Raw genomic sequence first — 115343 nt, 5'->3', positions numbered from 1 at the left:
GCCGACGGTAATCGACATTGCCCACGCCGACGCGCCATGGCCTCTCGCCAGCGTGCGGCGGACAGGGCAGAAACTTCTCGTGGACGATCTTGCCGAACGTTTCACGAACCCGCTCCCTGGCGGCCCGTGGCCCGAGCCGTGTACTCATGCGCTCATCCTTCCGATTCAGGCGACGGCGCACCCGGGAGCGGTTGCCGCCATTCTCGTCGCGGGGATAAGCCCACGCCGCGCCGTCGACGACGACTACCAGGCTTTCCTGGAGCGAGCCGCCTCACATATTGCAGCCGCCTTGGCCAGTGCCCGCGCCTACGAGGAAGAACGGCGACGTGCCGAGGCGTTGGCCGAGATCGATCGCGCCAAGACGACGTTTTTTTCCAATGTCAGTCATGAGTTCCGTACGCCTCTGACCTTGATGCTGGGGCCGATAGAAGAGTTGCTCGCCGACCCGGAGCAACTCGGCGAAGGAGGGCTCCGGCAGGTTGAGCTTGCCCACCGCAACGGCCTGCGGCTCCTGAAACTCGTTAATTCCCTGCTGGATTTTTCGCGGATCGAGGCGGGGCGCTTGCAGGCCAGCTTTCAAGCCACGGATCTTGCGCAGCTCACCACGGACCTCGCCAGCAATTTCCGCTCGGCCATGGAGCGTGCTGGGCTGACGCTGACGGTCGATTGCGAGACGCTGACTGAGCCGGTCTACGTGGACCGTGACATGTGGGAAAAGATTGTCCTGAACCTGCTTTCGAACGCGTTCAAGTTCACGTTCGAAGGCGGGGTATCGGTCGAACTCAGGCAGCGCGAATCGGCTGAACTGGTCGTTCGGGATACTGGGACAGGTATTCCCGCGGCGGAACTGCCGCGGCTCTTTGAGCGGTTTCACCGTATCGAGGGGGCGCGCGGTCGCTCGTTCGAGGGCAGCGGCATAGGCCTCGCTCTCGTCGAGGAACTTGTCAGGCTGCATGGCGGCACCGTTCGGGTAGAAAGCGAAATCGGCAAAGGGACAGTCTTCACCGTTGCCATTCCTTTTGGCACGCGACATCTGGCAACGCCGCAGATCGAGCATGAAGGACCGCTGAGTTCCAGCGCCTTGCGTGTCGAGGCCTACGTCGGCGAGGCTGAGCGCTGGTTGCCCGACGGGAATGCGCCTCACGAGACTTCCGGCAGAGACAGGATCAGCGAGTCCGCTACGACGCCGGCGCCGCCGGTGACCGATGGGGCTCACATTCTTCTGGCCGACGACAACGCCGACATGCGTGCCTACGTGCAACGTCTGCTAGGCGGTTCTCATCATGTCGAAGTCGTCGCGGATGGGCAGGCTGCATTGGAGACGATTCGCCACCGCCGTCCCGATCTTCTGCTCACCGACATCATGATGCCCAGGCTGGATGGCTTTGGCTTGATACGTTCCATCCGTGGCGATGCGGCGTTGAAGGACCTGCCCATCATCGCGTTGTCGGCGCGAGCGGGAGAAGAGGCGAGCCTGGATGGCCTCGCTGCCGGCGCCGACGACTACCTCGTCAAACCATTTTCGGCGCGCGAACTCGTTGCCCGGGTCAACGCAGCGCTCGCCATGGCGACACTTCGCAAACAGATGAGCCACGCTCTGCGCGACGAGGCCAACCTGCTCGAGGTCCTCAATAAAATCGGCGCGACGATCGCGGCCGAGCTGGATCTGGACCAGGCTGTGCAAGTCGTCACCGATGCCGCGAAAGAGCTCACGGGCGCCGCATTTGGCGCGTTTTTCTACAATGTGCTCGACGAGCGTGGCGAGCGCTATACGCTCTATTCCATCTCGGGCGTGCCGCGCGAAGCGTTTTCAAAATTTCCGATGCCGCGCAACACGAAGGTGTTTGCGCCGACGTTCAACGGCGAGGCTATCGTGCGCTCCGCCGACATCACGCGCGATCCGCGCTATGGCAAGAGCGCTCCGTATTTCGGCATGCCTGAAGGGCATCTGCCCGTGTGCAGCTACCTGGCCGCTCCGGTCGTTTCGCGCTCTGGCGAAGTGCTGGGCGGTCTTTTCTTCGGTCATCCCGAACCTGATGTATTTACCGAGCGCGCCGAGCGCCTGCTGATTGGTGTCGCGGCCCAGGCGGCGATCGCCATCGACAATGCGCGGTTGTATCAGGCCGCCCAGACAGAGATCGCACAACGCACCGTGACCGAGCAGGCTTTGCGTGAAAGCGAGGAACGGCAGCTACGCTTGAACGAGACGCTGGAAGCAAAAGTCGTCGAAAGGACGTTAGAACTCCAGGCTGCGAATGAACAGCTACTTAGCGCGGCCGAGGAACGCGAGCGCGTCGAAGAGGCGCTGCGCCACGCACAGAAGATGGAGGCGATCGGCAAACTGACCGGCGGGGTGGCTCATGATTTCAACAACCTGCTGCAAGTGATTGCGGGGAATCTCCAGCTGTTGGCGAGAGACATCGCCGGCCATGAAGCCGGGGAAAGGCGCTTACGTAACGCGCTAGCCGGGGTCACACGCGGCTCGAAACTCGCCTCGCAATTGCTTGCTTTCGGGCGGCGCCAGCCGATGCGACCCAAGGTGGTCAATCTTGGCCGGTTCATCCGCGAGATGGACGATATGCTGCGCCGCGCTCTGGGTGAGGAGATAGAGATCGAAACCGTCATCTCCGGCGGTCTCTGGAACACCATGGTCGATCCGAGCCAGGTGGAGAACGCGTTACTCAATCTCGCCATCAACGCGCGCGACGCAATGAGAGGCCGTGGCAAATTGACGATCGAGGCGGGAAATGCGTCGCTCGATGCCGTTTACGCCGCTGCCCACCCCGACGTCCGGCCAGGCCAGTACGTGATGCTTGCCGTCACCGATACGGGCTCCGGAATGTCGGGAGAAGTCATCGAGCACGCGTTTGAACCCTTCTTCACCACGAAGCCGGAAGGGCAGGGAACCGGCCTTGGCCTGAGCATGGTGTGGGGCGTCGTCAAGCAGTCAGAAGGCCACATCAAAATCTACAGTGAGCTGGGCGAAGGGACCACCATCCGTATCTACTTGCCAAGGTCTCGCCAGGAGGAGGATCGCACGCCGGAGACTGAGACCGCACCCGCGGTTGGGGGAACGGAGACTATCCTGGTAGTAGAGGATGACGAAGATGTGCGCAACACGGTTGTCGATATGCTGACGGACCTTGGATATCGGGTGCTGAAAGCGAGAGATGCGCAAAGCGGATGGGCCATCATAGAGAGCGGCGTGCCGATCGATCTGCTCTTCACCGATGTGGTCATGCCTGGCCCGCTGCGCAGCCCCGAACTTGCTCGAAAGGCGAGGGAGCGGTTGCCGGACATCGCAGTGCTTTTTACGTCGGGCTATACGGAAAATGCGATCGTGCATGGCGGCCGCCTCGATGAAGGCATCGAGTTGCTGAGTAAGCCATACACCCGCGAGGCTTTGGCGCGACGGCTGCGTCACGTGTTGGCAAATCAACGGCAACTGAACAGCCAGCGCCCGGCCCCGGCGGTCCGTTCCCGGCCCGTCCGCGAACGGCCTGTCAACGACGTTGCTTACCTCGCGCTGCGCGTGCTGCTGGTCGAGGACGAGGAATTGATCCTGATGTCCACCGGAGACATGCTCGAAAGTCTCGGGCACCGCGTGTTCACCGCGGCCAGTGCGGAACAGGCGCTCCCGATTCTGGACGCTCAACCTCTAGACGTGCTGATTGTTGACCTGGGCTTGCCCGGTATGTCAGGCAGCGAGCTTGCAGTTCAGGCGCGCAAGAAATACCCGGACCTGCACGTCGTGATTGCATCCGGCAATCCAGACCCGAGCGCGTTGAGCAACGAATGGCTTGCCGGGGCGGTCATTCTGGCCAAGCCCTATGACGAGCTAGGCTTGACGCGAGCCCTCCGGGGAAAACGGTAGGTGGACCGCGGCGGGTCAGGAGCGAGCGCCATCTTCGTATGCGCAGGCGTCGGGAGCTGAGCAGCGACATGCGTTACCTCCCGGCGGTGCCACCAGGTTCAGCCGCCGGCTACCGAGTTGTCGTTTGCAGCAACTCGCGCGCAGCGTTTAGCGCACCGTCGGCGATCTTGCCCGAATCGATCTTGTAGGTGCCGTCACGCAACGCGGCTTTGATCGACTCGACCTTCGCCGTGTCGATATCCGGATTACTGAACGTGCGCAGCGCGGACATCGACGTGAGATTCACCTGAGCATTCTGTGCGGCGGGAGCGCCGACGGGGTTCACGGATTCGACCGCGCCATTCGTATCGCTGTTGTTCGTTGCGCGCTGCGTACTGTTGCGCGGGGCCGCGAGGGGGTAGTTGCTGGGTTCAATCTTCATGGTGTGTGTGCCTCACTTGTTGAGTTCTTTAACGGTCTATCGTTTGAAATCTTCACCCTGCCGCGGCCAGCCTGACTGTGCGTCGGCTATCTCATGGGACGCAAAGCGTTGCCAGGTGGGCAATTCAGCGGATTGAAACAAAGTGCAACAATTTGTGAGCAATGCCGCACAGTGACTTGGGTGGATCGCCCGGAAGGTTTGATGCGTGCGGGTGAAGGCGTCTGGCAAAAGTGCGCGACCGAAGTCGGCAGTCCGTTTGCCGAACGGCACTTCACGAGCGCATAACGCGCTTGTGGCGTGTCACCCGCGGATGGGCGGCGGCGCTTGCACAATCGGAGCCGCCGCGTTGAAAAGATCGGCGCGGTTGCCTGTGCGGGGCGGATAGATCCGCTCAGTGTTGATGACGCGTTTGACGTTTTTTGCTTGCTGGCCCTGTGCCGCGAGCCTGCGCTCCCAGCCTTCGGTGTAGACCGCGCCCCAAGGGCCGAGGTCGAGAATGGTCGTGTACCAGTCGATGTCGAGCGGCAGCATCGGCAGACCGAGCAGATCGCAGACGACGTTGTGTCCCGCGAAACGCCCCATCGGCCTGCTGTGCTGGCAGGACATGACGGATTCGTGCCTGCCGCCTTCAAAGAGCGCACGTGCCACGTCGCCGGCTGCGAAGACGTCGGGGACACCTTCAACGCGCAGGGTTTTGTCGACCGGCACCCGCCCAAGCGCATCGCGCTCGACAGGAATGCAGCGTGTCAACGGACTCGCATGCATGCCGCCACACCAGATAATCGTCGATGCGTCGATGCGCTTGCCGCCCGCGAGCGTCATCCCCGTGTCGTCGATCTGCTCGATTGCAACGCCGGTCATCATCTCGACGCCGAGTTGCGTCAATGCCTGTTCGATGACAGGCTGCGCGCCGCCCATCGCCATTGCGATCCGCGGCGCACGCTCGATTAGCATGACGCGAACCTCGCGCTCACGCATGCGCTCACCGCTAGCTGCCAGGAGGTCGCGCACACGGTGCGGCAACTCGGAGGCGACCTCCACGCCCGTGAGGCCTGAGCCGATAACGACGAAGGTCAGGCTTCCAGCACCGTGTGAATGCACCATTCTGAGGAGTCGTCGTTCGAGGCGTTCGGCGCCTTCGTATGTATCGACGTTGAACGCATGGTCCGCGAGCCCCCGAATCGGCGCGTCGACAAGGCGGCTTCCCGATGCCAGCACGAGCTTGTCGAAAGGCAGCGGCGCGGTGCGTCCGCGGACGCTCACCGTGACCTGTTTGCCGGCGACATCGATGTCCGTGGCTGCGCCCTGGATCCATTGCACGCCGACGGGGCTTAGCACATCGCTCAACGGTACCAGCGTCGCCGCGAGATCCGCTTCGTAGTTGCGCACCCGGATGCTGTGGTGCGCGTGAGGATTGACCATGACGACTTCGACCTGATTGCTCGCACCTTGCTCATCGAGCTTGCGGGCCGCGCCGATGGCGCTCCACAAGCCCGCAAAGCCACCGCCGATCACGACGATTCGTTTCATGGCCGCTCCTGACCAGAGATGTTTGCGCGGCCGATTTGCCCGATGAGCGGCGCGGCAACGCGGATGAGTTGCGCAAAACGCGACGGGACACGAAGCAGGATGTGATGGCAGGGGGCAGCCCGATGCGTGCCAACTTATCGCAGTTGATATGGTAGGACAACGAAACGCAAAGGCGAAGAATATGGCCGAACGGCGGCCACTGTTCGCGACTCGATGCAAATGCGATCGGCGCTTCTCGCGGCTTTCGAATCATGGACTCGCGATTGTTTGTTTAATTTGAGTCTGCAGGTCTATCAACGGTGTCGCAGTCACTTTGACAGCCACACTTTCCGATTCGGGCAATAGCCCGGCGAATGCAGCAATGCCGGTCGCGCATACCGCAACGAATGCGATAGCGCCAATGACGACGATTGCGTTGTTGCACGTTGGTTTCGATTGCACTGAGTTTGCAAAGAGCCGCATCATGGCTGTCTCCTGGTGGCGCAGCTAACGTTTGCAACTACTGTGCCGGTAGCGATGCCTTACCGCTGACACGCGTGCAAAGCCCGCTGGCAGGGCAACGAATGCATACAGCGGCTCCGCAACAGCGAGGCGTTGTTGGACTCGGCCGAACACAGGGAACGTCTTGTTGCGGGCCAAAAACCAACACCACCTTGGCGGTACTTAGTCAAAGATAAGAGGCCCGCTCTGGCGATCATCGTTGGCTGAACGCGGCAAACAATCTCGCCGCAGTTCTAAGCAATAGACAGGTCGAATAATCACTAACTATTCGTCATCCCACGCGCTATAACGTACTTGCAGGGCGACTATTCGTGTCGAGGGGTCCACAAAATCCATCGACATTGCCAATGCGCACGCCAACTTGCGTCCCCGTCTCGGCCGGGCGCACTGCGCTTCGTATCTTCCCAACTTTCCTGGATTACGGTCCTGGGCGACTCGACTCGACTCGACTCGACTCGACTCGACCCGCAGGCCGCAGGCGCGCTTCTGAATCCGAAAACCGGGTGTCGGTTTTCGAGTTCGCCGCGAATAACGAACGGCATGAATGGATAACCCAACGCAGATCAAGGAGGCAATGTGAAATTACGACGGATGGTTGGATCGGTTGTCGGGCTGCTTTTCATCGCCGGGTTGGCGCATTCGCAAGGCACGCCCCAGGCTCCTCAGCCCGCTCCGCAAGAGAGCGGTCAGACACAGGTTTCCAACCCCAGTGCGGGGATGGAATCGTACGGTGGCACCTCCGATACGATGGTACAGAGCGGTGCGAAACATGCCCGGCCCTGCAGGGTGAACCCGCAATGCAACATCTTTTTCGGCGGGAGCTGACAATAAACTGACGGCGCGCGAGCAAACGGTAAAGCACCGGGCGCTCGCGCTGAGACATAGTCGACGTGGCTGGCCGCGATGCCCGCGACTCCGCCATGCAGCGGGGTATTGTTCGGTCTGCAGCAATTGTGATTTCACGCTATGGGCATAGAAAAAGGATAGGCGCCGTCTACACTGACTCTTGTCAACGGCGCGCGTCTCACCCGATTCGCGCTTCCTCAGAATCGCATCGGAGAGTCATCATGAAAAGCAAACTTCTTGCAGCTGTGCTCATCGCCGCCACTACTTCGTTTGCCGCCCCTGTGTTTGCCAGCGGCTACGGTCCTGCACCTTCTTATCGCCCGTCGGTGGGAGCACCTGCTTCGCAGCGAGGCCCGAGTGCCCAAACCGTTGCGGCAGAACGCAACGGTGCAGTCGGCTCTGTCAGTGATTCGTATGGTGGCGTAGCTGCGTCCTCTTCGGAATCTGGCGGCCGTCAATCCGTCGAGTCTGTCAGTCGTGTGTACTTTGGCCACTAATCAAAAAGCAGTCAGCCAGGCGAAGCTGTCACGAGGTGTCGAAATGTTGAAAATTATCGAGGGTGCATTGTTTGTGGGCGCGCTGATGCTGTACCTGGTACCCGCAATGATTGCAGACGCCAGAGAACGCGAAGACGCGTTCGCGGTGACAATGGTGAACATTCTGCTTGGATGGACGGTTATCGGGTGGTTCGCAGCGCTGGTATGGGCGAGGCATCCGGTCAGTAACCGTCGTATGAAGCAGTTTGCAAGACGGGCGCAACGCGCGGTCGCGCGAGTCACCATTGATGCAATCGTCGCGCGGGCGAGTGGTCGTGCCAGTTCAATCCCCATGTTCAATCCTCGCTTGGTGCCGATCGTCGCGCGCATTGCCGCAAGCAGTAATCGCCACGAAAGGCGCTAACCGAGATCAGCCATTGGATGCGCGCTATCGAAGCCAACAGGGCAGGTGATGCCGACCACACCAACGGTCGAGTCGCAGCCCTACTATTCCTTTGCTGTTCTTCCTGGTCTGGCCCGTGCCATAGGCGCGCACGGCATTCGACCAGCACCTTCCCTCAATACTTAATGCCCCGTTTCTGCTGGCGACCCGGCTGCCTGGTGTCGCGCTTGTCCTGCCTGCATTGAGAATGGCCGAAAGTCCGATTGTAGCCATCGCTCCGCAGTTTCTAGCGTAAGACCTTTGTCCGATAGCCTCACGCCGCCATCGCTCGCAACAATTTCGGAAAGGCTGGCTTAACGCATGGACCGGAGTCCGGTGCGCTAAACCTGCCGCCGTTTTGATCTGGCCAAAGGAAGCGGATGGACTCGGGCGACAGTTCCGGCGGGATCGCGGATCTGCCACTAAGGAGCAAGCAGATCGTCATGCCGTACGAGGCGCCTGTCTGGTGAAACAAGACAGCAAGGCCTCATCATCGACGGGAGAAGTTCATGAATAGCCAGATCGCATGTGTATTGATCTGCGCGCTGACATCCGGGCTCATGGGCTGTACGCACCCTCATCAGCAGGTGGAAACCGGCGCGGATCAGTCGACGGCGATTGCGCGGCTTGGGCCACCCAAGGAAACCTACGCGCTGCCGGATGGCGGCCAGCGCCTGATGTGGCCGACGCAACCGATGGGCACGACGACGACCGTCGCGGATATCGACGCCTCCGGCAAAGTGGTGAGCATGCGCCAGGTGCTGCAGGAGAGCGAGTTCTATCGCGCGGAGGTCGGCAAGTGGACTCGCGACGATGTGCTCATCAACTTCGGGCGCCCGTTCGAAACCGCGCGCTTTCAGAGGATGCAGCGCGATGTGTGGTCGTACCGCTATCTGGAGAACAATATCAATCACATGATCTTTCACTTCTATTTCGACGACGCAGGCATTTTGCGGCAAACGCAGAAGTCACCGGATCCCATGTACGACCCCACCCGGCGCGGACGGTTTTAGGCGTCAATCGACTCGCGGCTCGCGAAGTCAAGCTGCGGGAGATCGGTCCAAAGTCCTATTGCCGTAGCGTCGCGCGGCGGCGATAGTCGTCCTGCACGAGCTATGTCAGCGTTGCCGGCGTTCCCGCGCGCGCAACGACCGTCGCAATGCACGGGAGGAACCGTGGAGCGTACGCACGAGAAGTATCAACGGCTTATCGCCTTTTGCCAAAGCCAGCCGCCGCTGCTCACTGCCGTGGCGCATCCATGCGATCGCGCATCGCTCGAAGGTGCCGTGGAGGCAGCGGGGATGGGGCTGATTGCGCCGCTTCTCGTGGGACCGCGCGAGCGCATCGGTGCCGTCGCCGAAGAATGCGGGCTGCAGATAGCCGAGTATCCACTGATCGACGTGCCGCACAGTCACGCGGCGGCGGCGAAAACGGTCGAACTCGTGCGCGAAGGCAAGGCCGAGGCGATCATGAAGGGTAGCCTTCACACAGACGAACTGATGGCCGCCGTCGTCCGCCGCGACGGCGGCTTGCGCACCGAACGGCGCGTGAGCCACTGCTTCGTGATGGACGTGCCGGGTCACGCAGACGCGTTGATCATCACCGATGCCGCGATCAACATAGCACCGACGCTCGCGGAGAAAGCCGACATTCTGCAAAACGCAATTGATCTCGGCCATGCGCTTCGCGTCGAGGAAGTGCGGGTTGCGATTCTTTCGGCGATGGAGATCGTGAACCCGAAGGTCCCGTCGACGATCGAAGCGGCGGCGCTCTGCAAGATGGTCGATCGTCATCAGATCACAGGTGCGCTCGTCGACGGGCCGCTCGCACTCGACAATGCGATCGACCCCGAAGCGGCGCGCATGAAAAAGATCGATTCGCCGGTGGCGGGGCGCGCCAATGTTCTGATGGTGCCCGATCTCGAAGCCGGCAACATGCTGGCAAAAAGCCTGTCGTTTCTGGCCGGCGCGGACGCGGCGGGCATCGTGCTCGGCGCGCGCGTGCCGATCATCCTGACGAGCCGCGCCGATTCGATCATCACGCGGCTCGCGTCGTGCGCGGTCGCGTCGCTGGTGGCGAGCAAGGGCCGTGAAGCTCGGTTGCTGGTGTAGATCATGGCTGACGTCATCCTGGTACTCAACGCTGGATCGTCAAGCATCAAGTTCAGCGCCTTCGATGCGCAAACCCCCGAGCTAGCTTGCGTGCTGCGAGGGCAGATCGACGGGCTGTTCAGTTCGCCGCACTTCGCCGCCTTCGATGCGTCCGGCGCGCAGGCCGGCGCTCACGCATGGGGAGACGGCGCAGGCCTGGAACACGCCGGGGCGATCGCGTATATCGCCGAGTTTCTGCGCGGGCATCGGGAAGGCCATCGCCTCGTGGCGGTCGGGCATCGCGTCGTGCACGGCGGCGCGCGTTTCATCGCACCGGTGCTCATCGATGCCGGCGTGCTCGCGGAACTGCACACGCTGACGCCGCTTGCGCCGCTGCACCAGCCACATAACCTGAAGCCGATCGCAATCATCGCGGAACGCAATCCGGCGCTGCCGCAAATCGCGTGTTTCGACACGGCCTTTCACGCAACGCAGCCCGAACAGGCGAAGGCCTTCGCGCTGCCCGCTGCAGTTACCGAACACGGGGTGTGCCGCTATGGCTTTCACGGACTGTCGTACGAGTACATCGCCAGCAAGCTCCAGGAGATCGCACCGGGAGCCGCGGCCGGCCGCACGGTGGTCGCGCATCTTGGCAATGGCGCGAGCCTGTGTGCGCTGTCGGCATGCCGCAGTGTCGCGAGCACGATGGGTTTCACTGCGCTCGACGGCCTGATGATGGGCACGCGCTCAGGCAGCCTCGACCCGGGCGTGATCCTGTATCTGCTGGACGAACTGAAGATGACCACGCGCGAAGTGGAAAACCTGCTGTATTGCCAGTCGGGTTTGCTCGGCGTTTCCGGCATTTCCGGCGACATGCGCGTGCTACTGGCGAGCGACGATCCTCGTGCCCGCTTCGCCGTTGAACTGTATGTGTATCGGATCTGCCGGGAGCTCGGCTCGCTGATGGCCGCGCTCCAGGGCATCGATGCACTGGTATTCACGGCAGGCATCGGGGAGCATGCGGCGCAGGTTCGGCAGCGTGTCGGCGAGCAGGCGCAGTGGTGCGGCATCGACATCGACCCCGGCGCGAACGAAGCGAACGGTTCATGCATCAGCGCGCCCGCGAGCCGGGTCGGCGTGTGGGTCGTCCCGACCAACGAGGAACTGATGATCGCCCGTCACACTCGCGCCCTGATCGGCGCGTAAGCACAAGGAGAATCACGATGAGACGGCATGTCTCATAGCAGCCGTTAAAAAAAGGCGCGAAGACGCTTGTCACCGGGAGCGCCAACGAGCGTTCGATCTCCTGCTGATGCGCGATAGCGTTTCGTGAATCTGGCGGCGACCTCTTGCCATCGAATACGCGGACGAGAAGGCGAAGCCGGATGTCGAGCCGCTGGCGGCGAGCCTCGAAGCGTCGATCTTCATGCCGCTCAACGTGTCCATGCAGAAAGAACCGGATGCGTTTTGAAACGTATCGCGAGCCCTGCGCTTGTCGCTATTGCGGAGAGAGAGATGCTGCGGCTGACTGTATGGTTCACGCTCCTCATCTCGTTGAGCGCGAGTGCGGCGGTTCATCAGGACTTCCACGATGGGTCGCCGGACGCCGCTGCAGCCGGGTCGGCTGCGCCCCAGCCCGGCGCCATAGATATCGATGACATCCTTCGCCAGTACGGGATCAGCCAAGGCTCGCCCAAAGCCCGCATCATTTTCGCGTGGTTCGACAAGGTAATCCACGACCCGGTTATCGCCGCCCATGTTCCAGGCGGCGCACCGGCGCTCGTTCATGTGCTGCTCGATCCGCAACAGCGGGAAGCCATGATGTCGAGTGGCCTCGCTCGCCTCACGCCTGCGGACCGATCGCGTTACCTGGTGCTGCTCACCCGTGTGCTCGACGAGCTGGTGCCGGTCAATTGTTTTGGGCTCGTCGACATCGTAACGGTCATGAACCGCATCACGATCGCGCAGATGTCCGACGCCGAAGCGGAGCTTTACCTCGATCTTATGTACAAGGTAATGGTGAGCAGCGGTTCCGCGGCGCCGGTACGCGTGCCGACGCGGGAAGAATACGCGGCAGCGTCCGAGGCAATGTCTCGTGCGGTGGTCATCGAACTGGGCGGCGACCCGTTCAACGTCGATCGGTATATGGCATATACAGCGAAGCCTTCCACGGCGACCCCGGCCGATGTCTGCTGGATGACGAGAGTGACGCTGCATGCTCTCGCGAGAATGCCGGCTGCCGAGCGGGATGTCGTTCTACTGCCAGTGTTTATCGGACCGCCTGCGGCGTCGCTGGCGGATCCCGTCGACGAACAACCCGCACAAACGCCGTTTCCCGCTTCGGCTAGCCCGCCCGGCACGACGATGCCGTGACGGAGCGTCTGAACGACTGCGTCGCTGCGCGGTGGCAATATTCCCGCCACGGCGGCGTATTTTGTCTATTCTGAATTCGACGTGTGCCTGCCGCGTTTGGGTGCTCGAAGAAGCCAGAGAAAACTTCATGCGCCGCAGTGATGCGCGTGTCCCGGATACAAGGAAGCAATGGCCCAACATACAGGAGTGTGCAATGTGCTTTCTGTACGCTGTGTGCTGGTTCGTACTGGACGCGGACAGACCGTCAGTCGATCGGGCGATACATGTACTGCGGCTCCATTGGCCACGCCGGGCGTCGTTGGCATGTGCGACCATAGCTTTCAGCCTGGTGCCTTGTCTTTCGATTGCGCAGGACCTTCCGGGCCGGTCGTCGGGGCCTGCCGTGGTTGGGGGTAACGTCAGACAGCACGCGGACGCCGTGCTCGCCGTCATGAGTTACACGACCGTCCCGGACGTCACTACCAGTAACCTGTCGGTCAATAGCGGCACGACCGGCAACCCCGGCTTCGGCCAGACACAGCTTGGCGGCGGGTTCACGATGAGCCGGTCGTTCCCGTTGTACCTGGAGGGCACGCTCGCCTATAGTCGTTACGATCCGGTTTTTGTCGCGTCCGACGGCTCGGGACAGCGTCCGGTGCCGACGAAATGGAACACCTTCAGTGGCACAGTCGGCATTGGATGGGATTTCCGGATCACGAATGAACTGGTGTTTCGTCCGATTCTGAACGGAACGCTAGGTCGCGTCTCCAGCGATTTGAAGGTGGGACAGACCATCTTCAATCGCGCCACCGATGCCAACCTCCAGTTTCTCGAGAACGGTTCGCTGGACGCGTATGGCTATGGCGGCTCGCTGATGCTCGACTATGAGCGCTACCGTGACAACTACGAAATTGACGCTGAGTTGAGGGCTACGGACATTTATCTGCGCAGCTTCGGTGGTTCTTCCCAGGCAGTGCAGGGGTCCGCCATGGCGCAGCAAATCAGCCTGTGGACTCGCTGGCGCGCGCCTACGGGATGGCACGCATTGGACCGGCCAGTCCGCTATGTGCTCGAAGCGGCTTACTCACATTATTTCGGCGACAGCGCGGGCGTGCTGGGTTTCAACGATCTCACCTCGTTGGGCGTCGGCCTCGAACTCGACAGCACCAGGTATCCGGTCATCATTACCAGGACGCGTGCCTTGGTGCGATATGTGTTCGGACACAATGTGCATGGCGTGTCATTCGGGTTTGCGGTGAGTTTCTAGTTCGCCTGGCGTATCTAACCCGCGGCGACCCACGATGCCGTTCGTCATACCGATCGGAAAAGGAGATGCTGATGCGCGCCCACCTCTGTCTGCCTGTTTTCGCTTTTTCCTTGCTGCTCGTCGGCTGCAACACGCCGCCGATTTCTCCGGGTAAGCCGGTAGATATCCCGACTGCCCTGGGACAAGTCCTCGACGGATTGTGCAACTTCAGGAAGCAGGAAGCGGCGCGCAAGCGGGAGGGGGACGTCGATATCGACTCCATCACCGTGCAACTCGACCTGACAATCGATGGGTCACGCAATCCCCCGGTAGCGGTCGCGCCGGATATCCAGTTCATTCCGACCGTCAGTTACGGACAGGTGATAACGGCGAACAGAGGAAGCACGCTCACCATTTCGCTAAAACATAAGGGCACAGGCAGTTGGACCACTGGCGATTGCAATGTTCCCAGGTGAGAGCAGCCGGCCAGTGCTAACCGCGGTTCAAGTGAGTGCACGCGAACGCGTGGGCGCTGCCACGCTCTGAACGGCCAGCCGCATCGTATGACAGCGTCGCGGCGCGATGCGCTAGGCCCAAAGTCTCATGTCCTCTCATGCGCGCATGCGCTACGCTGGCAATCGACACACCGTCCCGGGCGTCCGTTCATGTCGACGTTAATGGGACCGACACCGTTCACTTGTGGTCGAGTCTACAAGGACAGGAGACGCCAGCATGAGCGACGAGCGCGCATCGAACACTTCGTCTCACGCAACCCTGACCGACGACGAACTCCGACGCATCGACGCGTGGTGGCGCGCGTGCAATTACCTTTCTGTCGGCATGATTTACCTCAGGGACAATCCGCTTTTGCGGGAGCCCTTGAAGGTCGAACACGTGAAGCACCGTCTGCTCGGACACTGGGGCGCAAGCCCCGCGCTGTCGTTCGTCTGGGCGCATATGAACCGCGTGATCAGGCGCGACGATCTTGATGTGATTTTCATGGCCGGGCCTGGACATGGCGCGCCGGGCGTACTCGGTCCTGCCTATCTGGAAGGTACTTATTCGGAGGTGTACCCGGACAAAAGCGAAGACGCCGAGGGAATGCAGAAGTTCTTCAAGCAGTTTTCCTTTCCGGGTCATATCGGCTCCCACGTGACGCCCGAAACGCCCGGCTCGATTCACGAGGGCGGCGAACTCGGCTACAGCCTTTCGCATGCTTATGGTGCTGCGCTCGACAACCCTGATCTGATCGTCGCCTGCGTGGTCGGGGATGGCGAGGCCGAGACGGGACCGCTTGCCACCGCGTGGCATTCGAACAAGTTCATCAACCCGGTCCGCGACGGCACCGTCCTGCCGATCCTGAACCTGAACGGCTACAAAATTGCCAATCCGACAATCCTATCGCGCATCAGCCATGAGGAACTGAAAGCACTGTTCGAGGGCTACGGCTATACGCCGTATTTCGTCGAAGGATCGGAGCCGTCGGAGATGCATCAGAAGATGGCGGCCACGCTCGATACGATCATCGCCGAAATCCGCGCGATTCACGAAAGAACGCGTGCTAACGGCAATCCCGAGCGGCCTCGCTGGCCGATGATCGTGTTGCGCACGCCCAAGGGCTGGACGGGACCGAAGGAAATCAAAGGCCACAAGGTCGAGGGCTCGTGGCGCTCGCATCAGGTGCCGTTTTCCGATGTGACCGGCAACCCCTCAAATCTCGAACTGCTGGAAAGCTGGCTGCGCAGCTACAAGGCCGACGAGTTGTTCGACGACAACGGCCAGTTGCGTGCCGAGCTGCGCGAGCTTGCGCCGCAAGGGCCACGCCGCATGAGCGCCAATCCGCATGCGAACGGCGGCGTCCTGCGCCGCGAGTTGAAGCTGCCGGACTTCCGCGACTACGCGGTCGAGGTCACGCATGCCGGCAAGGTGCTGCGCGAGAACACCCAGCCGCTCGGCCAGTTCCTGCGCGACACGATGCGTTGCAACATGAACACGTTTCGCGTCTTCGGCCCTGACGAGACCGCGTCCAATCGCTTGCAGGCGATCTACGAGGTCAGCAAGAAGGTGTGGATGGCCGACATGCTGCCCGAGGACGACGACGGCGGCGAACTCGCGCGCGACGGCCGCGTGATGGAAATGCTCTCGGAGCACACGTTGATGGGCTGGCTCGAAGGCTACCTGCTGTCCGGCCGTCACGGCTTCTTTCATACTTATGAAGCGTTCGCGCACGTGGTGGACTCGATGTTCAACCAGCACGCGAAGTGGCTAGACGTATGCAAAAACCATGTGCCGTGGCGCGCTTCGGTAGCGTCCGAGAACATCCTGCTTTCGTCGACGGTATGGCGCCAGGATCATAACGGGTTCTCTCACCAGGACCCCGGTTTTATCGATCTCGTGACGAACAAGAGCCCATCGGTCACGCGCGTCTATCTACCACCGGACGCCAACACGTTGCTCGTCGTGGCGAACGAGTGCCTGCGTTCCACCGATTGCATCAATGTGATCGTCGCCGATAAACAGAAGCATCTGCAGTTCACCACCATCGACGAAGCGGTCATGCATTGCGCAAAAGGCATCGGCGTATGGCGCCGTGCGAGCAATGACGAAGACATGGAGCCCGATGCGGTGATGGCTTCATGCGGCGATGTCGCCACGCAGGAAGCGCTCGCCGCCGCAGCTATCTTGCGCGAGCGTCTGCCCGAACTGAAGCTGCGCTTCGTGAACGTGGTGGATCTGTTCAAGATGCAGCCGGTGAGCGAGCATCCGCACGGCTCGACCGAGCGCGACTTCGATAGTCTGTTTACCGTAGACAAACCTGTGATCTTCAACTTCCACGGTTATCCGTGGCTGATTCACAAGCTCGCATATCGTTTTCGCAACCACGAGAATCTTCACGTTCGCGGCTACACCGAGAAGGGCAACATCAATACGCCTCTCGAACTCGCGATCCTGAACAAGGTGGACCGCTTCAATCTGGTCCTCGACGTGCTCGATCGCGTGCCGCGCTTGCAAGGCAGAACCGCGCATCTTCGCGAGGACATGAGGAACGCGATCATCCTCAATCTGAATTATGCGCACGAACACGGCACCGATAGCGCAGAGATTTCCGAGTGGGTGTGGCCGTATTGAGCGGTTCACTGTGAGCCCGGCGCTCTACCGTTGGGCTCGAATCGGACTTCTGAAATCTGGCGAACGGGCTGCCATGGGCGCCGGCAGACCATTCAACCCCGGCATGACAGGCGAGGCAAACGACCATGAACGATGTTTCCGTAGCAGGGGCGACTTCCAACCCGCAAGCCGCCCCGCGCGACGTGAGCGGCGACGCGTTCCAGAACGACGTGGTGAGGAATCTGATTTGCCGCGCAGCGCGCTATCCGGACATTGCGGGCCCACATGACTGGTACATGGCGCTCGCCTTCAGCGTGCGCGATCGGATGCTGGCCCGCTGGGCCGCGTCGACCAAGGTCTATGCAGCGGAGGACGTCAAGGTTGCCTGCTATCTTTCCGCCGAGTTCCTGATCGGTCCGCAACTCGGCAATAACCTCCTCAGTCTCGACATGCAGGACGAAGCGCGTGAAGCGATGCATGCGCTCGGCCAGGACCTCGACGCGCTGCTCGCGATCGAGGAGGAACCCGGGCTCGGCAACGGCGGCCTCGGACGCCTGGCAGCCTGCTACATGGACTCGCTATCGACGCTTGAAATACCTGCAATCGGTTACGGAATCCATTACGAGTTTGGCATTTTCGACCAGCAGATTCGCGACGGCTGGCAGGTCGAGGTGACCGACAAGTGGCTGCAGAACGGCAACCCCTGGGAAATCGTCCAGCCTGACGTGAGCCACTACGTCTGCTTTGGCGGATACACGCAGCACCAGACCGACGACCAGGGACGCCTGCGGGTGAACTGGATTGCAGCGCATCAGGTAAAGGGCGTTGCCTGTGATCTGCCGATGCAGGGCTACCGCGTCGATACCTGCAATGTGCTGCGGTTGTGGAAAAGCGAAGCGGTGGAGTCGTTCGACTTCCGGGACTTCAACGCGGGCCAGTACTACGAGGCCGTGCAGGAGAAGGTGGTCTCGGAAACCTTATCGAAGGTCCTTTATCCGAACGACGAACCGGAAGCGGGCAAACGCTTGCGGCTCGCGCAGCAGTACTTTTTCGTTTCGTGCTCGCTTCAGGACATGTTGCGGCTCATGACATTGAAGGGCACGTCGATCGAGCAGTTCGCCGACCTGTTTGCCGCGCAGCTCAACGATACGCATCCGTCCATCGCGGTAGCCGAGTTGATGCGTCTGCTGCTGGACGTGCACGGGCTTGCGTGGGACCCCGCCTGGGACATCACGCAGCGCACCTTCGCCTACACCAACCACACGCTGTTGCCCGAGGCGCTGGAAACTTGGGGCTTGCCGCTGTTCAAGAGCCTGCTGCCGCGCCTGCTCGAAATCATCTACGAAATCAATCGCCGTTTTCTCGACGACGTGCGGCGCGTTTTTCCGGGTGACAACGCGCGCGTCGCACGCATGTCCCTGATCGACGAGCGCGGCGACAAGAAAGTACGCATGGCGCATCTGGCTACGGTTGGCGCTCATGCCGTGAACGGTGTGGCCGCGCTGCATTCGGACCTGCTTCGCCAGACCGTGCTGCGTGACTTCGCCGAACTATTCCCGCAGCGCTTTCTCAATGTGACGAACGGCGTGACGCCGCGCCGCTTTCTGATGTTGAGCAACCCCGGGCTCGCGCGTCTTCTCGATCGGACGATCGGCGATAAGTGGCGCACCGATCTTGCGCAACTCGACGCACTGGCGGCGCATGCCGACGACGCCGGTTTTCATGAAGCATGGCGCGCGATCCGGCGGGACAACAAGGCGGCACTCGCGGCGCGGATCGCGAGCGAAACTGGCGTCGAGGTCGATCCGAATGCGTTGTTCGACATTCAGGTCAAACGCATTCACGAATACAAGCGCCAGCATCTGAACGCGCTGTACATCATCAGTCTGTATCACCAGCTACGTCGCAACCCCGGGCTCGACATTGCGCCGCGTTGCTTTATCTTCGGCGGCAAGGCCGCGCCGGGTTACGCGATGGCCAAGCTGATGATTCGCCTGATCACCGGCATTGCAGAAGTCGTCAACAACGATCCGGTGGTGGACGGCCGGCTGAAGGTGGTCTTCTATCCGGACTTCAACGTGAAGAACGGACACTGGGTCTATCCCGCAGCGGATCTGTCCGAGCAGATTTCCACCGCGGGCAAGGAAGCATCCGGCACCGGCAACATGAAGTTCATGATGAATGGCGCGGTGACGATCGGTACGCTCGACGGCGCAAACGTGGAGATTCGCGAAGAAGCGGGCGCGGACAATTTCTTCCTGTTCGGCCTGACCGCGCAGCAGGTCGAGCAGTTGAAGCAGGGCGGCTATCGGCCGTCCGACTATGTGGAAGCCAACGACGATCTGCGCGAAGCCATCGCGCAAATAGCTCAGGGCCGTTTTTCGCGCGGCGACCCCGAAATGTTCAGGGCACTCGTCGACAATCTGCTTCACTCGGATCCATTTCTCGTGCTTGCCGATTTCGCCGATTACGTCGCGTGTCAGCACCGCGTGAGCGAAGCATGGCGCGACGCCCGGAGCTGGACGCGCATGTCGATCATGAATACAGCGCGCTCGGGCAAGTTCTCGTCTGATCGCTCGATCAGGGAGTACTGCGAGCGGATCTGGAACGCGCGTGCGGTGAGGATCGACCTTGGACAGCCCTAACGTCGGGAGTACGCGCAATTATCAGGCGCGGCCCGGTTCGCGATTTCCGCTCGGTGCGTCGGTCGTGCCGGACGGCGTCAACTTCTGCATTTTTTGCCGGCATGCGACACACCTGGAACTGCTGCTTTACGCTTCGACGGACAGCGTTACGCCGTTTCAGATCATCGAACTCGCGCCCGAGAGAAACCGCACGTTCTATTTCTGGCATGTGTTGATCGCCAACCTTGCGGTGCCGTGCTACTACACATGGCGCGCCTACGGCCCGCATGGCGTGCCGCAACTCGACGACGAAGCGGCCGGTCGTCACGAGTTGCTCGATCCCGACGCGCGCGCGGTCAGCGACCGCCACTGGCACCGCGAGCCCGCAACCGGTGCGAGGGACCCCGGGCATGCATCGTTTCGGGCCATCGTCACGGAGCCGCTGCCCGAGCGCAAAGACGTGGCCGTGCGCACGCTCGACGACGCGATCATCTACGAACTGCATGTGGGCGGGTACACCCGCGATCCATCGAGCGGCGTTCGACACCCCGGCACGTTTGCGGGACTGATCGAGAAGATTCCGTACCTGAAGGAACTGGGCATCACGCACGTCGAGCTCCTGCCGGTGATGGCGTTCGATGAACAGGATGTGCCCGCATTGGCAGCAGCGAAGGGGCTCGTCAATTACTGGGGCTACAGCACGCATAGCTTTTATAGTCCGCATCCGCGCTATTGCGTCGATCCTGAGCGAGCGCCGCAGGAGTTCCGTGCGTTGCTCGACGCGATGCACGCGGCGGGCATCCGCGTGTTGCTCGACGTGGTGTTCAATCACACCGCGGAAGCGGGCCTGAGCGGTCCCGTGATCAATTTCAAGGTGCTTGCTAACGAAGTCTTCTATCACGTCGATCCGGCCGATGGCGGGCGCTATCTCGACTACACAGGCTGCGGCAATACGGTCAACTGCAATCATCCGCTGGTGTCGGCGTTCATCCTGCATTGTCTCGAGTACTGGGTGCAGGAATTCGGTGTGGACGGCTTTCGCTTCGATCTCGCGAGCGTCTTCACGCGCGGCGAGGGCGGCGCTTTGCTACGCACGCCACCGCTGCCATGGGCCATGGAAGCGTCGCCGGTGCTCGCGCGCGTGCCGCTGATCGCCGAGGCGTGGGACGCGGCGGGTCTTTATCACGTTGGCGCGTTTCCGGGCATGGCGTGGGCCGAATGGAACGGCCGCTACCGCGATGTGATCCGGCGCTTCGTGCGCGGCGATCCGGGAATGATCGGCCAGATGTGCACCTGCCTCGCGGGGAGCGCGGACCTCTATCAATCGGACGGCAGACTGCCAGTGAACAGCATCAATTTTGTGACCTGTCACGATGGTTTTACCTTGCGTGATCTCGTCAGCTACGACGCGAAGCGCAACGAGGCGAACGGCGACGACAACCGCGACGGCAGCAACGACAACCTGTCGTGGAACTGCGGCGCCGAGGGCGACACGGATGATCCGTCGATCGCCGGGCTGCGTATGCGGCAGGCGCGCAATTTCATCGCGATTCTGCTGTTGAGCCAGGGCGTACCGATGTTGCTCGCCGGCGATGAGATCCTGCGAAGCCAGCGCGGCAACAACAACGCGTACTGCCAGGATAACGCGCTGTCATGGATGAACTGGCACTTCGACGCCGACGCGCTCGACATGCTGCGGTTCGTGCGCGAGATGATCGCGCTGCGCAAGCGTCACCCGAGCCTGCGCCGTCGCCGGTTCCTCACGGGCGCTACAGAGCACGGGCGGGCCCATCGCGATGTCGCCTGGCATGGCGAGCGACTGGAGTGTCCCACTTGGGGCGACCCGAGTGCTCGCCTCGTCGCGTATACGCTCGCGGGGCTTGCGCCGGGCGAGCCCATGTTGCACGTGATCCTCAACATGAATGCCGATGCGCGCGACGTAGAGCTTCCCACGCTCGACGACGCGAGCTGGCGGCGCATCGTCGATACGGCGGCGCAAGCGCCGTCGGACATTGTTGGGACGATAGAGAGCGCTCACATCGAATGCGGCAACTGCCGCGTAGAGCCGCGCAGTGTCGTAGTGCTCGAATCGCGATGAACGGTCGCAGTCTCGCTGGAAGATTGGCAGGCGAGCGACTTTAATTTTTATGTACTGCAGTAACGCTTTGTCGATCATCAGGAGGCGGCATGGATGCAGTCAGAACCTTCGTCGAAAGTCAGCCGCTTTTCGCGCTCTTTTTGACCATTGCGGTTGGTTACCTGATCGGCGAAATCAATGTGAAGGGCGTGGCTCTCGGATCCGGAGCCGTGCTGTTCGTTGGACTGGCGCTCGGCGCGTTCGCGCCGAAATCCACACCGCCGGCACTGCTCGGCACGCTCGGTCTGTTGATGTTTCTTTATGGCATCGGCATTCAGTATGGCGCGCAGTTCTTTCGCGGGCTCACGAGCCGCGAGGGCATGAAGGCCAATGCAGCCGCATGTCTCGGTGTGATCGCTTCGGGTCTCGTCGCGTGCGGCTTGATCCATTTCGGCATTTCGCTCGCCGATGCTCTCGGCATGTTCGCGGGCAGCGGCACGAGCACGGCGAGCTTGCAGGTTGCGATCGCGGCTATGAAGAACAACGATGCCGCCGTGGGCTATAGCGTTGCATATCCGTTCGGCGTGGCCGGTCCGATTCTCTTCATCTATGCGCTGAAGCTGGCCCTGAAAGTCGACATACGCAAGCCGCCCGCGAAGGTGCTGGAGACTGCGGAAATTGCGCTACACAACGCGGCTTTCTTCGGTGTGAAAGTGTCGGATCTGTTGGCACGCCTGCCTGCCGGTGTGGCAATCGCGGCCGTGCGGCGCGCGCATCACAACCAGCTCGTCACCGACGATTTCATTCTGCGCGGCGACGACGTCCTCCTCGTCACCGCGACGGACCCCCGCCTGCTCGACGAAGCAACGGCGCTCTGCGGCGAGTTGCAGCCCGGCCGAATCGCGAGTCATCGGGAAGATCTCGACTATATGCGCGTGTTCGCATCGAATCCGGCGGTCGTCGGAATGCCGCTGCGCAGTCTGCGCTACCCCGAAGGCGTGAACTGCTCGGTCGCACACGTGCGGCGCGGGGACATCGACTTGCTATCCACTCCGGATCTCATTCTCGAAGCGGGCGACAGGGTCGGCCTGCTGGTCAATCGCGCGCACCAGGCGAGCGTTCGGGCGTTCTTCGGCGATTCGATCAAAAGCACGGCCGACCTCAGTTTCATTTGTCTAGGCATAGGCGCGGCCGCGGGGCTGCTAGTCGGCGCGATACCGCTGCGCTTTCCTGGTCTCGGCGCGTTCAGCCTGGGTCTCGCGGCGTTGCTGCTGGTCGCGCTATGCCTGGGGAAGGCCCGCCGCACCGGCCCGTTCGTCTGGGTGATGCCGCTTTCAGCGAATCTCGTGCTGCGCAATCTCGGGCTCACGATCTTCCTCGCGCAAGTGGGCATCGCTTGCGGGCCCAAATTCGTCTCGACCGTGAGCACCGCCGGGCCGCTGTTGCTGCTCTATGGCGTGATTACGCTGCTGGTGCTCGTCGGCGTGACGGCTATATGTTGCCTGTGGATCTTCAGGCTGTCGTTCGACACGTCGGTCGGCGTGATATGCGGCGCGACCGGCAACCCGGCGATTCTCGCGTTCGCCAACCGCGTTGCGCCGACCGATCAGCCGGACATCATGTACGCGATGATCTTCCCGTCGATGACGATCGTAAAGGTGCTGTTCGTGCAGATCGCAATTGCGATTGCGGCCGGCTGAGCGTAGCTGCACAGACCGGCACGTGCGTGACCAGACGTGACCGAAGTCGGCCCTCGATACACAAGGAGTCCATCATGGAAGTGGCGATCTTCAGCTCGACGCGCTATGAACGCCGATATCTCGACGAGGCGAACAGAAGCGGTGAGCACAAGCTGCATTACTTCGACGTCTTGCTGGAGCAGGACACGGCCGGTCTTGCCGCCGGTTACGGCGCGGTCTGCATCTTCGTCAACGACAAGGCGGACGCGGCGGTACTGACCGCACTGCACGAAGGTGGAACGCGTCTGCTCGCGTTGCGCTGCACGGGCTACAACAACGTGGATCTCGAGGCGGCGAAAAGGCTCGGCATCAAGGTGGTGCGCGTCGTGACCTATTCGCCGAACTCCGTGGCGGAGCACGCCGTGGCGCTACTGCTCGCCGTCAACCGCAAGGTCCACCGTGCGTACAATCGCACCCGCGACTCGAATTTCTCACTCGAGGGGCTGACCGGCTTCGATCTTTTCGGCAAGACGGTTGCGGTGGTCGGAACGGGCAAGATTGGCTGCGTGTTCGCGAAGATCATGCTCGGCTTCGGCTGCAGGGTGATTGGCTTCGATCCGCACCCGTCAGCGGAATTCGAGGCGCTGGGTCTCAGCTATGCGAAGCCGGGCGAGATCGGGGAACAAGCCGACATCATTTCGCTGCATTGTCCCCTCACGCCGACGACACACCACATCATCAATTCCGAAACGCTTAAGCGTGCGAAGCCGGGCGCGATACTGGTCAACACTAGCCGGGGCGGACTGATCGACACCGAGGCCGCTATCGACGCGTTGAAGACCGGTCAGCTCGGCGGGCTTGGAATCGACGTGTACGAACAGGAGAGTAGTCTCTTCTTTCGCGATCGCTCCAGCGAGATCATCACCGACGACGTCTTTCAGCGCCTCGTCTCGTTTCCAAACGTCATCGTCACTGGGCATCAGGCCTATCTGACGCACGAGGCGCTGACGACCATCTGCGAAACCACGCTCGAAAGCGTCTCGGCGTTCGAGAAGAACTTGCCTTTGCAGAACGAGGTGGTCGGATAGAGGCGAAGCGCGGTCGCGTTGTGCTGACCGCGCGGGCAAGGGCGTGCGTCAGCCCGGCAGGCGCCTGGCAGCGCCCGCCGTGACTTTACTGCTTGATGCCTTCGGCTTGAATGTGCAGCGTGGTCTGCATCTTGAAGCCGTAGGTCTTGCCGAAGTCGACGCCGAAGTCATCGCGGTTGAAGGTTGCGGTGGACTCGGTGCCGCACACTTCGCGCTTGAGCATCGGGTTCACGAAGCACTTGAACGACTCGATCTTCAGGTTGACCGGCTTGGTCACGCCATGCATGGTCAGCGTGCCGATCACTTCCACCGGCTTGTCGCCGTCGAAGCGGATTTGCGTGCCCTTGTAGGTCGCTCTCGGGTACGTCGCGACGTCGAAGAACTTGTCGCCGACCAGTTCGGAATCGAGCTTGTCATTGCCGATATCCACCGAGCTCATGTCGATCGTCACGTCGACCGTGCCGGTCTTTGCCGCGCGGTCGAGCACAACGGTGCCGCTGCTCTTCTTGAACTTGCCGCGCCAGATCGACACGCCGCCGAAGTGATCGGTTTCGAAGCTGGGGTACGTGTGGGTCGGATCGAGCTGGTAGGTGTCGGCGGCCATTGCGCTGAACGACAATGCGGTGGCGAGCGCGCCGGCGGCGAGCAGGAATTGTTTCTTCAAGATGTTCTCCAGGTTTTCAAAAAGTGCTATTAAGCTTGAGGTTTTGCTTCGGTTTTTCTAATCACTTCTTCGAAGCGACCAGGTGAAATTTGATGACGACTTCATCGGCTACGACCGACGTGTCCTTCCATTCGCCGGTGCCAACGTCGTACTGCGAGCGTTTGATCGGCAGTGAGCCGTCGAACGTCTGCGTCGGGCCCTGGCTTGCAATTGTGACGGGCACCACCACGGTCTGCGATTTGCCCTTGATGGTCAGCTTGCCGGTGATCTTGTACTGATTGCCGCCCGCGGGCGCGATCGCGCTGGACACAAACGTCGCGGCCGGATACGTGGCGCTGTCGAACCATTCCTTGCCTTGCGCCTGCTTGTTGTAGTCGTCCGCGCCGAGGTCGTAGCTGCCGGTGTCGATCGACAGGTTCGCGCTTCCTGCGGTCGGCTTCGCCGGATCGAAGGACAGTTGCGCCGAAAACTTCCTGAACTTGCCGTCGACGGGCACGTTCATCTGCTTCGTCGTGGCGATTACGGTGCTTTTGCTCGTGTCGACGTCGGCGTGCGCGAGGCCCACACCAAAAAGTGAAAGGGCGGCCACGCCGGCGAGGATGGAGTGATGGAGTGTGTTTTTCATGGTGATACGCATCCTATCGAACCCGTGCGCATTCATTGCACACAGCGGGGAATTTGATTGCCAACAGGCTGTAGCGAATGGGCGCCGATGACTGTTACTTGAGGAACGGAATCATCCGCGCGAGCAGTCCGTCGCGGTCGACAAACTGATGCTTCAGCGCCGCGAGCACATGCATGGCGACCAGCGCGAGCAGCGTGTAATTGAGCAGCACATGTACTGTTCGCAGCGTAGCCTTGAGCGCCTGATCCGGGCCGATGAAAGTCGGCAGCGGCACGATGCCGAGATACACCACCTGAATTCCCGCCGCCGAGCTGTACAGATAGCCCGACACCGGAATCGCCAGCATCAGCACATACAGCAGGCCGTGCACGACATGGGCCGCCGCCTTTTGCCACGCGGGCGTTGCGCTGTCCAGAGCCGGCGCGCGATGCGTCGCTCGCCACAACACGCGGGCCACGGCGAGCATCAACACGGTGACGCCGATCCATTTGTGCCACGAGAAATACTTGAGTTTCGTCGGCGTGAAGCCGGGAATGTCCGTCATGATCCAGCCCAGATAAAAGCCGCCGACGATCAGCACGGCGATCAGCCAGTGCAGGGCGATTGCGGCGCCGTGGTAACGGCTTGAATTGGTGCGGCGGGACATGTCGTTCATACTCGTCGGTTAGGCGTCGTGGCGGTGACTGCGAATAGTAGGCAGGTCAATGAAGACTGAATAGGCGGGCACGCGAGAACACATTGTTGTACTGGTGACGTTAATGCCGTTCTGGCTCGCGACTTGCAACGGCGGGCGAAGGCAAGCTGAGCCGGGGCCGAGTTGGGGTATCCTGCGCACCGGGCTTTGCCCACGTACAACCATCCATTCAGGGCTTTCGTTGTGACTTCGATTTTCCTTTCATGGGGTATCGCCGCCTTCGCGACGGCCGGCGTGATCACCCGTCCCTTCAAATGGCCAGAAGCGGTGTGGGCCGTGGCCGGCGCGCTGCTGCTGGTTTCGCTCGGGCTGTTGCCGTTGCATCTCGCGGTCGAAGCCGTCGGCAAGGGCACCGACGTCTATCTGTTTCTCTCCGGCATGATGCTGCTCTCGGAGGTCGGGCGCCGCGAGGGGCTGTTCGACTGGGTCGCGGTGCTCGCCGTCAACCATGCGCAAGGTTCACCGCGCAAGCTTTTCCTGTTGGTCTATCTGGTCGGCGTGGTCATTACCGCCTTTCTTTCGAACGACGCGACCGCGGTCGTCCTCACGCCGGCTGTGTTCGCCGCCGCGAAGAAGGCGAAGACCGATCCACTGCCGTTGTTGTTCGTGTGCGCGTTCATTGCAAACGCAGCCAGCTTCGTGCTGCCGATATCCAATCCGGCCAATATCGTGCTGTACGGCAATCACACCCCCGCGCTTGTGCCGTGGCTGATGCGCTTCGCGCTGCCGTCGCTGCTGTCGATCGTCGCCACGTATATGCTGCTGCGCTGGACGCAGCGCAAGGCGCTTGCCGGAAGCTGCGAGGCGAACCTCGAGCCGCTTCGGCTTTCGTCGAGCGGACGCGTGGCGCTCGCCGGCATCGCCGTCACGGCCGTCGTGCTGCTGGCGGTATCGGCGTTCGACATTCAGTTGGGGCTGCCCACCGCGATACTCGGCGCGGCGACCGCGCTCGTCGTGCTGATCCAGGAGCGCAAATCGCCGCTGCCGATGATCCGCGAGATATCGTGGAGCGTGCTGCCGCTCGTGGCCGCGCTGTTCGTTCTCGTCGAGATGCTCGACTACACCGGCGTGATCAGCATGCTGGCAGCGCTAACGCGCACGGCCGCCGCGCACAACGAGATGACAACAGCGGGGTGGGCCGGCAGTGCCATCGCGATCGGCAGCAATCTGATGAACAATCTGCCGGCCGGCCTGATCGCCAGTTCCACGGTGATGCAGGCGCATAGCCCGGAGCGCGTGATCGACGCGCTGCTGATCGGCGTCGACCTCGGACCCAACATGTCAATCACCGGGTCGCTTGCGACCATTCTTTGGCTCAATGCGATCCGCCGCGAAGGCGAGGACGTGAGCTTCATGAAGTTCCTGAAGGTCGGCGTCGTGGTCATGCTGCCCGCGCTGGTGCTCGCACTCGGCGCGCGCATTCTGACCGGCTGACGCGCCGGCTCGTCAAGAGGGCCGCCGCGCGTCCTGCGCCAGGCGGCCCCGGGGTACTTTGCCCGCTTAGCGATGGCCGTTGATTTCCGGCGCAATGGCCGCGTGATTGAGCAGCGCAACCAGCGACATCCCGCCCACGGTGTTGCCGACGAGCGTCGGCACGATGAAGCGCAAGAAGTAGTCGTGCAGGCTGGCGTCGCCGCTCAGGAACGCATAAGCAACCTCCGTCGATCCGGCGATGATGTGCGAAAGATGGCTGACGGCGACCACATAGGTAATCAGCAGCACGGTCAACAGGCGCCCCGAGCGCGCGCTCGGCAACAGCCACACCATCAGTGCGATCAGCCAGCCCGCGAAGACCGCCTTGACCATGGTCGGCAGCATGTGTTCCGAGCCGACCGCCGCGCGCGACACGTCGCCGAATGCATTCACCACCGCGGGCGAGAAGACATCGGGAATGCGTAGCATCGCCGCGAAGATCCATGTGCTGATGAGGTTGAAGACGAGCACCACGGCCCATAGACGCATCGCTTTAAGCAGCGTGAGCGGATCGCGCCGCGTCAACACGGGCAGCACCACGGTCAGCGTGCTCTCGGTAAAAAGCTGCTGCCGCCCCATGATGACGAGCACGAAACCCATCGAATAACCGAAGCTCGACACCAGATGGCGCCATGGCGTGTCCGGCAAGCCGGCTTCGAGCACGGCTTGCGTGAGAAACGAAAAGCCCATGGACAGACCGGCGGCGAGCGACGACCAGATCAACGCGCCGATGGTCCGCTCAAGCGCGGCTTCGCCCTCTTCGCGGACGATCTCATGCAGCACGAGCGCGTGCGGGGCGGTGTGATGTGCCGCCTGGTCCTGCTCGCCCTCGTTCAGATGCGGCGAGTCCGCGCCGGCGTCCTCGGCGCGCGGCGCACCGTTGCGGGCCGTTGCAACGGGTGCTTTCTGTTGCGGTTCCTTAGTCGCTTCAGTCATGAACGGCCGTCCTTCGAGCGCCCAGCAGGCGCTTCGAAAACGGCTTCTTCGGAATCACGCAGTACGCCGAGCACGGCTTCGAGACGCGCCAGCCGGGCGCGTTGCACCGGCACCAGCGACGCACCCGACAGCAGGCGCAGGCGGTTTTCCCAATACGAAAGAGGAATGCGGTCATTGACCGAAATTCGCCCTAACACGAGTTCGAGATGGGCGATCTCGCTGTCCAGGTTCGGATAGTTCATCGACGTGATCCGGGAAAAGAGGTGAACGGCAAACCAGCTCCGGCACTACTTGGATGGGTGAGCAAGTAGTGTTCCCCCAATTCCTCAGGACAAGGGGAATTCACCAGGCCTTCTTGCAGGCCGCATGTCGTATGCTCAAGCACGCGCCATTGCCGCTATCGGCCTGTTCCATCACGGAGCGGCGCGAGATCAGAATTACGCAAATCGTCGCCAGACGGTAGCACTCGTTCATTTCATTCGATGTCACGCCGCGCCCGTCGCGGCGCGCGGCAATGGACAGCTGTAGCCGACATTACGCGGCAACAAACGGCAGCAAACGGCAGCAAACGGCGGCAACAGGGCGACACTCCGCCATGCGCCCGGCGCTTCGCGAGGCAGCTGGCGCTTCATGACATTAATCGACATAACTCTGCAATTGCTTTGCGGCTTTGGTTCCACAAGAATTCGGCCTGTCATTGAACGGATCGCGGCACAAGCAGGCGACGCTCGTTGGCTTATCGAAGGAGTCAGTCATGAAAAAATTGCTCGCCGCCGTCCTGCTGTGCTGCGCGTCCACCGTCACGTTCGCTCAGGCCGCGCCGCAAGGCGGCAATCCGCAGCGCATGGAGCGCATGGTTGCGCAGCTGCAAACGCGTTTTGCGAATGCCAATACCACGCATGACGGCAAGCTCACGAAAGAGCAGGCCGTGGCCGGCATGCCGATGGTGGCAAGCCACTTCGACGAGATCGACACGCAGAAGCTCGGCTACGTGACGTTGCCGGAGATCGAGGCATATATGCGCGAACGCGGTGCAGCGCATTAAGGGGCGCACTGAGCGGCGCACCAAGCGGCGCATTAAGCCGTGCACTGAGCGGCGCGCTTTGCCGCGAAACCGCACGACGCCGGTGCCGCGCGCTTGCCCCAGCCGTCATGAACCCCTCACTCAGCCATTGACGCCCGATTCACGCGATGAAACCTGCCACGTCAAGCCGTTTGCGTCTAGTAAGCGTATCGATCGTCGTGTCGATGGGCGCGGCGCTGAGCGGTTGCATCAGCGTTGGCCCGGACTTCAAGGAGCCCGACGTCACGCTGGAGAACCAGTGGCTGGAAAGCTTGCCCCCTGCCGCGCAGAGCGCGCCCGCCGCTCAGGCCGCGTGGTGGAAGGCGTTCAACGATCCGGTGCTGAGCGCCCTGGAACAGCGCGCTTATGAGCGCAACCTGTCGCTGCAGGTAGCGGGTCTGCATATCTTCAAGGCGCGGGCGCAGCTTGCGATCAGTGAGGAAAATCTCCTGCCGCAATCGGGCAGCGTGTCGGTTGGCGCGAGCCATATCAACACGAGCGGGGTCGGGCCGATACCGCCGGCTCATTTATGGGCCGAGCATCTGCACGTGCACGCAGGGTGGGAGATCGATTTCTGGGGCAAATACCGCCGGCAGATCGAATCGGATCGTGCGCAATTACGCGTGTCCGAGGCAGCGTATGACAACGCGTTGGTGTCCATGTTCGCCGATGTCGCCAACGCATACATCGATCTGCGCGCGTTGGAGCAGCGCATCGTCGTGGCCCGGCAGAACCTCAAGTCCGTTCAGGATAGCCTCACGCTCACGCAGGCGCGCTACAAACGCGGCGCGTCGAGTCAGCTCGACGTCGAGCAGGCCGCCACGCTGGTAGCCGAAACCGAGGCGCAGATTCCGCCGCTCATCAAGGCGCGCGTGCAGGATCGCGACACGCTCGCGGTGCTGCTCGCCGATCCGCCCGACGCCGTCGACGCGCAACTAAAAGGCAGCAGTGCGATCCCCGTGCCGCCCACGCAGATCGACGTAGGCATTCCCGCCGATTTATTGCGGCGCCGTCCCGACGTGCGTCAGGCTGCGCTCAACGCGGCGGCGCAGTCGGCGCTGATCGGCGCGGCGAAGGCGAAGCTGTATCCGTCGTTATCGCTGACGGGACTGTTCGGCTTGTCATCCGGCGAACAGCACGGCATTGGACTGTCGCAATGGGGCGGCAAGACGATTGGCCTCTTTTCGGCGGGCATTTCGCTACCCATTCTCGACCGGACGCAGTTGCAGAACGCCGTGCGAATTCAGGACGCGGCGTTCCAGGAAGCGGTGCTCGACTATCAAAACACAGTGCTGCAAGCGCAGAAAGAAGTGGAAGACGCGATTGCCGCGCTTCGCACATCGCTCGATGCGCTCGCGGCGTCGTCGCGCGCTTCTGACGCATCGCAGCGCGCATTGCGGCTTGCCAACATCCAATATCGCTCCGGCTCCGTGACTTACGACTCGGTGCTGGACGCTTCGCGCTCGGCGTTGCGCGACGGCGATTCGCTCGCGCAGAACCAGGGGATTGCAGCGCTTGCGGCGGTGTCGCTGTATCGCGCACTCGGCGGAGGATGGGAAGTCGCGCAAGGTCAGCAGGTAGTGAGCGAACGGATCGCCGAAGAGATGGCGCGGCGCACGGATTGGGGACGTCTGTTGAACCCGCCTGCCAATTCCGCGCTGGCGCGCGCGAGCGCGAACTCGCCGGCGGACAGTAAATGACGACGCGGGAATAACAAAATGGCCAAGCGAAGAGGAGTGGGCGAGGGCACAGCGAATGCCTATGCGCTGGCAGAGCCGCGACGTCCAGCGTTTCACGCCGCATCGTACCGCCCGTTGAGCGCCTTGCCTTGCGTCGTCATGCTGACGGCATTAAGCGCCGTATTGAGCGGATGCCACGACGGCAATGCGCCAGCTGCACAGACCGCGCCGTTGCCGCAAGTCATCGTCATGCGCCCCGAGTCGCGCGAGGTGCGCGAGCAACTCGATCTGACCGGCAGCGTCGCACCGTCGGCAACGGTCACGCTGGTCGCGCGCGTTCAGGGCGTACTGAAGGAAATCGGCTTCATAGACGGCGCTAATGTGAAGCAAGGGCAACTGCTGTTTCGCATCGAGCCGGACACCTATCGCGCACAACTCGTCTACGACCAGGCCTCGCTCGATAACGCCAATCAGGAACTGACGCGCCAGAAGGAGCTCACGTCGGACAACGCGACTTCGGAGTCGTCGCTGCAAAAGGCGCAGACCACCCGCGACCAGGCGCTGGCGAAGCGCGACATGTCGCGCATCAACCTCGGCTACACGGAAATACGCGCACCGTTCGCGGGCCGCATCGGCGCGCGCGCGTTCGACGTCGGCAATGTGGTGGGCGGATCGGATTCGACCAGGCTCGCCACGCTGGATCGCATCCAGCCGGTATATGTGAACTTCACGCTGAACGAGCGCGACGCGAATCGCATCGGCCTCTTCACGCGAGCGCCGCGCAGCGTGCGCGTCAATCTGATCGGCGCCAAGCCGGAGCAAGGCGAGGACGCCGCGCTCGAATTCGTCGATACGCGAGTCGATCCGGCGAGCGGCGCGATCAAGCTGCGCGCCGACATCGAGAATCGCGACGCGCATCTGATCCCGGGCATGTCGGTCGAAGTGCATATTCCGGCGGGTGCGCCGCAAAAGGTGCTGCTCGTGCCGGATACCGCGTTGCTGCGTGAGCAGGCCGGCGCTTCCGTGCTGGTCGTGAACGCCGGCGGCGTGATCGAGAAGCGCGGCGTCACGACGGGCGGCCTGTACGGTTCGCTGCGCGCGATCAAGAGCGGCCTCGGTGCGTCGGACCGGGTCGTGACCGGCGGGGGCCTCGCCGTCGCGCCGGGCATCAAGGTGCAGACAGTCGATGCCGTAGCGCAGGGCCGTTCATGATTCGCTTCTTCGTCGAGCGCCCCGTATTCGCCAACGTGATTGCGTTGATCGCGATGCTGCTCGGCGCGGTCGCGCTCATCAATCTGCCCATCGCGCAATATCCGCCGATCACGCCGCCTACCGTGCAGGTAGTCGCGCACTTTCCGGGCGCGAGCGCGACGACGGTGATCGACCGCGTCGCGTTGCCGATAGAAGCACAGGTCAACGGAGTGGAAAACGCGCTGTACATGCAGTCGACCAGTACGAACGACGGCACCTACACGCTCACCGTTACGTTCGCCGTGGGCACCGACGTCGACAAGGCGCAGGTGCTCGTGCAGAACCGTGTGTCGGCCGCCACCGCGCAACTGCCCCAAGCAGTCCAACAACAGGGCGTGACCGTGAGGAAGCGCTCCACCGCGATTCTGCAGTTGTACACGCTGCAATCGCCGGACCCGAAATACGATTCGCTCTTTCTCAGCAACTACGCGGTCATTTATCTGCGCGACACGCTTGCGCGTTTGCCGGGCGTCGGCGACGTCACTGTGTTCGGCACCGGGCAGTACAGCATGCGCGTCTGGCTCGATCCGCAAAAGCTTAGCGAGCGCAATCTGAGCGCAGCCGACGTCATGCAGGCCATACAGAGCCAGAGCAAGGACGTGAGCGCGGGCCAGCTCGGCTCGGAACCGAACGCGGGCGGCCGGGCGTTTCAGCTCACCGTGACCATGCGCGGCGTGCTTTCCAATCCGCATGAATTCGACGACATCATCGTGAAGGCGGATTCGAACGACGGCGGCCACTTCGTGCGGATCCGCGATGTCGGGCGCACCGAGCTAGGCTCGTCGAGCTACGGCCAGTTCTTCAATCTCGACGGCAAGCCCGCGGCCGGTATCGCCATCTATCAGTTACCCGAAGCAAATGCGCTCGAGGTCGGCAATGCGGTAAAGGAGACCATGGCGCGCCTCGCGAAAGACATGCCGAAGGGCGTCACCTATCAGTTGCCCTTCGATACGACGACCTTCGTGCGGCAATCCGTGATCGATGTGTACAAGACGCTCTTCGAGGCGGCGTTGCTCGTGCTCGCGGTGATCCTGCTGTTTCTGCAGAACTGGCGTGCGATGCTCGTGCCCGCCACGACGATTCCCGTCACGATTGTCGGCACGTTTGGCGCCATCTACATGATGGGCTTCTCGATCAATCTGCTGACGCTGTTCGCGATCGTGCTTGCGATCGGCATTGTCGTGGACGATGCAATCGTCGTCGTCGAAGGTATCACGCAGCATATCGAGCAGGGCAAGACGCCGAAGCAGGCCGCCATCGACGCCATGCATGAATTGCTCGGCCCGATCATCGGCATTACGCTGGTGCTTGTGTCGGTGTTTCTGCCTTCCGCGTTTCTTGGCGGCGTCACGGGGCAGATGTACCGGCAGTTCGCGCTCGTGGTGGTTGCGACCACGGTCATCAGCGCGATCAATGCGGTGACACTCAAGCCGGTGCAGAGCGTGCGCTGGCTGCGGCACCAGCGGCCTGGCAAACCGAACGTGGTGTACCGCGTGTTCGACAGGGCCTATGCGCGCGTGGAGAGCGGCTACGTCAAGGTGGTTTCGTGGTTCGTTGCGCGCTGCAAGCTCGCGCTCGTTATCGCGCTCGCGCTCGGCGCGGCATCGGCGTTCCTGCTGACGCGCGTGCCGACCAGTTTCATTCCGCTCGAAGATCAGGGGTACATGCTGATCGCCGCGCAACTCGCCGACGCGGCATCGCTCGGGCGAACGCGCGAGGCCAGCACACAGATCGAGAAGCGGATCGGGGCGATTCCCGGCGTGAGTCATGTGGTGTCGATTGGCGGTATATCGCCGCTCGATAACAACGCGTCGGTGCCGAATTCCGCGCTGATTTACGTAACGCTCGACGACTGGAGCAAGCGCGGCAAGGGCGAAGACCTGCGCTCGCTGTATCTGCGTATGAACAGGGAGCTGGCGAAGCTGCCCGACGTGCGCTCCGTCGTGATCGTGCCGCCGCCGATCCAGGGGCTCGGCAATAGCGGCGGCGTGCAGATGCAGGTGATGCTCACCGACGGCTCGCAGAACTATCGACGGCTGCAAAGCGCGACGGATGCGCTGATCGCGAGCGTGTCGAAACGTCCGGAACTGCAGCGCGTGTTCAGTCCGTTTCGCGCCTCGGTGCCGAGCGTCGAACTGACGCTCGACCGCACGAAGGCGGAATCGCTGCAAGTGCCGGTCGGCAATGTATTCGATCTGCTGCAAGATTACGTGGGCTCCGCCTACGTCAATCAGTTCACCGCATTCAATCACACGTTCCCCGTATTCGTGCAGGCGGACGGCGCGTTTCGCCGCGAGACCGACGACATTCGCCGCTTGCAGATTCGCAGCAACAGCGGACATATGGTCGAATTGGGCACTTTCATCGACGCCCATACGAGCGTCGGTCCGGCGGTCGCGACGCTTTATAACCTTGCGCCGGCGGCGGCCATCAACGGCAATCCGGCGAGCGGCTACAGCACCGGGGACGCGATCCGGGCTTTCGAGCAGGAAGCCGCTCGCATCCTGCCGGCCGGCGTTGGTTATGAATGGACGGCGATGTCGTATCAGGAGAAGCTGGTAGGCAACTCTGCTTACTGGGTCTTCGCAGTGGGTGTGCTGCTCGTGTTCTGCGTGCTCGCCGCGCAATATGAAAGCTGGCTGCTGCCGGTTGCGGTCGTGCTCGCGGTGCCGCTCGCGCTGCTCGGCACGGCCGGCACGCTTGCACTGCTCGGCGCCGCGAATAATCTGTATACGCAGATCGGCCTCGTTCTGTTGATCGCGTTGTCGGCGAAGAACGCGATTCTGATCGTAGAGTTCGCCCGGCATTTGCGCACGCAAGGCGTAGGCATTGCGGAGGCCGCGGTCGAAGCCGCGCGCCTGCGTTTTCGGCCCATCATGATGACGTCGTTCGCGTTCATTCTCGGCGTCGTGCCGCTCGTGATAGCCACCGGCGCGAGTGCGAGCGCGCGCCGCTCGCTCGGTATCGCGGTGTTCTCCGGTATGCTGGCTTCCACGTGCATTGCCGTGCTGTTCATTCCGTCGTTCTACGTGCTGTTGCAGCGCATTGCCGAACGCCAGGCCGCGCGCAAGACCCGAAACGATGCCTGAAACGAGGAGCTTTCGCATGGATCGCCCCGCTAAAATCATCGTGCTCGACGACGAAGTCGAACTGCGCAACATGCTGCAGCGTTTCTTGCGCGGGCAGGGCTTCGACGTCAGAGTCGCGGAAGACGGCAAGCGGCTCGACCGCTATCTCGAGCGCGAGCCGTTCGATCTGCTGGTACTCGACCTGATGATCGGCGAGGAAGACGGGCTCGCGATTTGTGCACGTTTGCGCGAGCAGGGCCAGACGTTGCCGATTCTGATGCTGACCGCGAAGGGCGATCCGCTCGACAGGGTGCTGGGTCTCGAAACCGGCGCCGACGACTATCTCGCGAAGCCGTTTCTTCCGCGCGAACTGGTGGCGCGAATCAATGCGCTGCTGCGCCGTCAGAAGATGGCTTCGGGCGAAGTGACCGTCACGTCGCAGTGCGTGCGCTTCGGCGAATTCGCGCTCGATGTCGGCAAGCAGCAACTCATGCGCGGCGGCGAGCTGCTGGAAATTCACTCGGCGCAGATGCTGCTGCTGGTTGCGCTCGCGTCGTCGCCGAACCGGCCGGTAAGCCGCGACAATCTGCTCGCACGCGCGCGAGGGCGCGATCACGATGCGCTCGATCGCAGCATCGACGTGCAGGTGCTGCGCTTGCGGCAGATCGTCGAGGACGATCCGTCCAAGCCGCGCTTCATCAAGACAGTGTGGGGCGTCGGCTACATGCTGATCGCGGACGTCGATTCATGAAGCGCTCACTGTTGCAAAGAGCGCTGCCGCGCACGCTCCTCGCGCGCAATATTGCATTGCTGATCGCGCTCGTCGTATTGAGCCAGGTGTGCTCGCTCGGCGTGCTGCTGCATTATGTGCAGCGGCCTCGCGTGGAGCGCGCGGCCGCGGTGTTCGCGACCTATGTGACGACGCTCGACAACCTGCTGCAATCCACGCCGCGCGCCGCGCGCGAGGCGTTGGCCGCGCGTCTGGACGCGCATACACGGCTTCCCGGCAATGCCCTGGCGGAGCCGCCGGCGAGTCTCTTGCGCGGATACCGCAACTATCAACGCAAGGTGTTTCTGGAGAGTCTGCGTGAGCATCTTCCGGCGGACATGGAGGCGCGCTGGCAGACCGAAGGCGGCCAACGCCTCTGGATTCGTATGCATGCTCCCGCCGATGGATCGGGCGGCGCTGCGCCGGGAGCCGCTGCTTCGGGTGCCGCTGCTTCTGGAGCCGCGGCGCCGGGCCCTGCTGCGTCCGGGGCTGACACGTCCGCTGCGCCGGGCCCTGCTGCGTCCGGGGCTGACACGTCCGCTGCGCCGGGCCCTGCTGCGTCCGGGGCTGACACGTCCGCTGCGCCGGGCCCTGCTGCATCCGGGGCTGACACGTCCGCTGCGCCGGGCCCTGCTGCATCCGGGGCTGACACGTCCGCTGCGCCGGGCCCTGCTGCGACCGGTGCCGACACATCCGCTACGCCGTATTGGATCGCACTGCCGATTCCCGAAGACGCCCAGGGCAATGGGCTCGACGCAGCCATCCTGCTGTCGCTTGGCCTCGCCGCGCTGGCGGCGTTGACCGGCTATGCGATCCAGCTTCACCTGAACCGGCCGCTTCAGGAGTTGACGCGCGCGGCGCAGCGCCTGAGCGACGGCGACACGCCGCCGCCGTTGCCGACCAGCGGTCCTTTGGAAATTGCCGCGGTGAGCAGCGCTTTCAATCAGATGACGCACGCGTTGCAACAAGCGGAAGCGACGCGCGCGCTGATGCTTGCCGGCATCTCGCACGACATCCGAACGCCGCTCACCAAGCTACGCCTTTCGATGGCCATGGCGATGCCGGAGAGCAGCGACAGCAGTTTCGTAGTGGCGGCGGAGTCCTACCTCGACCAGATCGAAACCATCTTGCAACAGTTCATGGATTACGCAGGCAGCGGCGAGCGGGAGCCGGCCGAGCCCGGCAATCTGAACGCGTTGATCGAGCGGCTTGCCGGAGACTTTGCGGGACTCGGGCATGAGTTCGAACTGTCGCTCGCGCGCTTGCCGCTGGTTCCTTATCGTCCGGTGAGCATGATGCGGCTCCTGATGAATCTGATGCAGAACGCGATCGTGTACGGCGGCAGCGGACTGGCGGTGCGTAGTTGGGCGACCGGCGACGCGGTGTATGTCGCTGTCGGCGACCGCGGCAAGGGGTTATCGGCGGAAGAACTCGAACAGCTGAAGGCGCCCTTCCAACGCGGCAGGAACGCGCGAGCGCATAGCGGCGGCACCGGGCTTGGGCTCGCGATTGTCGAGCGGATCGCGCGGCTGCACGGTGGCAGGGTGGAGTTTCACGCGCGTGAGGGCGGCGGCCTGGAGGTGTGGGTGGTGGTGCCGCGCGGCGCGGGGTAGCGGGCAGCGACGAACCGCTGCCCACTCATTCATTACTTGCGTTCTAGCCACGCATCCAGTCCGACCCGAAACGCGACGCCCGCAATTACCGGCACCGTCAGCATCAGAATGATGCCGAAGTTCGGGATTGCGTCGCCGTAGGCGATCGGCTGATACAGCACTACGCCCGAGACCATCGCGAAGACAAGCACGCCGACGGCTACCATCAGAAGATTGCGCGCCGTGATGGACAGCTCTTTGCGCGTGGGCTTGGCAGGGCTTGGGCTCGCAGCGGGGGCTGGGTCGTGTTGGGCAGGCATGATAGCTCTCGTGACAAAAAGCGGCGGAAGGTGAAGCGCCCATTCAACAGAAAAGCCGGCGCGCCCGGCATCATACCAGGGCGCGTATGCGCTGCGCACTTCGCGCCGCGTGCGGCTTCATCGATATAAACCAATATATGCCGCATTCCGGCGTGCGGTGCGAAAAGCGCATGCCGGGCATTGAGGCGCTCGGCGTCACGAGGCCGCTTCGATTGGATCGAGCCACTGCGCAAGTTCGCGCCGCAATTGAGCGATGTCGAGCGGTTTGCCGAGCATCCGCGCGCCGGGGATGCTGTCGCCGATCGGTGCATGCGCGCCGTAACCGGACACCAGCAGCACTTGCACGTCCGGCTGTGCGCGCAGAACCGCGCGCGCGAGGTTGTCGCCCGACATGCCCGGTAGCGTAATGTCGGTGCACAGGATGTCGTAGCGTTGCGCCGGCACGAGCGGCAGCGCTTCTTCCGCGCTCGCCACCGACGTGCAGTCGAGGCCCAGCGCGCCGAGCAGGCTGCTCAGCGCCTCGCGCGAATCGGCGTCGTCCTCGACGAGCAGCACGTGAGCCGGTGAGCGCGCCGGCGCAACTTCGGGGGCGACCTCTTGTAGAGCCTCGCGCCCGCGCGCGGCGACGCCCGGCGTGTCGACGCTCGACGGATCGTAAACCACGGGCGGCACGCACGCAGCGATTTCCCTGTCAGTCATCTTGCCGACATGCGTTACACCGGCAACCGGCCCTGCCGAGGCGCGCAGCACGCTTCGCACCTTGCGCGCGAGATCGTCGCGGCGGTACGGTTTCGACAGCAGCGTAATGCCGGCATCGAGCTTGCCGTGATGGACGATCTCGTCGCGCGTATAACCGGACGTGAACAAAGTCGGCACCGCGGGCGAGCGCGCCGCGGCACGGCGCGCCAGTTCGACACTTTTTATCTTGCCCGGCATCACCACGTCGGTGAACAAAAGGTCGATCGGCACGTCGCTGTGGATGAATTCGAGCGCCGCATCGCCACTCGATGCAGTTAGCACCTTGTAGCCGAGTTGCGCGAGCATTTCGACGGCGGTCAGGCGCACATCGGCATCGTCTTCGACAACGAGGATCGTTTCCCCGCCGCCCAGCGGTGTAGTGGTCTGATCGACGGTTTCGGGTGTTTCGGGCTCACAGCAGCGCGGGAAGAACAGCGACACGGTCGTGCCCTGTCCCACCTCGCTCTCAATCAGCGTATGCCCGCCGCTTTGCCGGACAAAGCCGAACACCATACTGAGGCCAAGGCCCGTTCCGTGACCGTTGGGCTTGGTCGTGAAGAACGGTTCGAACGCGTGTTCAAGCACCTCTGGCTGCATGCCCGCGCCGGTATCGGTGATGGAGAACACGACATATTCGCCCGGCGACAGCTCCGCCTTGTCGCTGCAAAACGCGGCATCCAGCACACGGTTCGCGGCACGGACAGTGAGCGTGCCGTCGGACTGCATCGCGTCGCGTCCATTGATCGCGAGATTAAGCAGCGCGTTTTCGAGCTGGTTCCGGTCGGCCTGCACGTTCCACAGATCGTCGCTCAATACCGTTTTGATCGTGATGGTCTCGCCGAGCGCGCGATGCAGCATCTCGCTCATGCCCGCGAGCAGCCGGCGCGGATTGAGCACCGTCGGCGAAAGCGGCTGGCGGCGCGCGAACGCCAGTAGATGCGCGGCCAGTTTCGCGCCGCGCTTCACCGCATCGGTCGCCGCCGACAAACGGCGCAGCGTTGCGGGACTATCGCCGGCGTCGGCGGCCATCATCTGCAGATTGCCGTTGATCACTTGCAGCACGTTGTTGAAGTCGTGCGCGACGCCGCCCGTGAGGCTGCCGATCGCTTCCATCTTTTGCGCCTGGCGCAACTGTTCCTCTGCGAATGCGCGTGCGGCGACCGCATCGGCAACGCGCTGTTCGAGCGTCTCGGTCAACTGACGCAGCGACTGTTCGGCGATCTTGCGTTCGTGGATGTCGATCAGCACGGCGGGAAAACGAGTGGGCACGCCGTTATCGTCGAACTCGCACTGGCCGTTCGCTTGCACCCACACGTAGTCGCCATTTGGGCGGCGTATCCGGTACTCGGCGCGAAACGGTTTGCCGCCGGACAGCGCCTTGGTGGTCAGATGTTCGAGCAGCGACTGATCGTCCGGATGGATCATTCTGGCCGCGGCGCGGTGATCGACACCCCGAGCGGTTTCGTCCACCGACAACGAGAAAGTACGGGCGAAGCGCTCGTCGCCAGTGATCTTTTGAGTGCGCATGTCGACGACGCAGGTGCCGAGGACGGCGCCGGTATTGAGCGCGAGTTGCAGGCGTTCGTTGGTCTCGTGCAGCTCCGCTTCGGCGCGTTGCCGCCAGCGCTCGGTCAACACACGCCCCGTGGTCTCGACGACGATGGCGAGCACGCCCGCGGGCGCGCCGCTGTCGTCGGCAACGGGGCTGTAGTACAGATCCATCCACACGTCTTCGGGTTTGCCTTCGCGCAGCAGTACGAGTTCCTTGTCGCGATACGACAGCGTACCGCCGGCAAGACACGTAGTCATGACGTGACGATTGAAGTCGGCAACTTCGGGCCAGCCTATCTCGACGGGACAGCCCAACAGATATGGATGCCGTCCGCCCGCGAAAACGGCGTAAGCGTCGTTGTAGATCATGTGGCCGGATCTGCCCCACAGCAGCACGAGCGGCACAGGCGAGGCAAGCAGCAGCTGCACGGTGGCGGTCAGGCTGCGAGGCCAGTTCGGGATCGCGCCGACCTCGGTTGCGGACCAGTCAAATTCACTGATACGCCGCGCCATTTCGCCGCTCCAGCCAGGACAGCCGTGATCTTGTGCCGGAAATGGCATGCTGCGCTCCATAGGGGTCACATGATGAGTGGGCCTCCAGTCTGCCGGTTCACATAGCGCGCGTAAAGGTTTCGCACGGCGCCGGCACGCTTTCGTCTTCAGCCGCTTATATGCTCTCGCAAGTTTTACCTGCCCACTGTGAGCAAGCGCATTCGGAAGCGGAAAGAAGCGCCGATGCACGTGCATCGAAGATAGGTTCAGGACGTTTTATCGGACGGCGCTTTCTATCTCGCGTGACTTATCGTTGAAGCCGCAAGTGTCTTTACAGAGTGCTTCACGCCATAGGCGCGATTCCTGCTAACGGTCGTTGCTTGCGCGCGTGACGACGCGCGCGACAAGCGCTGGCGAGGACAAGTGCCGCGCCGGCTTCGAATGTCGATAAGAGCGGACCGTACGATGCCGAAGAAGCCCGTCGCAACAAACAAGTTGTCCAGCAAGTCTCTCAACAAGCGGGCGAAGAAGCTTCCCGAAGCAGAAGCACGCCAGCCGCTTCTGACCGCGCGCCGTAACGCGAGAATGGCGCGCTCTGCGCATGCGTATGTGCGCGGCAGCACGAACAGATTCTATGAGTGGCTCGACGGAATCGAAGGGCACGCGCTACCCGAAGGTCCCGCTGTGTGGATCTGCGGCGATTGCCATACCGGCAATCTCGGGCCTGTCGCCGATGCGCATGGCCGGGTCGAGATACAGATTCGCGATCTCGATCAGACGGTGATCGGCAATCCCGCGCACGATCTGATCCGGCTCGGGCTGTCGCTCGCGACGGCCGCGCGCGGCTCCGACCTGCCCGGTGTGACGACCGTGCAGATGATGGAGGCGCTGGCCGACGGCTATGAACGTGCCTTCGACGAAAGCGCGGGCGAGGCCGACATTCACGCGGAGAGACCGGAGGCGGTGCGCGTCGTGATGAAGGAAGCGGTGCGGCGCTCGTGGCGCCATCTTGCCGAAGAGCGTATCGAGGATAGCGAGCCGACTATTCCGCTCGGTTCGCGTTTCTGGCCGCTTGCCAAAAACGAGCGGCGCGAGATCGACGAGCTCTTCAGGAAGACATCGGTTGCCACACTCGCCACTGTATTGCGGGGCGCACGCGACGAGGCGGACGTCGAAGTGCTCGACGCCGCTTACTGGGTCAAGGGCTGCAGTTCGCTCGGACGACTGCGCTACGCGGTGCTGCTCGACATCGACGGCGCCGCAGTGGACGGCGACGATCTGTGTCTGATCGACATCAAGGAGGCGGCGCCCGCTGCGGCGCCTCGCTATGCGGGCGCAAGAATGCCGCGCGATAACGCTGAGCGCGTGGTGGAGGGCGCGCGGCATCTGTCGCCTTCGCTCGGCGACCGGATGAAATCGGCGCGCCTTGCGGATCGCGCGGTGGTGATACGGGAGTTGCTGCCACAGGATATGAAGCTGACGATCGAGCAACTGACTCGCGTTGAAGCGACGAAGGCGGCGCGTTTTCTTGCGTTGGTAGTGGGCAAGGCGCACGCGCGGCAAATGGATTTCGCCGAACGCAAGGCATGGCTCGCCGAGTTGCGCAAGAACCGCTCGAAGACACTCGACGCACCCGGCTGGCTCTGGAAAAGCATCGTGGAACTGGTGAGCAGTCACGCCGCCGGATACCTGGAGCATTGCCGCAGATACGCAACCGGCCCCGACGCGGGCTAAAGGGACCGTGGCGGCGGTGGCGGCGGTCCAGCGGATGGGGCCGCCGCGGGACCCGACACACGACGCGGGTCCAACGTACGCTAGTTGGAAAGCGACAAATACGGCGAACTGAGCGGCGTGGGCGGGAACGGCTGCAGGCCCGTCTGCTTCGTAAAGCTATAGCGTACGTAGACCGCGGCAAGCCACTCGCGATATTGATAAGCATTGCCGAGCGAAGCCGTTGCGCCGAACGCCAGTTGCGGCGCGAGTTGGTATTCACCCACCGCGCTCAGCGAATATGACACGCCGGTTTTGCTTTGCCCCGGGTACTGGGCGCCGCTATCGACGCTGCTGCCGATCAGCGCCGCCTCGCCCGCAGCCGCCGCTTGCAGCGTGCCCGAACTGCCGAGCGGGAAATAGTTCGACCCGTCCTGCCGGTAATGCTGCACGCCGATTGATCCCTTCAGGTCATACGTGAAGGCGCCGTTGCGGCCGGTCCATTCGATCGGCAGATTCAGGATCACGTACTGTTGCGGACTGAAGTAGCCGCCCTGGCCATACGTGAAGTACGACAGGTTCTTGTCGTAGCCCATCAGCGTCGTGTTCACACCGATGGTGAACGTCTGATTGGCGTCCTTGAAGAGGCGCGTGTAGACGCCGCCGCCGCCCTTCCAGGCGGTATTCGTCACGACGTTGTGTCCATCGTAGTACTGGAACGCGGCGTTCACGTACAGACCGCTCGTGCCGTCGTCCCAGGCAAGGCTCGCAAGGCCGCCGGTCGATGTAACGCCGCCCCACTCGAGGCCGGACGCGGCGTCGCGCGTGCCCGCGTAGGACAACAGACTGTCGGTCACCGCGCGCCGGGCGACGGCGAGCGAATACGAGACCTTGTCGGTGATGCCGCCGTTGTACTGCGCGCCGCCTACTATGTTCGTCTCGCGAAAGCCGATCGGTGTCACGCCGATATCGCCGCTGAGCTTGCGGCTTTCGTAGCCGACCGAGAGGCCCACGCCGTTCGCCGTCTGGCTGCCGTAGTTGTTGGTGCCCGCAACGGCCGCTGCTGCCGACGTGCTGTTGGATAGCCCCGCGCCGAAACGCGCGAGCGTCGAGACGTTGCCTGCCGCGGTGCCCGCATCGAGCGTGACGGGAGTCGCCGTCACCACGACATGGCCGTTGCCTGCCTTGATGCGGCCTTGTATCGGCGCTTCGATGTCGGTGAGCGTGGACAGGCCGTCCTCGCCGCTGCGGTTGCGAAACACGATGCCGCCCGAGATCGTGCTCGCCTGCTCGCGATTGACCTGCGCCAGTTCCTCAGCCACGCCGAGCGTCTGCGTATTCGCGACGTTCGGCTGCGCGTAGTTCGCGCCATTGCCGTTCATGCCAGGCTGTTGCGGGTAATACGCTTGCGCGTAGCCGCTGGGCGGCTGCGGGATGTACGGCTGTTGCTGCCCGTAGTAGCCCTGATTGCCGTAAGCCTGTTGCTGCGGCGCATAAGGCTGATACGGCTGATACGCCTGCTGGCCATAACCCTGCTGCTGCGGATACGACTGATAAGGCTGTTGCGCGTAGCCTTGCGGTTGCTGCTGTTGCGGATAGGCTTGTTGTCCGTAATACGGTTGCGGTTGCTGAGCGTAACCGGCTGCATTGCGGTTGTTCTTCGACGCGCTTTGCTTATTGCTCGCGGTGCGTTTGCCGTTTTTGCCGTTTTTGCCGTTTTTGCCGTCGGCTACGGCTGTTGTCGTCGAACCATACGGCTGTGGCTGCATCGCCCCGGCGTTGACCTGCGCCTCGCGTGCGGCGGGCGACATCGGCCAGGGCGTCGGGGCATAGCCATCGGGCGTGCCGTATTGCTGCTGCGGATATGGCGCCTGCTGCGCGTAAGCCGGGTTGTATTGCTGCTGCATCGGCTGCATCGGAGCCTGCGCCGGCATCTGCGGCTGGGCGACCTGGCCGTTCTGGCCGGGGTAGGGCTGCAACGGCGCGCCGGACTGGCTCGAGCCGTAGCTGTCCTCGCCGTAGCCGCCTGCGTCGGCCCCCTGGCGAGGCGCGTTGTACGGCAGCGAGGCGGGCGCGCTGTTCGGCGTGTAGGGCTGCGCGGGTGCCGAGTAAGGGGCGACGTAGGGCGCGGGCTGCGTGGGCGGCGGATAGTTCGGCACGGTCTGTGTCGGCAAGGAGGACTGCGAGTACGGAAGGGAAGCTCGCGCGGCATTCGAAGAAGCATTGAAGCCGGGCGCTGCGTTATCGGCGTCGGTCGGCGCGAGCGTCGCGGTTTTTCCCTCGAAAGGATTGGTGCCGGGCAGCGGCGTCGCGCCGATACGGCGCGTCGCCGCTTCCCAGCCGCGCGGCACGTTGCTCGCCGCGGCATTGCGCGGCGCATTCGCCATCAACGGTGTATTGGCGGCGACCAGCGAGCGTTGCAGATAGGTCGACGCGAGCGACAGCTTGCCTTCCGAGCGATACATGCGGCCGACGGTGGCAAGCACCCCCGGATCGTTGGGCGCCGCGTTCAAGGCCTGCGCCGCCAGCGATTCGGCGTAGCTGAACTGCTTCGCGCCGGACGCAGCGGAAATCGCCGCCTGCAACAGGTTCAGGTCGTCCGGCTTGCGCCGCAATGCGACGCGATAGCTTGCGAGCGCGTTGCGGTCGTCGCCGGCCGATGCATACAGGCGGCCCAGAGCGGCCTGCAGATCGGGATTGTCGGGCATCGCCGCGAGCCACGGCGCGATCACGTCGTAGGCGCTGGCAAGGTCGCCACGCTGACGCACGGCGTCGCATTGTTTGATGACGATGCCGAGGTTCAGATTGCCGAAGTCGGTGCGCTGCTGCGGCGTCAATTGCATCGACGACAGACGGCGCATCACCATGCCGAGCTCTGCTTGCTGCTGGGTGGCCGACAGAATGCCCGCGTATTGCAGCAGCAGATCGGTGTTGCCGGGTGCCGCGTTCATCGCGCCGCGCACGAGACCGAGCGCGCGGTTCGGATCGCCGGCCTGTTGGTACGCTGCCGCGATCACGCCGATCAGTTCGGGACTGTTTCCCGCCACTGGCTCGGCGGCATGCAGGGTTGCGAGCGCCTGTTGGGTCTGACCGCTGCGCGCCATGCGCGTGGCGAGTTCGGCCTGCTGATGCACCCACAGCCGATGCTGCAACGCCGCCATCGCGTCGGTGCGCTGCGCGGCGGGAATGCGTTCGAGTTGCGCGAGACCGGCTGACCAGTCCTGCGTTTCCGCCGACAGCAGCGCGCTCGCATACAGCGCATCGGTCATGTCCGGATGGGCGGCGAGCAAGCCGTCCATCATGCTGCGTGCGTTCGCGACCGCGCCCTGGCGCACGTAAATGCGCGCGAGATCCAGACGCAGCCAAGGGTCGTCGGGCGTGTTGAGCAGCGCGTCTTCGAAGAGACTGCGCGCGCTGCCCAGATCGCCGTGCGCTTCGGCCGCGCGCGCCTGAGCCGCCTGCGCTTCTCCGCGCAGACGGTTGATGCCGCCGGCCTTCGACTGCTGCTCCGTATTCAGGCGATTGGCGAACTGCAACGCTTCGTCGCCGCGGCCCTGGGCGGCCAGTGCGCCGACGAGTCCGCGAATTGCGTCGGGGTTGTCTGCCTGGCGGCGCAGCGCCATCCGGTATGCCTGTTCGGCGCCGGCCGCGTCGTGGTTCGCAAGCAGCATTTCACCGAGCAGCACTTGCGCGGTGACATCAGAAGGATTCATCGCGATTGCGCGCTCGAACAGCGACTTCGCCTTCGCGAATTCGCCGTTGCTGCGCGCGCCGATCGCGTCGCTCGTGTAGGTCCAGTAGGTCGCGCTATCCAGCGCGGTTTTCCAGCGAGCCGGGTTGCCGTTGCGCGACGCGCGCTCCAGATAGTTGCGCGCTTCCGCGAAGTGCTCCTGCTTGAGCGCGGCGATGCCCATGCCGCCAAGCGCGTCGGTGTCGTTCGGGCTGGTGGTCAGCACCGACGAAAATTTCGCGCGCGCCGTGGCCGCGTCGTTGCGATCGAGCGCGGCGAAGCCCTCGGCGACGGTGCGCCCGCGTGCGTCGACGGAGGCGTTTTCCTGCGCGCGCTCACGGGCCGCCTTGTCCTGCTGCACCATCGAATCGAAGCGCGCCTTGACCGCGGCGTCGTCGTTCGCGCTTTGCAAATACGCCTGGTACAGCGCGGCGTCCGAGGGCCGCGCGTCGAGCCAAAGCAGTGCCTGCCGCCAGCTCTTTTTCGCCGCCGCACCCACCGTGCTGTCGCCGGCGAGCTTTTGCAGCCGCGCGATACCGTCGCGGCGCGTGACGTCGCGATAGGTCAGATGCTGAGCGTAGGCGAGCGCGTAACGCGGATCGTCCGGATTGTCACGCGCGAGCTGTTCGAGCCCGCGACGCGCCTGATCCCACCCTTGCGGCGTAGCCGACAGCGCCTGGTAGTACTCGAGCTGCAGCGCCGGCGTGGCGGGCTTGCCGCTCAAGGCGCGCTGATACTCCTGCACCGCGCTCGCGCTCTGGCCGCTTTGCGCGAGCCGCCGCGCGTCGTTCACGGTCTGGTCGCGCAGACTCGATTCGCCGAGCCGCCGGCCGAGTTCATCGAGGCTCGGGTAGTTCGGCGCGACCGCCTTCAGACGCGACAGATACTGCTGCGCGCCGGCGCCGTCCTTGCGGTCGGCGAGCACCATGCCCATCCCGAACAACGCGTCGGGCTGTTTCGGGTCGATGCGCAACACCTTCAGCCAGGCCTGTTCCGCGAGGTCGCCGCGCTGATGCGATTGCCAGTACTTGCCCTGATCGATCAGCACGCCCATCGGATCTTTTGATCCTTGCGCCGGCACCTGTGCCAACGCGTCGGGTGCGGCCGCCGCGAGGCAGCAGGCGAGCGGGAAGCTCAGCGTAAAGCGCAATGACAACGCGAGGGCGCTCAATCGCATGCGGTCCTCCAGCTCGGCACGAGACGTCCGCTTTCGTCGAAGCGATAGCGTCCGTCGATAAAACCCGTGCCGAACAAGCCCAGCACCCTGTCGTAGTAAACAGGCTCGTGACCAGGCACGCTGGTGTCGAGCGCGGCCAGATGCGTGCGCGCGAGGCCGAGGCCGTGCGCGTCGCCGAGCGCCTTGAAGTACGGCGCGAGCGCGGCCCAATAACTGAGCGGGCCTTCGCCGCTCGCCGAGCCGTTGGTCGACGACACCTTCTCCGGCAGGAAGCCGCTTTGCTGGACCTTGGCGCGCATGCCGCCGAGCGCGGCGAGCCACGGCTTCGCAAGCGGATCGGCAGGCGACGCCATGCCCGCCCACAGATAGACGCGGATCGCGTCGTAGCTGCCCGTGTCGCCGTTTTTCGGATCGACCACGAACTGGCCGTTTTGCCACGCCGCCCAGTCGGGCGCGAAGCCTTGCGGCGCTGTGGTCTTGACGAGCTTGTAGGCGCTGTCGGCGAGCTTCGCCCACGGACCGTTCGGCACCTCGCGGGCGAGCGCGCGCAGCACGGGCAGCGGCAGGTAGCTCGGATTGAGGCGCGTCACGCCGCCGCTTTTGAAGCCTTCGGGCCCCGGCAGCAGCATCGGACCGACGCCGGCCAGGCTCGTCATCTCGTCACGCGCGATGCGTGCCGCGAGCGCCTGGCCGAGCTGCGTGTAGCTCGCGTCATGCCACAGGCGCCCGGCCTGCAGCAGATCGTAGGCGATCCACAAGTCGGAGTCCGACGCGGAATTCGGATCGAGCACGCCGTACGAGCCGTCCGCTTTCCTGCCCCATTGCCACGACGGCAAGCGCAGGTTTTGCGGATCGAACTGATTGCCCGCGAGGTTGGTGCGCGTCCAGTTCAGAAGCCGGTCGAACGTGGCGCGGTCGTTGGCAACGAGTGCGAAGAAGAGGCCGTACGACTGGCCTTCGGAGGTGGTCTGCTGTGTCGGCGTCGAGTAGTCGATCACGCGGCCGTCGGCCTGCACGAAGCGCTCGACGAAAGTGCGATAGCCGGCCCAGTCGCCACACGCGCCGGGCGCGGCTGCATTCTGCGCGACCTTCAGCACGTTCGCGCACGCCGCCGATGCCACCACTCCCAGCGTCACCGAGAGCGCCAGTACCACACGTTGTTTCTTGTTGATTCGAACCCGCATGTCAGTCCTGTTAGTCCTTCAAACGGCGCGCCGCGACCGAGCGCAGCATCCGGTAGAACAGCGCCGCGATGATCAGCGCCGCGAGCACGCCGCCCAGCATCAGCAACAGCGGATGCGACGAGAGTGCCCAGCGCAGATACTCCTGCGGCGACAAATGGCCGACGTAGTACGCGTCGCCGTTCGACGTGATCGTGACCGTGCGGCCGTGGATCACGGCCATCGCGCCTTGAATCTCCGGCAGCACGTCGGCGTCGAGCAGGGCGGCCGACAGATCGGCGTCCGACTGCCCGGCCGCGCTCACGAGAGCCACCGCGCTGCGGGTCTTTTTGAGCGGCGATTCGAAACCGGTGAGAAGCGCGTCGCCGTTCGAACTCACGAGCGTGAGGTCGGCGCGCGCGGGCAGGCGCTCTACGCCGCGCTCGCCGTGCCACCAGTCCTCGAGTTTGAAAACGATGTCGGACAGCTGGAAGGTGCGCGAGTCGCCGTCGCTCGAAAACGGCATCGACTTGGCCCAGCGTTGCAGCAGCGGCTGCTTGCCCGGCGCGCCGAAAATCAGCAGGTCCTTGTCGGCGTATTTGTCGACGTCGTCGGCGGTGCCCACTGTCACGCCCGCCACCGGATAGCCGGTCGATGCACCCATGCGTCCCATGGTCAGCAGATAGAGGCTGTAGTCGCTCGAGTCGGCGTCGTTCGGCAGGATCACCGCGGTTTCCGACAGATCCGCCATGCGCGTGAACGGAAAGCCGCTGTTCGCGAACGCCGCGAGATCGGGCAGCGCCATGTAGTGCGGGAACGACGACAGGTCGATCGTCGAATTCGGATCGACCGCGCCGATCACGTTCTCCAGCAGACGCCCATGACATTCGCCGGTATTCGGAATGTCGTAGTAGAAGTGCAGGCGCAGTTGCGCGCGCGGTGTCAGCAGCAGCGGCGGAATATGCACGGTGCGGCGAGCCTCGGCCGTCTTGTCGGGCAGCACGCGCGCGAAGTAATGGCTCAGGTCGAATACCGAACTGGACTCGGCCGGAATCGGCAGCGCCTGCACGAAGCCGTTGTTTACGCTCACGTTCAGCGACGAGCGGTCGCGCTGCGGGCGCACCGTGTAGCGGTAGCGCAGGTCGATCGGCGCGCCCTTGGTGTGCCACATGAACAGGTCGGGCGGTACGCGCAGATTCACGTGGACCGCGTCGGCGTCATAGCCCGACGCGGTCAGGTCGCGCGCATCGGCAAGCTCGCCGAAACGCACCGGGCGATGGGTCGGCAGCCAGTTCGGCGCGTCGTATGGCGCGCGCTTCGCGAGTTCGGTGAGCCGCGTAATCGTCACGCTCTGCCCGGTCAGCGTGTTCTGTCCGATACCGAGCGCGCGCGCGGCGATCTTCAACTCGGCGTCGGTGCGTCCGAGCACCAGCAGCAGCTTGCCGCGCGCCGGCGCTTCGCGGTCGACCACGGCGACGGTCGGGCCGGAGATCGCTGGAATCGTGACGCCGGCGGGGCGTTGGTCGTCGGTGGCGAACACGACGGCGTTGCCCGACAGCGGCACGTTGTCCTGCTGCGCCGGGAACAGCGCGCCGCGATAGCCGGCGAGCGCGCCGAACCACGAGGCCACGATGCCGCCTGCCTCGAGCGTGCCGGCTGTCGGCTTCGGCGGAAACACGAACGGCAGTTCGAGGCGCCGCACGTCGCGCCGGTCGAAGAACGGCTGCGGCAAGGCCGCGAGATCAGGCTTGCTGGCGAGCGACGCATACGTCAGATCGAGCGAGCTCGCATTGCTGACGGTGGCCCACAGCGACGAGTTCGCCGGGTCCTCGCAACTCGCCGTGTAATGCCCGATCAACTGCACGTTCAGGTGATTGAATTCGGTGACGAAGCGCGGATCGAGCGACACGTCGCGCGCGACCAGCATGCCGGCCTGATCGCGCGGCACGGGCAGCGTTGCCGCAACCTCGCCGTTCACCAGCACCTTCAGTTGCGAGATGTTCGGCAGCAGGGCGGGCGAGTAGCTGTAGATCAGATGCAGGATCGCGCCCGTCACCACCTCGTCGCCGCGCACCGAAAACGCGACGCCGTTCTGACCGTCGGTGCCGCGCAATTGCAGCGGATCGAGCGCGCCCAGGTCGGCGAACGTGAGCGTCTGGCGACGGCCGCCCGGCACCAGCGTGCCCGGTTCGGCGGTGGTCGGCGTCTTGACGCCCAGCGCTTTTACCGCCGACGCGGCGAGCGCCGGCGTGGGCGTGGCCAACGGCGCTTGCGCGATCATCGTCGGATCGTAGGGCACGGCGGGACTCGGCGCGGGGCCGTTGCCTGTGCCGGTGGCCGCATGTGCGGCCATGTTCGTAGCCGCCGTTGCGGCCGGCGTTGTCTGCGCTCGCGGCGCGGCTTGCATACGTGGCGCGGCGGTGTCGGCTGCGTCGGTCTTTCCGACGGTGCCCGACGCCGCAGCGGCTGCTTCGGCCACCGAGGCGAACGGCGCCGCCAGCGCAGTCTGCAACGCGAGCCAGCACGCGACGCCGCGCGTCAGCCGTGAAAAGCGAGGGCGTTGCGCCTTGCGTGGCTGCAAGTCTGTGTCACTGTGCGTCTCGCTGCGCTCGTGATTCGAGCGTTCGATGCTTCCCTTCGCCATCCTGTTGCGCATAGATCAGTCTTTGGTTTTTAGCTTCTTGACGTCCACCGGACGGCTTTTCATTGAGCTTCGCAGGTCGCTGTAGAGATGCTCGAAGAGGCCTGCGATGCCGCGCACGCCCACCGTCAGCACGTGCGAGAGGCCGCGCAGCGGCGTGTCCTGCTGGCGCCCTTCGGCCCAGCCGGTCCAGGCGTCGGCGCGTGCGAACGTGGTCTTGACGAATTCGTATTCCTGCTCGCGCGTCATCGCGGAAAAGCGCAGGCCAACCCGGCCCGGCGCCGTGAACCCGACAGTCGCGGGGAACGCGTATTCCTCGTCGCCGCGAAAGAGCGACACGGTGACTCGCTCGTGCATCGGCACCTGAATGGCGGCGGGCAGCGCGACGCCCACGCCGCCTTCCGAGTAGTCGATGGTTTTGCAGGCGAGCGTGCGGCCCGTCGAGAACTTGAGCATCACCGGCATTTCCATCGCCACGCGGTGCACCGCGCGAATCTGCCGGCGCTCGCTCGCGGCAGCGACGCTCGCGCCGAGAATCAGCATGTTGTACGTGGTCCAGCCAAGGTTCAGCACGGTGGTCTGCACGACGCTGCGCGTATGCCAGTTCAAATAGATATGCACGACGCCCACGCAGAAACCGATCAGGTTCAGCAACAGCAGGAACAGATACGGCCGCGAGATCGCCCAGTCGAAATAGTTCTTCTCGATCTGGCCGCCCTTGGCCGTCACGTTGAACTTGCCGAGCTTCGGGTTGATGAGCGCGAGCAAGGTGGGCGCGGTGATATACGACGCCAGCACCGATTCATACACCTCGGCCCAGAACGAATGTCGGAACGAGCGCTGCATGCGTGAATTGGTGATGCTCGCGTGCATCATGTGCGGCAGCGCGTAGATGGCGATGGTGCTCGCGGCGGCTTCGATCACATGCGCGCCGAAGAACAGATACGACAGCGGCGCTGTAAGAAACACGAGACGCGGGATGCCGTAGAAGAAGTGCATCATCGCGTTCAGATAGCAAAGCCGCTGGCCGAACTTCAAGCCCTTGCCGGTGAGCGGATTATCGATCCGGAAGATTTGCGTCATGCCGCGCGCCCAGCGAATCCGCTGGCCGATGTGGCCCGACAGACTTTCGGTCGCGAGCCCCGCGGCTTGCGGAATCGCCAGATACGCTGTGGTGTAGCCGAGACGGTGCAGCTTCAGCGCGGTGTGAGCGTCTTCAGTGACGGTTTCGACCGCGATGCCGCCGATCTCCTCGACCATTGTCCGGCGCAGCAGTGCGCACGAACCGCAGAAGAAGGTTGCGTTCCACAGATCGTTGCCGTCCTGCACGAGCCCATAGAACAGTTCGCCTTCGTTCGGAACTTTGCGGAACGTGCCGAGATTGCGCTCGAACGGGTCGGCGGAGAAAAAGTGGTGGGGCGTCTGCAGCATGGACAGCAGCTTGTCGCGCAGGAACCAGCCAAGGCCGATCTGCAGGAACGAGCGCGTCGGAATGTGATCGCAATCGAAAATGGCGAGGTATTCGCCCTTGGTGATCTTCAGCGCTTCGTTGATGTTGCCGGCCTTCGCGTGACGGTTGTGCGTGCGGATCGTCCAGTTGACGCCGACTTCTTCGCAGAACGCCTTGAACTCGGGACGGCGGCCGTCGTCGAGCACATGGATCGACAGCTTCTCGGCGGGATAGTCGAGCGCGAGCGCCGCGTAGATGGTCGGCTTGACCACCGAAAGCGGCTCGTTATAAGTGGGAATGAAGACGTCGACGGTCGGCCAATCGCTGCGCGAGACGGGCAGCGGCATCGGCTTGCGTTTGAGCGGCCACGCGGTCTGAAAGTAGCCGAGCAGCAGCACGAGCGTCGAATAGACTTCCGCCGACACGAGCAGCAGACCCCACGCGGCGTCGAGCGGATGCTCCCAGTAAGTCGTCGACGTTAGCCGCCAGTACATATAGCGGCCCGAGGTGACCACTGAGAGCATGATCATCACCATCGTCGCGTAACGGCCTTGCAGGCGGCGAAACAGCAGCGCGGTGACGAAGCAGCAGGTGGCGAACGTCAGTTGCTCGTAGAAAGCGAGCGGCACCGTGAAAACGAAGTACAGCATCACGAGCGCGAACAGCGTGACGAGACCGGTGACGATGCGGCTATTCCAGAAGCGCGCGTCGACAAAGCGTTCGAACCGCGACGGTTCGCTCGCTTCAATGCCCTCGGGATGAGTCGTACTCATGCAACATTCCTTGGCGACACAGCGATCGCGTCGACCGCCGACATCAGCCACGTGCCGCACGCGCGAAAGTCGGCGGCAGCCTGGCTAAGCGGATCGTAGTGAATGAGCGTGGTGTCGCAGGCGAGTGCTTCGCTCACGCCTTCGTCGAGATGGATCACGCCCGGAAAGAGCTTCTCGCCGAGCATCTGACGCAGAACCTTGAGTACGTCTTTGGTCAACTGGCGTGACTGGTCGATCTGATTCACCACGTAGCCCACGCCGCCGAACTCGGCGCGCGGTGCCGCGTACGTGTCGATCAGCCGCTCCATTTGCGGGATCGCTGCGTAAGAAGCGGCGTCGGCCAGCACCACGTTCAGCGCGAAGGTGGCCGCGCACAAGGCGGCGCGCACATACGCGGACGAACCCGGCGGCGTGTCCACGACCACGACGTCGGATGCTTCGAGCCTCAAGGTCCGCAGCGCATGCGCGAGCCACAGCGGGTCCTGGTCGACATGCGCCTCGAAGCGGCGGCGGTCGTCCTCCAGTACCGCGCCGTAGGGCAGCACGGTGACGCCGTCGACGCCGTCGAACATGACCGACTGCCATGCGTCGCCGGTCAACGTGGCGCGCGAGATGCCGTCGATGCTGTCGAGCGGCACGCCGAAGTGCAGGCGCAGCGCGTTCTGCGGATCGAGGTCGAGCGCGATCACGCGCCGGCCGCTCGCGGCCAGTACTGAAGCGAGGTTCGCGGCGAGGGTCGTCTTGCCGACCCCGCCCTTGGCGGACACTACCGCAATGACTTTCATGAGCGACGCGGGCCGTTGACGAGCCACGAGTTGGGCTCGGCGGGTTCGGCGGCGCCCGCGGACGCCGTGGCGGCGCGCGGGGTGCCGCGCAGGCGGTCGAACAGCGATTGCAGCGGGACAGCCTGCGTGACAGGCGCGGCCGCACGCAGTGGCGCGGCTTCCGCTTGCGAGGCAAACAGTTTGCCGAGGATCGACGCCGGTTGTTGGGCCGCCACGGGCACTGGCGTAGACATGCCGGGCTGCATGCGAGCCGAGGCGGACGCGGGCGTGACGTGTTGCGTGCGGGCGGCGCCTGGATCGGCACGGGCGGGCGCCGGCGCTTGTGCCCATGCCGGAGCGGCGGCGGACGTTCGCGCCGCTGCTGCGGGCGGATTGCTTGCAGCAATGGCGGGCGCGCTGTGAACAACAGGCGCAATCGGCGGCATGGCGGAAACGGGCACAAGCGGCGCGACAGATGCGATTCTGGCCGGAGGGACGACAGCGGCCACCGGGTCGGCATGTCCCGTTGCCGGTGAAACCGGGGTCGAAGCCGACGACGCAGCATCAGCCGCCTTCGAAGCCGGTGCCTTCGCAAGCTCGCTATTCGTTTCAGGCGCACCGAAGCGCGATGCGCCGCGCGGCGCGTCCGGCGCTGCCGCAGCCACGGCAACTGGCGGAATGTCGCGCCGATGCGAGCGCGTGAAAAGCGGTGCCTTTGCGCGCGTGACCGAGGCCGCGTCTTTCGGCGCGGCCGGGTCCTGACGCTCGATGGCGAGCGCGGCGGCCTTGTCGGCCACCGGTTGAGGCCGGGCTTGCCCGCGTTGCCCGATGGGGGGAATCAGCGGCTGTCTGAGATCGAGCGTCACCAGCAACGGCCAGCGCGTGCGCGCCGAATGCGCCTCGTTCTCGCGGCCGATCTCCTGGTACGCGCTGGCGTCGCCGCCGAAGTGATCGAATAATTTTTCGATGTCGCTTGATGAACTCATGTTGCCGCCATTCTTTTAGTGCTTTACGTTGCCCGGTCGTCGCTTCCGGTCGCGGCGCAAAACCAGTGCCCAACCCGACTGCATGTTGCTGATCGCGCACCGGTCCTGCGTGCAGATCGGCCGTGGCCTGTTATGGCATTCACGCGGCATGACGGCCGAGACGGAACTCGAGCGCCGTGTCGTGCGAATACTCGCTGGTTTGCGCGACCGACAAGCCCTGCGCGCCAAGCGCGCTCAGCCAGGTTTGATACGCGCCTTCCAGGAACGCCGGGGTCCAGGCGAGCGCGTCGTTGCCGAACGCCGGAAGCGGCGCGCAATAGTGAACGATGCGCAACGAGTCGGATTCGTCGGCGAGTTCGACATAGCCCCAATCGATTTCCTGCCAACGCTCGTTCAGCGTCCGTGCGAGGTCGGTAGTCGAGTCGCAAGCGGGCAGCGGATGGGCCGCGGCAAAACGGCTGCCCACGCGGTGCATCAGTTGACGCAATTCATCGCGCCCGATCTGCGCCTCGAACTCCGAGGCCAAGGCGCAAAGCATGCACCGCCATTGCGGTGACATCTGGCGTTCGAGCAGGTAATCGAGGATTGGAACCATGTTTTCTGGAAAATGGACGTCGATGCCGACTGGCTAAAAAGGCTGAGAAAGACCGCGACGACCGGGTGCAGGGACAGTGCTCGCGCAATTCGCGCGGGGCCGCATAGGTTAGTTTTACCGCATTAACCAGGCGCTTCCGCACACTTTGAAGCAGTCTACTTAAGAGATTAACTTTTAGCCACTTTCGGTCAGCTGTCCGATAGTTGCGAGCCGCTTGCTGCATACGGAAGGACCACGAAGCATTACGAAATTCTGTCGGCGATGCGTGGCGCGCAAACTACTGTTCCAATCGCAACTTCCTGGCCGTGTTAACGGCCGCTTCGTTCCCTGGATTGAGGCTCTTGCTCTTTCCTTTTTCTGCCGCCGTGCGCTTTCCACATACCAATTATTTCGTGTCGGAATTAATTTCCGAGGCTGCGGTATGATCGCCAGGGCCCGACGCATCGGGGGAGCGAAGCGTCGTGCGGCTCAATCGCCGCGTTGCACTCAGTCTGCGCGAGCCGGCCGTGTACTTATTTCCGGATATTTTTCGAAAGGCTCAACATTCCTCAGATGTTTGCCGATATACATGGATAGAGTGACCGGACCTGCCCCGTAGCCAATCCTTATGCTCCTTACTTCGCCGCCGCACTCATCCGATGCCAGTCTGCGCGAGCGCTTTCACCGGCGCTCGCTCGAACATCAGCGTCCGCTGTCGACCGTGACAATGGCGTTTACCGTCGTTGCGTTCCTCTCTCTGGTGGCGGCGCGCGGGTTCATCGGCGGACCGGCGGCGCCGCTTGCGTACCGCCTTGGTTGGGCACTCTTGCTGGCTTTGCTGGTGCTGGCCATCCCGCGCGCGAAGTCGACGTGGACCTTCGGTGCAATCGGCGTGGCGTTCTCACTCGCGCTCATTGGCGGACTGGCGCTGAACGTTGCGGGCTTGCAACAGCCACTGCTGTGGACGCTGCCGGCAATGGTCGTGATACCGGTTTGCGCCGCGCCGCTCTGGCTCACGCCGACGCATTTTTTCGTCGGCAGCGCGCTCTTCTATGCGACGGCAATCGCGCTGCTGCCCGGCGCGCCACGCACGGCCGACGTCGACATCGTCATGTGGATGTGGATCGCGGCGATCGGCATGCCGACTTCGGTCGTGTTTCATTTCGGCTTCTACCGGTTCCGGCGCAATCACTTCATGCTCGAAGACCAGTTGGCTCAACTGGCGGCCACCGATCCACTGACCGGTCTGCAAAACCGCCGGGCGTTCGTCGCCCAGGCGGAGCGGCGCCTCGCCGACGTGGCGCAGGGCGGGGAGGTTAGCGCGATCTTTCTGGACATCGACAACTTCAAGTCGCTGAACGACCGGTTCGGTCATGGGGTGGGCGATCTTGCGTTGCGCCAGGTCGCGCGGGTGCTGCTCGACGGAACCGCGGGCACCGACAGCGTGAGCCGGATCGGCGGCGAGGAATTCGCCATATTGCTGTGCGAGGACCTTGCCGGCGCGCTGCGCCTAGCCGAGCGGCTGCGCGGCGCGATTGCCGCGATCGAGCGCCCGGACGGCAATCTGACTGCAAGCTTCGGCGTGGCCGAGCACCGCAGCGGCGAAAGCATCATGGTGCTGCTCGACCGCGCCGATGAAGCGTTGCTGCGCGCCAAGCATTCGGGCAGGAATCGCGTGTGCTCTGAGCGTCCGCTGCCGGACGCACCGCTGCAATCGCTGATCGAGGACGCCTGCGGCGCGGCGGGCTCGACCGGCTCGCGGCATAGATGGGAAGACTATTACCTTACTTCGCATTTTCAGCCGCTTTTCAGCTTGTCGCATCAGAAGCAGGTCGGCTTCGAGGCGCTGCTGCGCGGCGAGCTGGACGACGGCACGCTGCTGCCGCCCGCGGTGCTGTTCGCGCCCAAGCCGTCCAACGACGAAGGCGTGCTCGACCGCGCGAGCCACGCGGTGCACCTTGCCAACGCGCGCGCGTCGCTGCCCGCCGACGGCTGGCTGTTCCTCAACATTCTGCCGGCCACGTTCGTCGCCGACGGCTATGCGGATGAACTGGCCGCCATCGTGCGAAGGGTGGGGCTTGCGCCGCAACAGGTGATTCTCGAAATTCTCGAGTCGCACGGCGGCAGTGTCGGCGAGATGTCGCGTGCGGCGGCGTTGTACCGCGAACACGGTTTCCTGATTGCCGTCGACGATTTCGGAGCCGGCCAGTCGAACCTCGACCGGCTGCTGCGCATCCGTCCGGATATCGTCAAGCTCGACGGCGAACTGATACGCGCGACGGGGCACGGCACCGAACAGCCGATTTTGCCCAAGCTCGTGTCGCTATTGCATCAAGCCGGCATGCTGGTGGTGGTGGAAGGCGTGGAAACGACCGAGGAGCTGATTCTCGCCGTCGAATCGAACGTGGACTTCGCGCAGGGCTATCTTCTCGGGCGGCCGGCAGCGCAGATCGCGCCGCCTGGCTCCGTGCATCTGCGAATCGACGATGCCTTCGACGTGATCGCGCAAGGCCGCGCGCATCAGCATGCGTTGTTCGAATCCGTAGTCGAGCCGTACCGCGTGGCGTTGCGCGAGGCTGCGGACGCGTTGCGTGCCGGCGTGGCCATGGATCGCGCGTTCTCTTCTCTGGCGACGTTCGAGCGTTGCGTGAGCTGCTTTATTCTCGACGCTTCCGGACGCCAGCTCGGTCCCGAAGTGCCGGGCCCGGCGTGGAGCATGGAAGGTGCTTCGCTGCATCCGGTGGCGAATCCGCGCGACGCGCGCTGGGATCATCGGCCGTACTATCGCAATGCCGTGCTGTTGCCAGGCGTTGCGATCGCCAGTAATCCGTATCTTTCGCTGGCGAGCGGTAGGCCGTGCATCGCGGTGACGCTCGCTGCACAGTTCGCGGATGAGCGTTCGGTGATCGGCGTCGAACTGGATTGGTCGGCGCAAGGGTTGCCGTGGCCGGCGAGGGATTGACGGAACTCAACCGGCGCCGTGCGCCGATTGTTCACCGCAATACATCGAGCCGCCCCGCGGAGCCCTTATTCGGCGATTGAAAAGCGCGCCGGACGGCTTTGCGTCGACTTCCTGGGACGCTCGATGCGCGCAGTGGCGCCGCGGATGAACAGCACCGCGCAGAACGCGACCATTGCCCAGATGCAGAGAATTACCGTCAAAGCGCTCATTTCTTGTCTCGAAGATTGGAAACTGCGGTTATTGCTGTTGGCCTTGCTTTATTGCGGGCCGTCAGTGCATCGTGGGTTGGTCGGCGCCGCCGGAAACGAGTTCGTCGATCAGACGCGTGGTCAGACCCAATTGCTGTTCTAGCGACGCGCGCGCTGCGTGTGCCGCTGCCTCATCGCCGCGCGCCGCAGCATTGTACGTCTGCGTTGCGAGGCGCAACACATTCTGCGAAGCAATGTGCAGGCCGTGCATGGTTTGCGCGTCGGCGTCGGGCGCAGGGTTGGTCCATTCGGCCGTTCCCGGCTCGGGCTGGTTTTCGTCGAACGGGCGATTCTGGCGATGACGGGAAGACATCTGAGGCTCCTGACGCAATTGGCACGACGTCAGTGTGCGCCGGGGGTCCGAGCTTCAATTGGTCGAATAGAAGGCGGTTTTGAAGCCAATCCCCGGCGATGGGCAAAAGCACGCTTTTCGTATGGAGAAAGCGGTTTCAGATGTGCGCTGCGTCAACGCATTGCCGCGCGGTTCGGCGTCCGCCATTTCAAGCCGCTTGCAACGCGGCGCGGATCGCCGGCAGGCACAGCCGATAAACAGATTAGATGGAATTGCGTGCCGCTTTAGGTGCTTTGCCTGTGCCATCGAAAACTACAATGGGAGCCGCCCATTAGCGATGGAGACCCGCGATGTCCAGTCGCACCCAGACCCGCATTCCCTGCATGATGATTCGCGGCGGCACGTCCAAAGGCGCGTTTTTCATGGCGTCCGACTTGCCCGCCGAGCCCGCCGAACGCGACCGTGTGCTGCTCGCCGTGATGGGTTCGCCCGACCCGCGGCAGATCGACGGTATCGGCGGTGCGGACCCGCTGACCAGCAAGGTCGCGATCGTTTCTCCATCGTCGCGCGAGGACGCCGACGTCGATTATCTGTTTGCGCAAGTCGTCGTCAACGAGGCGCGCGTCGATTTTGGCCAGAACTGCGGCAACATTCTGGCGGGAGTCGGCCCGTACGCGATTGAACGCGGACTCGTCAACGCGGAAGACGGCAGCACGCGCGTGGCCATTCACATGGTCAACACCGGGCAGATCGCGGTCGCGACCGTCAGCACGCCGGGCTTTCGCGTGACGTATGAAGGCGACGCGCGCATCGACGGCGTGCCGGGCGGCGCCGCGCCGATTCCGCTCGAGTTCCGGGACACGGCCGGCTCGACATGCGGCGCGCTGCTGCCGACCGGGCAACTCAAGGACACGGTAGAAGGCGTCGAACTCACGTGCATCGACAACGGCATGCCGCTCGTCCTGATGCGAGCGCGCGACCTGCAACGCACCGGTTACGAAACGCGCGAGGAACTCGACGCAGACGACGAACTCAAGGCGCGCATCGAAAAGATCCGCCTTGCCGTGGGTCCGATGATGAACCTTGGCGACGTCAGCGCGCGCACGGTGCCGAAGATGTGCCTCGTCGCGGAACCGCGCAACGGCGGCACGGTTTCCACACGCAGTTTTATTCCGCACCGCTGCCATGCATCGATTGGTGTGCTTGGCGCGGTCAGCGTGGCGACGGCGGCGGTGTTGCCCGGCACGGTGTGCGACGGCATTGCGGAGGTGGAACCTGAGGGCACGCGCAAACGGGTTTCCGTCGAGCATCCGACCGGCGAGTTCACCGTCGAACTCACGCTCGGCGGCGAGCCCGATCGGCCCGAGGTGCTGAGCGCGGCGTTGCTGCGGACCGCGCGCTGGCTGTTTGACGGTGTGGTCGGCATTCCGCCCTCCGTATGGGAGCCGCGGGGCTAGCAACGACTTTGAACGTGGTCCTCGCCGCAGGCCGTGACGGGGCCGTCACCGCAAGCCGCCGCTAACTTGCCGCGACACTGACTGTGCGTGTGACGTCGACCACCGACAGACGAATCGCGTCGATCAGCGCCCGAGCCGCCGGTGAGGGCGTACCCGCGGCGCGCATGGTCAGCCCGATATCGCGCCGGGTGTTGTGCAGCGGCACTTTGAGCACAGCGAGTTGCCCCGCTTGTACCTCGTAGTGCAACTGCTGCGCGGACAGCGCCGCCACCATGTCGGTGCCTAGCAGCAGGCCGCGAATCACCGCGAGGTCGGCGGTTTCGACCGTGGGCATGGGCGGTTTGATTTTCATCCGCTTGAACTGGGCTTCGAATAGTGCTCGCGCGGGCGCATGACTGCGCGGCAAGATCCACTGCACGTCACGCAAATCCGCGATGCTCGGCTCATGAGCGCGCGTGAGCGGATGATCGCGCCGCACGAGAAGCACCATGTCTTCCGACATCAAGCGCTCGTTCCTCAGGCCGCTCGTCGAGTCGTTCTCGCGCAGCGCGCCGAGAATGAAGTCGATGTCGCCCGCTCTCAATCCCGCCACCAGCGCTTCATACGCGCTTTCATCGGTGACCACGCGCACGCCCGGATTGTCCGCGCTCATCTTCGCGATGGCTTTGGGGAGGATCAGCGTGCGCCCCAGCGGCAGCGCGCCGACCGTTACTGCGCCCCGAATATTGCCGCGCAGTGCGGCGATATCGTCGGGTACGTGGCGCAATTCGTTCAACGCGCGCCGCACATGCAGCAGAAACGTTTCGCCTTCGGCAGTGAGCAGAATGCCGCGCGGGCTCCGGTGAAAAAGGCTCAGGCCCGAGCCGCTTTCGAGCACGCGGATCGCGGTGCTCACAGCGGGCTGACTGATACCGAATGTTTTGGCCGCGCTCGGCATATGACGGTGCCGTGCCAGCGCGACGAAAATCTGCAGCCGCCGTGTGTTCAGCAGATAGGCGGGCAATGCGCCTTCGGCAGCAGGGCGGCGGCGTGCCTGCCGCGCAGAGCACCATTGCGCGAGTTCTTCGAGCTCTGCGAAGATCCGTTCGCAGCGAAGCAGCACCGCCCGGCCAACGGGTGTGGGCAGCATGCCCGAAGGACCGCGATCGAATAGAGGTTCTCCAACTGCCGACTCGAGTTCCTGAACCGAGCGCGTGACCGCCGATTGGGCGCGGAACAGCGCGGCGGCCGCACGCGTTGCACTGCCCCTATCCGCGACGAGGCGGAATGCGCGCAATTGCGCGAGGTTGAGCATTTCTTTGCTGCTTGCGGGGGGCGTGGCCTTCGCAGGCGCTTGCCCGGGCGCCTGGTTTCTAACGGCAGCGAGCGATGCGTCGCGCGTCATGCGGCGCCCGCGATCAGATGCAATGCCGGCAGGGACAGGTTCAGGCTTTCCTTCGATATGTGCGTGTGCTCTTTCATCAATGCTTCCACGCGCGCGCCTTCGCCTTTCTTCAACGCGTCCGCAATCGCGTGGTGCTGGCGGTGCGCATACATCAGCATCATGAACTGACGCTCGCGCGCGGCTTCGTCGAATGCGATGGTGGAGGGCGAGACGAACGGAATCTTGTCGTTCAAACTCAACGCGGCGCTAACCGCCGTGTTCTGCGCTGCCTCGATGATGAGCGAGTGAAAGCGCCCATTCATCGCCGCATAACGCACGTCGTCGCCGGGTTGAAGGTGGCCGTTGCCAAAGATGTCGTCGCCTTCGCGCAGGCAGTCGTCGAGCGCGGCGGCGAGCGCCGTGCCCACGCCGCTCTCGGCCACCGAGCGCGCGGCGAGACCTTCTAGCACGCCGCGCACGTCGATTGCGTTCAGCACGTCGCGTACGCTGAAGCGGCGCACCACATAGCCGCGCGCGCCCGAGCGATCGAGCAGTCCTTCCGAAGACAGCACGCTTAGCGCATAACGCAGCGGCGTACGTGATACACCGAGCCATTGCGCGAGTTGCGCTTCGACGAGGCGTTGGCCGGGCGACAGTTCGCCTGCCAGAATTCTCTCGCGTAAGGTCTGAACAATAGCCTGCTGTGTCGTTTCGTTCATCGTCATCTGCTCATTGGACGTCGTCCAGTATAGCCACGCAAAAGCCGAGGCACCACGCCTGGAAAACGGACTTGCGAGTTGGTTTCGTAGGCATCTGTTCTGTTTATTGGCAGCTGCGCGAAAAACTCGCGTGAAGATGCGGCGCATTCCGACTCGGGATACCAAGCTATGCCGGCAGAGTACGGTTTTCCGGGCTGGCGCGAGATACGGAAAGTCAGGAATGCCCTTGGTAAAAACGACGATTTTCCCGCTAACCGCGGTTTACCCGTACTTCCTAACAAGCCCCACAATTCCTATTTTGGTATCCCAAGCCGGTTGCGAGGACGGTTTCCAGACTTCCCGCAACCTATCCGATTGGCGCGCAGCAATCGCGCAGCACGAAGCGACGGAAGACAAACGAAATGGCAAGAATCATCGGTGGAATCGGCACCTCGCATGTGCCGACTATCGGCATGGCGTACGACAAGGGTAAGCAGAACGATCCCGCATGGGCGCCGCTTTTCAAGGGCTACGAGCCGGTCGCGAACTGGCTCGCCGAACGCAAGCCGGACGCTATGGTGATGTTCTACAACGACCACGCGAACAGCTTCTTCTTCGACTGTTACCCGACGTTTGCTTTGGGCGTGTCGGCCAATCATGAATTCGCGGACGAGGGCGCGGGCAAGCGTCCGCTTCCGGATATCGCAGGCCACCCCGAGCTTGCGATCCACATTGCCGAGCAACTGGTGAACGACGAGTTCGACCTCACCATCTTTCAGGACCGTCCGCTCGATCACGGCTGCAATTCGCCTCTTTCGCTGATGCTGCCTCACGCCGGCGGCTGGCCGCTTGCGCTCGTGCCTGTCGAAGTCAACGTGCTGCAGTATCCGCTGCCGACCGCGAACCGCTGCTATCGCCTCGGCCAGGCATTGCGCCGCGCGATCGAGTCGTATGAAGAAGATCTCGACGTCGTGGTGGTCGGCACGGGCGGCCTTTCGCACCAGGTTCATGGCGAGCGCAGCGGCTTCAACAATACGGAGTGGGACATGGAGTTCCTCGACCTGATCGTTCACGAACCGCAACGTCTTGCCGCGATGAAGCATGTCGATTACGTGCGCCTCGGTGGCGCGGAAAGCGTCGAAACGATCATGTGGCTCGCCATGCGCGGCGCGCTCGGTCCGAAGGTGCGCGAGTTGCATCGCAATTACTACCTTGCAACGAGCACCGCAATGGCCGTGACGATTTACGAAGACGAGGTGGCGCAATGAATCCGCAACTGATTGGCGTCGAAGAACTGACGGGCACGTATCCGTTCGATATTCGCCAGAGCATCAAGGCGATGCGCCTGAACCGCTTCTTCTGGCAGATGCGCGAAGCGCCGGCTCGCGCACTGTGGCTTGAAAATCGTCAGGCGGCTTACGACGCAGCGGGTCTCACGCCGCAAGAGCGCGCGCTTGTCGACAACGCCGACTGGATCGGCCTGATCCGCTACGGCGTGTGCTTCTTCGTGCTGGAGAAATTCGCGCGCGTGGTGAAGATCACCAACCTGGGCATGTACGCAAGCATGCGAGGCGAAACCCTCGAAGCGTTTCTGAAGACGCGCAAGGTGCCCGAAGCGGTCTAGCGCGCAGCACCTGAGCCGCGCGCTGGCGGCTTCTCCACTTCGATGCCAGAACATAACCCGGCTTCCACAGAAAGCCGGGACGGGAAACTATTTTCTTCGGAGACATGCATGAAATCTGCAGACTCAGTCGACATCAAGGCGTTTATCGACGCACGAAGGGTGTCGCCCTACCAATGGCTCGTCCTCGTTCTGTGTTTTCTGATCGTCATGATGGACGGCTTGGACACGGCCGTGATGGGCTTCGTTGCGCCCGTCGTCATGCATGACTGGCATGTGAGCCGCACCGCGTTCGGTCCGGTGATGAGCGCTGCAATGGTCGGCCTCGCGGTCGGCGCTTTGGCTGCGGGTCCTGTTGCCGATCGCATCGGACGCAAGAAGGTGCTGATCGCTTCGGTGTTCTGCTTCGGCTTTTTCAGCCTGATTTGCGCATTTGCCGAGACGCCCGTGCAACTTGTCGCGCTGCGTTTTCTCACGGGCCTTGGCCTCGGCGCCGCCATGCCGAACTCGACGACGCTGCTTTCCGAATATGTGCCGTCGCGCAACCGGTCGCTGCTGCTCACGATCATGTTCACGGGCTTCAATTTCGGCTCCGGCGCGGGCGGCTTCGTCGCGGCTTCGCTGATTCCGCACTACGGCTGGCGCGCGGTGTTCATGTTCGGCGGGATTCTGCCGATTGTGAGCGTGCCGCTACTGCTGTGGCTGCTGCCTGAATCCGCGCGTCTGATGCTGGTGCGCAAGATGCCCACCGAACGTATCGCGGCGACACTTGGGCGCGTATGCGGCCACGAGTTCAGCAAGGACGTGCGCTTCACGGCGCCTGAGCCGGTGGTCGCGGCCAAGGCGCCGGTGCGGATGCTGTTCGCCGACGGCTACGCGTTCAGCACGCTGATGCTGTGGCTTACCTACTTCATGGGACTCCTGATCATTTATCTGCTGACCGGCTGGCTGCCGACGCTGATCAAGGACGCCGGCTTTCCAGTCGAACGTGCGGCCGCGATCACCGGCATGTTCCAGTTGGGCGGCACTGTCGGCGCCGTGGCGGTGGGCTTCGCGATGGACCGTCTGGACCGCAACGGCGTGATCGGCGCGGCTTATCTGCTGGGCGGCGTGTTCATCTTCGCGCTTGGCATGGGGACGCTCAAATCGGGCCTGCTGCCGGTTCTCGTCACGTGTGCGGGTTTTTTCATGAGCGGCGCGCAGACCGGCTTGAACGCGCTTGCGCCGAGCTGCTATCCGACTCGCGCACGGGCGACCGGCGTGAGCTGGATGCTGGGGTTCGGGCGCCTGGGCGGGATTCTCGGCTCGCTCATGGGCGGTGCGCTGCTTTCGCTCGGATTCAGCTTTCAGGTGGTGTTCTCGGTGCTGGCGGTGCCCGCGATCATCGCGGCCGTTGCGATCGTGATGAACCGGCTCGCGCTGCGCTTTATCAGCAGTCCGGTTGTCGACGCATAAAGCCTGAGCTTGCAGCGTTGAGAATGCTTGCGGCCGGCCGGCGGTTCCGGTAGTGCCGCATCTCCCGCGTCTGCCGCGGCGTGGGCATGGTTCACCGCTTGTGATTGCTGACCTGGCTCGGTTGCTGTGCGAGAAGCCGGGCTGCATCGTCAAACTGGCCTCCCTTATTTCGCGGAACGGTAATTGCTCCCTCGTTGCACGAAATCGCCCGGTGGTAAAAATCCGCCACGCGAATTCTTTCGCGAAAACAGCAAGCAGCCAACAAAGGGAGACGATCATGACGACCAGGCCAACCAATCCGCCCGATGCGGCCCGCCGCAAGGTTCTTGCCGCGCTGGCAGGCTCAATCGCACTGTCGGCGTGTGGAGGAGGCGGTGGAGGCGGTAGCAACGGCGGCTCGGGCTCCGGAGGACCGCCAGCCGTCGGCACGATTCCTCCGGGCCGTGCGAATCTGCCGCGTACCGCGCTACCCGATCCGGCTACCTCGGGCATCGATCACGTAGTGCTCGTCACGATGGAAAATCGCTCGTTCGACCATCTGCTAGGCTGGGTGCCCAATGCCGAAACTGCACAGAGCGGTCGAAACTTCAAAGATGCATTCGGTGAAACTCACACGCCGTTCTCGCTCCCCTCGAATCCCGCCTATGGCTTCCAGGCCTGCTCGTTCGCCGACCCGAATCACTCATACGACGCCGGACGCGTTCATCTTGCCAATGGCGCAATGAATGGCTTCCTGCTCACGGCCGGCACGAGCCTCATGCGCGGCGACCTGTTGCCGATTGGCTATTTCCAGGCAGCGGACCTCGAGTTCTATCGCGGCGCGGTACCGCAGTACACCGTCTGCGACTACTATATGAGCGGCATTCTGGCCGACACTTATCCGAACCGTGTGTATCTGCACAGCGGCGAAACAGACCGCTTGTCGGACACGCTCGACACGTCGACGCTGCCGACCATCTGGGACCGCCTGGACGCGAAAAACGTTTCGTCCACCTACTACTTCCATGACGTGCCGTTCACGGCGCTCTACGGTACGCGCTACGTGGGCCGCTCGAAGCTCTTCGCCAACTTTCTCTCCGACGCGGCGGCGGGCACCTTGCCATCGTTCTGCATGGTCGACCCCAGCTTTGGCGGCGAGGCGCAGGGCACGTCGAACGACGACCATCCTCATGCCGACGTGCGCAACGGCCAGGTGCTGCTCGGCCAGATCTACGATGCGCTACGCACCAGCCCCAACTGGAGCAGGACGCTGATGATCATCGTGTATGACGAGTGGGGCGGTTTCATGGAGCATGTCGCGCCGCCCGTGAAGCCGGTGTCCACCGCCGAGGCCGCACTCGGCAACGACGGCCGGCTCGGTTTTCGCGTGCCCTGCATGCTGCTCGGACCGCGTGTGCGCGCCAACTACGTGTCGCGCTATCCGTTCGACCCAAGCTCCATTCACCAGTTGCTCGCGTGGCGCTTCGGTCTCGATCCGCTTGGCGTGCGTGCGAGCGATTCGACAACCTTCAACATGGCATATGCACTCGACTTTACCGACGCGCCGCGCACCGACGCGCCGGCTATCGCGGTGACGCAAGGCACCTTCGGCTCGGCCTGCTCGAATCTATCGACGGCTACTTCGGGCGCGAGCGGCATCGCGCAACTCGACAAGAGCCAGGCCGTGCCGAATACCGCAATCAGTGCGCCGGGTGGCCGTTTTGCCGAGTTGCGGACCAAAGCGGACGCGCTCGGCTTTCCGGCGCCGAAGTAAGCCTCAATGATATGGCTTGCCCCGCTTTACGCTGCTGGCGCCGCGTCAGAACAACTGTTTCTGCCCGGACGTCAGCCGCGTAAAGTCGTCGCGCAGCAGCGGCAAGATTGCGTCTGCGACAGGCTGCAATTGACGCGTCAGATAGTGCTCGTAGTCGATGGCCGAGCGTAGCGTTTCGAGCGGCTCGGGTCCGGCAATCGTAATCACGTAGCTGATCCAGCCGCCGTTCTGATATTGCAGCGGACGTCCTTGCCGCCGGTTGAACTCGTCGGCGACACGCGCTGCGCGCACGTGAGGCGGCACGTTGCGCTCGTAGTCGCCGAGCGGCCGGCGCAGGCGCTTGCGATAGACGAGCTGATCGTCGAGCTTGCCTGCGAGCGTATCGCGCACATAGTCGCGCACGTAGTCCTGATAAGGCTGCTGTGTGAAGATGCGCCGATAGAGCTCCTGCTGAAACTGCTGCGCGAGCGGCGTCCAGTCAGTGCGCACCGTTTCGAGCCCTTTGTAGACGATCTCTTCGCTACCGTCCGGCAAAACGGTGAGCCCTGCGTAGCGCTTCTTGCTGCCTTCTTCCGCGCCCCGAATGGTCGGCATGAAGAACCGCCGGTAATGCCGCTCGAACTGCAATTCGAGTGCGCTCTCGAGCCCGAAACGCCGTTGCAGATCTTGCCGCCACCATGCGTTGATATGGTCGACAAGCGCTCGTCCAATGAGGCTCGCTTCTTCTTCGCCGTGCGCGTGCTTGAGCCAGACGAAGGTCGAATCCGTATCGCCGTAGATGACTTCATAACCTTCGGCCTGAATCAGCTCGCGCGTGCGGTGCATGATTTCGTGACCGCGCATCGTGATCGACGACGCAAGCCGCGGGTCGAAAAAGCGGCAACCGGTCGAGCCGAGCACGCCGTAAAACGCATTCATGATGATCTTCAGTGCTTGCGAGAGTGGCTTGTTCTGCTCGCGCTTCGCTGTCTCGCGGCCTTGCCATACCTGGCTCACAATCGACGGCAGGCAATGGCGCGTGCGGGAGAAGCGGGCGCCGAGAAAGCCCGGCACCGATTGATCTTCGCCGGGATTGAGCATGCCTTCTACCAGCCCGACGGGGTCGATCAGAAACGTACGAATGATCGACGGGTACAGGCTCTTGTAATCGAGCACCAGCACCGAATCGTAAAGGCCGGGGCGCGAGTCCATGACGAATCCGCCGGGACTCGCGGCGCCGGCCACGTCGCCGAGATTGGGGGCGACGTAGCCTTGCCGATGCATTCGCGGCATATACAGATGCGTGAACGCCGCCACCGAACCGCCGCTGCGATCGGCAGGCAGGCCGGTAACGGTGGCGCGTTCCAGCAGAAACGGCAGCAGTTCGGTCCTGGCGAAGATGCGCGTGACGAGCTCGCAATCCTTCAGGTTGTACCGGGCGAGCGCGGGCTTGTCTTCGTCGAAGCGGCGCTGGATCTCATCCATGCGCTGATACGGATTGTCGATAGCTTTGCCTTCGCCCAGCACGGCGCGCGAAACGTGTTCGAGGCTAAACGACGGGAAGCTCCATGTCGCGGAGCGTAGTGCCTCGATGCCGTCGATGATCAGTCGCCCAGCGGCGCCCGCGAAATAATGGTTCTGCTTGAGGCCGTGTTCGCGCCATTCCATCGCCGCGCCACCACGTCCGAGCCGAAGCGGCACGCGGTATTGTTCGGCATGCTGCTGCAGCACACGCAAATCGAACTGCACGAGATTCCACCCGATAATCGCATCGGGATCGTGCCGCTCCATCCACGTGTTCAGCTTTTCGAGCAACTGTGCGCGCGTTTCGCAGTATTCAAGGTCGAAGTCGAGCTCACTGGCGTCGCCGTTCGGCGGCCCGAGCATGTACACCTGGCGCTGCCCGCAACCTTCGAGTGCGATCGAGTAGAGTTCGGCGTGGACGCTCGTTTCAATGTCGAGCGACACGAGTCTCAATGAAGGACGATAGTCCGCTGCCGGTTTCAACTCGCCATTCACGAGCGCGCCGTCGCGCTCGATGTCGCCGCTGAACACGACCGGCGCGGTGATGAAACGCTCCATCATGTAGCGCTCGGGCGGAAAGATGTCGGCTTCATAGACATCTACGCCGCCTTGTTTCAGGCGCTTTTCGAAGCCGGTCAACTGACGATATTGCGGACAGTACAGTCCCATCACGGGCCGATGGTGAAAGTCGCGCAATTCCAGTGACCTCAGATCGAGCGGCGCTTCGCGGCGCAGAATGGTTTCGGCGCGTTCGCGCTGTTCAGCGGGAATGAATGCAACCGATGTTTGATGGCGCAGACGGATATGACGAGGCCCGCCGTCTGTTGCCAGCCAGAAATCGACTTCGGTGCCGGCGGGTGTGTCCCGCCAATGCCGCGTCAAGATGAAACCCTGCTCAAGCTCAGTCAAACTCACCACCTCGGTAACGGCGCGTTATCACCCGATGCGATTTTACCGCCCTGTCCGCGCAGCGTGCTTCGCGCTTATGTCACCCAGCATGCAGCTCCGCGTCGTAGCCGGTATGATGCTTTTGCAGCGTTTCTTTCGGCGCGGTTATGCGCCGGTCAAATCGTCTAAAAAAACGGAGTAAATAGAATGACTTTGGGCAAACTTCTGGTGGCCGTCGCGGTAGCTGCAACGAGCTTTGGCGCGCAGGCGCAAGTCGCCGGCACGCAACCTCTGAGTGTCACCGTCGAGCAGTCCAATGCGCTGCTGAACGGCTGGAGTGTGAAGAAGAGCATTCTCGGCAAAGCTGTGTACAACGACCAGAACGAGAAGATCGGCTCGATTCGCGATCTCGTGGTTGCACCGGACGGCTCGCTTTCCGCTGCAATCGTCGCTGCGGGCGGCTTCCTGGGCGTTGCGTCGCATGACGTGGCGGTGCCCATTGCGGCACTCGACATTCGCTCGGGGAATTTCTATCTGGCCGGCGCGACGAAGGCAGCCTTGAAGGCAACGCCGGAATTCCAGTACAGCAAGGTTCAGGCACCGGCCAAGCCGAAGAAACTGTCGACGCAGTGATGCCGCTGGCGGCGGATTCGTGGGCTCCAATGGAGGTCCGGCTCGAAGCCCGATTTGTGGCCTGATTTGTAGGCCCACCGCGAATCTGTTTGCAGACCGGACATATCCGGCCTGCACCCGGATCATGCTTCCAATGCGAGCGTAGCGAACGTGCCCAGCCAATGCTCGCCCATGTAGTCTCCCGCCACATGAGGCAGAGCGCTTTGCAAATGCCGCTCGGCCGAATCGAACAGCACTGTGCGCCGTATGTCTCCCGCCGGCAGCGCGCGAGCCACCGAGCGTTGGCACCATGCGCGGCTTAGATTGAGGCCGTCGAGGTGAGCAATCTTGCCGTCGGTGCGATCAGTCACGGTAACCGGTTCGAACAGCGTCGCGGGTTTCTTCGCACCGAGCTCGGGCAGAAAGCGGCCGAACCAGTCTACGAATTGAGCGGGCGGCAAAACACGCCGCATCAACTCCGCTTCCATTAGCGAAGGCGACAGAAACTCGTCGCCCGCGGGCTCCCATGCCTGGCACCCCACGTCGTGCAAAAACCAGCGCTCCGCGGTACTGACGATCAGCGCTTCGAGCTGGCTGTGCGACGTTTGCCGCGCGAAATCCAGCGTGAGTGCAAGCGCGAACGCCATGTTGAAATGCGTGCCGACGCGTAGCGGATAGGTGGCTTTGGGCAGGAACGTCTGGAAGCGTTCGACGAAAACTTCGGTAAGCGGCGCGAAAGTTCTCGACCACCGTGCAGCGTCAGACAGCTTCAACGATTGCAATTGCGCGCTGAGCGCGAGCAACCATGCCCAGCCATACGGCCGCTCGAAGCCCAGGTTGTGCGGCAAGTCCAGATAAGCGCGCTCGCCGGCCACGTTCGCCGCGGTAAAGTGCTCGTCGACCACCGCGACGATACGTGCTGCTTCCGGCAAGTCCGGAAAGCGCTCCATCAGATGAAGAACCAACCAGTAACCGTGCACGCACGAATGCCAGTCATAGCTCCCATAAAAAATCGGATGCAATGCACGGGGGCTTTGCACGTCCTCGGGACCGGCGAGCGAATGCGTAAGTTTGTTCGGATATTCGCGCGTGAGGTGGGCGAGCGCAAGGTTGGCGAATTTCGAAGCTAATTCGCGAGTGAGCAGGGCAGTCATCGGCAGTTCCTCGAAAGCGGAATACGAACAGGCTACTAGTATCGTATTGGCGGCCGACAATAGCAAAGCGGCAAGCGATGCGCGCCGCCCGATGCCCTCCGGGCAATGTCGTCGCAGCGGCCGGAATGGCGCGATGTTGGCCGATGTTGGCGTTTGCAGCCGCGAACGGAAGGCAATTTCTGCTAAAGCTGCACTTAAAAATTTCTAACGCGTACCGGAAGGGGCGAGAGCCGAAACGGACAGGCAAGGGATATTCCTTTCGAGTCCTTTGCGCCGCTCTTTTACTCGGTATGCGCGTGCTATGGTCGCTTTCCAAAATAAGCAATGTGCTGACCATACGAAGATGGAGCAGTTCTTTATGCGGCGTATTAGTGCCGTCAATTTCCTGCTGGCGCGCCGGCGCATGTGCCTCGACAAGATTGCGGCCGCAACCAGCGGCGACGTGCAACTCCAACGCGAAGTCGAGTTTCTCGAACGCTTGGTACTCAACGTTCGCGCGGGCCGGCTCGGCACATTCGAATTGGCCCATGCAAAAGCCGTTGCCGTGGTGATTACAGATTAGCGATTTAAAAGTACTGCAAGCGCTACGGCTCAGACCTCCGGCTCTATTGCCTTCTTACTTGCTGCGCACAGCACTGTAGAGAGGCAATGCCCGCTCTTCGAGCATTGCAATCGCCTGGACCGCCAGTTGCGACAGCGTATGCTTGCTGCTCGTCGCAATAGCAAGGCGGCTGAATAAAGTCGGCTCGGTAATGCGGATCACGCGAAAGCGCCGTTTGAGCGCGTCGCTCACGGTTGCGTTGAGCGGCAGCACTGCGTAGCCGATGCCTTCGCTGACCAGATCGAGAATCGACGACACCGCATCCACTTCCAGTTCGATGTTGAGCCTTACTCCTTGCTCGGCCGCGACCGATTCGAGCATGCGCCGGATCGCATGCATGCGCCCGGGAATCACCAGCGGATAACGTGGAATATCGCGCAATGCGATTGCCTCCACCGGCTCGCGTGCGAATTCCGCTTGTGCTTTACTGTCGTCAGCACCGATCAGAAAGAGCTCTTCTGTGAATACGGTGCGTTTGTCGATCAGCGGTGTATCGAACGTGTCGTAAAGAACTGCGGCGTCGACACGACCCATCATCAGCCATTCGATCAGGTAGGTCGACAGACCTTCTGCAACGGAAATGGTCGCGCCGGGAAACGACGTGCGAAAGCTGCGCACCAGTTCGTTGGTCGCGACCTTCGCGAAGCTCGGCGTGCTGCCAATGCAAAAATGGCCGCCGACGGTGCCACGCAACTCGTCCAGATCCTGTGACGCGCGCTGAACCTGCGAGAGGATCCCTTTCGAATGAGCCAGCATTCGCTGACCGGCGGGCGTGAGCGCGACGCCGCGGCCATTTCGCTCGAGCAGCGTGTGACGCAATTCCACTTCCAGTTGCCGCACGAGCCTGCTCAACGCGGGCTGGTTGGTGTCGAGCGTAATCGCGGCGCGCGTGAAGCTGCCGAGTTCGGCCACATGCACAAACGCTTCCAACTGCTTGAGGTCCATGGCGGGAGGTATGTGTAATTCACATATCAGCTAGTTCGGTATAGAGATTGTATCGAGCGGCGCTCCCCGCCACAATCGGCTTACCCCAGCTTACCCGCCAAGTTACATAGAGAGCCGCGCCGCGCGGCCACCCTGATAGAGACGACGCTTCCATGAAATCCTGTTTGCCGCCCGATCCCCATCCTGTCCGGCCCGCACAGCAATTGCCCGCCGGCGCCTGCGACGCGCATTGCCATGTTTTCGGTCCCGCCGGGGTATTCCCGTATGCGCCCGATCGCAGCTACACGCCGCCCGACGCGCCTTTCGAGCAACTGGTCGCGTTGCATGATTTTCTCGGCCTGAGCCGCGGCGTGATCGTACAGGCGAGCTGTCACGGCACCGACAATACCGCGATGCTCGATGCGATAGCGCGTGGCAACGGACGTTATCGCGGTGTCGCGATAGTCGACGGCGATGTGACCGACGCCCAACTCGCCGAGCTCGACGCACGCGGCGTGCGGGGCGTGCGCTTTAACTTCGTCGCGCATCTCGGCGGCGCGCCGGATCTCGACGTGTTTGACCGGGTACTGCAACGGATCGAGCGGCTGGGCTGGCATGTCGTGCTGCATCTGGATGCGCAGGATATCCTGCAGTACGCCGAGCGGATCGCGCGCATCAAGGTGCCATTCGTGATCGACCACATGGGCCGCGTGCGCGCTGAAGCAGGCCTCGATCAGGAGCCGTTCCGGCAACTGCTCGAGCTGATGCGCAATCCGCTCGCATGGGTCAAGGTCTGCGGTTCGGAGCGTGTATCCGCAGGCCGCCGACCGTTCGACGATGCGATTCCGTTTGCCCAAACGCTGATCGAAGCCGCGCCCGACCGTGTGCTGTGGGGCACGGACTGGCCTCATCCGAACATCAGCAAGGACATGCCGAACGACGGCGAACTGGTCGATCTGCTATTACGCTTCTGCCCGGACGAGGCATTGCGTGAAAAACTGCTGGTCACGAACCCCGCGCGGCTTTACGGCTTCAACGTGTAGTTGCGGCTGCAATCATGTCCTGAACTGCCGCGTGAGACGGCAGGCATGCGGAGAGCGACACTTATCGACTTTCCGCTAATCAATTTCGATGGAGACAAAGATGACCGTAACCGATTCCCGCGTTTACCGATTGGGAGCGGCTTCATGAGCGAGAGTGCCGTCATGACCTCGTCCGTGCCGGGCGCGAAGAAGCCGTTTTACAGAACGCTCTATTTCCACGTGTTCGTCGCAATCATTATCGGCGTGCTGCTCGGGCATTTCGCTCCCTCGCTCGCCGTGAAAATGAAGCCGCTCGGCGACGCGTTCATCAAGCTCATCAAGATGGTCATTGGCCCGATCATCTTCTGTACTGTGGTGACCGGCATTGCCGGAATGGGCGACATGAAGAAGGTGGGGCGAGTAGGTGGCAAGGCGCTGCTGTACTTCGAGATCGTGTCGACGCTCTCGCTCGTAATAGGGCTTGTAGCAGGGCACATTTTTCACCCCGGCAGCGGCTTCAATCTGAATCCGGCCACCATCGACACGAAAGCGCTGACCGGTTACACGACTGCCGCACATCAGCAAAATACGGTCGAGTTTCTGATGCATATCATTCCCGACACCGTCACAGGCGCCTTTGCGTCGGGCAATGTGCTGCAGATCCTGCTCATTTCAGTGCTGTTCGGCGCGGCGCTTGCCGCGACCGGAGAGCGCGGACGGCCGCTGATCGCGATGATCGACTACTTTGCCCATACTTTTTTTGGCATCGTTCACATCATTATGAAAGTGGCGGCGATCGGCGCGTTCGGCTCCATTGCGTTCACGATCGGCACCTACGGAATCGGCGCGGTTGTGCCGTTGCTGAAGCTGATTGGCGCGTTCTACGCGACGCTAGCCGTATTTGTGATCGTGGTGCTCGGCGCAATTTCGCGGCTGCTCGGTTTCAGCATTCTGCGATTCATGAGCTACATACGTGAAGAGATTCTGATCGTGCTCGGCACGAGTTCTTCAGAGGCCGCGCTTCCGCAGATGCTTGAGAAGCTCGAGCGCCTCGGCTGCTCGAAGTCGGTTGTTGGACTCGTTATTCCGGCGGGCTATTCGTTCAACCTCGACGGCACGAACATCTATCTGACGATGGCCGTGCTGTTCATTGCCCAGGCGTTCAACATCGAACTCAGCCTGACGCAACAGTTGACGCTCGTGGGCGTGGCCATGCTGACGTCGAAAGGAGCAAGCGGCGTGGCGGGTGCTGCGTTCGTGATGCTCACTTCCACGCTGCTGGTTTTTCCGCTGATCCCGGTGTCCGGCATGGTGCTGATTCTCGGCATTCACCGTTTCATGGGTACAGGTCTCGCGATTGCGAACACGATCGGCAACGGCGTTGCCACGCTCGTAGTTTCCGCGTGGGAACACGAACTCGACCGTTCGAAGCTGAATGCGGGCATGTCGCGCCGACGAGCGGATTGACCGCATGAACTGACCATATAGCCGCTGTAAAACACTAGAGATCGTTCTGACTGCGTGCGCATACGCGCACGCGGCAGGGGCAGCTTGCGCTCAAAAAATACAAACTGGTCTGGAGACACAATCCATGTGCATAAAAACAAATGGCATGCGCCACGGGGCACGCTTTAACGCAACAAGCATTGCAACGGCCCTGCTCGCGTTAGTAAGCGGCACGGCGAACGCTGATTCTTCGCAAGCCGCGGCCGGCGCTGCGTCGTTATCGACTTCGTCGGTTCAGATGTACGGCTTGATCGGCATGTATATCGACAGCGCGAAACTCAGCACAACGCGCGCAAGCACGGTGCAAATGGGCGGGGGCGGAATGACCACATCGTTCTGGGGCATCCGCGGCCGTGAAGATATTGGCGGCGGTAACGCGGTGATCTTCAGCCTCGAAAGTTTTTTCCGGCCGAACACCGGACAGATGGGACGCAACACGACCGACGGACTCTTTTCGCGCAACGCCTACGTTGGACTCACCGGCGCATACGGCACGTTCAAGTTTGGCGAGCAAACCAACCCGACGTATATCAACCAGCAACTTGTCAATCCGTTTGGCTCTTCGGTGGTCTTCTCGCCATTGATCGTGCAGTCGTACACGGCGAGCTACAACAATACGGTGATTGGCGATACCGTCTGGCAAAACGCAATCGAGTACGTATCGCCGAGTTACGGCGGGCTGACGGGCACCGCGATTTATAGCGTGAGCAGCACGACGGGGCATCAGGGGCGCGACAACGTCGGCCTGCATTTGACGTATGCGAACGGACCGCTGACGGCAGTGTTCTCTGCGCAGCGCGTGCGGACCGCGGCGGTCGCGCCGTCGACGGGACAGTACCTTTACCTCGCCGGCGCCGCGTACGACGCGAAGTTCATGAAGGTCTACGGCGCCGCGCAAATGACGAGTAACAACAACGTTGAAACCGGCTCTCACACTTATGAACTGGGCCTTTCCGTTCCGCTCACGCCGTCCAATGTGATTCTCGCCGAGTGGGCGCGCACCAAACACAGCGCGCCGCTAGACCGCAGCAATGTGCGCAATACGGCGAGTCTCGCCTACGAATACATTCTTTCCAAACGTACCTACGTGTACACGGTGTATTCATACGACAAGCTCACGGCCAATCCTTCCGGCAGCACGTATGGCGTGGGCATCCAGCATACCTTCTAGATGGGCTGCGGAACTCCGCTAAGTGAAGTCCCGCGTCACGCTGCTTCAGGAGTTGGCACGGCCTGCGCTGTTGCATGAGAACAGGCGTGCGAACGAACGTGCGATGAAGCCCTGCGATGGCTGCGGTGCCTTCACCGGCTCGACGACATTGCGCCACCAACGCTCGCCTCGATGCGGCGCGGCGAGGTCGAGCCGCTCGCCCATGCGCGGGGTCGAAAGCGCGATGCCACGAGCGGCGGCGAGCCCCAGCACTCGCTCGAATGGCTCGTACCATCTGTGCATCGCCAGATCGAACGTGCCATTATGAATCGGCACAAGCAAGCGGCCGCGCAAGTCGATATGCGCCTGGACGGTGTCGTCCGGCTGCATGTGGACATACGGCCATTGCGCGTCGTACGCGCCGGTTTCGACGAGCGTCACGTCGAATGGCCCGAGGCGTTCGCCGATGATCCTGAAGCCGTCGAAGTAGCCGGTATCGCCGCTGAAAAACACGCGCAGATCGTCGTCGACGATGACCCACGACGCCCACAACGTGCTGTTGCCGTCGAACAGGCTGCGTCCCGAGAAGTGCTGGGCGGGCGTCGCCGTCAATGCCATGCCGTCAATTTCAGCGCTTTGCCACCAGTCGAGCTGGCGCACCTTGCTCGCGTCAATGCCCCAGTCGATTAGCCGGTCGCCCACGCCGAGCGGCGTGACAAACACCTTCGTCGTAGCGGCAAGCGCGAGCACCGTTTCCCGATCCAGGTGATCGTAGTGATCGTGCGAAAGAATCACGCCGGCAAGCGGCGGCAAATCGGCAAGCGCGATGGGCGGCGCATGAAAACGCTTCGGGCCGAGACGCTGGAACGGCGATGCACGTTCGCCGAATACCGGATCGGTCAGCCAGAATCGACCGCGCAGTTTCAGCAGCACCGTTGAATGGCCGAGCCGGTACAGGCTGCGGTCGGGCGCGGTATCGAGCTGCTGCCGCGTCAACGTGTCGACGGGCAGTGCGCCGGCCGGAACGGTTCCCTGCGGCTTGTTGAGCAGCATATTCCACGCGATGCGCAAGGTTTTGCCGAATCCTTCGACGGGACGTGGCTTGACGTTGCGAAAGCGCTCGCCGTCGTGCTGCGCCGACAATCCGGACAGCTCGCGCCCGCGCTTCGCCGCGGTGAAACCGAGTGCACGGCCGATGGAATCGATGAGCGCTGTCATGTGTGACGTCCTGACGTGGAAAGTAGACTGGGTAGTGTAATTTATAATCTGGAAAAGTAAACCGCCCAGTGTAAAATTTCCGGATGGACCCAAGCCTCACTCATCAACGCCTGACCGACCGCAAGCGCGTCGCCGTGATTTCCGCGGCTATCGAAGAATTCCTCGCGGCCGGCTTCGACGCCACCAGCATGGACCGGATCGCCGCGCGCGCAAATGTCTCGAAGCGCACCGTCTATAACCATTTCCCGAGCAAGGAAGCGCTATTCGCAGAGATATTGCGGCAGTTGTGGGACGCGAGTCATTCGGGCGAGGCGTTCACTTATCGGGCGGCTGCGCCTTTACGCGAGCAACTGATCGAACTGTTGATGCGCAAGCTCAGGCTGATGAACGACGAGGCGTTTGTGGCGCTGGCGCGCGTGGCTATTGCCGCGGGTATTCATTCGCCCGAACGCGCGCGCGATATGGTGGCGCGCCTCGGCGAGCGCGAGGAAGACCTGACCGTGTGGATCCGTGCGGCCGCCGCCGATAAACGTCTGCGGATTTCAGATCCCGTGTTTGCCGCGCATCAATTGCAAGGGCTCGTGAAGGCATTCGCTTTCTGGCCGCAGGTGACGATGGGGCAGTCGCCGCTTAGCAAGACCGAACAGCAGGCAATCGCCGACTCAACGGCCGATATGTTCCTCGCGCGCTATGCGTGAATGAATGCCGATCCGCTTGAAGATGCGTTTCGGGCTGTCCTCGAACGGCGTCTTCAACTCTTCAGAACGGGCGCAAGTCATGCATGCGTGACGAGTATGCGTGGCCGTCTTTACCCTGAAATGCGAACTCCTAAGCAATATGATCGCCTGCGCGAGGATGCACGGGCAATCGCGCAGTGAGACAGATGGTCGTAGCGAGACGCATGTCGCGTGATCGTTGCCCGTTTTTTACATGGGATTGCAAGTTGTACCGGGACAGAAGACAGCCGCGTTTTATGACGCGTCTTGCGTTCGCATGCGGATCGTCGTTCTCGCTTGCAGTGACCGACGCCCGCACGATTTGTCAAAGCGGTTGCGCTTTGCCGACGACCAGAAGTGCGACGCTCCCGACCAGTGTGGAGATGATGATGGAACCAGTGCTGAGGAAGGTAATGACCGCCGTGTTGATCGCGGCGCTGGCAGGCGGCACCGTGGGGTGCAAGCGCTCGGGTTCGAACGATACGGCCGGAACCGCGGGCACGGGCGGCCCCGCTGCCATGAGCAGCGGCCCGGCGGCACCCATGGGCGGTGCATCGGCCGCAAGCCAGTAAGCCGGCGCCGCAAGCATTCGCCTCGCGATATCCCGGCATTTCGGTGCGACCTTTGTTAAGGCCGGCGTGTGCCCGATGGCGCGTCTCACCGCGCCGATGGCCACGCCGTCATGCATCCCCGGCAGGATCATAAGGCACGACGCGTTCGTGTTCGTCCGGCTGATTGCGCGCGACTATCGCTCTTGCTGCGACTGTGTCGTCCAGATTGAACGGCTGATGCGGCACGCCCGGAGGAATAAAAAGGAAGTCGCCGGCTTCGGTAATCACCGACTCGCGCAAGCCGGGACCGTAGCGTGTCTCGACTCGCCCTTCGAGCATGTAAATCGCCGTCTCAAAGTCGGCGTGATAATGCGGTTCCGCATGGCCGCCGGGCGGCACTATGACCATGTACATCGACAATCCAGCGGCTTGAGCCGTGCCTCGTGAAATGCCGACAAAATACGGCAAGCGCTGGCTTGTCGTGATCGCCTCGTCCGGGCGGACCCTGACGACCGTTCGCTGTGCGTCGTGCAAAACGTTTGACATGGCGGCTCCTTTGCAACAGCGGGAAGGTTCGTCGTTGTCCGCGTTGTGAAGCAAGTCTAGACGATAGATGCGCCGCTTTCGAACCTGGAGCGGAGCAGCAATCAAGTCGGCGATGCGCGTTTCTGCCTGCCGCGCGGCGTGGCTTTCGCACTCAGCATGTCCTTGTCTCGCGCCAACGCCTCGCGCAAACGCGGTACCGCGAAATCAATAAAACTGCGTGTTTTCAGCGGCAGTTTTCCTTGCCCCGTATGCATGATGCTCACTGGTATGGGCTCGGGTTCGAAGTCGCGCAGCACCAGCTTCAGCTTGCCTTCGTCGACGGCTCGCGCCGCCTGGTACGACAGCACGTTGGTCAAACCGACCCCGGCGATGGCGGCGTCGATAGCCGCCTCCGCCGTATTCACCGACAGCCGCGCATGAATCGGAACGGCTTCGCGTGTGCCTTGGCTTTTGGCGAAGTTCCACACGGCGCCCGAAGGCAGCGAATCGAAATTGACGCACGAAAAGCGCACGAGATCGGCGGGTGTTTCCGGCTCGCCCGCTTGCGCGAGGTAGTGCGGACTCGCGCAAACCACGCGGTTCACCGTGCCGACCTGCGTCGCGACCATGCTGCTGTCGGGAAGCTTGCCGATGCGCAGCGCGACCTCGATATGTTCGTCCAGCAGATGCAGGTTGCGGTCGGCGAGCACGAGCCGCACGGTTATCTCCGCAAACGTCGCGAGAAAGTCGCTGACGATGGGCAGCATATGCAGCCGCCCGAATACGATAGGCGCCGTCACGACAAGTTCGCCGCGCGGCGTGCTGTATTCGCCAGCTGCGGCGCTTTCCGCTTCGCTAACCTGCTCGAGAATCTGCTTGCACGCGGCGAGGTAGGCTACGCCCGCTTCGGTCAGCGTGAGCTTGCGCGTCGAGCGTACAAGGAGACGCGCGTTCAGATGCGTTTCCAGTTCCGCGACTTTGCGGCTGACGGTGGGCAGCGGCATATGCAGCTTGCGGCTCGCAGCGGAGAAACTGCCGGTTTCAGCCGCGGCTACCAGAATCGACATTGCTTCAAGACGGTCCATGAATGCGCGCGCTCATCGAGTATGAATCGATGGAAAATACCGGATTGCAGCGACTCCTGGAAGAGCGCGGACGCGTTTATGCGAAACGGGCTCGCGCTGTACTCGGGAAATGCTGGCGAGCGCTACAATCGTCATGACATATAGCGCTATAACGGAGACACAGCATGGCCAATCTTCAACCAATCAGCCGCTACCCGGTGCCCGATCCGAGCGAATGGCCCGACGACATCAGCGCACGCATTCTCGAAGTGCAGCAAAAAGCCGGGTTCGTGCCGAATGTATTCCTGACGCTTGCGCATCGGCCCGATGAGTTTCGTGCGTTCTTTGCGTATCACGATGCATTGATGCTGAAAGAAGGCGGCCTCACCAAAGGCGAACGCGAGATGATCGTGGTTGCCACCAGCGCGGTGAACGATTGCCTCTATTGTGTGGTCGCACACGGCGCGATTCTGCGCATCTACGAAAAGGCGCCTCTGCTCGCGGATCAGGTGGCCGTGAACCATCGCAAGGCGGACATCACCGCGCGGCAGAAAGCCATGCTCGACTTTGCGTTGAAGGTATGCCGCGAATCGGGCTGCATCGACGATGCCGACTTCCAGACGTTGCGAGAACATGGATTCGCGGACGAAGACATCTGGGACATTGCCGCGATTACAGCGTTTTTCGGCTTGTCGAACCGCATGGCGAATGTGATTTCCATGCGCCCCAACGACGAGTTCTATTTGATGGGGCGCGTGCCGAAAGCCGCTTCCGATTCACCGCAGAAATAAACCTCTCCCTGCTTATGCAGTACTCATGCGCTCGCCGGTTCTGAACGAAGTGCGGGCGTGCGTAGTGCGGTGTCGTCAATTGGAAAGTGCAGCAGTGCGGCGACAAGACCGCTCGCTACGGTCGCTTGCCACAGCAGAGAATACGAGCCCGTCAGGTCGAAGACCACGCCGCCCAGCCACGCGCCGAGAAACGATCCGATCTGGTGGCTCAGAAAGCAGACACCGAACAGACTCCCGAGATGGCGCGTACCGAATACTTTCGCAACGAGGCCGCTCGTCAGCGGAACGGTGCCGAGCCAGGTGAGGCCCATGACGGCCGCAAATACCACTACCGTCAGGGCACTTTTCGGTAGCAGAAAGAATGCGCCGATCGTCACGCTGCGAATCAGGTATAGCCAGCCAAGCACGTAATGCTGCCGGAACCGGCCGCCTAACCAGCCGCACGCCCAACTGCCGATCATGTTGAACAAGCCGATCAATGCAAGAGCGGTCGCGCCGAGTCCGATGGGCATATGGCATAGCGACAGATAGCCTGGCAAATGCGTGGCGATGAACGCAAGTTGAAATCCACAGGTAAAGAAGCCGAGTGTGAGCAACCGGTATCCGCGATGCTGGGCGGCTTGAGCAAGCACGCTGCGTAGCGGCGCGAGCGGCGGCTCAGAAAGCGGTGCTCCGGTTCGTGCGCGCCGGTCCAATACGATGCCGAGCGGGGCAACCATCAGCATCAGGAAAGCCAGCACGAATAGCGACGTGGCAATGCCCGCGTTGAGCCTGATGCCCTGAACGAGCGGGACCATCAGTACCTGCCCGGCGGACCCTCCCGCGCTGACTAGGCCCATTGCCATGCTGCGTTTTTCCGCCGATGCCACGCGGCCGACCGCCGGCAACACGACGCCGAATGTGGTGCAACTTACGCCGATGCCCACCAGCAGGCCCATGCCGACGATCAACATCGGCCCGCTCGGCGCGACGGCCGCGAGGCCGAGGCCCGCCGCGAAAGTCGTCGCGCCGAATGCGACCACCGGCGCGGAACCGTAGCGGTCCGCAGCTGCGCCCGCGAACGGTTGCGCGAAGCCCCACACCAGATTGTGCAGCGCAATTGCGAACGCGATGAGCGTGACGGGCAAACCTCGATCGAAAGAAAACGGCCCTATGAATAGCCCGAACGTTTGCCGGATTCCCATTGCCGCGCTGAGAACGAGCGCGGCGGCGAGAATGACGAGCGTCGTGTGATTGAACGCGGGCGCAAAGCGTTTGCTGTTGGCAGTCGACATGGTTCTGATCTCCTTCGACACAATGGTCGCAGCGAGCATCGGAAGCCGCAAAAGAAAAGTTTTTGACGACAGGTGAGCGCCGCTCACCTGTGCGATCGGTAGCGGGTTGAACGACCCGGAAGCCGAGTAAAAGCTTGTGTGCGCCAATCGGCGAGATCAGGCGAGTATCAATAGCCTCTATTGCGGTGCGTGCGCGCCAACGCTTGAGTCGCACGAAAACTGCCCGGCCTCTGCGAGCATCCATTGCCTGAAGTCGAGTAGTTCCGGCCGACGTTGCGCGTCCTCCGCGCTAACGAGCCAGTAGGCAGTGGACGAAGCGATCGTACTGGAAGCCGCTTCGACGAGCGCGCCGCTCGCGAGGTCGCGATCCACCAATGGCCTGCGACCGAGCGCAACGCCGAGGCCCATGCTTGCAGCTTCGAAGGCGAGCTGGATCGTGTCGACACGAAAGCCTTCGCTGGGATCGACTCCTTCCATGCCGGTGGCTTCGAGCCACGCCTGCCAGTCTTCGCTCGCGGCATTCACGTGAATCAACGTGGCCTTGCGCAATAGCGGCGTGCCGTGCGTATCACGCAGCGACTCCAGATAGGCGGGGCTGCATACAGGGACGAGTTGTTCTCCAAAGAGCCGCGCCCACGCAGTGCCGGCGACAGGCGCACGGCTCATGCGGACCGCGAAATCGAATCCGTCCACCGGAAAGCCCACCTGGCGGTGCGATGTATCGACAGTCACATTCACATGTGGCCAGCGCGCCCTGAAATTCTGCAGGCGTGGCAACAGCCAGCGGGACGCAAACGTCGGGGCGCAACTCAGGGCAATGGGGCGGTTCGCGCGATGGTTCGGCAGACGCTGCGTGCCGATAGCAATCAGCGAAAATGCCTCTGAAACGTATGACAGATAGTCCGCGCCGCTGGCAGTGAGCGAAATACCGCGAGGCTCGCGCACGAAGAGTTCAACGCCTAGCATCTGCTCCAGACCGACGATTCCGTGACTGACCGCACTCGGCGTAACATTCAGTTCGGCGGCGGCGAGCTTGAAACTTTGATGTCTGCCGGCTGCTTCGAAAAAGCGAAGCGCAGGCAAAGGCGGTAGACGAAGCGGCATGTTGCATCTCCCCAGGCGGCGCAGCGCGCGCGGGGCCACGTGGCTGCTGTTTCGCGACAGCATACCGCGTCGCGCCGGTCATAACGCGTGGTTTCCGTTGCAGTGCGCAAAGGCCTGGGCAGACGGAGTGCGGAAAATGTTCTCGCGCCGCTGTCGATTCGCCGCGGCCTAGATCGTCGTGTATGTATGTGGGTGGCGGGGCGCAGAGCGCGCGCTACGCACTAGTCCTTTTCCTCGACAGGGAGATTGCACATGACTGAATCGAACGAAGCAGCACCGGCCCTGAAGCCGGCCCGCGAACTTGCGGACTCGCCGCGGCGCTTTCCCGGCGAAAGCGCCGAGTATCGCCGCGCGCGCAATGATCTGCTCGCTGAAGAAATAGAACTGCGCCGCCATATCGAACGCGTTGCCGCGCAGCGTCGCGCGCTGCCGCCTGGTGGCATCGTACCGGAAGACTACCGTTTTGAAGGTGAGAGCGGCCCCGTCACGCTTTCCGAAATGTTCGTCAGGCAGGATACGCTCGTCACGTATAACTGGATGTTCGGTCCCAGGCGCGAGCGGTCTTGCCCGATGTGCACGTCGCTCCTGAGCGCCTACGACGGCGAAATGCCCGACATGCTGCAGCGTGTGGCGTTCGCAGTGATCGGCCGCTCGCCGATAGAGAAGCTCGTCGCCTTCGCCAAAGAGCGGGGCTGGCGCCATTTGCAGTTGTATTCGTCGGCGGACAATACGTTCAATCGCGACTATGCAGGCGAAGATCCGGATGGCGACGACGTTCCCGCGTTCAACGTTTTCACGCGATCCGGCGGTACGGTACGGCACTTCTGGGCAGAAGAGATGGGTCCGTGGACCGCCGACCCCGGCCAGGATCCGCGCGGCGCGCCCGACGTGATGCCTCTGTGGACCGTGCTGGACATGACGCCCGACGGTCGTGGCAGCGACTGGTATCCGAAACTCGAGTACAACGCAGCGCCGCGTTAGCGCTGCTTGCGCGGCGCCTCTTTGCGGCCGTTGTGATCACCGGGGCGCGTCTTCCATGCGGCTTTGCTCCTGCGCTGCCTGCAAATAGCTCGAGACGGCGCCCGAACGCATGGGCCGGCTGAACAGGTAGCCTTGCACCGCGCGAGCGCCCAGTGCCTTGACTACTTCCGCCTGCGACGACGTTTCGAGTCCTTCGACCACGCATTCGAGCCCGAGGTTCTTGCACAGGTCGAGCACCGATTTGACAATCTTCTTCGATGCGCTGTTCGAATCCACGTCGGTCATGAAACTGCGGTCGATCTTGATCGAATCGAACGGCAGACGGTGCACGTAACTGAGGCTCGAATAACCGGTGCCGAAGTCGTCGAGAGAAACGCGGCAGCCGGCCTGCTTGATCATCGTGAGGGCCGAGCGCGCTTGCTCGAAATCGCGAGTGAGCGCAGTTTCGGTGATCTCGAACGACACGCGATGTGGCGGCACGCCGCTCGCCGCGACAATGTCGATCAGGCGGCGGGCGCGCGCGGACGTCGAAATGTCGATTGCGGAGAGATTGAACGACAGATAGAGCTCGCTCGGCCAATGCGGCACTTCGGCGAGCGCCTTGTGTAAGAGCACTTCGGTTATGCGCAGAATGATTTCGGTCCGTTCAGCGATCCGGATGAACTCCTCCGGCTTCACGGCGCCGAGCCTCGGGTTGTGCCACCGCCCGAGTGCTTCGAGACCGATCGTTCGCATGGTGACGACATCGGAAATCGGTTGAAACTCCAGAAAGAGTTCCGATTCCAGTTCGGCGTGCCGCAACTCCTGCGTGACGAGGCTCGAACGTCGAATGCGTGTTTCGTGCTCGGTCGAGAAGATCACCGCCGTGCCGCGCCGGCTCTCCTTGCCGACGTAGAGCGCCGCGTCCGCGCGCTCGAATACTTGCGTAACGGTTGTGCCCGCATCCGGGAACGCTGCCCAGCCAATCGTGCCCGACAGTTCCGCAATATTGCCTGCCACCTGATACGGTTGACTCAGCGAGTCGCAAATGCGCTGGCCCAGTTCGAATAGCGTCTCGTTCGACTGCGTGTGCTGGGCGAGCACGCCGAATTCGTCGCCGCCGAGCCGCGCGAAGAAAATGCCGGGCTCGGCCAGCGCGAGCAGCCGCAAGCCGACTTCCTGCAACACGAGGTCGCCGCTTGCATGGCCGTAAATGTCGTTGACCTGTTTGAAGCCGTCGAGATCGATGAGGCCGACATTGAATCCGCCGCCGGTGGCAAGCGCCTGTTCGGACAGCGCCCGCAGCGACGCGAAGAAGCTGCGGCGGTTGGGCAGGTCGGTCAGGCTGTCGATGCTCGCGAGGCGAAAATTTTCGTCGCTGAGCCTTTGGGTTTTCTCCTGGCTTGCCTGCAATTCGCGCTGCGCATACACGACGCCGGAGAACGTCCGGTGATACAGCTCGATGATGAAAGCCAGCGCGAGTCCGACGAGCGTCATGTCGATCGCCATCGCGATGAACACCGGCGACCCCGTAAAGACGAGGAACGTCGAAAAACTTAGGATCACTATGGACAGAAGCAGCAATGCGGCCACGCGCAGGTGCATCAGGCAGAACACGCAGCCGACCACGGTAGTCGCCATGTAGAACGCAACCTGCGCCTGTTCGTACGCGGTGCCGTACGGCAGCAGCATCAGCGACCAGGTGGTGAAGGCAATGCCGAACGTGCTGGAGAGCCAGACGAGCTTGCGCGCCTCGTGCACGGCCTTATCTTGCGTCAACACGCGATGCCGGGCGCGCCACCACCGTATGCATCGCACGACGCATAACGTGCACAGCGCGCCCGGCGCGTAAATCGAAAGCCATGCCGGCGCACTGTGCAGGTGCGTGACCGTGACCGCCAGCGTGTTGACGAACAGGATGAAGTAAAGAAGCGGAATCTGGCGGCCCACCGCCTGGAACTGCGAACGCACAAGATCGGGGTCTCTTTCCGCCCCGGACAACGCTTGCCTCAATCTGGCTATTCCAACCATTCCTGTCCCTTAACGTTTGCGCCGCATACGCAGCCTGGTATATCGGCATATGCCGATCAGACCTTGAGTGCGTTAGATGGTTGTCTTGCATTGGCCGTGGTCCGGTAATTAACACCTGCCGAACGGTCGGTGGCAATGCGCTCCTAGGTCTTGATGGGTAACTTTGACCTTCGGGCGGCCTTCAAAGCTTGGGGCAGGACAGCACGCGCAATGGGCCAAGTGTCGTGCCCGGTTCGCCGTGCACGGCCTGGCTGCCTTGGGCAGGAGTGGATATGAGGCGCACTGCATTGTCGCCGGCATTCGCCAGCACATAATTTTCGGCGCTGTTTTCGGGCTGCCAGTAAGCGCGAAACACGCCGTTCTCGCCGAATACAAGCAGCTTGCCGTGCACCGTTTTCGCGCCGCTAATCAGGTCGACGGGTTCACCGTCGCGCACCTGGAACGCCTGGAGTGCGGTGGAATTCGTCGTTCCCGCTAGCGTCGCGCAGGCGTTTTCATCGGCCGAGGCGGTCGTGCAAGAGAGCGCGCCGACGAGCGCACATGTTGCTATATGGCGAATATTCATCTTTTTCTTTCTCCCAATTGCTGATTCAAACTCGCGCGGCGCTGGCCGAACGACGGTAGCCGGTCGAGCAGTCTGACAGAGCAAAAATTTGTCCACGACCCTTTTGGCTCGCGCTAAAGCACTGAAATTGCAACGGATTGTGATACGCGAGCTATGGCGGTCAAGCGGGAGATACACGTAAGCACGCGATTCTTAGGGCACTTTGCCGAACAAAATCGTCAAATCGGCTGTGGGCGGGTGATACAAGGCTTACACGCAGGGTTTGCGCGAAAGCGCGCCTATGCGTTAGTGTGTCGGTCCCGGCGCGACAGATGTAGCGCCGGTTCCATGATTACCATACGGGAAGTGCTATGAACAAACAGGAACTGATTGATGCAGTCGCCGCAGCAACGGGCGAAAGCAAAGCGGCCACCGGCCAAACCATCGACGCTATCGTTGAAGCGGTGACCAAAGCCGTTGTTGGTGGCGATACGGTGCAACTGGTCGGTTTCGGTTCTTTCTCGACCGGCGCGCGCGCAGCACGCGTGGGCCGCAATCCGTCGACGGGTGCCGAGATCCAGATCGCCGCAGCCAAGACGGTGAAGTTCACCGCAGGCAAGGCGTTCAAGGAAGCCGTCAACGCGTCGTAATGCAACGCGCTTCACGCCGGAGCATCCGCAATGCGCTGTCATGGCGCGGCGCGAGCGATGCCTCGGGTGTGAGGAATCACGCGCTGCCCAGCCCCGGTAGGACGAATCCATCGGCGGATGGCGCGGCGCGTGTGCCGGCTTGGCTTGCCTCGCAGTCGTATTGAGCGTGTCCGCGATCAGCCCGCGCGGCGTTTGCGGGTCGCGTCGGCAAGTGTCTCGAGCACGGGTTCCGTTTGCGCCCAGCTTACGCAAGCATCCGTAATCGACACGCCGTAACGCAGCGGCTCTCCGGCCTTCAGATCCTGACGGCCTTCTTCCAGATGACTTTCAAGCATGACGCCGATAATGCGGCGCTCCTGCGCGGAAAGTTGTTGCGCTACATCCTGCACCACATCCAGTTGACGCAAATGCGATTTGCCCGAGTTCGCATGCGAGCAGTCGATCATCACCTGTTCGCGCAGACCCGCTGATTTGAGCGCGGCACAGCTCGCGGCGACCGATGCGCTGTCGTAATTCGGTCCCTTCTTGCCGCCGCGCAGAATCACATGGGCGTCGTCGTTGCCGCGCGTTTCGAAGATGGCCGCCATGCCCATCTTGGTCATGCCCATGAATGCGTGGCTGGCGCGCGCGGCCACGATCGCGTCAGCGGCGATCTGTACGCCGCCGTCTGTGCCGTTCTTGAAACCGATCGGACAGCTGAGCCCCGAAGCCAGTTGACGATGACTCTGGCTTTCCGTTGTGCGCGCACCGATTGCGCCCCACGCGATCAGATCGGCGATGTACTGCGGACTCAGCAGATCGAGGAATTCGGTGGCAGTAGGCAAGCCCAGGCCGTTGATGTCGAGCAGCAATTGCCGCGCGAGACGCAGGCCTTCGTTGATACGGAAACTGCCGTCCAGACGCGGATCGTTGATATAGCCCTTCCAGCCCACCGTGGTGCGCGGCTTTTCGAAGTACACGCGCATGATGATCAGCAGCTCGTCTTTGTACGCATCGGCCGCGGCCTTCAGCTTATGTGCGTATTCGATCGCCTGGTCATGGTCATGGATCGAGCAGGGCCCGACGATCATCACGAGCCGGTCGTCGCGTTCGTGCAGGACGTCGGCGATTTCCGCGCGTGTCTTTTCAACGAGCGATTGCACCGTGGCGGGCACGGGCAATTCGTCCTGCAATAGAGCAGGGGAAATCAGCGGGCGGACCGCGCCGATGCGAACGTCGTCGATGCGCGTAGTGTCCTGCGTGGCGTCGGCCGAGCCGACTTCCCGGTCGTGCAGAGGATTGTCGATGGCGCTCAAGGTATTCTCCCGGACTTTCGATGTGAGTTGGCCTCGCGGCCTTGAATGTGGGTGTCGTTGCGTGTGGTTCGCTGCCGGGATTATGACACTCGCATGCCGCCGCCGAAACGGCGCCGGTCAAAGCCGCTCGATCAACGCCATTGCAGCGGCCGGATTGCGTTCCTTGAAGCCGCTGATTACGTAGAGGTAAACATCGCGCGCGGCTGCTTTTGCGGGCGGTTCCGCGCACGTTTCCAGGTCGCCGGGCGTCGTGCCCGCAGCCAGTTGGCGCGCGCGATCGACCCATGCGTCGATCGCTTTCGTCGCGTAACCCTTGGCCTGTTTATCCGTCGTGCCCATAATGCGCGCGTAGACGAACGGCGCGGTGATGTCGGCGATTTGCGGGTAGTCGCTGTCGCCGGCCAGCACGACTGCGACCTTGTATTTGCGTGCTAGTGCGATGAATTCCGGTGTCTTGAAGCTGTCGTTGCGCACTTCGATTGCATGCCTAAGCTTTATACCTTCGATGCTCGCCGGCAGCAGTTTCAGAAAGGCCTCGAAGTCTTCGCTGTCGAACTTCTTGGTCGGCGCGAACTGCCAGTTGATGGGGCCGAGCTTCTGTTTGAGCAGCAACACGCCGCTTGCAAAGAAACGTTCGATGGTCTCGCCGGCCTCCGCGAGTACTTTACGGTTGGTCGAGTAGCGCGGCGCCTTCAGCGAAAAGACGAAGTCGTCTGGCGTTTCCTGATACCACTTTTCATAGCTCGCCGGCTTTTGCAAACCGTAAAAGGTGCCGTTGATTTCGATTGAACTGAGATGCCGGCTCGCGTACTCGAGTTCGCGGCTTTGCGTGAGATCTTCTGGGTAGAACGTGCCGCGCCACGGTGCATAGGTCCAACCTCCTATGCCGATCCTGATGTTGCTGGACTTCGCGGCTTTCGTGGTCTTTGCGCTCGTTGAAGATTTTGCGGCTTTCGCGGGCTTGAGATCTGCCACCTGGTGTTCTCCTTTTGGCTGCGCTTTATCTACCATGAGACCGGTAGATTAGCGTTTTTTTCGCCGCCAGACAGAACTCGCGAGAACAGGAATCAGTGGAAAAGAAAAACGCCAGACGCTATTCGCCGCTCGCCGGATCGGCGTTGCGCGCAGCGGCCTCACGCGTGGCTTCCTCGAAACGACGGTTCGCTTCGGCCACTTCCGCTCTGAACTGTTGCAATGCGTTCACCGCAAGGTCGGGAGGCGTCAACGCGGCCCACAGTACGTCGATCAACTGGTCCGCGGTTGCTTCGATGTCGGTATGCCGGTTCGCGAGCGTCGCGTCCCACAACACATGTTCCATTGGCCCGAACACCATGGAGCGCAATAAACGCAAAGGCATGTCCGCGCGAATCTGGCCGCTTTCCTGGCCTTGAGCCAATACGCGCATTAGCGGTGCGGTGTAGCGGCGCTGCAATTCGGTCAGCGCCTCGCTCAACTCGTGGTGACGCGCGCGTCCTTCCGACAACACCAGCGCGCAAAGGTCGGTGCCGTTCACGAGCATCAGCCGCAAATGCGTCCGCACGATAAACGCGAATTGCTGGCGCACGGTGCCGTCGCGCGGCAGCCCGGATTCGATCGCGTCGATGATCTCGTCGTACCAGTCGCCGATAACCCGCGCGCACAACTCGCGCTTGCCGCGAAAATAGCTGAAGACGGTCGCCTCGGAAACGCCCAGGCGTTGAGCGATCTCCGCGGTCGTTGCGCGTTCATAGCCCTTTTCGGAGAACACGTCGCGGCCCGCCTGGAGAATCTCTTTCACCCGCTGCTGCGACTTGCGCCCGGCGGGCTGGCGGCGCGACGCGGGCAATTCGGCCTTCAGAGCAACCGTCATATGAGTGGAAGTCAAGTTTCTGGAAGGGTTCGAATGAAAAAACCCGATTGAACCGATGCTATCACAGCATCCGTGCCCATGAACCAATCGAATCGATTTCTGAGTCGCACTCAGAAATACCTATTGACGCTTACGTAAATCTAGCGTGAAATTCGCCTTGAACGTCGCGCGCCTCGGGTACGGTGAGAGACGCGGTCCATCTGGCCGCCGCCGTCCGCCCGGCCGCACTCGAATTCGCCGGCATCATTGTCCGGCCGCCAATGAACTCTGGAGACACCGCAATGAGCAACCTGCCCGGTTTGCAATTCCCGCTCGGCGAAGAAATCGAAATGCTGCGTGACAGCATCGCGGGATTCGCTGCGAAAGAAATCGCGCCGCGTGCGGCGGAAATCGATCGCACGGACCAGTTCCCGATGGACCTGTGGCGCAAATTTGGCGATCTCGGTGTGCTCGGCATGACGGTCTCGGAGGAATATGGCGGCGCCAACATGGGTTACACCGCGCATATGGTCGCGATGGAGGAGATCTCGCGCGCATCCGCTTCGGTCGGTCTCTCATACGGCGCGCATTCGAATCTGTGCGTGAACCAGATTCATCGCAACGGCACCGAGGCGCAAAAGCAGAAGTACTTGCCGAAACTCGTGTCGGGCGAACACGTCGGCGCGCTTGCAATGAGCGAGCCGAATGCGGGTTCGGACGTGGTCAGCATGAAGCTGCGCGCCGACAAGAAGGGCGACCACTATGTGCTCAACGGCACGAAGATGTGGATTACCAACGGCCCGGACTGCGACACGCTGGTCGTCTACGCGAAGACCGATGTCGAAGCGAATTCGCGTGGCATTACCGCGTTTATCGTTGAGAAAGGCATGAAGGGTTTCTCGGTTGCGCAGAAGCTCGACAAGCTCGGCATGCGCGGCTCGCACACGGGCGAGCTCGTGTTCCAGGACGTGGAAGTGCCGCAGGAGAACATTCTCGGGCAATTGAACGGCGGCGTTAAAGTACTGATGAGCGGCCTCGACTACGAGCGCGCGGTGCTCGCTGGCGGCCCCACCGGCATCATGGTCGCGGTGATGGACGCGGTAGTGCCGTACATTCACGACCGCAAGCAGTTCGGTCAGTCCATCGGCGAATTCCAGCTGATTCAAGGCAAGGTTGCCGATCTCTACACCACATTGCAGGCATGCCGCGCGTATCTCTACGCGGTCGGCCGTCAACTCGACACGCTCGGCACCGGGCATGTGCGCCAGGTCCGCAAGGATTGCGCGGGCGTGATTCTGTACACGGCCGAAAAGGCTACATGGATGGCGGGCGAAGCGATCCAGATTCTCGGCGGCAACGGCTATATCAACGAATATCCGGTCGGGCGCTTGTGGCGCGATGCGAAGCTGTATGAAATCGGCGCGGGCACGAGCGAAATCCGCCGCATGCTGATTGGCCGCGAGCTGTTTGCCGAGACTGCGTAAGCGCTCACGCGCCAACTTCCAAACAAGCGGCATGGGATCGCAGTGAGCGCTAAAGCGCCGACTCCGATTCTCCGATCGACACAGGAGAAGCCACGCAATGCCGATCATCGAATCCAAGCTGAACCCGCGCTCCGACGACTTCCGCGCGAACGCGGCGGCGCTCGAAGCGCTGGTCGCCGATCTTCGTGCGAAGGTCGAACAGCTCGCGCTGGGCGGCGGGCAGGCAGCACGCGAAAAACACACCGGGCGCGGCAAATTGCTGCCGCGCGAGCGCATCGAGAAGCTGCTCGATCCGGGCACGCCGTTTCTCGAGTTCTCGCAACTCGCAGCCTACGGCATGTATAACGACGACGCGCCGGGCGCGGGCGTGATCACCGGTATCGGACGGATCGCGGGCCACGAGTGCGTGATCGTCTGCAACGATGCGACGGTCAAAGGCGGCACGTACTATCCGGTCACGGTCAAGAAGCACGTGCGCGCGCAGGAAATCGCCGCGGAAAACCACTTGCCGTGCGTGTATCTCGTCGATTCGGGCGGCGCGAATCTGCCGAATCAGGACGACGTATTTCCCGACCGCGACCACTTTGGCCGCATCTTCTACAACCAGGCGAATCTGTCTGCAGCGGGTATTCCGCAGATTGCCGTCGTAATGGGCTCATGCACCGCCGGCGGCGCCTATGTGCCGGCCATGAGCGATGAATCGATCATCGTGAAGAATCAGGGGACCATCTTTCTCGGCGGTCCGCCGCTCGTGAAGGCCGCAACCGGCGAAGTGGTCAGCGCGGAAGACCTCGGCGGCGGCGACGTGCATACGCGTCTGTCGGGCGTGGTCGATCACCTCGCGCAGAACGACGCGCATGCATTGGCGATTGCGCGCAGCATCGTCGGCAACCTGAACCGCACGAAGCATGTGGCGCTCATGTTGCAGGAGCCGAAGCCGCCGCGCTACGACGTGAAGAGCATGTACGGCGTGATTCCGGTGGATACGAGAAAGCCGTTCGATATTCGCGAGGTGATCGCGCGCATCGTCGACGACTCCGCATTCGACGAATTCAAGGCACGCTACGGCACCACGCTTGTGTGCGGCTTCGCGCATATCTGGGGGCATCCGGTCGGCATCATTGCAAACAACGGCATTCTGTTTTCGGAGTCTGCGCTGAAGGGCACGCACTTTATCGAACTGTGCTGCCAGCGCAAGATCCCGCTCGTGTTTCTGCAGAACATCACGGGCTTCATGGTGGGCCGCAAGTACGAGAACGAAGGCATCGCACGTAACGGCGCAAAGATGGTAACGGCGGTGGCCACGGCGAAGGTGCCGAAGTTCACGGTGATCATCGGCGGCTCTTTCGGCGCGGGCAATTACGGCATGTGCGGCCGCGCGTTCTCGCCGCGTTTTCTGTGGATGTGGCCGAACGCGCGCATTTCGGTGATGGGCGGCGAACAGGCAGCGTCGGTCCTGGCCACGGTCAGGCGCGACGGTATTGAAAGCAGAGGCGGTTCATGGAGCGCCGACGAAGAAGAGGCCTTCAAACAGCCGATTCGCGAGCAATACGAGCATCAGGGCCATCCGTACTATGCGAGCGCACGTCTGTGGGACGACGGCGTTATCGATCCGGCGCAGACACGCGACGTACTCGGTCTCGGTCTGTCGGCAGCGATGAATGCGCCGATCGAAGATACGCGCTTCGGCGTGTTTCGGATGTGACGCAGCATCACGCATGGGAGCCGCCACGATGCACTATGAAACACTGAATGTCGAATTCGCCGGGCACGTTGCAACCGTTACGCTGAATCGCCCGGATGTGCGCAACGCGTTCAATGAAACGATGATCGCGGAACTCACATCGGCCTTCACGGCATTGAACATACGCGACGACGTGCGCGCGGTCGTGCTGGCCGCGAACGGCAAGGCTTTTTGCGCGGGCGCCGATCTGAACTGGATGAAGAAGATGGCCGCCTACTCCGACGAGGAGAACCGCGCCGACGCGATGCTGCTCGCGAACATGCTGTCGTCCATCTATCGCTGCAGCAAGCCGGTGATCGCTCGCGTGAACGGCGACGCATACGCGGGCGGCATGGGACTCATCTCGGCATGCGACATCGTGGTGGCGGTGGAAAATGCGCGCTTCTGTCTGTCGGAGGCGCGTCTCGGTCTGATTCCGGCGACTATCGCGCCGTACGTGGTTCGCGCGTTGGGTGAGCAGGCGTCGCGCCGCTATTTCATCACCGCCGAGCAGTTCGACTGTGCGACGGCGCTGCGCCTTGGGTTCGTCGGCGAAGCGGTCAGCGCCGGGCAATTGGATGCCACCGTGCAGCAGATCGCGCAAACGCTGTGCGCGAACGGTCCGCAAGCGGTGCGCAATTGCAAGCAGCTCGTGCAGGACATGGCGGGCCGCGAGTTGAACGATGCATTGATCGAAGATACGGCCGCGCGTATCGCGCGCACGCGTGCCGGCGCGGAAGGCCGCGAAGGCGTCGCATCGTTCCTTGAAAAGCGCACGCCGGCCTGGCGTGATTGAAGCGCGGCTCACTGACATTCCGAGGCGCTCGCAGGCCTTCACCAGAAGAATATCCCGAGATCGAGACAACTCATGTTCAACAAGATCCTGATTGCCAACCGGGGCGAAATTGCGTGCCGCGTCGCGGCAACCTGCAAGCGGCTCGGCATTGCAAGTGTGGCTGTTTATTCAGACGCGGACGCCGATGCAAAGCACGTGAGCGCTTGCGATGAAGCCGTACATATCGGCGGAGCGACCGCGGCGGAAAGCTATCTGCGCGTGGCGCGCATTATCGAGGCGGCGCGCGCAACCGGCGCACAGGCCGTGCATCCCGGCTATGGCTTCCTGTCGGAGAACGAAGACTTCGCGCATGCATGCGAAGCCGCCGGCATCGTGTTCATTGGACCGCCGGTTGAAGCGATCGCGGCAATGGGCTCGAAAGCCGCAGCCAAGGCGTTGATGCACGCGGCGGCGGTGCCGCTCGTTCCCGGTTATCACGGGGATGATCAGAACCCCGAACTATTGCATCGCGAGGCGGATGCGATCGGCTATCCGGTGCTTCTGAAAGCCAGCGCGGGCGGTGGCGGCAAGGGCATGCGTGTGGTCGAGCGCAGCGAAGACTTCCTCGCGGCGCTCGCTTCGTGCAAGCGCGAGGCGGCGAGCAGCTTCGGCAACGATCGAGTGCTGATCGAAAAGTATCTGACGCGGCCGCGTCACGTCGAAGTGCAGGTCTTCGCGGATCGTCACGGCGGCGCGGTTTATCTGTTTGACCGTGACTGCTCGGTGCAGCGGCGTCATCAGAAGGTACTGGAAGAAGCGCCCGCGCCGGGATTGTCCGCGGAAATCAAGCGCGAAATGGGTGAGGCCGCAGTGGCCGCCGCGCGCGCGGTGAACTACGTCGGTGCAGGTACCGTTGAATTCATCATGACGGCCACGGGCGATTTCTATTTCATGGAGATGAACACGCGCTTGCAGGTCGAGCACCCGGTCACGGAAATGATCACGGGTCAGGACCTGGTGGAATGGCAACTGCGTGTGGCCGCGGGCCAACCGCTGCCTCTCACGCAGGATCAGTTGAAGATAGACGGCCACGCAATCGAGGCGCGCATTTACGCCGAACATCCGGCGCGCGGGTTCCTGCCTTCGACCGGCACGCTCAAGCATTTGCGCATGCCTGAAGGCGTGGAATTCGCGATCCATGCGGCCGCGGGCGAGGGTCGCAAGGCGCCCGTGCGCATCGACAGCGGCGTGCGCGAGGGCGACACCATCACGCCGTTCTACGATCCGATGATCGCGAAGCTGATCGTACACGGCGCGACGCGAGAGGAAGCGCTCGCGCGAATGAGCCGTGCGCTGCACGCGTGCGAGGTGGTCGGTCCGCACACGAATGTCGAGTTTTTGCAGCGCATTGTCGAGAGCGAGCCGTTCGTAACGGGCGATCTCGATACGGGCCTGATCGAGCGGCATCACGAGGCGTTGTTCGCCCCTGTAAAGAAGCCGTTCAAGGAAGCGCTCGCGCTCGCGTGCGCCGCGCTGCTCACGCGCGAAGGCGGCACCGCGCACGGCGCGTCGCCGTGGGACGCGTTATCGCACTGGCGCCTGAACGGCGGCTTTACGCAAACGCTAGGCTGGCTCGCCATCGAAAACAGCGGGGAAAGCGGCAACGCGTTCACAGTCGCTTTTGCACGCGACGGCGCGACACAAACGCTCGAACACGACGGCGTGCGCGAAGCTTTCTCATGGTCCAGCGGCGCGGGCTTGCACGAATACCGCGCGACGATAGGCGATGCGCGCGCCACGGGTCGTGTGTTTATCGACGGCGATACGTTCCATGTGTTCTGTCTCGGTCACGCGCTGGCGTTCGAGTGGCAGAACCTGCTCGCACATGCCGCGGATGCCGAACATGGCGAAGGCCGCTTGACCGCGCCGATGCCCGGCAAGGTCATCGCGGTGCTGGTGGAGCCGGGCGCGGTGGTGGAGAAAGGCACGCCGCTCATCGTGATGGAAGCGATGAAGATGGAGCACACGATCGGTGCACCGGCAGCGGGCACAGTGTCCGAGGTGCTGTATGCGGTAGGCGATCAGGTCGCCGACGGTGCGCAGCTTCTGGTGCTGGACGTGCAATAAGCGCGATCTTTCCGGCCGCGCAGAAGAAGCACGAAGCCTCAGCCGAGGCGCGTGTATCCCGCCGCGCGCGCCTCGTTTTCCAGTTGCTCAATGCGTTCGTAGTCGTCGAGCGGCAGCGTGGAAAAGCCCTGCAAACGCAGGCGTCTTGCGCGGTCGGGACGCAGTGCGAGCGCTTCGTTAAGCGCCTCGCGCAGCGCTTCCACCGTCGCGGCGGGCACCGTGTCCGACGCAATGAGAGGCAGACCCGGCGAGGCCGCCGTCATGCCGATGCGCCTGACCCGCCGTGCGAGTTCCGGCATTTCATCGCAGACAAAAGCGAACGTCACACAATCTATCGCGGCGACGTCCGCGCGATTCTCCGCGACGGCCCGTAGCGAGCCGACATGCGAACCGGTACGCACCGCAGCGCGGAAGAACGCACCTTCATGGGAATGCGGCGCGACCGCGTGACGTAGCGCATTCATGCCGCTATTCGAATCGTCCTGGTTGTAGGCGACGCGTGCACCGCGGCACGACGCGAGCGTGTCGAACGGCGCATCCGCGCGCGTGACGAGCACGCTCGCGTAGTGCGCGCCTTCGCAACCAGGCGCGTCGAAGCGCGGCGTGGCGATCAACTGCACCTGTTCGCGCAAGCCGTGCATCAACGGATAGCCGCAGGTTTGCGACATCAGCAGATTGGGCCGACGCCAGAAGCCGTGCAATTCTTCGTCGGGCTCGACGATGCGGCACGCGGGCTTGACCATGCGCAGCACGTCGGAGAGCCACCCGCGCCACTCGGTTTCGAGCGACGGCGTGACGTTGTACATCGGCAGGGCGGCGATCCAGGTCATGACACGGGTCTTGCATACCTATTTGGCTGACTAATGCATGATCATACGGAATTCGTCGACACCCAGCCGCACGGGTTCGCTCGGCGTGAACGTCCACCTTTTCGCGGCCACGGTGAGAATCTCGCGTTGCGCGCCTTCGAATGCGAGCAGTAGGTCCCTTTTTCGCGCGCTTGCCGCGCCGCAATAGGCGATCAAGGCATCCGCGCTCACTTCGAAAATCTGCGCCCGGTCGTCGCAGCACACCCTGAACGCGACCGTCGCGCACTCCGTGACACAGGGCCGGAATCCTTCATCCACATAAACCGACATGGCGACCTCCTTTCGCGCGCGCGCCTGAGTTGTCAGGATGACAAGCTGTAAGCCGCCGGTATGTGGGAGAGCCAGCATTCGCGGTGAAATCGGCCAGCCGCGGCGACACGTGCGCTGCTGAGGTCGTCTTTTGCGGCGCGCAACGTTTGGTAACCGGTGCGATTTTTCTCCCCGCTGTTCGAGCGTTCGCCCGGTGGCGGGCTGGCTACACTCGCCTCATTCAGATCTATCGGGACGAGGACAGAGAGGATGAATACCAGGCAGTCAAGCGAAGCGGGACGACGCGGAATACGGCAACTCGTGCTGGCTACCGCCATCGGGATGGTCTTCACTCTGCAAGGATGCGCGACTTCGCTGGAGACGTTCGGACTGGGCGCGGGCGTCGGAATTGTCGGCGCGTTCAGTCTGCTGGGTTGCGCAATAGGCTGCCATTAACGCAGCCGAAGTAGACCGGTTCAATAAGTCGACCCGTTTGAAGCATATGAAACGGGAAGGAAAATTAATTAATTGAAATAAAGGCGGTGCGCTGGTTAAGCGGAGAAAGATTAAGAAAGTGAATCTGCTTTACGATGGATTGACTTCGCCCGATTCGCTCATTAGATTACGCAACGTTCGGTTCTTTTCTCTAAGTCTCCACGCAGGGAAGGCCGTTGTGCCGGACTCGGGGCTATGTGTTCTCACATAGCCCTCAATTATTTGCGCATTAATTGGTAATGCTAATGGCGTGGTAATTTTAAAACACCTTTATTGAATTTTTATTTAGTCGATGTATGCTGCGCGTCCGTAATGCTTTTCTGGAACGTGAATAAAGGAACAAGGATGAAAAAGACAGCATTGACTTCGGCGTCTCTCGCATTGCTCGTCGCGGCGGGGTCCGCGCATGCACAGAACAGCGTGACGTTGTACGGCGTGATCGACGCGGGCATCGGCTATGTGCATAACGCCGATTCAGGCAGCAACCTCGCGGGCATGATCAACGGCAATCTGAGCGGCGACCGTTGGGGCCTGAAGGGGCAGGAAGAACTCGGCGGCGGTCTGAAGGCGATCTTCACGTTGGAAAACGGCTTTGACGTCGGTACGGGCAAGCTCGGTCAGGGCTCGCGCGAGTTCGGCCGCCAGGCATTTGTCGGGCTGACCGGCGCCACTTGGGGCACGGTGACCGCCGGCCGCCAGTACGATCCGATCGTGGACATGGTGCAGGGCGTCACGGCCGACAACTTCTTCGGCTCCGCGTTTGCAACGCCGGGCGACGTCGACAACAACGACAACAGCGCTCGCGTGTCGAACGCGGTCAAATACGTGTCGCCGAACTACGGCGGCCTGCAGTTCGAAGGCCTGTATGCATTCAGCGGCGTCGCGGGTCAGGCGGGCCAGGGGTATACGTACAGCGGCGCCGTGTCGTATTCGAACGGCCCGTTCTCGCTGGCCGGCGGCTATCTGCGCGCGACCAACGCATCGGCGACCGCCGGGCGCACGAGTTGGGCGAGCAGCACGACCGATTCGATCTTCGACAGCCACATCAACGACGGATACGTGTCGGCGAAGTCGATCAGCATCGCGCAGATCGGCGGCCAATACGTGGTAGGCCCCGTCACGCTGGGCGCTTCGTATAGCAACACGCAATTGAAGAGCGATGCCTCGTCCGCCTTCTCGGGCACTGAGAAGTACAACAGCGGCAAGGCCTTCGTTACCTATCAGGCGACCTCGGCACTCGTCGCGGGTGTGGGTTATGCGTACACCGCTGCATCGGGTGACACGTCGGCGCATTACCATCAGGTCAGCATTGGCGCGGACTACAACATCTCGAAGCGCACCGACTTCTACGCGGTCGCGGCCTACCAGCACGCGAACGGCACGCAGCGTCTCGCGGACGGCACGACCCAGGACGCGCAAGCTTCGATCGGCTCATATGGCTACAACGGCACCGATTCGCAAGCGCTCGCGATTGTCGGTATCCGTCACAAGTTCTAATGAGGCTGGTTCTGTTGTAGCGAGCGGCAAGCCGCTTCGGCGGCTCGTTGGCGACAAATCAATTGAAGACCCGGTCATCTCGCGGCCGGGTCTTTTGTGTTGCGCTGCGAAAGCGCGTGAGGCCATCCAGAACTAAGACCCGGCATCGGCACGCAAGCGCTCATCGCGCGACGTAAGCAGAGCGGGCAGTTGCGCAAAGGAATCGATCGTCGCGTCGCACTGCAACGACGCTGGGCCATCCGGCCCGCCATACCCATAGCTCACGATGAACACCGGCATACCGGCCGCTCGCGCCGCGCTTATGTCGACCGGTGAATCGCCGACCAGCACGCTGGACTCCACATCCACGTCCAGCAATCGGCAAGCGTGCCATAGCGGTTCGGGATGGGGCTTCATGCGCTCGATCGAATCGCCTGCAACCAGCAGGTCGAGATCATTCGCGAGCCCTGTCATCAGCAACAGTTGCGCGGCCAGCGCCTCCGGTTTGTTGGTAACGCATGCAAGCCGGTAGCCGAGCCGTCGAAGTTCTCGCAGACCCGCAGCGACGTGCGCGAACACATGGCCATAGTTGCCATTGGTCTGTTCATAGTGCCGATGAAAAATCGGCAACGCTTCGCTCATATCTACTTGCCGGTCCAGCGCCGCCGCTTCGAGCGTGCGTCGAACGAGGTTCGGAACACCTTTGCCGATAAAGCTGCTGACCGTGTCGAACGGCAACGGCGCCTGACCGAAGTCGGCGAGCATGCGGCTCACCGCTTCGACGATATCCGGCGCGGTGTGAACCATCGTGCCGTCGAGGTCGATCAGCACGGCACGCGTTCGCGTTAGCGCTTGCGGCGAGAAAACCGGCTGCTTGCTCATACGGCAGCGGCCTCGTTCAACGCATTGCGGTGCCAGCGGCGCAACGTGTCGAGATCCACCCATGCGGGCCACTGGCCTTTCGTTGTGGATGGGATCGGCGCATGCGGATCGCCGAGATGAGGCAACACGGCTAACGCTCCGTCGAAAGAATCCTGCGATGTGTACGCGGTCGGTGTCACGACAGTCGGTACGAGTGCCGCCCGCGCCGCCCGCAGACCGTTGGCGGAGTCCTCGAACGCTAAGCAATTTGCGCCTTGCAGGCCGAGTTGCCGAAGCACGTCGAGGTAGACATCGGGCGCAGGCTTCTTGGCCTGCGTGGTGCCCGCGTCGCAGATCGCAGCGAAACGGCTGCGCCATTCGGGGCCGAAAGGGCCCTGTAGAAGCGCGTCGAGATTCGCCGGCGTGGTGGTCGTTGCGATTGCCACGGGAATGGAGGCCTCGGCGGCTTCGTCGATCAGCCGCGCAATGCCGGGCCGCAACGGCAATCCGCCGTTGCGCACGCGTGCCGCGTAATGACGGGTCTTGATCGCGTGCACTGTGTCGATGACGCCGCTCACGCCCGAGCCTTCGGCTTCCTGCGGATCGGCGATGCGCCAGTAATGCAACAGACGCTCCTTGCCGCCCGCTACCCTGAGAAGACGCGCGTAGAGCGCTTCGTCCCAGTGCCAGTCGAGACCGGCTTCCGCGAATGCCGCATTGAACGCGTGCAAGTGCGCGCTTTCGGTATCGGCAAGTGTGCCGTCCACATCGAAGATCAAGGCTTGCATGAGCCAGTCCTCTTCATGTTTGCAGAGCGGCGTCATGCATGTCGCCGGTGTGCAGTCACGATAGCGGAGCGGGACGGTGAATTGAACTCAGAGTTTCTTTGGACCTCGATAACCGATCCTTTAACGATCCTCAGCGCCGCGGGCGTGCGGCATGAGCATAGGCAACGCGCTATTGCGTCACGCACGCGGCAGTTGCAGGCCGGTGACGAAGTACGCGTGAAGTCCATGCGCGAAGCGCTTGAGCCGGGTGACGATCGACTTGTTCGCGCGCGTCAGGCCGTTGTATCCGAGCACCGCGGGTATCGCGACAAAGAGTCCGAACGCGGTCATGATGAGCGACTCGCCGACCGGTCCGGCAACATGATCGATCGATGCCTGTCCCGCTTCGCCGATCACGATCAGCGCATGATAAATGCCCCACACCGTGCCGAACAGGCCGACGAACGGCGCGGTGCTGCCGATCGAAGCCAGCACCGCGAGACCACTTTGCATATGGGCGATGATGTCGTCGATGGTGCCCTGCAAGCGGCGCGCGATCCAGTCGGACACGCCGATGCGGTCTTGCAGATGCGGCCTGTTTTGCCGATGATGAGCCGCGGCCTCCGCAGCGGCCACAGCAAGCGCCAGAAGCGGATTGTCGCGCAGGACCGCCGCCGATGCGTCGCCACTGTAGCCCTCGAGGCCACCCAGGTCCCTGAGCCCGTGCTCGAAGCTGTCCGCTTGCCAGAACAATGCGTCGGTGCGGCCGGTCACACGCTTGATGCGCATGACATGCCACAGCTTGACGACGATGACCGTCCACGACAGGATGGACATGATGAAAAGCGTGCCGAGGATCGAGCGTGTGACGAGATCGCCGCTCTGCCAGACATTCGCGACACCATAGTGCTGCATACCGTTTCCTTCAACTCGCGCCGCATGAGAGGCGAAAAGCAGGCTACCAGCAGGCTTCAAGCAGTCGACGTGCGCCGCATCGTCGAGTCTGCGCGTTCATTCTCCGCTGCCGGGCGGCGTTTTAGAACGGCTACTGCGGTTGCCGAGTCAATTCGGGAAAATCTCCTGCCCGCTCTGCGTTGTCAAACGTTCCCTTAATGAACTACTTTGCTTGAATGCCGGGCTTGCGCGGCACAGCGCTTTCACAACGGAGCACAAAAATATGCTGGAGACACGCGTTCGTAAAGCAACAGGGGGACGACCCATTGTTTTAGCCGCGGCTGCCGCGGCTGTCTTTGCCGCACTCGCGGCGGCCCCGGCGCAAGCCGCGGCGCCAACGGCCTATGTGACGAGCGAGAAGGCCGGTGTGGGTGTGATCGACCTCGACAAGATGACGCTAACGACGACATTTCCTGTCGGTGAGGGCGGCCCGCGCGGGTTGAGCCTGAATGCGGACGGCTCTCGCCTGCTGGTGGCCAACAAGAATACCGGCGACCTCGCCGTGATCGATACGGCTTCGGGGGACGTCGTGCAGCGCGTGAAAATCGGCAAGAATCCGGAGTTTGTGCGCGTGCACAACGGCTACGCGTACGTCACGTACGAGCCGGGTGAAGACGGCGGCCCGCCCGCCGCGAACGCGCAGCCCGGCAAGCCGGCTAACGAGCCAGCCAACAAGCCGCACGCCGACGACGATGACGATGCGAACAAGCCGCCCGCCGAGATTGCGATCGTCGATATGAAGACCTGGCGCGTGGTGCGTTCGGTGACGAGCGGTCACGAAACCGAGGGCATTGAGTTTTCACGCGACGGCAAGAGCATGCTCGTCACGAACGAAGGCGACGACACGGTCTCCGTCTATCACGCGCGAACGGGCGCGCCGCTCAGGACCGTGAAGCTCGCGGCAGGCGGGCGTCCGCGCGGCATCCGCTTGTCGCCGGATGGCAAGGAATACGTGGTCACGCTCGAGTCGTTGAGCAAGCTCGTCGTAATCGACGCGCACACGTTCAAGGTCGTCCGAACCGTGGATACCAAGCTCGGTCCATACGGCGTGGCGTACGGTCCGGAGGGCAAGAGGCTCTTCGTCGCCGCGGCGCGCGACAAGACGGTCCAGGTGTTCGACGGCCACAGCTACGAGCATCTCGCCGACGTTCCCGTTGGGCAACGCTGCTGGCACTTCAGCTTTACGCCGGACGGCGCGAAACTGCTGGTGGCCTGCGGGCGCTCCGACGCGGTGTACGTGCTCGACGCGCGCAGCTATCAGCCGATTACGCAGATCGGCCAGTTGCCGCTCGCATGGGGCATCGTTACCTATCCGCATAGCGACGGCTCGATCGAATCGCGCTGACTGTCGTTCATGCGCGAGGCGATGACGAGTCCATCATGTGTCACCGCCTCGCGTATGCATCGTGTCGCATCGTGTCATTTCCACGCATAGCGCAGGCCGACCCAGAACCCGCGCGGCGCGCCCGGGCCGACGAACTGCTCGTTGCTGGGGTTCGCGCCGTCGAACGTATGGTTGGGGCCGTTGAAGAAGTTCTCTCCTAGCGTGCCGAAGCTCGCATAGCGCTTGTCGAGCAGGTTCGTGATGTTCGCGAAGACCTGCAACTGTTTGGTGACCTGATAGGACGTATCCAGATCGATCAGCAGATAGCCGGCGATCTTGCCGTTCACGTCCTGGTTGTTTTCGTCGCCCTGCGCATAGATGCCGCCGCGCCACGTGAGGTTCGCGCCAACCTTCCACTTCGCGGTGGCTGCATAGTCGAGCTGCAGCTTGACCGTGTTCGCCGGAATTCCGGGAAGATGGTCGCCGGGCTTCACGTCGATGTTGCCGTTCGCGTCCGCGCTCGAATTGCTTGGGCTGCTCTCGGTCCAGGCCGACTGGTAGGTTGCGTCGATATAGCTGTAGCTTGCCGTCACGGCGAGCGGACCCAGCTGGCTGCGCCCGGCTAGCTCGAAGCCTTGCCGACGTGTGCGGCCGACGTTCTGGAAGAAGCCCCGATTGCTCGCCGCGCCGTTGCTGCTGATGAACTCTATGTCGTTGTCGAGCGTCGTTCTATAGACGGCGGCGCTCCATGTCGTCGCCTGGCCGACCCGTCCGCGCGCGCCGAACTCGAAGGTCTTCGAGATCACCGGTTGCAGCGCCGGGTCGGACACGAAGTCGTTCGGCAGCGAGCAGGGCGCGGCGGGGTCCGCGCAGGCGAGTTCGATCGCGGTGGGCGAGCGCATTCCTTCGTTATAAGTGGCATAGGCCGTGAATGCCGAGGTCGGATTCCAGTTGATTCCGACTGCCGGATTGAATCGGGAAAACGTATGGTGTCCGTTCAGTTGCGGCTGAAGGCCGCTTGAGTCGCCGATGGTGGCATCGGCCCAGTTGTAGCGTCCCGCAAGCGTCAGCGCCCATTGCTTTGTCAGCGACAACGTGTCTTGCATGTAGATGCCGTAGTTGCCGTTATGCGTTTTCGCCGCGGTCTGCTGGGTGAAATCGCCGATGCCGACTGTCGCGCGCGAGTCGGTGAACACCGCGTCTTGCGACGATTCCGTGTAGCGCGAATTCGCGATGTCCGCCGACACGCCGGCCACGAACTGGTTCTCCATGCCGCCGAGTTTGCCGAGCAGCGTGAGCTGCAGGCTCGCGCCGTAGCTCTCGGTCGAGACCACTGATTTTTCGTTGGTCGCCTGCGTGGTGTCGACGTCGCCGTCGTCCCCGATGGAGCCGAAGTTCGGATTGGTGTTGCTGCTCAGGTTGCTGTTGCGGAAATGCCGGTAGTACACATTGCCGCTCAGTTCTACGTTGTCGTTGAAGTAGTGTTCGCCGGAGAGCGTCAGGTAGCCCGCCGTGTTCAGGTTCTGGTCGGGATACGTGTAAGGCTGCTTCGGGTTGCCAAGAAACGAGCGCGGAATGGTCTGCGTGCCGTGCAGATCGTTGTCCGCGCCGCCCGCCGACAGTGACAACGTTGTGTCCGCATCGGTATAACGCAGCTTGCCGAAGATCTGGCGCACGCGGCTTGCATTCTGCTCGGCCCAGCCGTTGTCGTTGGCCACGTTGCCGGTCACGTAGTAGTCGAGGTTCTGCCCGATCGTGCCGCCTTGTTCGATCTGCGCGGTCTTGCGGCCCCAGGAGCCGAGCGCCACCTCGGCCTCGCCGCCGGGGCTCGTCTTGCCGTTCTTCGTGGAGATCGCAAGCGCGCCGCCGAGCGTGTTCAGGCCATAGGTCGGATTGGAACCCGGGATCAGTTGAATCGTGTCGATGGCTTGCTGTGGCAGCACGTCCCAGTTGACCACGTCGCCGAACGGCTCGTTCACGCGCACGCCGTCGACGAACACCGAAATGCCTTGCGGTGTGCCCAACAATGGCGACGCAGTGAAGCCGCGATAGTTGACGTTCATCTGGTACGGATTGCCTTGCGCGTCGGCGATATCGACGCTCGGCAGATTCTTCGCGAAGTAATCGGTGAGCGTGCTGCGGTGCTGCTGCGCGATGTCTTGCGCGTGGACCGTTTGCACATTGGCCGGCACCTGCGCGAGCGGCGTGCCGATACCGAGAAGCGGCGTGGTGCCGACTACCACGACGGGCGCGAGCGTGATTGTCGCTCCGTCCGCAGCCGTCTCGGCAACTTCCGCCGATGCCGATGCCGAAGCCGATGCCGATGCCGAAGCCGAAGCCGAAGCCGAAGCCGAAGCCGAAGCCGAAGCCGAAGCCGAAGCCGAAGCCGAAGCCGATGCCGAAGCCCCCACCGCTGGTTGCGCGTCAGCCCACGCGCCGACCGAAATGCTTGCAAGCGCGCTGCCGAATCCAAGCGTAAGGCCGGCACGCCGCCGCAGTTTGAGCACGGTATTGGCGCGGCGCACGCGTGATGCGATATTCATTATTCTGTCTCCTGCCGGGGCGACGCTTTCTTCATGGCGCAGCCGCGTTGCGGCATGCGTAGCGCTTTCTTTCAAGGTGTGCAAAGCTTCGCATGCGCCATCGCGCGGAAGCTCGGGAGCTTTTCCCGAAATCGCGAGGAAGCGTTCCCTAACTCGTTGCAACCAGACTTCGTGTCCGACCGGCCTGAGTAGAATGCAAACGTGATGTCGAGCGATTCCCCGAAACCTTCCTCAGCGCGCCGCGATCCGCCGCATTCGACGGTTCCGCGCGATCTCGCATGTGTGCTCGCGCTGACTACGCTCGCTGCCGTGCTCAGCTCGGTGTTCGATGCAAGCGAGCGCGCCTATCGCTGGACGCGAGGTCTGGAGCGCTTCCAGCTCGACGAATTGCCGGGCACGCTGTGCGTGCTTGCTATGGGCCTCGCCTGGTTCGCGTGGCGGCGCTATCGCGAGACGCGCCGCGAGCTTGCGTATCGGCGCGCGCTCGAGAAACAGGCCGAACGCCTGCTGGCCGACAACCGGCGTCTCGCCAATCAGGCGTTGCAGGCGCAGGAGATCGAGCGCCGTCATCTCGCGCGCGAACTGCACGATGAACTCGGCCAATACCTGAACGCAATTTCACTCGACGCGGCGCGCATCCGCGATCTGTCGGCGGCGCGCGAGCCGGAGGTTCATCGCATATCGCTCGGTCTGATGCAGAGCGCGAGCCATGTGTACCGGCAGATCGGCGGCATGATCCGGCGGCTGCGGCCCATCGGTCTCGACGAATTCGGCTTGCCGAGCGCGCTCGAACATTGCATCGACGGCTGGCGCGAGCGGCTGCCCGATGCGTCGTTCTCGCTGACGATAGAAGGCGATTACGCGGGGCTCAGTGACGCGTTGACCATTACGCTCTACCGGCTCGTGCAGGAAGGGCTGACGAACGTCTCGAAGTTTGCACGCAACTCGCGCGTGGAGGTGTTCATGGTGCGCGCGCCGCGCGAGGCGCACATATCGGAAGAAACTGCAGAGGCGAACGAACCGATCGACGAAATCGTCGTGACCATGGCCGACGACGGCCCCGGCGTCGATCTCGATGCACCGCGCGACGGGCTGGGTCTGATCGGCATGCGCGAGCGCGTCGAGGCGCTCGGCGGCGAGTTTCATGTGGCGAGCAAGCCCGAAGGCGGCTTCCTGTTTTGCGCGCGCGTGCCCGCTCAGGCGGGGCTTGCGGAACCCGTGAACTGAAGACCGAGGCGGCTTGCCATTTGCGCGAGTTGAACACCGTTGTCGGCGCCGAACTTCTGCCGGATTACGGACTGGTGATTGGCCACCGTCTTCTGGCTAAGACCGAGTTTTTCGGCGATGCTAGGCAGCGTGTAACCCTGTACGAGCAGACGCAGCACCTCGAATTCGCGCGCGGATAACTGCCGCCCGGGCGGGCCTTCGCTGAATGCGTTGCGCAGCGCGAGCGCCTGCGAGATGTCGGGGCTCAGATAGCTCGCGCGCCTTGCGATGGTGCGAACCGCTTCCACGAGCACATCGGGCGCGCTGGCCTTGGTCACATAGCCGAGTGCGCCGGCGTCGAGTGCGCGGCGCACGAAAATCGCTTCTTCATGCACGCTGAAAATCAGCACCCGGGCATCGGGCTCGCGCGCGAGCATGCGCCGCATCGCCTCGATGCCGCTTGCTCCCGGCAGCGACACGTCCATCACGACGACATCGGGCCGCAGCGCACAGAAGCGCTGATAGGCGAGCGTGGCGTCGGCCGCCTCGCCGCACACGTGCACGTCGGCATTCACTTCGAGCAGACGCCGGTAGCCTTCGCGCACCACGGCGTGATCGTCGACGAGCAACACTGAAATTTCCGCCCCTGCCATGCTCAGCCTCCATGCAACGCGGTCGATCAGAGTTCGCACTTCAGCGCGTAACTCCGGTTCCCTGCAGTACCGTCTCCTGCAACTTACTTGCAATCGCCGCCGTCTTGCGGCTTATCCGCCGCTTGCGCCGCCAGAAGCTTGCGCGAGTTCGCGTCGTTACGAAACAGGATCGGTTGCTCGCGCGGTGTGCTTGCCATTGCCGCCAGGCGCGTCACGTTCACCACTTTTTCATGCGACGGCGACTTGTCGCAAACCGGGTCGGCATTGGCTGCGTCGCCGGTGAGCAGATACGCCTGGCAGCGACAGCCGCCGAGATCGCGCTCCTTCTCCTCGCAACTGCGGCACGGCTCCTTCATCCACTGCAGACCGCGAAAGCGGTTGAACGCGTCGCTGTGGTACCAGATCTCGCGCAGCGGCATTTCTTTCACGTTTGGCAGCACGAGTCCGGGCAGACCTCGCGCGGCGTGACACGGCAGCGCTGCACCGTCGGGCGCCACGCCAAGGAAGACCGCGCCCCAGCCGTTCATGCAGCGCTTCGGGCGTCGTTCGAAGTAGTCAGGCACGACGAAGAAGATCTTGCACCGGTCGCCATGCGTGCGTCGGTAACGCTCCACCACGGCTTCCGCTTCTTCGAGCTGCTCGCGCGTCGGCATCAGTTGAGCCTGATTGTGGTGCGCCCAGCCGTAGTACTGCGTGTTCGCGAGCTCCAGATACTCGGCGCCCATCGCGAGCGCCATGTCGATGATCTTATCGACGTGCGGAAGGTTGTAGCGATGCAGCACGCAGTTCAGCACCATTGGAAAGCCGTGCCGCTTGATCGACGCGGCAACCCGCTGTTTGAGATCGAACGTGCGCGTGCTGCTCAGAAAGTCGTTGAGTTCCTGTGTCGAATCCTGAAACGACAACTGGATGTGATCGAGGCCGGCTGCCTTCAGATCGCCGAGGCGCTTGTCAGTCAAACCGACGCCGGAGGTGATCAGATTCGTATAGAACCCTAGCCGCCGTGCTTCTTCGACGAGCACTTCCAGATCGTCGCGCACTAGCGGTTCACCGCCCGAAAACCCGAGTTGCGCGGCGCCGAGCGCGCGCGCGTCGCGCAGCACGCCGAGCCATTGCTCGGTGCTGAGTTCACGACTGTGGTCGGTGTAGTCGACCGGGTTGTAGCAGAACGCGCAATGCAGCGGGCAGCGGTAGGTCAACTCCGCGAGCAGCCACAGCGGCGGCGCGACGCCGTCCGGCACGGCTTGAGACCGTGCGTCGGCAACGGGTTGCGAAAGGTCGGTCATCGCGCTACTCCAGCCATCCACGTGAATGCGCTTCGGCGACGAATGCGCGCACTTCGGGACCGAGTCCGGTGGCGTTGAACGCCTGCTCCAGATCGGCAATCAGCGCCTTCATGTCGCGCGTGCCGTCGCACCGTTTGAGAATCTCCGCCGCGCTCTGGTTGAGCTTCACCATCCCTTCCGGATAGAGCAGCACGTGAGCGTCTTGCGCCGGTTCCCATTGCAGGCGAAACAGCTTGTTGAGCGCGGGACGTTCCGCGTTGGACATGTCGTTCATTGCGGAAAAGCCTTTTCGATCGAGTCCAGCATGGTCCACAGAATGTCGAGCTTGAATTGCAGAATTTCGAGCGCACGTTCCTGCTGTTCGCGACGCGTGAAATGGTCGAGCGTGACTTCGAGACCGTGCTCAACGTCGCGCTGCGCGAGCGTAATGCGTGAGCGGAAATAAGCAAGGCCGGAAGCTTCGATCCACGGATAGTGTTCGGGCCAGCTTGCGAGCCGGTCGCGATGCACCTGCGGCGCGAACATTTCCGTCAGCGACGAACACACCGATTCCTGCCATGGCGCACGGCGCGCGAAATTCACGTACGCGTCGACGGCAAAGCGCACGCCCGGCGTCACATGCTTGAGCGACCACAGTTCGTCGCGCGATAGGCCGACCGCGTCGCCAAGACGCGCCCATGTTTCTATGCCGCCTTCCTCGCCGCCGTAGCCGTCGTGATCGAGAATGCGCAGCACCCAGCGGCGGCGCGTCTCGCGATCCGGACAGTTCGACAGCACCGCCGCGTCTTTCAGCGGAATATTGATCTGGTAATAGAAGCGGTTCGCGACCCAGCCGCGAATCTGTTCGCGCGAGCAGCCGCCGCTATTCATCTTCACATTGAACGGATGGTGAATGTGATACGCCGTGCCCTTCGCGCGTAGCTGCGCTTCGAATTCCTCGCGCGTCCAGGCTTCGCCGCCGGGCTTTTCGCCGCCGTGCTTTTCGCCGCCGTGCTTTTCGCCGCCGTGCTTTTCGCCGCTCTGGGCGGCGTCGCGCGGTGCTGTGCTCAAGGTGTCTTTCGCGTTCATGCGATCTCCGGTTCGTGCGCCGTCAATGCTTCTTGCGCGCGCTTCATAGTTCGAACGTCATGCCGTCGTACGCAACTTCAATGCCGTGCTCCGTGAGGATGCGGCGCTCGGCACCATCCTCGACGAGAATCGGATTCGTGTTGTTGATGTGGATGAGTACCTTGCGGACCTGCAGCCCGGCAAGCGAGTCCAGTACTTCGATCATGCCACCGGGGCCGGATTGCTGCAGATGACCCATATCCGCCGCGGTTTTCTTCGAGAGGCCGAGGCGGATCATTTCATCGGCGGTCCACAGCGTGCCGTCGACGAGCAGCAGATCCGCGTCGCGCATCGCATCGAGCACGTGTGTTTCGATCGCGCCGAGGCCCGGTGCATAGAACACGCGATTGCCTGTTTGCCGGTTGGTGATGACGAGCCCGATGTTGTCGCCGCGCTCCGGCGCGTTGCGATGCGGCGAGTAGGGCGGCGCCTTGCTGGAGAGCGGCAACGCGTGGATCTCCAGGCCGGGTAGCGCGTCGACGGCGAGCGGCGCGCCGTCCAAAGCGATGCGGCAATGTTCGACGCCGCAGTAGTGCGAGAGCATCGGCGCGATCGGAAAGCCGCTCGTCAGGTCTTGCCAGACGGCATCGGTCGCGTAGAGCGGCAGCGGCGTGTCGCGCTCGCGCAGCATCAACAGGCCGGTGACGTGATCGATCTGCGCGTCGATGACGAGCACCGCGGCAATGCCGCTGTCGCGCGCGCGTCGAGCCGGTTGAAGTTCGGGGTTTGCGGCAATTTGTGCGAGCAGATCGGGCGACGCATTGACGAGCAGCCAGTCCTCGCCGTTCGCGCTGATCGCAATCGACGATTGAGTGCGGCGCGTTGCCTTCAGCGTGCCGCGCCGCACGCCGTCGCAATTGCGGCAGTTGCAGTTCCATTGCGGAAAGCCGCCACCCGCCGATGAGCCCATTACCTTGATTTTCATGCCGCGCGGCGCAACGTGCGCCCCTCGTGAGTAGATGGAAGGAACATTGCCGCGAGCGCGTGGGCCACGTGCTCGCGCAACGCGGGATCGCTTGCCAGGTGCCCCGCACGTACGCATTCGACGTGCGCGGCGGGCACGGCCCGTGTGAGCCGCCGCAGATTGACCGGCGGACACACCGGATCGCGCGAGCCGTGCACGGCGGCAAGCGGCACACCGGACGCAGCGGCGAGGCGCGCGAGCGACAGCAGCCGCGTCTCTCCAAGCCAGCAGCGATGCGTCAGGTAATGAGCCTGAATGCGGTATTTGTCGACCAGCTTGCGGCTTTCCTTGTGTGAACTTCTGGCTGGCACGAGCTTGCGTCGCGCGCCAGCACTGGCCAGCACCGCGTTTTCATAGCCGCGCCACGCGAGCGCGAGCGCCCGCTGCTGCGCGTCGCTCGCGCCGCCGTGTTGCAAGCGGGCGGCGCAGCGCGCGAGCAATCCGGCAGGCAGCGTGCAACCCGCGGCGGCACACAGCTTCGTCCATGCATGCGGAGCGCGCTTGCGCGATGTGACGAACAGGCCGCGAACCTCGCGCGCCGATGTGAGAAAGAGGCCGCGCAGCACCACGCCCGTCACCGATTGCGGATGCCGCCCCGCATACGCGAGCGCGAGAGCCGCGCCCCACGAGCCGCCGAGCACGCCCCACCGTTCTATGCCGAGCCGTACGCGCACTGCTTCAATGTCTTCGATCAGCCGGTCGGTGCGGTTATGGCGCACGCCGCCGCGCGGCGTCGAGCGTCCAGTGCCGCGCTGATCGATCAGCACGACTCTGAAGCGCGTCAAGTCGAAGAGCCGCGTTGCGTCGGGCTGGCTGCCGCTGCCGGGACCACCGTGCAATACGACGACCGGCACGCCGCCGGCGGCTCCGGCAACCATGAACGACACGCACTGGGCTTCGCGCGTGCGCAGCGCGTGCACAGTCGGCGGCGCTGGCGGCGAGCCGTGCTGCGGGCGCATGCGTGTGTGCGTGTGCGTGTCTGAACGGGGCCGCCTCATGGCAACATCCTCGCGAGCAGATTGTCGCGGTCGATCCATTGATGCTTGAGCGCGCCCGCCACATGCAACGCGATCAGCGCGATCAGCACATAGGCGGTCGCTTCGTGAATGCCGAAGAACAGTTCGCGCAACCCGGCGTCGTCCCAGCCCCACTTCGGCAGCGGGATGCCCCAGAAACGCGTTCCATAGCGGTTGAACGACGAGCCCAGATAGCCCGACAAAGGCATTGCCACCATTGCCACGTATAAAAGGCCCTGCGTAGTGCGCGCGGCGGCGCGTTGCCACGGTCGCATCGGCGGCAGGGGCGGCCGGTGAAAGGCCACACGCGCCACGATGCGTAGAAGCACCAGCAGGAAAACCGTGAGTCCGATGGACTTGTGAAGGTTCAGAAGCGTCGCCTTGACGGGCAGGCCCTTCGGCAGTCCGACCATATACAGCCCGAGTGCGAGCAGGCCGATGATGCCGAAGGCGATCAGCCAATGCAGCGCGATCATCGAGCCGGCATAACGCGGCGTTGGGCTGGCGCGAGAGGGCTCGGAAGAAGAATGCGCAGTCGTCATGTCAGCCTCCTCCGGTTAGCCCACCACGAGTATTTCGCCCCGTCCGTCGACGGCGACGTCGCCTGCGTAGCGGCGCGGCAACCCGGCCGCGCGCCACTGTGAGAACGGCGCGATTTCGCCCGCGAGACTGCGCACGAGTAGCGCCCAGAAAACGTCGAAACCTCGGCCGCCTTCGGTGAAGGTAGGCGGCACACTGGTGGGACGCTGTGCGAGCAGCAGGGTTCCGCGCCTCATCCCATACGCATAATGTGCGCCCAGTTGACCGGCGATGCCGATGGTGCCCGCCACGAGCCGCGACGCCGCGAAGTCGCCCGCATTGCCGCCGACCAGCACGAGCCCGCGGCGCATCCGGTCGGCGAGCCGCGCGCCCGCGTTACCGTGAACCGTCAGCGTGCCGCCCGTCATGCCTTCCATGTCGCCGGCGAGCGCGCCCGCCGCGAAATCGCCGCAATTGCCCGCCACCGTCAGCCGTCCGCCGCGCATTTCGCAGGCGGTGAAGTGGCCCGCGTCGCCGTCGATCCGCAACACGCCGCCGGCCATCTGAAAGCCGCATTGATCGCCCACCGAACCGCCCACGATCAAGTGGCCTTGCGTCATTCGCGCACCGATGCGGTCGAGCCACGGTACGGCGTCTTCGATCACGAGTGCCGCGTCGGCGCCGCCCTGATCCGCTTCTTCCGACGCCGCCGCATCGCCGCTGCGCGAGACGTCGAATACATCGCCGACCGCGCAACTGTCGTTGCCCGCGGGCAGCACGATGCGCTCGACGTCCGCGATGGAGAGCGCCGCGAGCGTTCCCGGCAGCAACGCAGATGCGTCGACGCGAAAACCCGGCGCCGTCTTGACGCGCAACGTGGTCACGACACTCATGCGCCGCTCCCGCCGAGACCGGCCGCAAGTTGGTGAAGATGGAAGTGGTAGGGACCGA

The 115343-nt window shown here is 62.8% G+C and carries 94 protein-coding genes (2 of these 94 only partly in view); 44 read left to right on the top strand and 50 right to left on the bottom strand.

Annotated features, from left to right (window positions below; translation table 11 throughout):
* Nucleotides 1-3874 carry the 3' portion of a response regulator gene (locus tag JMY24_RS16665; protein ID WP_128597497.1) on the top strand. The gene continues 719 nt to the left of window position 1, outside the view, so only the last 3874 of its 4593 coding nucleotides appear in the window; its start codon lies beyond the left edge, outside the window; the stop codon is at nucleotides 3872-3874.
* Nucleotides 3875-3983: 109 nt separating this feature from the next.
* Here the strand turns inward: JMY24_RS16665 and flgM are convergent, their stop codons facing one another.
* The 3 genes from flgM to JMY24_RS16650 form a co-directional block, all read right to left on the bottom strand.
* On the bottom strand, nucleotides 3984-4295 hold the full coding sequence (flgM, locus tag JMY24_RS16660) for a flagellar biosynthesis anti-sigma factor FlgM (RefSeq protein WP_128597496.1): 312 nt from the start codon (nucleotides 4293-4295) through the stop codon (nucleotides 3984-3986).
* A 300-nt stretch (nucleotides 4296-4595) separates the two neighbouring features.
* Nucleotides 4596-5825: an NAD(P)/FAD-dependent oxidoreductase gene (locus JMY24_RS16655; RefSeq protein ID WP_128597495.1), complete on the bottom strand. Its 1230-nt coding sequence runs from the start codon at nucleotides 5823-5825 to the stop codon at nucleotides 4596-4598.
* 249 nt (nucleotides 5826-6074) lie between these two features.
* Nucleotides 6075-6290 (bottom strand): hypothetical protein, encoded by a 216-nt coding sequence (locus tag JMY24_RS16650; RefSeq protein ID WP_128586280.1) that lies wholly within the window; start codon nucleotides 6288-6290, stop codon nucleotides 6075-6077.
* Between the two features lie 1103 nt (nucleotides 6291-7393).
* Here JMY24_RS16650 and JMY24_RS38395 point away from each other — a divergent pair.
* The 13 genes from JMY24_RS38395 (at nucleotide 7394) to JMY24_RS16590 (ending at nucleotide 24354) form a co-directional block, all read left to right on the top strand.
* Entirely contained in the window at nucleotides 7394-7669 is a 276-nt protein-coding gene (locus tag JMY24_RS38395) for a hypothetical protein (protein WP_128597493.1), read from the top strand.
* Nucleotides 7659-8072 carry a superinfection immunity protein gene (locus tag JMY24_RS16645; RefSeq protein ID WP_236597422.1) on the top strand — a complete coding sequence of 138 codons (414 nt, stop codon included), beginning with the start codon at nucleotides 7659-7661 and terminating at the stop codon, nucleotides 8070-8072. Before JMY24_RS38395 ends, JMY24_RS16645 begins: the two co-directional genes overlap by 11 nt.
* 527 nt (nucleotides 8073-8599) lie before the next feature.
* The gene (locus JMY24_RS16640) at nucleotides 8600-9103 is read left to right on the top strand and encodes a hypothetical protein (protein WP_128597492.1); all 504 of its coding nucleotides are present in this window, start codon (nucleotides 8600-8602) and stop codon (nucleotides 9101-9103) included.
* Nucleotides 9104-9265: 162 nt separating this feature from the next.
* Entirely contained in the window at nucleotides 9266-10201 is a 936-nt protein-coding gene (locus JMY24_RS16635; protein WP_201702470.1) for a phosphate acetyltransferase, read from the top strand.
* A 3-nt stretch (nucleotides 10202-10204) separates the two neighbouring features.
* Nucleotides 10205-11386 carry an acetate/propionate family kinase gene (locus tag JMY24_RS16630; RefSeq protein ID WP_128597491.1) on the top strand — a complete coding sequence of 394 codons (1182 nt, stop codon included), beginning with the start codon at nucleotides 10205-10207 and terminating at the stop codon, nucleotides 11384-11386.
* Nucleotides 11387-11695: 309 nt separating this feature from the next.
* Nucleotides 11696-12553, top strand: coding sequence for a hypothetical protein (locus JMY24_RS16625; RefSeq protein ID WP_128597490.1), 858 nt, complete (start codon nucleotides 11696-11698; stop codon nucleotides 12551-12553).
* 325 nt (nucleotides 12554-12878) lie between these two features.
* Nucleotides 12879-13799, top strand: coding sequence for a hypothetical protein (locus tag JMY24_RS16620; RefSeq protein ID WP_236597434.1), 921 nt, complete (start codon nucleotides 12879-12881; stop codon nucleotides 13797-13799).
* A gap of 71 nt (nucleotides 13800-13870) precedes the next feature.
* Entirely contained in the window at nucleotides 13871-14254 is a 384-nt protein-coding gene (locus JMY24_RS16615) for a hypothetical protein (RefSeq protein ID WP_236597421.1), read from the top strand.
* A 256-nt stretch (nucleotides 14255-14510) separates the two neighbouring features.
* Nucleotides 14511-16907 carry a phosphoketolase family protein gene (locus JMY24_RS16610; protein WP_128597488.1) on the top strand — a complete coding sequence of 799 codons (2397 nt, stop codon included), beginning with the start codon at nucleotides 14511-14513 and terminating at the stop codon, nucleotides 16905-16907.
* A 125-nt stretch (nucleotides 16908-17032) separates the two neighbouring features.
* On the top strand, nucleotides 17033-19531 hold the full coding sequence (locus tag JMY24_RS16605; RefSeq protein ID WP_128597487.1) for a glycogen/starch/alpha-glucan phosphorylase: 2499 nt from the start codon (nucleotides 17033-17035) through the stop codon (nucleotides 19529-19531).
* Nucleotides 19518-21608, top strand: coding sequence for a glycogen debranching protein (locus JMY24_RS16600; RefSeq protein WP_201702469.1), 2091 nt, complete (start codon nucleotides 19518-19520; stop codon nucleotides 21606-21608). Before JMY24_RS16605 ends, JMY24_RS16600 begins: the two co-directional genes overlap by 14 nt.
* 89 nt (nucleotides 21609-21697) lie before the next feature.
* Entirely contained in the window at nucleotides 21698-23287 is a 1590-nt protein-coding gene (locus tag JMY24_RS16595; RefSeq protein WP_128597486.1) for an aspartate:alanine exchanger family transporter, read from the top strand.
* Between the two features lie 74 nt (nucleotides 23288-23361).
* Nucleotides 23362-24354: a 2-hydroxyacid dehydrogenase gene (locus JMY24_RS16590; protein ID WP_128597485.1), complete on the top strand. Its 993-nt coding sequence runs from the start codon at nucleotides 23362-23364 to the stop codon at nucleotides 24352-24354.
* 85 nt (nucleotides 24355-24439) lie between these two features.
* Here the strand turns inward: JMY24_RS16590 and JMY24_RS16585 are convergent, their stop codons facing one another.
* The 3 genes from JMY24_RS16585 to JMY24_RS16575 form a co-directional block, all read right to left on the bottom strand.
* Nucleotides 24440-25018 (bottom strand): YceI family protein, encoded by a 579-nt coding sequence (locus JMY24_RS16585; RefSeq protein ID WP_128597484.1) that lies wholly within the window; start codon nucleotides 25016-25018, stop codon nucleotides 24440-24442.
* 61 nt (nucleotides 25019-25079) lie between these two features.
* Nucleotides 25080-25643 carry a YceI family protein gene (locus tag JMY24_RS16580; protein WP_201702468.1) on the bottom strand — a complete coding sequence of 188 codons (564 nt, stop codon included), beginning with the start codon at nucleotides 25641-25643 and terminating at the stop codon, nucleotides 25080-25082.
* Nucleotides 25644-25737: 94 nt separating this feature from the next.
* Nucleotides 25738-26298 carry a cytochrome b gene (locus JMY24_RS16575; protein ID WP_128597483.1) on the bottom strand — a complete coding sequence of 187 codons (561 nt, stop codon included), beginning with the start codon at nucleotides 26296-26298 and terminating at the stop codon, nucleotides 25738-25740.
* A 222-nt stretch (nucleotides 26299-26520) separates the two neighbouring features.
* Between JMY24_RS16575 and JMY24_RS16570 the strand changes: the two genes are divergently transcribed.
* Nucleotides 26521-27771: an arsenic transporter gene (locus tag JMY24_RS16570; protein ID WP_128597482.1), complete on the top strand. Its 1251-nt coding sequence runs from the start codon at nucleotides 26521-26523 to the stop codon at nucleotides 27769-27771.
* A gap of 66 nt (nucleotides 27772-27837) precedes the next feature.
* On the opposite strand, the gene JMY24_RS16565 is transcribed toward JMY24_RS16570, so the two are convergent.
* A complete protein-coding gene (locus tag JMY24_RS16565; protein WP_201702467.1) occupies nucleotides 27838-28746 on the bottom strand; it encodes a formate/nitrite transporter family protein in 909 nt (302 codons plus the stop codon).
* The gene (locus JMY24_RS16560; RefSeq protein ID WP_128597481.1) at nucleotides 28743-28988 is read right to left on the bottom strand and encodes a hypothetical protein; all 246 of its coding nucleotides are present in this window, start codon (nucleotides 28986-28988) and stop codon (nucleotides 28743-28745) included. Before JMY24_RS16560 ends, JMY24_RS16565 begins: the two co-directional genes overlap by 4 nt.
* A gap of 512 nt (nucleotides 28989-29500) precedes the next feature.
* On the opposite strand from JMY24_RS16560, the gene JMY24_RS16555 reads away from it, so the two are divergent.
* The 6 genes from JMY24_RS16555 to JMY24_RS38390 all read left to right on the top strand — a co-directional run bounded on the left by JMY24_RS16555 (nucleotide 29501) and on the right by JMY24_RS38390 (nucleotide 38189).
* Nucleotides 29501-29791 carry an EF-hand domain-containing protein gene (locus JMY24_RS16555; RefSeq protein ID WP_128586423.1) on the top strand — a complete coding sequence of 97 codons (291 nt, stop codon included), beginning with the start codon at nucleotides 29501-29503 and terminating at the stop codon, nucleotides 29789-29791.
* Nucleotides 29792-29937: 146 nt separating this feature from the next.
* Nucleotides 29938-31509 carry an efflux transporter outer membrane subunit gene (locus tag JMY24_RS16550; protein ID WP_128586422.1) on the top strand — a complete coding sequence of 524 codons (1572 nt, stop codon included), beginning with the start codon at nucleotides 29938-29940 and terminating at the stop codon, nucleotides 31507-31509.
* An 18-nt stretch (nucleotides 31510-31527) separates the two neighbouring features.
* A complete protein-coding gene (locus JMY24_RS16545) occupies nucleotides 31528-32700 on the top strand; it encodes an efflux RND transporter periplasmic adaptor subunit (RefSeq protein ID WP_201702466.1) in 1173 nt (390 codons plus the stop codon).
* On the top strand, nucleotides 32697-35828 hold the full coding sequence (locus JMY24_RS16540; RefSeq protein ID WP_201702465.1) for an efflux RND transporter permease subunit: 3132 nt from the start codon (nucleotides 32697-32699) through the stop codon (nucleotides 35826-35828). The genes JMY24_RS16545 and JMY24_RS16540 overlap by 4 nt, the downstream gene beginning before the upstream one ends.
* Nucleotides 35829-35844: 16 nt before the next feature.
* Nucleotides 35845-36558 (top strand): response regulator, encoded by a 714-nt coding sequence (locus JMY24_RS16535; protein WP_128597479.1) that lies wholly within the window; start codon nucleotides 35845-35847, stop codon nucleotides 36556-36558.
* A complete protein-coding gene (locus JMY24_RS38390; protein ID WP_236597420.1) occupies nucleotides 36555-38189 on the top strand; it encodes an ATP-binding protein in 1635 nt (544 codons plus the stop codon). Before JMY24_RS16535 ends, JMY24_RS38390 begins: the two co-directional genes overlap by 4 nt.
* A gap of 32 nt (nucleotides 38190-38221) precedes the next feature.
* Here the strand turns inward: JMY24_RS38390 and JMY24_RS16520 are convergent, their stop codons facing one another.
* Complete coding sequence (locus JMY24_RS16520; RefSeq protein ID WP_128597354.1) at nucleotides 38222-38488, bottom strand: hypothetical protein; 267 nt, start codon at nucleotides 38486-38488, stop codon at nucleotides 38222-38224.
* Nucleotides 38489-38683: 195 nt separating this feature from the next.
* Complete coding sequence (locus JMY24_RS16515) at nucleotides 38684-41338, bottom strand: response regulator (protein ID WP_128597353.1); 2655 nt, start codon at nucleotides 41336-41338, stop codon at nucleotides 38684-38686.
* A 396-nt stretch (nucleotides 41339-41734) separates the two neighbouring features.
* On the opposite strand from JMY24_RS16515, the gene JMY24_RS16510 reads away from it, so the two are divergent.
* Nucleotides 41735-43003 (top strand): DUF2252 domain-containing protein, encoded by a 1269-nt coding sequence (locus JMY24_RS16510; RefSeq protein WP_128597352.1) that lies wholly within the window; start codon nucleotides 41735-41737, stop codon nucleotides 43001-43003.
* A gap of 80 nt (nucleotides 43004-43083) precedes the next feature.
* Here JMY24_RS16510 and JMY24_RS16505 read toward each other — a convergent pair whose 3' ends face one another.
* The 7 genes from JMY24_RS16505 to bcsD form a co-directional block, all read right to left on the bottom strand.
* Nucleotides 43084-47886, bottom strand: a complete 4803-nt coding sequence (locus JMY24_RS16505; protein WP_201702463.1) for a cellulose synthase subunit BcsC-related outer membrane protein — start codon at nucleotides 47884-47886, stop codon at nucleotides 43084-43086.
* Nucleotides 47877-49070 (bottom strand): cellulose synthase complex periplasmic endoglucanase BcsZ, encoded by a 1194-nt coding sequence (gene bcsZ / locus JMY24_RS16500; RefSeq protein ID WP_201702456.1) that lies wholly within the window; start codon nucleotides 49068-49070, stop codon nucleotides 47877-47879. The genes JMY24_RS16505 and bcsZ overlap by 10 nt, the downstream gene beginning before the upstream one ends.
* Before the next feature lie 10 nt (nucleotides 49071-49080).
* On the bottom strand, nucleotides 49081-51702 hold the full coding sequence (gene bcsB, locus JMY24_RS16495; RefSeq protein WP_201702454.1) for a cellulose biosynthesis cyclic di-GMP-binding regulatory protein BcsB: 2622 nt from the start codon (nucleotides 51700-51702) through the stop codon (nucleotides 49081-49083).
* 3 nt (nucleotides 51703-51705) lie between these two features.
* Nucleotides 51706-53910, bottom strand: coding sequence for a UDP-forming cellulose synthase catalytic subunit (gene bcsA / locus JMY24_RS16490; protein ID WP_128597350.1), 2205 nt, complete (start codon nucleotides 53908-53910; stop codon nucleotides 51706-51708).
* Nucleotides 53907-54695, bottom strand: a complete 789-nt coding sequence (gene bcsQ / locus JMY24_RS16485; protein WP_128590147.1) for a cellulose biosynthesis protein BcsQ — start codon at nucleotides 54693-54695, stop codon at nucleotides 53907-53909. The genes bcsA and bcsQ overlap by 4 nt, the downstream gene beginning before the upstream one ends.
* Entirely contained in the window at nucleotides 54692-55660 is a 969-nt protein-coding gene (gene bcsP, locus JMY24_RS16480) for a cellulose biosynthesis protein BcsP (RefSeq protein ID WP_201702452.1), read from the bottom strand. The genes bcsQ and bcsP overlap by 4 nt, the downstream gene beginning before the upstream one ends.
* A 139-nt stretch (nucleotides 55661-55799) precedes the next feature.
* Nucleotides 55800-56255: a cellulose biosynthesis protein BcsD gene (gene bcsD / locus JMY24_RS16475; protein WP_128597349.1), complete on the bottom strand. Its 456-nt coding sequence runs from the start codon at nucleotides 56253-56255 to the stop codon at nucleotides 55800-55802.
* A gap of 607 nt (nucleotides 56256-56862) precedes the next feature.
* On the opposite strand from bcsD, the gene JMY24_RS16470 reads away from it, so the two are divergent.
* Nucleotides 56863-59196 (top strand): bifunctional diguanylate cyclase/phosphodiesterase, encoded by a 2334-nt coding sequence (locus JMY24_RS16470; protein ID WP_201702450.1) that lies wholly within the window; start codon nucleotides 56863-56865, stop codon nucleotides 59194-59196.
* Nucleotides 59197-59261: 65 nt separating this feature from the next.
* Here JMY24_RS16470 and JMY24_RS16465 read toward each other — a convergent pair whose 3' ends face one another.
* A complete protein-coding gene (locus tag JMY24_RS16465) occupies nucleotides 59262-59405 on the bottom strand; it encodes a hypothetical protein (RefSeq protein WP_164853758.1) in 144 nt (47 codons plus the stop codon).
* A 61-nt stretch (nucleotides 59406-59466) separates the two neighbouring features.
* Nucleotides 59467-59757: a hypothetical protein gene (locus tag JMY24_RS16460; protein ID WP_128591428.1), complete on the bottom strand. Its 291-nt coding sequence runs from the start codon at nucleotides 59755-59757 to the stop codon at nucleotides 59467-59469.
* A 329-nt stretch (nucleotides 59758-60086) separates the two neighbouring features.
* Between JMY24_RS16460 and JMY24_RS16455 the strand changes: the two genes are divergently transcribed.
* Complete coding sequence (locus tag JMY24_RS16455) at nucleotides 60087-61193, top strand: 4-oxalomesaconate tautomerase (protein ID WP_201702448.1); 1107 nt, start codon at nucleotides 60087-60089, stop codon at nucleotides 61191-61193.
* Nucleotides 61194-61254: 61 nt separating this feature from the next.
* Here JMY24_RS16455 and JMY24_RS16450 read toward each other — a convergent pair whose 3' ends face one another.
* Both JMY24_RS16450 and JMY24_RS16445 read right to left on the bottom strand, forming a co-directional pair.
* Nucleotides 61255-62577, bottom strand: a complete 1323-nt coding sequence (locus tag JMY24_RS16450) for a LysR family transcriptional regulator (RefSeq protein ID WP_193425478.1) — start codon at nucleotides 62575-62577, stop codon at nucleotides 61255-61257.
* Complete coding sequence (locus tag JMY24_RS16445; RefSeq protein ID WP_201702441.1) at nucleotides 62574-63275, bottom strand: GntR family transcriptional regulator; 702 nt, start codon at nucleotides 63273-63275, stop codon at nucleotides 62574-62576. Before JMY24_RS16445 ends, JMY24_RS16450 begins: the two co-directional genes overlap by 4 nt.
* Before the next feature lie 401 nt (nucleotides 63276-63676).
* On the opposite strand from JMY24_RS16445, the gene JMY24_RS16440 reads away from it, so the two are divergent.
* The 4 genes from JMY24_RS16440 (at nucleotide 63677) to JMY24_RS16425 (ending at nucleotide 68083) form a co-directional block, all read left to right on the top strand.
* Nucleotides 63677-64522, top strand: a complete 846-nt coding sequence (locus tag JMY24_RS16440) for a gallate dioxygenase (RefSeq protein ID WP_128596536.1) — start codon at nucleotides 63677-63679, stop codon at nucleotides 64520-64522.
* Nucleotides 64519-64878: a protocatechuate 3,4-dioxygenase gene (locus tag JMY24_RS16435; protein ID WP_128596537.1), complete on the top strand. Its 360-nt coding sequence runs from the start codon at nucleotides 64519-64521 to the stop codon at nucleotides 64876-64878. Before JMY24_RS16440 ends, JMY24_RS16435 begins: the two co-directional genes overlap by 4 nt.
* Before the next feature lie 108 nt (nucleotides 64879-64986).
* On the top strand, nucleotides 64987-66330 hold the full coding sequence (locus JMY24_RS16430) for an MFS transporter (RefSeq protein ID WP_128596538.1): 1344 nt from the start codon (nucleotides 64987-64989) through the stop codon (nucleotides 66328-66330).
* A gap of 277 nt (nucleotides 66331-66607) precedes the next feature.
* The gene (locus JMY24_RS16425; protein WP_128596539.1) at nucleotides 66608-68083 is read left to right on the top strand and encodes an alkaline phosphatase family protein; all 1476 of its coding nucleotides are present in this window, start codon (nucleotides 66608-66610) and stop codon (nucleotides 68081-68083) included.
* 45 nt (nucleotides 68084-68128) lie between these two features.
* On the opposite strand, the gene JMY24_RS16420 is transcribed toward JMY24_RS16425, so the two are convergent.
* Nucleotides 68129-70495 carry a DNA polymerase II gene (locus JMY24_RS16420; protein WP_128596540.1) on the bottom strand — a complete coding sequence of 789 codons (2367 nt, stop codon included), beginning with the start codon at nucleotides 70493-70495 and terminating at the stop codon, nucleotides 68129-68131.
* A gap of 186 nt (nucleotides 70496-70681) precedes the next feature.
* On the opposite strand from JMY24_RS16420, the gene JMY24_RS16415 reads away from it, so the two are divergent.
* Nucleotides 70682-71107, top strand: coding sequence for a PRC-barrel domain-containing protein (locus JMY24_RS16415; protein WP_128596541.1), 426 nt, complete (start codon nucleotides 70682-70684; stop codon nucleotides 71105-71107).
* 122 nt (nucleotides 71108-71229) lie between these two features.
* On the opposite strand, the gene JMY24_RS16410 is transcribed toward JMY24_RS16415, so the two are convergent.
* Nucleotides 71230-72240 carry a DUF2891 domain-containing protein gene (locus JMY24_RS16410; RefSeq protein ID WP_201702439.1) on the bottom strand — a complete coding sequence of 337 codons (1011 nt, stop codon included), beginning with the start codon at nucleotides 72238-72240 and terminating at the stop codon, nucleotides 71230-71232.
* A gap of 301 nt (nucleotides 72241-72541) precedes the next feature.
* Between JMY24_RS16410 and JMY24_RS16405 the strand changes: the two genes are divergently transcribed.
* Nucleotides 72542-72802 (top strand): hypothetical protein, encoded by a 261-nt coding sequence (locus tag JMY24_RS16405; protein ID WP_236597419.1) that lies wholly within the window; start codon nucleotides 72542-72544, stop codon nucleotides 72800-72802.
* Between the two features lie 54 nt (nucleotides 72803-72856).
* On the opposite strand, the gene JMY24_RS16400 is transcribed toward JMY24_RS16405, so the two are convergent.
* Entirely contained in the window at nucleotides 72857-73786 is a 930-nt protein-coding gene (locus JMY24_RS16400; protein WP_128596543.1) for a LysR family transcriptional regulator, read from the bottom strand.
* A gap of 152 nt (nucleotides 73787-73938) precedes the next feature.
* On the opposite strand from JMY24_RS16400, the gene JMY24_RS16395 reads away from it, so the two are divergent.
* The 3 genes from JMY24_RS16395 to JMY24_RS16385 all read left to right on the top strand — a co-directional run bounded on the left by JMY24_RS16395 (nucleotide 73939) and on the right by JMY24_RS16385 (nucleotide 77464).
* Nucleotides 73939-74808: an amidohydrolase family protein gene (locus JMY24_RS16395; protein ID WP_128596544.1), complete on the top strand. Its 870-nt coding sequence runs from the start codon at nucleotides 73939-73941 to the stop codon at nucleotides 74806-74808.
* Between the two features lie 144 nt (nucleotides 74809-74952).
* Nucleotides 74953-76254 (top strand): dicarboxylate/amino acid:cation symporter, encoded by a 1302-nt coding sequence (locus tag JMY24_RS16390; RefSeq protein ID WP_201702437.1) that lies wholly within the window; start codon nucleotides 74953-74955, stop codon nucleotides 76252-76254.
* A gap of 124 nt (nucleotides 76255-76378) precedes the next feature.
* Nucleotides 76379-77464, top strand: coding sequence for a porin (locus tag JMY24_RS16385; RefSeq protein ID WP_201702435.1), 1086 nt, complete (start codon nucleotides 76379-76381; stop codon nucleotides 77462-77464).
* Between the two features lie 45 nt (nucleotides 77465-77509).
* Here the strand turns inward: JMY24_RS16385 and JMY24_RS16380 are convergent, their stop codons facing one another.
* Nucleotides 77510-78661: an MBL fold metallo-hydrolase gene (locus tag JMY24_RS16380; protein ID WP_128596546.1), complete on the bottom strand. Its 1152-nt coding sequence runs from the start codon at nucleotides 78659-78661 to the stop codon at nucleotides 77510-77512.
* Nucleotides 78662-78744: 83 nt separating this feature from the next.
* Here JMY24_RS16380 and JMY24_RS16375 point away from each other — a divergent pair, with 83 nt between their 5' ends.
* Nucleotides 78745-79359 (top strand): TetR/AcrR family transcriptional regulator, encoded by a 615-nt coding sequence (locus tag JMY24_RS16375; protein ID WP_128596547.1) that lies wholly within the window; start codon nucleotides 78745-78747, stop codon nucleotides 79357-79359.
* Nucleotides 79360-79702: 343 nt separating this feature from the next.
* Here JMY24_RS16375 and JMY24_RS16370 read toward each other — a convergent pair whose 3' ends face one another.
* The 3 genes from JMY24_RS16370 to JMY24_RS16360 all read right to left on the bottom strand — a co-directional run bounded on the left by JMY24_RS16370 (nucleotide 79703) and on the right by JMY24_RS16360 (nucleotide 81538).
* Nucleotides 79703-80080 (bottom strand): hypothetical protein, encoded by a 378-nt coding sequence (locus tag JMY24_RS16370; RefSeq protein ID WP_164853678.1) that lies wholly within the window; start codon nucleotides 80078-80080, stop codon nucleotides 79703-79705.
* Complete coding sequence (locus tag JMY24_RS16365) at nucleotides 80058-80474, bottom strand: cupin domain-containing protein (protein ID WP_128596548.1); 417 nt, start codon at nucleotides 80472-80474, stop codon at nucleotides 80058-80060. The genes JMY24_RS16370 and JMY24_RS16365 overlap by 23 nt, the downstream gene beginning before the upstream one ends.
* A gap of 101 nt (nucleotides 80475-80575) precedes the next feature.
* On the bottom strand, nucleotides 80576-81538 hold the full coding sequence (locus JMY24_RS16360) for a LysR family transcriptional regulator (protein WP_128596549.1): 963 nt from the start codon (nucleotides 81536-81538) through the stop codon (nucleotides 80576-80578).
* A gap of 164 nt (nucleotides 81539-81702) precedes the next feature.
* Here JMY24_RS16360 and JMY24_RS16355 point away from each other — a divergent pair, with 164 nt between their 5' ends.
* Complete coding sequence (locus JMY24_RS16355) at nucleotides 81703-82308, top strand: peroxidase-related enzyme (protein WP_128596550.1); 606 nt, start codon at nucleotides 81703-81705, stop codon at nucleotides 82306-82308.
* A gap of 23 nt (nucleotides 82309-82331) precedes the next feature.
* Here JMY24_RS16355 and JMY24_RS16350 read toward each other — a convergent pair whose 3' ends face one another.
* Together JMY24_RS16350 and JMY24_RS16345 are read right to left on the bottom strand one after the other, a co-directional pair.
* Nucleotides 82332-83582 (bottom strand): MFS transporter, encoded by a 1251-nt coding sequence (locus JMY24_RS16350; protein WP_201702434.1) that lies wholly within the window; start codon nucleotides 83580-83582, stop codon nucleotides 82332-82334.
* A 177-nt stretch (nucleotides 83583-83759) separates the two neighbouring features.
* On the bottom strand, nucleotides 83760-84686 hold the full coding sequence (locus tag JMY24_RS16345) for a LysR substrate-binding domain-containing protein (RefSeq protein WP_128596552.1): 927 nt from the start codon (nucleotides 84684-84686) through the stop codon (nucleotides 83760-83762).
* Between the two features lie 252 nt (nucleotides 84687-84938).
* Here JMY24_RS16345 and JMY24_RS16340 point away from each other — a divergent pair, with 252 nt between their 5' ends.
* Nucleotides 84939-85667, top strand: a complete 729-nt coding sequence (locus JMY24_RS16340; protein ID WP_128596553.1) for a DUF899 family protein — start codon at nucleotides 84939-84941, stop codon at nucleotides 85665-85667.
* Nucleotides 85668-85703: 36 nt separating this feature from the next.
* Here JMY24_RS16340 and JMY24_RS16335 read toward each other — a convergent pair whose 3' ends face one another.
* Both JMY24_RS16335 and JMY24_RS16330 read right to left on the bottom strand, forming a co-directional pair.
* The gene (locus tag JMY24_RS16335; RefSeq protein ID WP_128596554.1) at nucleotides 85704-87677 is read right to left on the bottom strand and encodes a putative bifunctional diguanylate cyclase/phosphodiesterase; all 1974 of its coding nucleotides are present in this window, start codon (nucleotides 87675-87677) and stop codon (nucleotides 85704-85706) included.
* Between the two features lie 181 nt (nucleotides 87678-87858).
* On the bottom strand, nucleotides 87859-88242 hold the full coding sequence (locus tag JMY24_RS16330; protein WP_128596555.1) for a hypothetical protein: 384 nt from the start codon (nucleotides 88240-88242) through the stop codon (nucleotides 87859-87861).
* 350 nt (nucleotides 88243-88592) lie between these two features.
* On the opposite strand from JMY24_RS16330, the gene JMY24_RS16325 reads away from it, so the two are divergent.
* Nucleotides 88593-88871, top strand: coding sequence for an HU family DNA-binding protein (locus tag JMY24_RS16325; protein ID WP_006049832.1), 279 nt, complete (start codon nucleotides 88593-88595; stop codon nucleotides 88869-88871).
* 176 nt (nucleotides 88872-89047) lie between these two features.
* Here the strand turns inward: JMY24_RS16325 and JMY24_RS16320 are convergent, their stop codons facing one another.
* The 3 genes from JMY24_RS16320 to JMY24_RS16310 form a co-directional block, all read right to left on the bottom strand.
* Nucleotides 89048-90166 (bottom strand): 3-deoxy-7-phosphoheptulonate synthase, encoded by a 1119-nt coding sequence (locus JMY24_RS16320; RefSeq protein ID WP_128596556.1) that lies wholly within the window; start codon nucleotides 90164-90166, stop codon nucleotides 89048-89050.
* A 117-nt stretch (nucleotides 90167-90283) separates the two neighbouring features.
* Entirely contained in the window at nucleotides 90284-91141 is an 858-nt protein-coding gene (locus tag JMY24_RS16315; protein ID WP_236597417.1) for a DUF72 domain-containing protein, read from the bottom strand.
* A gap of 118 nt (nucleotides 91142-91259) precedes the next feature.
* Nucleotides 91260-92015: a TetR/AcrR family transcriptional regulator gene (locus JMY24_RS16310; protein WP_128596560.1), complete on the bottom strand. Its 756-nt coding sequence runs from the start codon at nucleotides 92013-92015 to the stop codon at nucleotides 91260-91262.
* Nucleotides 92016-92296: 281 nt separating this feature from the next.
* Between JMY24_RS16310 and JMY24_RS16305 the strand changes: the two genes are divergently transcribed.
* The 4 genes from JMY24_RS16305 to JMY24_RS16290 all read left to right on the top strand — a co-directional run bounded on the left by JMY24_RS16305 (nucleotide 92297) and on the right by JMY24_RS16290 (nucleotide 98103).
* The gene (locus JMY24_RS16305; RefSeq protein WP_128596557.1) at nucleotides 92297-93478 is read left to right on the top strand and encodes an isovaleryl-CoA dehydrogenase; all 1182 of its coding nucleotides are present in this window, start codon (nucleotides 92297-92299) and stop codon (nucleotides 93476-93478) included.
* Between the two features lie 97 nt (nucleotides 93479-93575).
* Entirely contained in the window at nucleotides 93576-95183 is a 1608-nt protein-coding gene (locus tag JMY24_RS16300; protein WP_128596558.1) for a carboxyl transferase domain-containing protein, read from the top strand.
* A 28-nt stretch (nucleotides 95184-95211) separates the two neighbouring features.
* Nucleotides 95212-95997, top strand: a complete 786-nt coding sequence (locus JMY24_RS16295; RefSeq protein WP_128596561.1) for an enoyl-CoA hydratase/isomerase family protein — start codon at nucleotides 95212-95214, stop codon at nucleotides 95995-95997.
* Nucleotides 95998-96069: 72 nt separating this feature from the next.
* Entirely contained in the window at nucleotides 96070-98103 is a 2034-nt protein-coding gene (locus JMY24_RS16290; protein ID WP_201702432.1) for an acetyl/propionyl/methylcrotonyl-CoA carboxylase subunit alpha, read from the top strand.
* 38 nt (nucleotides 98104-98141) lie between these two features.
* On the opposite strand, the gene JMY24_RS16285 is transcribed toward JMY24_RS16290, so the two are convergent.
* Together JMY24_RS16285 and JMY24_RS16280 are read right to left on the bottom strand one after the other, a co-directional pair.
* Nucleotides 98142-98933, bottom strand: a complete 792-nt coding sequence (locus JMY24_RS16285; protein ID WP_128596562.1) for a phosphate/phosphite/phosphonate ABC transporter substrate-binding protein — start codon at nucleotides 98931-98933, stop codon at nucleotides 98142-98144.
* A gap of 30 nt (nucleotides 98934-98963) precedes the next feature.
* Nucleotides 98964-99242 (bottom strand): DUF1488 family protein, encoded by a 279-nt coding sequence (locus JMY24_RS16280; RefSeq protein ID WP_128596563.1) that lies wholly within the window; start codon nucleotides 99240-99242, stop codon nucleotides 98964-98966.
* Between the two features lie 819 nt (nucleotides 99243-100061).
* On the opposite strand from JMY24_RS16280, the gene JMY24_RS16275 reads away from it, so the two are divergent.
* Nucleotides 100062-101213, top strand: a complete 1152-nt coding sequence (locus tag JMY24_RS16275; RefSeq protein WP_128596565.1) for a porin — start codon at nucleotides 100062-100064, stop codon at nucleotides 101211-101213.
* Nucleotides 101214-101345: 132 nt separating this feature from the next.
* Here JMY24_RS16275 and gph read toward each other — a convergent pair whose 3' ends face one another.
* The 3 genes from gph to JMY24_RS16260 form a co-directional block, all read right to left on the bottom strand.
* Nucleotides 101346-102074 carry a phosphoglycolate phosphatase gene (gph, locus tag JMY24_RS16270; RefSeq protein WP_128596566.1) on the bottom strand — a complete coding sequence of 243 codons (729 nt, stop codon included), beginning with the start codon at nucleotides 102072-102074 and terminating at the stop codon, nucleotides 101346-101348.
* Nucleotides 102071-102841 (bottom strand): HAD family hydrolase, encoded by a 771-nt coding sequence (locus tag JMY24_RS16265; protein WP_128596576.1) that lies wholly within the window; start codon nucleotides 102839-102841, stop codon nucleotides 102071-102073. The genes gph and JMY24_RS16265 overlap by 4 nt, the downstream gene beginning before the upstream one ends.
* A gap of 177 nt (nucleotides 102842-103018) precedes the next feature.
* Entirely contained in the window at nucleotides 103019-103735 is a 717-nt protein-coding gene (locus JMY24_RS16260) for a MotA/TolQ/ExbB proton channel family protein (RefSeq protein WP_128596567.1), read from the bottom strand.
* A 262-nt stretch (nucleotides 103736-103997) separates the two neighbouring features.
* Here JMY24_RS16260 and JMY24_RS16255 point away from each other — a divergent pair, with 262 nt between their 5' ends.
* Nucleotides 103998-105119: a YVTN family beta-propeller repeat protein gene (locus JMY24_RS16255; RefSeq protein WP_201702431.1), complete on the top strand. Its 1122-nt coding sequence runs from the start codon at nucleotides 103998-104000 to the stop codon at nucleotides 105117-105119.
* A gap of 74 nt (nucleotides 105120-105193) precedes the next feature.
* Here JMY24_RS16255 and JMY24_RS16250 read toward each other — a convergent pair whose 3' ends face one another.
* Nucleotides 105194-107641, bottom strand: coding sequence for a TonB-dependent receptor (locus JMY24_RS16250; protein ID WP_128596569.1), 2448 nt, complete (start codon nucleotides 107639-107641; stop codon nucleotides 105194-105196).
* A gap of 204 nt (nucleotides 107642-107845) precedes the next feature.
* Between JMY24_RS16250 and JMY24_RS16245 the strand changes: the two genes are divergently transcribed.
* Nucleotides 107846-108868 carry a histidine kinase gene (locus JMY24_RS16245; RefSeq protein WP_128596570.1) on the top strand — a complete coding sequence of 341 codons (1023 nt, stop codon included), beginning with the start codon at nucleotides 107846-107848 and terminating at the stop codon, nucleotides 108866-108868.
* Here the strand turns inward: JMY24_RS16245 and JMY24_RS16240 are convergent.
* The 9 genes from JMY24_RS16240 to fhcD form a co-directional block, all read right to left on the bottom strand.
* Nucleotides 108838-109500 (bottom strand): response regulator, encoded by a 663-nt coding sequence (locus tag JMY24_RS16240; RefSeq protein ID WP_128596571.1) that lies wholly within the window; start codon nucleotides 109498-109500, stop codon nucleotides 108838-108840. The genes JMY24_RS16245 and JMY24_RS16240 overlap by 31 nt on opposite strands.
* 83 nt (nucleotides 109501-109583) lie before the next feature.
* The gene (gene pqqE / locus JMY24_RS16235) at nucleotides 109584-110786 is read right to left on the bottom strand and encodes a pyrroloquinoline quinone biosynthesis protein PqqE (RefSeq protein ID WP_128596572.1); all 1203 of its coding nucleotides are present in this window, start codon (nucleotides 110784-110786) and stop codon (nucleotides 109584-109586) included.
* Between the two features lie 4 nt (nucleotides 110787-110790).
* Nucleotides 110791-111060, bottom strand: a complete 270-nt coding sequence (pqqD, locus tag JMY24_RS16230; protein ID WP_128596573.1) for a pyrroloquinoline quinone biosynthesis peptide chaperone PqqD — start codon at nucleotides 111058-111060, stop codon at nucleotides 110791-110793.
* Nucleotides 111057-111854, bottom strand: coding sequence for a pyrroloquinoline-quinone synthase PqqC (gene pqqC, locus JMY24_RS16225; protein ID WP_128596574.1), 798 nt, complete (start codon nucleotides 111852-111854; stop codon nucleotides 111057-111059). Before pqqC ends, pqqD begins: the two co-directional genes overlap by 4 nt.
* Nucleotides 111855-111897: 43 nt before the next feature.
* On the bottom strand, nucleotides 111898-112818 hold the full coding sequence (gene pqqB / locus JMY24_RS16220; protein WP_128596575.1) for a pyrroloquinoline quinone biosynthesis protein PqqB: 921 nt from the start codon (nucleotides 112816-112818) through the stop codon (nucleotides 111898-111900).
* Nucleotides 112815-113816: an alpha/beta fold hydrolase gene (locus tag JMY24_RS16215; RefSeq protein WP_201702574.1), complete on the bottom strand. Its 1002-nt coding sequence runs from the start codon at nucleotides 113814-113816 to the stop codon at nucleotides 112815-112817. The genes pqqB and JMY24_RS16215 overlap by 4 nt, the downstream gene beginning before the upstream one ends.
* Before the next feature lie 35 nt (nucleotides 113817-113851).
* Nucleotides 113852-114415 (bottom strand): cytochrome b, encoded by a 564-nt coding sequence (locus tag JMY24_RS16210; RefSeq protein ID WP_128598788.1) that lies wholly within the window; start codon nucleotides 114413-114415, stop codon nucleotides 113852-113854.
* Between the two features lie 15 nt (nucleotides 114416-114430).
* Nucleotides 114431-115285: a formylmethanofuran dehydrogenase subunit C gene (locus JMY24_RS16205; protein ID WP_201702426.1), complete on the bottom strand. Its 855-nt coding sequence runs from the start codon at nucleotides 115283-115285 to the stop codon at nucleotides 114431-114433.
* On the bottom strand, nucleotides 115282-115343 hold the 3' portion of the coding sequence (fhcD, locus tag JMY24_RS16200) for a formylmethanofuran--tetrahydromethanopterin N-formyltransferase (RefSeq protein WP_201702566.1). Its footprint extends 898 nt past the window's final position; only the last 62 of its 960 coding nucleotides appear in the window; its start codon lies off the right edge, out of view; it ends in the stop codon at nucleotides 115282-115284. The genes JMY24_RS16205 and fhcD overlap by 4 nt, the downstream gene beginning before the upstream one ends.

It is taken from the genome of Paraburkholderia kirstenboschensis (assembly GCF_904848585.1).
GTDB lineage: Bacteria > Pseudomonadota > Gammaproteobacteria > Burkholderiales > Burkholderiaceae > Paraburkholderia > Paraburkholderia kirstenboschensis.
Note: the sequence above shows the minus strand (reverse complement) of the source record. Positions and strands in the feature narration are given on the sequence as shown.

Excerpts from the sequence above, each read along its gene's own strand:
- JMY24_RS16460 (WP_128591428.1), bottom strand. The coding sequence starts at position 59,757 with ATGTCTTCCCGTCATCGCCAGAATCGCCCGTTCGACGAAAACCAGCCC.
- JMY24_RS16545 (WP_201702466.1), top strand. The coding sequence starts at position 31,528 with ATGGCCAAGCGAAGAGGAGTGGGCGAGGGCACAGCGAATGCCTATGCG.
- JMY24_RS16250 (WP_128596569.1), bottom strand. The coding sequence starts at position 107,641 with ATGAATATCGCATCACGCGTGCGCCGCGCCAATACCGTGCTCAAACTG.
- pqqD (WP_128596573.1), bottom strand. The coding sequence starts at position 111,060 with ATGAACGACATGTCCAACGCGGAACGTCCCGCGCTCAACAAGCTGTTT.
- bcsZ (WP_201702456.1), bottom strand. The coding sequence starts at position 49,070 with ATGCGGGTTCGAATCAACAAGAAACAACGTGTGGTACTGGCGCTCTCG.
- JMY24_RS16575 (WP_128597483.1), bottom strand. The coding sequence starts at position 26,298 with ATGAACGACATGTCCCGCCGCACCAATTCAAGCCGTTACCACGGCGCC.
- bcsP (WP_201702452.1), bottom strand. The coding sequence starts at position 55,660 with ATGAGTTCATCAAGCGACATCGAAAAATTATTCGATCACTTCGGCGGC.
- JMY24_RS16560 (WP_128597481.1), bottom strand. The coding sequence starts at position 28,988 with ATGAACTATCCGAACCTGGACAGCGAGATCGCCCATCTCGAACTCGTG.
- JMY24_RS16535 (WP_128597479.1), top strand. The coding sequence starts at position 35,845 with ATGGATCGCCCCGCTAAAATCATCGTGCTCGACGACGAAGTCGAACTG.
- JMY24_RS16540 (WP_201702465.1), top strand. The coding sequence starts at position 32,697 with ATGATTCGCTTCTTCGTCGAGCGCCCCGTATTCGCCAACGTGATTGCG.
- JMY24_RS16300 (WP_128596558.1), top strand. The coding sequence starts at position 93,576 with ATGCCGATCATCGAATCCAAGCTGAACCCGCGCTCCGACGACTTCCGC.
- JMY24_RS16610 (WP_128597488.1), top strand. The coding sequence starts at position 14,511 with ATGAGCGACGAGCGCGCATCGAACACTTCGTCTCACGCAACCCTGACC.
- JMY24_RS16255 (WP_201702431.1), top strand. The coding sequence starts at position 103,998 with ATGCTGGAGACACGCGTTCGTAAAGCAACAGGGGGACGACCCATTGTT.
- JMY24_RS16400 (WP_128596543.1), bottom strand. The coding sequence starts at position 73,786 with ATGGACCTCAAGCAGTTGGAAGCGTTTGTGCATGTGGCCGAACTCGGC.
- JMY24_RS16630 (WP_128597491.1), top strand. The coding sequence starts at position 10,205 with ATGGCTGACGTCATCCTGGTACTCAACGCTGGATCGTCAAGCATCAAG.
- JMY24_RS16655 (WP_128597495.1), bottom strand. The coding sequence starts at position 5,825 with ATGAAACGAATCGTCGTGATCGGCGGTGGCTTTGCGGGCTTGTGGAGC.
- JMY24_RS16415 (WP_128596541.1), top strand. The coding sequence starts at position 70,682 with ATGACTTTGGGCAAACTTCTGGTGGCCGTCGCGGTAGCTGCAACGAGC.
- JMY24_RS16340 (WP_128596553.1), top strand. The coding sequence starts at position 84,939 with ATGACTGAATCGAACGAAGCAGCACCGGCCCTGAAGCCGGCCCGCGAA.
- pqqC (WP_128596574.1), bottom strand. The coding sequence starts at position 111,854 with ATGAACGCGAAAGACACCTTGAGCACAGCACCGCGCGACGCCGCCCAG.
- JMY24_RS16470 (WP_201702450.1), top strand. The coding sequence starts at position 56,863 with ATGCTCCTTACTTCGCCGCCGCACTCATCCGATGCCAGTCTGCGCGAG.
- JMY24_RS16435 (WP_128596537.1), top strand. The coding sequence starts at position 64,519 with ATGAATCCGCAACTGATTGGCGTCGAAGAACTGACGGGCACGTATCCG.
- JMY24_RS16280 (WP_128596563.1), bottom strand. The coding sequence starts at position 99,242 with ATGTCGGTTTATGTGGATGAAGGATTCCGGCCCTGTGTCACGGAGTGC.
- JMY24_RS16625 (WP_128597490.1), top strand. The coding sequence starts at position 11,696 with ATGCTGCGGCTGACTGTATGGTTCACGCTCCTCATCTCGTTGAGCGCG.
- JMY24_RS16580 (WP_201702468.1), bottom strand. The coding sequence starts at position 25,643 with ATGAAAAACACACTCCATCACTCCATCCTCGCCGGCGTGGCCGCCCTT.
- JMY24_RS16345 (WP_128596552.1), bottom strand. The coding sequence starts at position 84,686 with ATGCCGCTTCGTCTACCGCCTTTGCCTGCGCTTCGCTTTTTCGAAGCA.
- JMY24_RS16375 (WP_128596547.1), top strand. The coding sequence starts at position 78,745 with ATGGACCCAAGCCTCACTCATCAACGCCTGACCGACCGCAAGCGCGTC.
- JMY24_RS16440 (WP_128596536.1), top strand. The coding sequence starts at position 63,677 with ATGGCAAGAATCATCGGTGGAATCGGCACCTCGCATGTGCCGACTATC.
- JMY24_RS16505 (WP_201702463.1), bottom strand. The coding sequence starts at position 47,886 with ATGCGATTGAGCGCCCTCGCGTTGTCATTGCGCTTTACGCTGAGCTTC.
- JMY24_RS16615 (WP_236597421.1), top strand. The coding sequence starts at position 13,871 with ATGCGCGCCCACCTCTGTCTGCCTGTTTTCGCTTTTTCCTTGCTGCTC.
- JMY24_RS16385 (WP_201702435.1), top strand. The coding sequence starts at position 76,379 with ATGTGCATAAAAACAAATGGCATGCGCCACGGGGCACGCTTTAACGCA.
- JMY24_RS16650 (WP_128586280.1), bottom strand. The coding sequence starts at position 6,290 with ATGATGCGGCTCTTTGCAAACTCAGTGCAATCGAAACCAACGTGCAAC.
- JMY24_RS16390 (WP_201702437.1), top strand. The coding sequence starts at position 74,953 with ATGAGCGAGAGTGCCGTCATGACCTCGTCCGTGCCGGGCGCGAAGAAG.
- JMY24_RS16465 (WP_164853758.1), bottom strand. The coding sequence starts at position 59,405 with ATGAGCGCTTTGACGGTAATTCTCTGCATCTGGGCAATGGTCGCGTTC.
- JMY24_RS16550 (WP_128586422.1), top strand. The coding sequence starts at position 29,938 with ATGAAACCTGCCACGTCAAGCCGTTTGCGTCTAGTAAGCGTATCGATC.
- JMY24_RS16605 (WP_128597487.1), top strand. The coding sequence starts at position 17,033 with ATGAACGATGTTTCCGTAGCAGGGGCGACTTCCAACCCGCAAGCCGCC.
- JMY24_RS16425 (WP_128596539.1), top strand. The coding sequence starts at position 66,608 with ATGACGACCAGGCCAACCAATCCGCCCGATGCGGCCCGCCGCAAGGTT.
- JMY24_RS16520 (WP_128597354.1), bottom strand. The coding sequence starts at position 38,488 with ATGCCTGCCCAACACGACCCAGCCCCCGCTGCGAGCCCAAGCCCTGCC.
- JMY24_RS16275 (WP_128596565.1), top strand. The coding sequence starts at position 100,062 with ATGAAAAAGACAGCATTGACTTCGGCGTCTCTCGCATTGCTCGTCGCG.
- JMY24_RS16360 (WP_128596549.1), bottom strand. The coding sequence starts at position 81,538 with ATGGACCGTCTTGAAGCAATGTCGATTCTGGTAGCCGCGGCTGAAACC.
- JMY24_RS16590 (WP_128597485.1), top strand. The coding sequence starts at position 23,362 with ATGGAAGTGGCGATCTTCAGCTCGACGCGCTATGAACGCCGATATCTC.
- JMY24_RS16295 (WP_128596561.1), top strand. The coding sequence starts at position 95,212 with ATGCACTATGAAACACTGAATGTCGAATTCGCCGGGCACGTTGCAACC.
- JMY24_RS16355 (WP_128596550.1), top strand. The coding sequence starts at position 81,703 with ATGGCCAATCTTCAACCAATCAGCCGCTACCCGGTGCCCGATCCGAGC.
- JMY24_RS16450 (WP_193425478.1), bottom strand. The coding sequence starts at position 62,577 with ATGACGCGCGACGCATCGCTCGCTGCCGTTAGAAACCAGGCGCCCGGG.
- JMY24_RS16510 (WP_128597352.1), top strand. The coding sequence starts at position 41,735 with ATGCCGAAGAAGCCCGTCGCAACAAACAAGTTGTCCAGCAAGTCTCTC.
- JMY24_RS16205 (WP_201702426.1), bottom strand. The coding sequence starts at position 115,285 with ATGAGTGTCGTGACCACGTTGCGCGTCAAGACGGCGCCGGGTTTTCGC.
- flgM (WP_128597496.1), bottom strand. The coding sequence starts at position 4,295 with ATGAAGATTGAACCCAGCAACTACCCCCTCGCGGCCCCGCGCAACAGT.
- bcsA (WP_128597350.1), bottom strand. The coding sequence starts at position 53,910 with ATGAGTACGACTCATCCCGAGGGCATTGAAGCGAGCGAACCGTCGCGG.
- pqqE (WP_128596572.1), bottom strand. The coding sequence starts at position 110,786 with ATGACCGACCTTTCGCAACCCGTTGCCGACGCACGGTCTCAAGCCGTG.
- JMY24_RS16240 (WP_128596571.1), bottom strand. The coding sequence starts at position 109,500 with ATGGCAGGGGCGGAAATTTCAGTGTTGCTCGTCGACGATCACGCCGTG.
- JMY24_RS16265 (WP_128596576.1), bottom strand. The coding sequence starts at position 102,841 with ATGCAAGCCTTGATCTTCGATGTGGACGGCACACTTGCCGATACCGAA.
- JMY24_RS16410 (WP_201702439.1), bottom strand. The coding sequence starts at position 72,240 with ATGACTGCCCTGCTCACTCGCGAATTAGCTTCGAAATTCGCCAACCTT.
- JMY24_RS16350 (WP_201702434.1), bottom strand. The coding sequence starts at position 83,582 with ATGTCGACTGCCAACAGCAAACGCTTTGCGCCCGCGTTCAATCACACG.
- JMY24_RS38395 (WP_128597493.1), top strand. The coding sequence starts at position 7,394 with ATGAAAAGCAAACTTCTTGCAGCTGTGCTCATCGCCGCCACTACTTCG.
- JMY24_RS16260 (WP_128596567.1), bottom strand. The coding sequence starts at position 103,735 with ATGCAGCACTATGGTGTCGCGAATGTCTGGCAGAGCGGCGATCTCGTC.
- JMY24_RS16305 (WP_128596557.1), top strand. The coding sequence starts at position 92,297 with ATGAGCAACCTGCCCGGTTTGCAATTCCCGCTCGGCGAAGAAATCGAA.
- JMY24_RS16370 (WP_164853678.1), bottom strand. The coding sequence starts at position 80,080 with ATGATCCTGCCGGGGATGCATGACGGCGTGGCCATCGGCGCGGTGAGA.
- JMY24_RS16565 (WP_201702467.1), bottom strand. The coding sequence starts at position 28,746 with ATGACTGAAGCGACTAAGGAACCGCAACAGAAAGCACCCGTTGCAACG.
- bcsB (WP_201702454.1), bottom strand. The coding sequence starts at position 51,702 with ATGCGCAACAGGATGGCGAAGGGAAGCATCGAACGCTCGAATCACGAG.
- JMY24_RS16335 (WP_128596554.1), bottom strand. The coding sequence starts at position 87,677 with ATGGTTGGAATAGCCAGATTGAGGCAAGCGTTGTCCGGGGCGGAAAGA.
- JMY24_RS16515 (WP_128597353.1), bottom strand. The coding sequence starts at position 41,338 with ATGCCATTTCCGGCACAAGATCACGGCTGTCCTGGCTGGAGCGGCGAA.
- JMY24_RS16640 (WP_128597492.1), top strand. The coding sequence starts at position 8,600 with ATGAATAGCCAGATCGCATGTGTATTGATCTGCGCGCTGACATCCGGG.
- JMY24_RS16310 (WP_128596560.1), bottom strand. The coding sequence starts at position 92,015 with ATGACGGTTGCTCTGAAGGCCGAATTGCCCGCGTCGCGCCGCCAGCCC.
- pqqB (WP_128596575.1), bottom strand. The coding sequence starts at position 112,818 with ATGAAAATCAAGGTAATGGGCTCATCGGCGGGTGGCGGCTTTCCGCAA.
- JMY24_RS16325 (WP_006049832.1), top strand. The coding sequence starts at position 88,593 with ATGAACAAACAGGAACTGATTGATGCAGTCGCCGCAGCAACGGGCGAA.
- JMY24_RS16445 (WP_201702441.1), bottom strand. The coding sequence starts at position 63,275 with ATGAACGAAACGACACAGCAGGCTATTGTTCAGACCTTACGCGAGAGA.
- JMY24_RS16455 (WP_201702448.1), top strand. The coding sequence starts at position 60,087 with ATGTCCAGTCGCACCCAGACCCGCATTCCCTGCATGATGATTCGCGGC.
- JMY24_RS16395 (WP_128596544.1), top strand. The coding sequence starts at position 73,939 with ATGAAATCCTGTTTGCCGCCCGATCCCCATCCTGTCCGGCCCGCACAG.
- JMY24_RS16380 (WP_128596546.1), bottom strand. The coding sequence starts at position 78,661 with ATGACAGCGCTCATCGATTCCATCGGCCGTGCACTCGGTTTCACCGCG.
- JMY24_RS16595 (WP_128597486.1), top strand. The coding sequence starts at position 21,698 with ATGGATGCAGTCAGAACCTTCGTCGAAAGTCAGCCGCTTTTCGCGCTC.
- bcsQ (WP_128590147.1), bottom strand. The coding sequence starts at position 54,695 with ATGAAAGTCATTGCGGTAGTGTCCGCCAAGGGCGGGGTCGGCAAGACG.
- JMY24_RS16215 (WP_201702574.1), bottom strand. The coding sequence starts at position 113,816 with ATGCGCCCGCAGCACGGCTCGCCGCCAGCGCCGCCGACTGTGCACGCG.
- JMY24_RS16555 (WP_128586423.1), top strand. The coding sequence starts at position 29,501 with ATGAAAAAATTGCTCGCCGCCGTCCTGCTGTGCTGCGCGTCCACCGTC.
- JMY24_RS16405 (WP_236597419.1), top strand. The coding sequence starts at position 72,542 with ATGGTCGCTTTCCAAAATAAGCAATGTGCTGACCATACGAAGATGGAG.
- JMY24_RS16430 (WP_128596538.1), top strand. The coding sequence starts at position 64,987 with ATGAAATCTGCAGACTCAGTCGACATCAAGGCGTTTATCGACGCACGA.
- JMY24_RS16285 (WP_128596562.1), bottom strand. The coding sequence starts at position 98,933 with ATGACCTGGATCGCCGCCCTGCCGATGTACAACGTCACGCCGTCGCTC.
- JMY24_RS16330 (WP_128596555.1), bottom strand. The coding sequence starts at position 88,242 with ATGAATATTCGCCATATAGCAACATGTGCGCTCGTCGGCGCGCTCTCT.
- JMY24_RS16290 (WP_201702432.1), top strand. The coding sequence starts at position 96,070 with ATGTTCAACAAGATCCTGATTGCCAACCGGGGCGAAATTGCGTGCCGC.
- JMY24_RS16210 (WP_128598788.1), bottom strand. The coding sequence starts at position 114,415 with ATGACGACTGCGCATTCTTCTTCCGAGCCCTCTCGCGCCAGCCCAACG.
- gph (WP_128596566.1), bottom strand. The coding sequence starts at position 102,074 with ATGAGCAAGCAGCCGGTTTTCTCGCCGCAAGCGCTAACGCGAACGCGT.
- JMY24_RS16365 (WP_128596548.1), bottom strand. The coding sequence starts at position 80,474 with ATGTCAAACGTTTTGCACGACGCACAGCGAACGGTCGTCAGGGTCCGC.
- JMY24_RS16245 (WP_128596570.1), top strand. The coding sequence starts at position 107,846 with ATGTCGAGCGATTCCCCGAAACCTTCCTCAGCGCGCCGCGATCCGCCG.
- JMY24_RS38390 (WP_236597420.1), top strand. The coding sequence starts at position 36,555 with ATGAAGCGCTCACTGTTGCAAAGAGCGCTGCCGCGCACGCTCCTCGCG.
- bcsD (WP_128597349.1), bottom strand. The coding sequence starts at position 56,255 with ATGGTTCCAATCCTCGATTACCTGCTCGAACGCCAGATGTCACCGCAA.